This window comes from Nocardia brasiliensis NBRC 14402 (assembly GCF_000308475.2).
Taxonomy (GTDB): Bacteria; Actinomycetota; Actinomycetes; order Mycobacteriales; family Mycobacteriaceae; genus Nocardia; species Nocardia brasiliensis.
In genome coordinates, this window is record NZ_BAFT02000081.1 from 1 (window position 1) to 112,527 (window position 112,527).

Consider the following 112,527-nt stretch of genomic DNA (forward strand, 5'->3'; position numbering starts at 1 on the left):
CATTGCAGAAGACCCCCGACACTGTCGGGGGTCTTCTTGCGTTAACAGCCCTTTCCCCGCAGCTCCCATCCCGCACCCGGCACCAACCGAACCAACGGCCCGCCGATCGAGGACTAGAGTGCGTCCGGCCGGCGATGGCGGGCAGGCAAATTCGCAGGCCCCAAGTCGAAAATTGCGCCGGACGAGGGCCTCCCGCGCACCGCGATTCGTCGCGACGGGCGAATCGTCGCCGCGGTGGGGGCGGCTCAGGTCAGGGTACCGAGCCCGCGACTTGTACTGAGCAGCCTTGATTCACGCCCACCTGAACCTTCAGCGCACCGGTGCGCTGAAGCCCTCGCGGCACGGTGCGACCCTGCCCGCCCACGACATCTCGGCGGCGCGCTCGGCCCATCACCCAGCCCGCAAGCCCGTCGCAGAACCTGCTGCTCAGGTGACCGCTGCGACACCGGCAGGAAACTCTGCGGCGCATCATGGCGGCCGAAAGCGTAGCGGCCACAATGAGACGGACATGGCCTCCCAGCCGAGGACCGTGCCGCTCGCGGTCACACTCGCACCTCGGCCACAGGTGCGATGGCGACATGGCTGCCAGCCGAGGACCGTGCGACCCGCAGTTACACCAGTGCGTCTCAATGTGCTTCGGCCAGAGGTGAAGCGGGGGCATACCCCGCCAGCCGAGGACCGTGCGGCCCGCGGTCACACCAGTACGGCTGCATGCGCCTCGACCACAGGCGCAGTGAAGGCACGGCTGCCAACGTCCATCATCACAACGGCACCATCGCGCATGTGCTCGACCCGCAGCGGACGGCCGTACCGTCGGTGGTCGCGCCGGTATGGACGACGGGCGGGCCCACGCTGATCACGCTCAGAACAGACGGCCCGCACGCCCCGGGGTGGTGGCCCTACTGCGAATGTGGCGCGGCCACAGGCGCGATGGAGGCTTGGCCGTCAGCCCAGGGCCGTCAGCGCAGCCCGCGGTCGTGCCGGTGCGACCCACCATCGGGCCCACTGAATCACGCGCAGCACAACCGCGGCCAGCATGGCCTGGCGGCGACGAGGGCTGCCAGGCCCGTAAGGAGCCCCTAGGGCGGGTCGCACCGGCACGGCGAGTGCAGCTCGGCCCCAGGTGAAGCGGGAGCGGCGGCTACCTGCCGAGCACCGCGCAGCCTCCGGTCGCATGGTGCGGACCTCGGCTGTCCTGCGCTGAATCACGCTCCGATGGTACGCACCGACACAGTGAATGCGGCTCGGCTACAGGCGATGCGGGAGCGGCGGTCACCTCCCGAGAGCCGCACGGCGACCTCCCGAGAACCGTGCCGCCTGCGGTGGCCGGGCGCGTACCTCGGCCGGCCTGCGCTGTATCACGCTCCGATGGACGCACCGGCACAACGAATGTGGCTCGGCCACAGGTGAAGCGGGCGCACGGCTACCTCCCGAGCACCGCACGGCCTGCGGTCGCGTGGCGCGGACCTCGGCGGTTCCGCTGAATCACGTTCAGAACAGGCGGAATTCGGTGCTTTCGGTGCCGCGGAGGGTGTCGTAGTCGAGGACGAGGCAGCGGATGCCGCGGTCTTCGGCGAGGGTGCGGGCTTGCGGTTTGATCTGCTGGGCGGCGAAAACGCCTGCAACGGGGGCCAGTAGGGGGTCGCGGTTGAGCAGTTCGAGGTAGCGGGTGAGCTGTTCGACGCCGTCGATCTCGCCGCGACGCTTGATCTCGACGGCGACGGTGGCGCCTGCCGCGTCCCGGCACAGCAGGTCGACGGGGCCGATCGCGGTCATGTATTCGCGGCGGATCAGGGTGTAGCCGGCGCCGAGCGTGTGCACGTGTTCGGCGAGCAGTTCCTGAAGGTGGGCTTCCACACCGTCTTTCACCAGACCGGGGTCGACTCCGAGTTCGTGCGAGGAGTCGTGCTCGATGTCCTCGATGGTGATGCGGAGTTCCTCGCCGGCCTTGTTGGTGACGACCCAGAGTGCCTTGGCTCCGTCGGGTACGTCGGCGGCGCCGCGCTCCTCCAGCCAGCACGGTGGGCTCATCCAGTTCAGCGGTTTGTAGGAACCGCCGTCGGAATGCACGAGGACCGAGCCGTCCGCTTTCATCAGCAGCAGGCGGCGGGCCATGGCCAGATGGGCGGTGAGTCGCCCTACGTAGTCGACCTGACAGCGAGCAATCACTAGGCGCACCCAAGCACTGTAGGTGAACGGCCGCGCGACGTTGTCGTCAGCCCGCCGCGAGTGCGGTCGTGTCCGGTTCAGCCGAAGAGCACCGCGCCGGCGAGCACCGCGCTGGTGCCCAGCAGCGCCAATTCCACCTTGGTGAAGGAGCGGGTGACCGGGGCTTTGGTGCGGATCATGCCGTAGCCGACGGCGGAGCCGATGCAGAAGGCCAGCAGGTGGCCGACGTTGGTGAAGGTCTGGCCGAGCAGGACGCCGCCTACCGCGGCCGCGAACCACCCTGTGGCCCAAGGGATACGGGACCGGCGCGGGACCACGAAGACGAGCGCGCCGATCAGTGCCATCGCGCCGTAGCTGATGCCGACGTCCTCGCTCCACCGCACACTCGCGGGCATCCAGTCGAATTCGATCGCCACCCACAGTCCGGCGGCCACGAGCAGGGTCGCGCCGATATGCCCGGCGAGGAACACCCGCACCATGTGCAGCGCACCGAAACGCAGTTCCGCCAGCGCGAGCAGACAGGCCAGCATCGGCATGATCAGCCAGGCGACGCCGACGTCGCCGATGACGAGCGCGCTCGACAGCAGGGTGACGATGCGTCCCTGCAGCAGATTGTGCAGATTGGTGCTGGCGTGCAGCACCACGTTCGACTGGGCCGAGTCGCTGAGCACGGAGAAGATCGAGGTGACGAGGACCAGCGCGGCCAGATAGCCGACTGTCGCGGGCACGCGCGGTCGCCACCAACGAGAACCGACGACCGGCGTCCGGTCGTCCGTGGTCGTCGCGACGGCCATACCTACCTCCGTTGTCCGGCCCGATCAGGGTATTCCCGGTGTGCGTGCGGTGAAACTGCGCGCCGGCGTGCGTAGCGCAGGCGGTGCCCCACTGTGCCACACGAACCTGAGGACGGCAGGGCAAGCGGCGAACCGGCCGTTCAGAGCCTGCTCCGCGCGGGTAATAGGGTGGAGGTATGCCTCGTCGGAAACCGCGCCTGGACGGTCAAGCGGGCCGCTCGCGCACGGGCGGCGCGCCGCTCGGTGATGTCTTCGGTCGCACCGAGACGGGTCCAGGCGACGAAACCTATGTGGTGCGCACCATCCCCGGCACCCGCGCGACGAAGCCCTACCGCTGCCCCGGCTGTGACCATGAGATCGCGATCGGCGTCGCCCATATCGTCGCCTGGGCGGCCGACGGCGGCGAGGACGACCGCCGCCACTGGCACAGCGGCTGCTGGAACGGCCGCCGCACCCGCGGGATCACCCGCCGCTGGTCCTGAGCACAAGGATGAGAGGCTCGACGTAACAGCTGATTTCGCGCGGACATGGGTAACTCGTCGGGAACGGGCTGACTGGCTGGACAGCTGGCCGCCGGCCGCCGACGCGACTGTTGTCGACACCTAGGTCTGGCCTGAAGACGCGGAGAGGCGGTAAAGAAGGCCGCCCCGGTAAGGAGCGGCCTTCGGATGAATTCGGTTGGGGTACTGCGTTAGTCGCCGCGAGCCCGCCGTTCAGTTGCTGATGTCGGCGTTCTCGCGCTCCTCGTCGACGATCTCGTCGTCTTCGGCCGCGACCTCGGGGATCGCCTTGCGGTTGGAGCCGGCGACCTGCTTGGTGTTGCCACCGATGGACTTGCGGTTGTCCGGAACGCCGTCCAGCAGTTCGCTTTCGCGGTTGACGGCGGCGAGCATCGCGGGCACCGAGTCGAGCTGGCCGCGGATACCGAGCAGCTGGGCGAGCACCCGGCCGCGCAGCACGCGCATCTCCTCGGCCAGTTCCTTCGCGTGCGCGATCTTGCGCTCGGAGGTCTGGGTCGCGGAGGTGATGAGGCGGTTGGCCTCGTCGGTCGCGTCCTTGATCCGCTGTGCGGCCTCGGCGCGGCTGGTGGCCTCCAGCTCTTCCATGGCACGGGTGAGCTTGGTGCGCCGCTCGGCCATGGTGACTTCGAAGTCCTGCTGGTTCGCCTTGCGCTTGGCGTCGGCTTCCTTGCCGAGACGGTCGGCCTCGGCCTGGGCGGCCTCGATGATCTTGGCGGACTCGGTGCGCGCGTTGGCGAGGGTCTGCTCGAACTCGATCTCGAGCGCCTCGCGCTTTTCCTTGGTTTCGGCCAGCAACGACTCGTACTTGCCACGCATTTCGGTGGCCTGCTGCTCCGCGATCGACACCATCTCCGCGGCTTCGGCCTGCGCCAGGGCACGAACTTCGGAGGCCTCGTCGGAGGCCAGCCGCAGCATGCGGGAGATGCGGTCGGACATGCCTTCCGCGGTGGTGGGTGGCACCGAGAGACGGTCGACCTCCTTGCGGAGCTCGTCGATCTCGTCACGCGCATCCTCGAGCTGGCTCGCGAGGTTACGGGCTTGTGCCGCAGCAGCATCCCGGTCGGTAGCGGTGACCCTTAGTTCGGCGTCGAAGCGGTCGAAGTAGTTGCGTACCTCGTCTTGCGCATAACCCTTGCGCACAACGGTGAAGGGCAGTGCAACGAAGCGATTGCGATCGGACTCAGGTGACGACATGGCACACAAACTACAGCCTACCGAGTCCCGATGGTGACTCGACCGCGAATGTGATTCCGATGAGTTTTTCGCGCCCGATCTTGATACTAGTGCGTAACATTCGCGTTCGGCTCGACCAACTCGATCAGCACACCGCCAGCATCCTTCGGATGGATGAAGTTGATGCGCGAATCCGCTGTTCCAGACCTCGGCGCCTCGTACAGCAAACGCAGACCGCGGTTTCGGAGGTGCGCGCAGACCGCATCGATGTCGGTGACGCGATAGGCCAGTTGTTGCAGGCCCGGTCCGTTACGGTCGATGAACTTCGCGATGGTCGACTCGGCGTTCAGCGGCGCCAGCAACTGCAGGGCAGTCCCGCGATCGGGCGCGCCGGGCAGCGACAGCATCGCCTCGTGCACGCCCTGGCTCTCGTTGACCTCGCGATGGGTCTCGACCATGCCGAGATTCTCCGCATACCAGGCAACCGCGACATCCAGATCGGGCACGGCGACACCGACGTGGTCGACGGCGACGACGTAGTCCGCGGGGATGAAATCGGACGAATCCATATCGTTGCTCACTACTCGAAGGTAGCTCGTACCTGCGTACCGGCAACCGGGGCACAGGAGTTACCGTTGAGTACGGAATTCTGCGGAACAAGCGAAGCGAGGCTCGTCGTGACCACTGTGCCAACCCACCCCGTCGGCTCCGCCTCCGTCCGTCCCCGGAGCGTAATCGTCTCCGGTGCGCGCACCCCGGTCGGTCGGCTGCTCGGTGGGCTGAAGGACTTCAGCGGTTCCGATCTCGGCGGCTTCGCCATCAAGGCCGCGCTGGAGAAGGGCGGCGTCGCGCCCGAGCAGGTCGATTACGTGATCATGGGCCAGGTGCTCACCGCGGGTGCGGGCCAGATCCCGGCTCGGCAGGCGGCGGTGGCGGCCGGCATCCCGATGGATGTCCCCGCGCTGACCCTCAACAAGGTGTGTTTGTCCGGAATCAACGCAATCGCGTTGGCCGATCAGCTGATTCGGGCCGGTGAGTACGAGATCGTGGTCGCGGGCGGTCAGGAATCGATGAGCCAGGCGCCGCATCTGCTGGAGAAGAGCCGCGAGGGCTTCAAGTACGGCGATGTCACGCTGCGCGATCACATGGCCTACGACGGGCTGTACGACATCTTCACCGATCAGCCGATGGGCGCGCTGACCGAACAGCGCAACGACACCGAGCCGGTCAGCCGCGAGGAGCAGGACGCGTTCGCGGCGGCCTCGCATCAGCGCGCCGCCGAGGCGTGGAAGAACGGCCTGTTCGACGACGAGGTGGTGCCGGTCGCGGTGCCGCAGCGCAAGGGTGATCCGGTGCTGGTCGCCGCCGACGAGGGCATCCGCGCCGACACCACCGCGGAGTCGCTGGCCAAGCTGCGTCCGGCGTTCCGCAAGGACGGCACGGTCACCGCGGGCAGCGCCTCGCAGATCTCCGACGGTGCGGCCGCGGTCGTGGTGATGAGCAAGGCCAAGGCCGAGGAACTCGGGCTGAGCTGGCTCGCCGAGATCGGCGCCGCCGGCGTGGTCGCGGGCCCGGATTCGACCCTGCAGGACCAGCCGGCCAACGCCATCGCGAAGGCCTGTGCGCGCGAGGGCATTTCGCCCGCCGACCTGGACCTGGTGGAGATCAACGAGGCGTTCGCCGCGGTCGGCGTCGCCTCGACCCGCAAGCTGGGCATCGATCCGGCGAAGGTGAACGTCAACGGTGGTGCCATCGCGATCGGTCACCCGCTCGGCATGTCCGGCGCGCGCATCCTGCTGCACCTGGTGCTGGAACTGAAGCGCCGCGGCGGCGGCGTGGGTGCGGCCGGGCTGTGCGGTGGCGGCGGTCAGGGCGACGCCCTGATTGTCCGAGTCTGAGGTCTGCGCCACTCTTTTCGATCGCCCTTCACGAAAATCCTTCGTGAAGGGCGATTTTCGCGAACCGGACTTGACAATGTGATCCGTCGCACTACGACACGTCGTAGTGCATGCGGCACAATAAGGCCTATGGGCAATGTCTTCGACCTGAGCACTGCCGCGAAGCGGCTTCGTTTCATCGCGGTGCTCGAGGCGATCTCGTGGTTTTTCCTGATCATCGGCATGGTGCTCAAGCGGCTGCCGGAACCGATCCTGTGGCCGGTGAAGGTCTTCGGCATGACGCACGGCATCGTCTTCGTGCTGTTCGTGCTCTCGGTCATCGTGGCCTCGCGGGAACTGGGGTGGACCGGCAAGACCACGCTGCTCGCGCTGCTGTCGAGCATCCCGCCGTTCTTCACCGTGGTGTTCGAGATCTGGGCCGTGCGCTCCGGCAAGCTGGGTGAGCTGAGCAACCCGGTTTCTGCCGAGTCCGGAGCCCCGGCCTCGGCCACCTCGTGACAAACTGGAAACCGTGACTCGACCTGCTGCACGCCGTACTTCGCCCGCCGTTGCCGCCGCCATTTCCGGGGCCGTGGACCTGTCCAGCCTGAAGCAGCCGCCCGCCGGAGCATCCGGCGCGGCCGGCGGCGGCGACTACGCGGTCACCGAGGCGAACTTCGAGACGAAGGTGCTGCGCCGCTCGGTGCAGGTGCCCGTGGTCGTCGCGCTGTACTCGCAGCGCAGCCCGGGCAGCGTCGAGCTGGTCCGGACGCTGGAACGACTGGTCGGCGAGAGCGGCGGGGCCTGGGATCTGGCCACCGTCGAAGCCGAGTCGAACATGCGGATCGCGCAGGCGTTCGGCGTGCAGGGCATCCCGACCGTCATTGCGGTCGCGGGTGGTCAGCCGCTGGCCGATTTCCAGGGCGCCCAGCCCGAGGCGCAGGTTCGGCAGTGGCTGAGCGCGGTCGTCGACGCGGTGGCGGGCAAGCTGCCCGGCGGCGAGGCGCCCGAGGAGGCGCCGGAGGACCCGCGCTTCGTCGCGGCGGAAACGGCGCTGGAGCAGGGCGACATGGCCGGTGCCGAGGCCGCCTACGAGGCGATCATCGCCGCGGAGCCGGGCAACGAGGAGGCCAAGGGCGCGCTGCGGCAGCTGCGGTTCCTCGCTCGCGCGCAGGAGATCCCGGAGACCGCGATCGCCACCGCCGATGCCGACCCCGCGAACGTGGACGCGGCACTGGACGCCGCCGACCTCGAGCTGCTGAGCCAGCTGCCGGAGGCCGCGTTCGAGCGGCTCATCGCGGTCGTCAAGCGCACCGCGGACGACGACCGCACCAAGGCGCGCACCCGGCTGCTCGAACTCTTCGAATTGTTCGACCAGGCCGAGCCGTTCGTGGTGGCCGCCCGGCGCAAGCTCGCCGCCGCGCTGTACTGATCGGCGGTACCGACGGCGGGTGCCGCGGTACTGACCGGCGGGGCGCGGGGCCCCGGTGGGCGATCAGCTTTCCGGGGCCAGCCAGACCGCGCTGTTGGGGGCGAGCGCGAGGGTGGCCGAGGCCGGGCGACCGTGCCACGGTTCGTCCGTCGCCTCGACCGCGCCCATGTTGCCGATGCCGGAGCCGCCGTATTCGGCGGCGTCGGTGTTCAGGATCTCCGTCCACCGCCCCACGCTGGGCAGCCCGACGCGGTACTCGCCGTGCACCGAGCCGGAGAAGTTGTAGACGCAGGCCACCACGGAACCGTCCGACCCGTAGCGCAGGAACGACAGCACGTTGTTGGCCTGATCGTTCGCCTCGATCCAGGAGTAGCCGCCCGGTGTGGTGTCCTGGCTCCAGAGCGCGGGACGGTCGCGGTACACCGTGTTGAGCGCGCGCACCGTCGCGGTGATGCCGAGGTGCAGCGGGTTGTCCAGTTCCGGCCAGTCCAGTCCGCGATCGTGCGACCACTCCCGGAACTGGCCGAAGTCCTGGCCCATGAACAGCAGTTGCTTGCCGGGATGCCCCCACATGTAGGCAAGCAGCGCGCGCACCCCGCTGGCTTTGGCGAAATCGTCGCCGGGCATCCGGGTCCACAGCGTGCCCTTGCCGTGCACGACCTCGTCGTGGCTGATCGGCAGCACGAAGTTCTCGCTCCACGCGTACATCAGCGAGAAGGTGATCTCGTTGTGGTGCCAGGACCGGTGGATCGGGTCGCGGCCGAGGAAGTCGAGGGTGTCGTGCATCCAGCCCATGTTCCACTTCATGGTGAAGCCGAGGCCGCCGACATCGGTGCCGCGGGTGACGCCCGGCCAGCTGGTGGACTCCTCGGCGATGGTGACGACGCCGAGGTGGTGGCGGTGCACGGTGTTGTTGAGGTCCTGCAGGAAGTCCACGGCCTCCAGGTTTTCCCGGCCGCCGTGCACGTTCGGCTCCCAACCGCCTTCCGGGCGTGAGTAATCCAGGTACAGCATGGAGGCGACGGCGTCGACGCGCAGGCCGTCGATGTGGAACTCCTCGATCCAGAAGCGCGCGTTGGCCACCAGGAAGTTGCGCACCTCGTGCCGCCCGAAGTCGAAAACGTAGGTGCCCCAGTCGAGTTGCTCACCGCGCCGGGGATCGGCGTGTTCGTAGAGCGGGGTGCCGTCGAAGCGGGCCAGTGCCCATTCGTCGCGCGGGAAATGCGCGGGCACCCAGTCGAGCAGCACGCCGATGCCGGCCCGGTGCAGCCGGTCGACGAAGGCGCGGAAGTCGTCGGGGCTGCCGAAGCGCGCGGTCGGGGCGTAGTACGAGGTGACCTGATATCCCCAGGAGCCGCCGAACGGGTGCTCGGCGATGGGCAGCAGTTCGATGTGCGTGAATCCGGCCGCCCGCACGTAATCGGCCAGCTGGTCGGCCAATTCGCGATAGCCGAGGCCGGGCCGCCAGGAACCGAGGTGCACCTCGTAGACGCTCATCGGCGCCTGGGTGGGATCGGTCTGCGCGCGGGTGTCGAGCCACTGCTGGTCGCTCCAGACGTGGTGGCTCTCGGTCACCACCGAGGCCGTGGCGGGCGGCACCTCGGTGGCGAACGCCATCGGATCGGCGTGGTCGATCGTGCGGCCGTCGGCGCCGTGTACCCGGAACTTGTACATGGTGCCGGGCCCGACATCCGGGACGAACACCTCCCAGATGCCCGAGGTGCCGAGGGCGCGCATCGGCGCGCTCTGCCCGCCCCATCCGTCGAAATCGCCGAACACGGTGACGCCGCGCGCATTCGGTGCCCACACGGCGAACGAGGTGCCGTGCACGTCACCGTCCAGGGTCGTGTACCGGCGCGGGTGTGCGCCGAGCACGTCCCAGAGTCGTTCGTGGCGGCCCTCACCGATCAGGTGCAGGTCCAATTCGCCCACCGTGGGCAGGAATCGGTAGCCGTCGGCACTGAGCACCGTCTGACCGCCGGGATAGGTCGTCACCAGGCGGTAGTCCATGAGTTCGGGATAGGGCACCACCGCCGCGAACACCCCGTGCCCCAACGACTTCAGCGGATGATCCACGCCGCCGACCCTGGCCGCCACCGAATCCGCGTGCGGGCGTAGCGCTCTGATCTCCATGCCGTCCGGATGCGGGTGCGCGCCGAGCACGGTGTGCGGATCGGGATGGGTGCCCGCGGCGAGCAGCATCAGATCCCTACGGCGCATCACAGGGTGCTCCGATAGGACAGTTCGGTGCGCGCCTGCTGGGCGACCGGGGGCAGCGCGAGGATGTGCGCGACCGCGTGCGCCGGGTCCAGCCGCACGTAATTCGTTTGGGCCCAGTGGTATTCCTCGCCACTGACCTCGTCCTGCACCACCGGGTGGTCGTGCCACTCCCGGCCGATGGCGGGCAGATCGAGCGAGAGCATGCCCCATTCGGCGCCGAACGGATTCAGGTTCACCACCACCAGGACGGCATCGCCGCTGCTCGGATCGATCTTCGAATAGGCGATCAGCGCGTCGTTGTCCACGTGGTGGAAATGGATGCAGCGCAACTGTTGCAGCGCCGGATGCGCCCGGCGGATCTCGTTGAGCCGGGTGAGCCACGGCTCCAGCGATTCCCCGCGCGCCAGGGCCTCGGCGAACGGGCGCGGGCGCAACTCGTACTTCTCCGAATCCAGGTACTCCTCGCTGCCCGGTCGCACCGCCTGGTGTTCGAACAGCTCGAACCCGGAGTACACGCCCCAGGTCGGCGCGAGGGTGGCGGCCAGCACCGCGCGGACGGCGAACATGCCCGGCCCGCCGTGCTGCAGGCTCTCGTGCAGGATGTCCGGGGTGTTGACGAACAGATTGGGCCTGGCCTCGTCGGCCTTGGCGGCCAGTTCCCGGCCGAATTCGGCGAGCTCCCACTTCGCCACGCGCCAGGTGAAATACGTGTAGGACTGGGTGAAGCCGCGTCGGGCCAGCCCATACAGCCGGGCCGGGCGGGTGAAGGCCTCGGACAGGAAGAGCACGTCCGGGTCGTCGCGGCGCACCGTGGCGATCAGCCACTCCCAGAAGTCGGCGGGCTTGGTGTGCGGGTTGTCGACCCGGAAGATCTTCACGCCCAACGCGATCCAGTGCCGGACCACGCGCAGCACCTCGGCGTAGAGGCCGTCGGGATCGTTGTCGAAGTTGATCGGGTAGATGTCCTGGTACTTCTTCGGCGGGTTCTCCGCGAAGGCGATAGTGCCGTCCGGCAGGGTGGTGAACCACTCCGGATGCGCGGCCACCCACGGATGATCCGGCGCGCACTGCAACGCCAGGTCCAAGGCCACTTCCAGACCGAGTTGTGCTGCAGCATCGACGAATTCGGCGAAATCCGCCTCGGTACCGAGTGCGGGATGCACGGCGTCGTGGCCGCCGTCCGCCGAGCCGATCGCCCACGGCGAACCGACATCGCCCGCTTCGGCGACCAGCGTGTTGTTGCGGCCCTTGCGGTTGATCACACCGATCGGGTGGATCGGCGGCAAATAGACCACGTCGAAGCCCATCGCGGCGATCCGCGGCAATTCCTTTGCCGCCGTGGCGAAGGTGCCGTGGATCGGTGCGCCGGAGCTGTCCCGGCCGCCGGTGGAGCGAGGGAAGAATTCGTACCACGACCCGAACAGCGCGCGCTGCCGATCCACCTGCACGGTGTGCTGCGGGCCGCGAGTCACCATGTCGCGCAAGGGCGTCGCGCGCAGGATCTCGGCGATCTCCTCGGCGAACGCGGGTGCGACCCGGGCGGGCAGTTGCTCGTCGCTGCGCAAAGCCGCTGCGGCGGCGCGCAATCGCTCGAACTGCTGCTTCGGCACGGCCTGCGCGGCCCGCTCCAGCAGCCGGGCGCCGAGCTCGAGATCATTGTCCAGGTCGGCGGCGCTCTGCCCGACCGCGAGCTTGGCCTCCACCGCCGAGCGCCAAGAGGCGATCGGATCGCTCCAGCCCTCGATGCGATAGGTCCAGAGGCCGGGCAGATTCGGCGTGAAGGTGGCGTTGAAGACATCGGGCTCGAAGTCCGGGGCCATCCGGATCCGAACCGGTCGCGACGAACCGGGCGCCCGCACCGCCAGGGTCGCAGCGACGGCGTCGTGCCCCTCCCGCCAGACCACGGTGCGCACCGGGAAGACCTCCCCGACGACGGCCTTGGCAGGTCGACCGCCTGCGATGGACGGGGCAGTGTCATCGATTGCGATGCGGCCGGTCACGGGACCAACCTACCGGCACCGGTCCCGATACACCGGATCAGCGCGGTGATCGGGGACGGCCGTGGACGGCCTGGGCCGACTTCGTCGCAGCATCGGAGTCGGTCGGGATGCGGCTGTCCTGCCTGTGTCGGCGCGGTCAGCTTGGGGACGCATTCGTTGGCAGGGTATGCCGGACGGGTCGGCTCGTCTTCGCGGTCAGCCGGGGTTGTGCGCGTCCATTGGTAGGGCGCGCCGGACGGGGTCCGCTCATCTTCGCGGTCAGTTGGGGTTGTGCGTCTACTGGTAGGGCGCGCCGGACGGTCGGCTCGCCTTCGCGGTCAGTTGGGGTTGTGCGTTCACTGGTAGGGCGCGCCGGACGGGTCGGCTCACCTTCGCTGTAAGCCGGGGTTGTGCGCGTCCACTGGTGGGGCGCGTCGGACGGTCGGCTCGCCTTCCGGCGACATCGGCGAGGGTGGGTTGTCAGCGGGCGTCGGCGGCGAGTCCGAGTCCTAGTGCGACCAGGATCGCGCCGAGTATCCGCTCCACCCGCTGCCGGATGCCGGTGCGGCGCAGCCAGGTGCCGGCGCGGTCGGCGGCGAGCACGATGCCGACGCACCACACGGTGTCGATCACCACCTGGATCAGCACCAGCGCGATCACGCTGGGCAGTACCGGACCGCTGGACGGCAGGAACTGCGGCAGGATCGTCAGGCCGAAGACAGCCGCCTTCGGGTTCGCGGCGATCGAAAGCAGCGACGCGCGGAATGCCGAGGCCGGGGTGCGCCCGCTCGGCAGCAGCTTGGTCATCGCGCCGCCGAACTCGTCGTCGCGCCGCGCCCCGCGCCACGCCTGGATACCGAGCAAGATCAACACCAACGCGCCGACGATATGCAGCGCGGTGTTCATGAAGTGGTTGGCGACCAGCAGCACCGAGAGTCCGGCGCCGCCCGCGATGCTCCAGCCGAACACGCCGATCTCGTTCCCGGCGACCGCGGCCAATCCCGCCTTGCGTCCGTCGCGCACCGCGCGCTGGAGGAACAGTGCGGTCGCCGGTCCGGGAAGTGCGGCCAGGATCAAACAGGCCAGCAGGAATTGCGGAAGAACGGTGACCCAGTGCGGCATCTGGCGATGCTGCCATGCGGATCGGCGACGTCGCCAGCGGTTTTCAGGGCCGACTCCCGGATCCTGTGCGGTCCGCTCGCACCTGCGTCGGCGTGCGAGAACGGCTGCGAACGACGGCAGCGGGACACGGCTGCGGGAGACGGCTGCGGGACACGGCTGCGAACGACGGCTGCGGGACTCGGCTGCGGGAGACGGCTGCGGGACACGGCTGCCGGAGACGGCTGCGGGACACGGTTGCGGGAGACGGCTTGCGGGAGACGGCTGCGAACGACGGCAGCGGGACTCGGCTACGAACGACGGCTGCGGGACTCGGCTGCGGGAGACGGCTGCGGGACACGGCCGCGGGAGACGGCTGCGGGACTCGGCTGCGGGACACGGTTGCGGGACACGGCCGCGGGAGACGGCTGCGAGACACGGCCGCGGGACACGGCTGCGGGACACGGCCGCGGGAGACGGCTGCGGGACTCGGCTGCGGGACACGGCTGCGGGAGACGGCTCGGAGACGCCGGCGGGAGACGGCTCGGGAGACGCCGGCGAGAGACGGCTGCGGCGCGTGGCTAGGCGCGGCAGCCCTCCAGCAGGCGGCGCAGAGCGGCTTTCGTGTCGGTGAGGGCCCGGGGGTCGGTGGTGGTGGCCAACCACAGGGCCGCCTCGTTCATCGCGCCGGACAGCAGGTGGGTGAGCGGCGCGACCGGCTGCCGCGCGAGCACGCCCGCGTCGATCAGTGATTGCAGTGCTTCCTCGAGATGGCGGGCCGAGGCGGCCGCGTCCAGCTCGCGCCATTCGTTCCAGCCGAGCACCGCGGGTCCGTCGATCAGCATGATCCGCTGGATTTCCGGATCGGTGCAGGCGGTCAGGAAGGCTTCGCAACCTGCGACCAGTTGATCCCACGGGTCGGTGACGGTTTCGGCGGCCGCCGAAACCCGCGCGCCGACCTCCTGCTGCACCTGTTCCAGCACCGCGCCGAACAGCGCGGCCTTGCTGTCGAAGTGGTGATAGAGCGCGCCCTTGGTCACGCCCGTCGCCATGACGATCTCCGACAGGCCAACGGCGCCATAGCCTTTCGCCGCGAACAGGCGTCGGCTCGTGTGCAACAGCGCACGCCGGGTCTCCTCCCGCTGCTGGGTGCGGATCGTGCTCGGCATCGCCTACCTCTCCCTTGACATACCGTTGGTATGTGACCTAGCTTAGCTCACATACCAACGGTATGTGAGAGCGAGAGAGTCATGAACCTGAGCAGCTTCTATCCGGTCATCGGCACTGCCGACATCGCGGCGGCCCGCGACTTCTACACCACCTGGCTGGGTTTCGAGATCACCTTCGAGGCGGACTGGTACGTGAGCTTGCGTCGTGCAGGCGAGCGCACCTACGAGCTCGCGCTGCTCGACTACACCCACCCGACCGTGCCCGCGGCCTATCGCAAACCGGTGCAGGGTCTGCTGCTGAACTTCGAGGTGGACGACGTGGACGCCGAATGGGAGCGCCTCGTCGTGCAGGGCGGCCACAAGGCGGAACTGGAGATCCGGTCCGAGGACTTCGGTCAGCGCCACTTCATCATCGCCGACCCCAGTGGCGTGCTGATCGACGTGATCAAGGAGATCCCGCCCGCCGGCGACTACGTGGCGCAGTTCTCCGCGGAGTACGCGGCGGAGCAGTTCGGTGCGCAGTAGCAGCGGCGGAGCTGCGCGCACGGTTGTGCGCCGGGCTGCTCGGGCGGACTCGAGGCCTGCGGTTCGGTAGGGTTCGCGGAGTGAAGGCCCTCCGTCGTTTCACCGTCCGTGCCCATCTGCCCGAGCGGCTGGCCGCCCTCGGGGAGCTCGCCACGAACCTGCGGTGGTCGTGGCATCCGCCGACCCAGGACCTGTTCGCCGAGCTGGATCCGCAGCGGTGGCTGGAAATGGGTCACGACCCGGTGCGCATGCTCGGCGAGGTACCCGCCGCGCGGGTCGACGAGCTGGCCGCCGACCCCGACTACGTGCGCCGGGTGGATGCCGCGGCCGCGGATCTGCGCGACTACCTCGCGGCGCCGAGCTGGTTCGAGCGCCGGGCGGGGGAGGAGGGTGTGCGCGGGATCGCGTACTTCTCCATGGAGTTCGGCGTCACCGAGGTGTTGCCCAACTATTCCGGCGGGCTCGGCATCCTGGCGGGCGATCATCTGAAGGCGGCCTCGGATCTCGGCCTGCCGCTGATCGGCGTCGGATTGCTGTACCGCTCCGGCTATTTCCGTCAGACGCTGTCCGCCGACGGGTGGCAGACCGAGCACTACCCGGACCTGGACCCGCAGGGTCTGCCGTTGCGACTGTTGACCTCTGAGCAGTCGGATTCGGAGACCGCGCCGGTGCTCATCCACGTCGCGATGCCCGACCAGCGGGTGCTGCGCGCCCGGGTGTGGATCGCGCAGGTCGGGCGGGTGCCGTTGTTGCTGCTGGATTCCGATATCGCCGAGAACGATCCGGAACTGCGTGCGGTGACCGACCGCCTCTACGGCGGCGATCAGGAACACCGGATCCGCCAGGAAATTCTCGCCGGTATCGGTGGCGTGCGCGCGGTGCGCGCCTACACCGCCGCGAACGGCCTGCCCGATCCCGACGTGTTCCACATGAACGAAGGGCACGCGGGTTTCCTCGGCGTCGAGCGCATCCGTGAATTCGTCGCCGCCGGAAAGGATTACGACACAGCGCTGGCAGCGGTCCGGGCCGGGACGGTGTTCACCACGCACACGCCGGTGCCCGCGGGTATCGACCGGTTCCCGATGCCGATGGTGCGCCGCTATTTCGGCGGGGCGCACGGTGAATCCGAATCCGCCATGCTGCCGGGGCTTTCCGTCGATCGGATCGTCGCGCTCGGGCGCGAGGCCGATCCGTCCGTGTTCAACATGGCGCATATGGGATTGCGACTCGCCCAGCGCGCCAACGGCGTATCGAAACTGCACGGCGAGGTCAGCCGCGCCATGTTCGCCGGACTGTGGCCGGGTTTCGACGCGGCCGAGGTGCCGATCGGCTCGGTGACCAACGGCGTGCACGCGCCGACCTGGGCCGCCCGCGAATGGTTCGACAAGGCGCGCGAGCACATCGGCGCCGAACTCGTCGAGGAGGCGCGCGGCTGGGAGCGGCTGCGTGACGTCGATCTCGGCGAGCTGTGGTCGACCCGAAACGCGTTGCGCGCCATCCTGGTTGCCGAAGTGCGCCGCCGGGTGCGCGCGTCCTGGCTGGACCGTGGTGCGGCCGAAGCCGAATTGGGTTGGGTAGACAGCGTTTTCGATCCCGACGTGCTGACCGTCGGGTTCGCGCGCCGGGTGCCGACCTACAAGCGGCTCACGCTGATGCTGCGCGATCCGGAACGGTTGCGGGCCCAGCTGCTCGACCCGCAGCGGCCGATGCAGCTGGTGGTCGCGGGTAAGAGCCACCCCGCCGACGACGGCGGCAAGGCGCTCATCCAGCAGGTGGTCCGGTTCGCCGACGATCCCGCGGTGCGGCACCGCATCGTCTTCCTGCCCGACTACGACATGTCGATGGCTCGCTACCTGTACTGGGGATGCGATGTGTGGCTGAACAATCCGCTGCGCCCGCTGGAGGCGTGCGGCACCTCCGGCATGAAGTCCGCGCTCAACGGCGGACTGAACCTGTCCATCCGGGACGGCTGGTGGGACGAGATGTACGACGGCGAAAACGGCTGGGCCATCCCGACCGCCGACGGCGTCAGCGACGAGCATCGCCGCGACGATCTGGAAGCCGCCGCGCTCTACGACCTGTTCGAGCGCACGGTCGCGCCGCGCTTCTACGACCGCGATGCCGCGGGCATGCCGGTGCGCTGGGTCGAGATGGTGCGCCACACCTTGCAGACCCTCGGCCCGAAAGTGCTGGCCTCCCGCATGGTTCGGGACTACGCGGTCGAGTACTACGCGCCCGCCGCCAACGCCTACCAGCAGGCGACGGCCGACGATTTCGCCGTCGCCCGCGCCATCGCCGACTACCGTCGCCGGGTCGAGGCGGCGTGGCCGTCGGTGAAGGTGATCCAGGTGGACAGCGCGGGCCTGCCCGATACGCCGATCATCGGGGCGCGGTTGTCGCTGACCGCGCGCATCGATCTCGGTGGTCTCGCGGTCGACGACGTGGTGGTGCAGGCCGTGCTCGGCCGGGTGTCGCCCGCCGACGACCTGTCCGATGTGGTGACCATTCCGATGACCCATCAGGGCTCGGACTCCGGGGTCGCGCACTTCGTCGTCGACACCCCCGTGCCGCTGCCCGGCGCCGTCGGATACACGGTGCGCGTGCTGCCGCACAACGAACTGCTCGCCGGTGACGCGGAGCTGGGATTGGTGGCCGCGCCGAACGCCTAGCCGCGCGCGTGTGAGCTGGGACAACTGCCCGGTCACGACCGGTGCGTGAATTCCCCGATTCGGCGAACGGTCGGTTACCGTGCCTGGGCACGCCCGTACCGTTTTCCCGACTGGAGATCGCCCATGGCCACCGCCGCACCGACCGAGCCCCGAGGTCGCATCGACGCGTTCTTCGGTATCAGCGCGACCGGTTCGACCATGAAACGCGAGTTGATGGCGGGCACGGTCACGTTCCTGGCCATGTCCTACGTGCTCGCCGTGAACCCGTCGGTGCTCGGCGACGAAGGTGCGCTCGGCGCCAAGGGCATTCCCATGCAGGCCGTGTTCACCGCGACCGCCGTCGCCGCGGTGTTCGGCACGCTCGTCATGGGGCTGTGGGCCAAGTACCCGATCGCGCTCGCGCCCGGCATGGGCCTCAACGCCTTCTTCGCCTACTCGGTGGTGCTCGGCATGGGCATTCCGTGGGAGGTCGCGCTGTCGGGCACCTTCCTGTCCGGCGTCATCTTCTTCCTGCTCGCGATCACCAAGGTGCGCGAGCGCATCCTCAACGCGATCCCGATGCAGATGAAGCTCGCCGTCGGCGCGGGCATCGGGTTGTTCGTAGCGTTCCTCGGGTTGAAGAACGCGGGCATCGTGGTGAACAGCGACGCCACCCTGGTCACCCTCGGCGACTTCACCAAGGGCACCACCCTGCTCGCCCTGTTCGGGCTCGTCGTGACCGTGGTGTTCCTCGTCATCGGCTGGCACGGCGCGGTGCTCTACGGCATCGTGCTCACCGCGGCGGTGGGCATCGTCAGCGGGCTCGTAGACCTGCCCGACGGCGTGGTCGCGGCGCCGAAAGGCTTGGAACACACCTTCGGTCAGGCGATCATCAACCTGCCCGACGCCTTCACCGGTCAGATGGCCGTCGTCATCCTCACCATGCTGTTCGTCGACTTCTTCGACGCCTCCGGCACGCTGATCGGTGTCGCCAACCAGGCGGGCCTGCTCGACAAGGACGGCAAGCTGCCGCGCGCGGCCAGCGCACTGGCCGCCGACTCCGTCGGCACCATGGCGGGCGCCGTCATCGGCACCTCCACCACCACCGCGTACGTCGAATCCACCGCGGGCGTGTCCGCCGGCGGTCGCACCGGATTGACCGCCGTCACCACCGCGGGCTGGTTCCTCGTCGCCATGTTCTGTTATCCGATCTTCGCGGTCGTCGCGGGATCGGGCGAGGTCACCGCGCCCGCGCTCATCGTGGTCGGCATCCTGATGGCGCGTGCGCTCGGCGAGATCGACTGGAATCGTCTCGAATACTCCGTGCCCGCGTTCATCACCATCGTGATGATGCCGCTGACCTACTCGATCGCGAACGGTCTGGCGATGGGCATGCTGTTTTATCCGATTGTGATGGTGGCGAAGGGTCGGATCAAGGACGTGCATCCGGCGATGTGGGCCTTGCTCGTCGTGTTCCTCGGCTACTTCTTCTTCCTTGCGGAGTGAACCCACGTCAGGATGAAACCGTAGAACAGGAATAAGACCGGGTCTTGGGAAGTTGGGTCGCATCGTGTGATAATCGGACCGCAGTCCGCTTCATCGCCGAGGCCAATGGACCAGATGTTTGGAATCGACTTGCAGGGACGAGGACCAGCATGACCACGAAATCTGTACTGGAACGCACCGCCACCAATCCCCAGCTGGACGGTATTACCGTCGACATCGGACTGCTGATCATCCGCGTCGTGTTCGGCGCGCTGATGGCGGTACACGGTGCGCAAAAATTGTTCGGCTGGTTCAAAGGTCCCGGCTGGAGTGCCAATGCCGAAGGCTTCGAACTCTCCGGCTACAACCCGGGCAAACTGTTCGGCACCCTCGCCGGGCTCACGGAATTCGTCGGCGGCCTGATGCTCGTCGCCGGCCTGCTGACACCACTGGCCGGCGCGATCATCCTGGGCACGATGATCAACGCGATCAACTCCCTGTGGAGCTTGGGGCTGTTCGGTAAGGACACCTACGAGATGCCGTTGCTGTTCGCCGCGGTCGGTGCGGCCATCGCCTTCACCGGGGCGGGCAGGTTCTCGCTGGACCACGGTCGTCCGTGGCAGCGGCAAGGATTCGTCTGGGGAGCAGGCGCAGTTGTCCTCGCCGTCGCCGCCGCGATACTTACCCTGATCCTGAAATGGGTGCTGTAAGAAGAACATCACCGTTCGGGCCGAGACCCGGATGAGCACGCGGGCCTCGCCTCCGAACCGGAGGAGAGGCCCGCGCCGCTGTCACCACATCCACAAATCCCATCTGACCTGCGGAGTCAGCGCGCAGGAGTACTTGATCCGACTGGGATCGCGCCCCATCTCATCCGCGGCGGCCGCCCAGCACTTCTTCTCGGTCGGATATGAACCCACGAACTTGGCACCCGGATGCAGCACATTCGGCGGTTGATTCGCATGGGCTGTACCACCGAGGCCGAGAACGATCGCGGCGGCGATCTGCCTGGTGACGACTGCCATGTCACAGTGCGGGATGGTGCTTCGTCGTCCTCTTGTTCTGCTGATGAGTCGAGATACGAGGAGACGATGATGGCCATCGAGATCAGCAACCCCGCGGAACTGCACGACCCCACCGGGTTCGGTTACAGCCATGTGGCGCGGGTGAGGGGGGAGTTGGTGCTCATCGCGGGACAGTACGATTCCGATGCGCAGGGGCACACCACCAGCGGTGACTTCGCCGTCCAAGTCGACAATGCCTTCGCCAATCTCGGAATCGCTTTGCGCTCAGCCGGTTTGGACTACGCGGACGTGGCGCAACTGCGCACCTTCATCGTCGACCACAACCTGGACAAGCTCGCGGTGCTGGGCAAGAAGATCGCCGAGATCTGGGGTGACCGCCCGCCGGTGCAGACCCTCGCGGGCGTCGCCGCCCTCGCCCTGCCCGACATGCAATTCGAAGTCGACGCCGTCGCCGTCCGCGGCTGAGATCGAGGGGGAACTGGTGGCGGGGCGCTCTCGGGCGTTGCCGCCACCAGTTCCCCCTGATCGTCTGTCCAGGTCGTGGGGGTGGCCCTCGGCGCGCCGACCTGGCATTCTGCATCCTGAGTGGAACGGTCCAATTGGATAGATCTATTTTGGAACGGAACCAGGGGGAGATCTCATGCGTCTTATCCTGTGTCGGGAGTCCGGGGCCGTAGTCAGGAGAGATATGCGAACCGCCAGTGTGTCGAGGGTTGCCATCCGCACCGTGCTGGTCGGCGCAGCGGTAACTGCGCTGGTCACCGGCTGTTCGCCCACCAAGGACGGGACGCCGACGACGTCCGGGCCGAAGACTGTCAACGGGGAGAAGACGGTCGAGTGGAACCCTTGTACGCAGTTGTCGGACGAAGCTGTGCGGGTGGCCCGGATGGATCCGGCGACCAAAGATGTGACCACGGATGCTCCGACCGGCCCGGTTAGCGCTCGGGTCTGTCAGTGGGATGCGGTCGACGGACCATATTTCGTGTCTGTCTCGTCGACCATCTACTCCCAGGACGAAGCCCGGAAGAACGCAAATCTCACGGGCTTCCGTGATGTTCCGATCGGCCCTCGGTCAGGTCTGATCTACCAGGACAAATCGGACGAGCGGAAGCTGCGCTGCTACGTGAGCCTTCCTGCTGTACAGGGCATGCTCGAGGTGACCGTCGGCTGGCGGTACGGCGAGCCGATGACGCGTGACCGTTGCGAACTTGCTGTCGAGCATGCAAAGGAACTCGAGCCTTACCTACCCAAGTAAGCGCAGCGCTTTCCAAAGAGTGTTGTGGCGCGATACCAAGATGCTTGACCGTGCGGTGACGTACAGCTTGTGACGGAATGGAGGAGGGGCGTTGGCAGACGAACAGCCTGATATGCAGGGAATGATGACGCAGTGGCAGTCGCTGTATAAGCAGGCTGACGGCGGTGAACTTCGCTTGGATGAAGAGGTCGGCGAGAAGCTTGCTGCGCATGCCGAGCAGATGCAGTCCAAACTCCAAAGCATGTTGAACAAAGCTGGCGAGCTGGAGCACCTCTCTGGTTTCGGTACGTTGTCGTCTGCAGTCGCACTCAAGAATAAGTTCTCTCTCAAGGCCAATAAGGGCAACGATTCGGCTGTGAAAAGGCTCGAACAGAGCATTGATGTCGTTACTTTGATGAGGGATACCTACAGGCTGGCCTGCGGCAAGTTGGCGGAAGTTGATAAGTCGGCTGCCGACAGGCTCGCCGGACTAGATGTCGGGAATTCGTAATGGTGTCGTACAACGATTTTCAGGTTGCGATCAACTCCCTGGCGATGGGAGTCGGACTCGTCACTGATTCGTCGGCGGATGCCGACAAGAACAAGACGGATGATCAGCAGCGGGCCGCCGACGCGAAAACCACATGGGATCGAGACCGTGGCTTTGTCAACAACGAGTGGGCGGGACTGCTGTCGGAGTATGGAAGTGGCTCGTTCGATGGGCGGGCGATCACTGCGCAGGACCCGTTCGAAACTATGTCGCATCAGCAAATTTACGATGCGCTTGACGGTGTCAGGGAAAGCGAGATCAACACAACCGCCGATGGTTGGCGGGGCTTGTCTGATGCGGCGCGCACTGCCGTGGCGGACTTCAATACCGCTGTGAACAACGACATCACCCAGCACTGGGACGGCAAGTCGGGGAAAAGTGCGATCGACGCGACGCGGGAGTTCTCGACGTCGTTCTCTAAACTTGCTGCAGGGTTCCAAATGGTCGGACACGGTGTCGATCTGGTGCAGGGGCATTTGGGGCAAGCCAAGGCCAGCGTCGGCAAACCCGATAACTACACCGTCGGCGATCGGCTCATCGATGCGCTGCCGTTGCAGAACGTCATCAAGGGTCCTACCTATCGCGCCGAGGAGGCGGAGAAGCAGGCTCGGTTCGTGATGACGCAGTATTACCGGCCGGGTGTGAACGAGGTGGATGGGATCACGCCGATTCTGCCGGAGCCTACGACGACGATCGATAAGGGTAAGGCGGTGGATCCGGGGACCGGGCCGAGCAGCAATCCGTCGAGCAATCCGGGCAGTAATAATCCGTCGAACAACGGGTCGCCGGAGGAGAAGAAGACTACGGAGGAGCCGTCTTCGCAGGATCCGACGACTCCGCAGTCGACGCAGCCGGCGAGCACGAACCCGGGCGAGGATCCGGACAAGTCGAAGCAGCCGAGTACGACTCCGGCGTCGACGACGCCGGCGAACACGTCCCCGACGGATCCGAACGCGCCGAAGACGCAGTCGCCGACGTCGAACGTTCCGTCCACGCATACGGGTACGCCGTCGGGTGTCCCGGGCTCGCCGGGCAGCCCGCGGGCCACGCCGGATCCGGGGAAGAGTGTGCCGGGCAAGGCGAATACGGGGACGCCGGCGGCGGCGGCGAACGCCGCGACGCGCGCCGCGTCGACGGGTCGGGCGGGCACGTCGGGGATGGGTGGCATGGGTGCGCCGGGGGCGCGCGGTAAGGGTGACGAGGACGACGAGCACAAGACGCCGGACTACCTGATCTACGACCGTGGTTCGGAGTTGCTGGGTACGCAGCCGCCCGCGCTACCGCCGGGTGGAGTCATCGGCGGATGAGCGAATCTCGCTGGCGCATGGACGGTTTGATGTTCGAGGTGGCGCTGGAGGCGCTCGGGCGGGACCGGTTGCCGTATCCCTTGCGCTTCTCGGTCGAGGGGGTCGAGGCGTATGAGGACTATGTCCGGTTGCGGGCGCAGGCCAGAGAACGACTGTCGGGCATCGGGAGTCGTGAGCTGTACACCGCGTTGACGGTGTTGACGGAACCGCAGGTGCGGGTCGAGGTGCACGGCTTCTTCGGCCGGGACTTCAAGCAGGTGGTGCGCGTGCACGCGGGCATGACCGGTCGCGATGCGACGGTCGCGGTCCAGATGCCCGGCCCCACACAGGAATACGGCCGCGATATCGTGTTGACCCGGTGTCCGCCGCGGGCGCTGCCCGGGTTGATCACCGCGCAACTGCCGAACTGTGCGGCGGGGCGGTTTCCGCCGATCAGCGGGCGGCGCACGGATCTGAACCGGGTCGAGTACGCCCGGCATCCGACGCGGCTGTCGCATACCGAGCAGCTCAATCGCATTGTGCGCCGGCCGCGGTCCGGGCTCGGCGAGGTAGGGGTGTTCGCGGGCGGTGCGATCGACAGCAGGCCGACCACGGACGGCCGCGGCTTCCACTGGATGGACTATCTGCCCGCGGACGGCCGCTACCTGCTGCACAACCACGGGCACGACGAGTTCACCCTCACCCCGGGCACGGCCGAGGAGATCCAGCGTCAGCTGCATGCGCTGCTCGACACCACCTATCGCGCGGTGGCGCACAGCGGGTAGCTACGGGTGCAGTACCAGTACGGTGCGGGCACCGTGATGGAATTCGTAGTCGGTCGCGCGCAATTCGGTGCCGATACCTTTGTCGGCCAGTCCTTTTCGTAGCTGGGCGAGCAGGTCGTCCTGGTGGCTGCCGAGGTGATCGACCAGCGGGTACAGCCGGACTTCGCCCGCGCACACCCTGGCCAGTTCCAGCAGGGCGGTCAGGTGGAAATGCGCGTCCAATCGGTCGGCATAGGTGAAGAGCAGATGCGAGCTGAGGACCAGGTCGAAGCTGCGGTCGGGGAACGGGAGCGTGGGCAGCTCGGTGGCGATATAGCGGTCGGGGTGCGCGATCAGGTCGGCGCCGAATCGGCGGGCCGCGGCGTGCCGTAGCTCGCGATGCCGCTGCGGGCTGCCGTACCAGTCCCACCGATATCTTGCCGAATGTGCTGTAGCCCAATCGCTTCCGCGATCTGTTTCGGTGAGCGCGAAAGCGCGCAGGGCATCGGGTGCACGGGCGTAGATCGGATCTGCGGCGGTGACCTGGGCGCCGAGTGCACTCGCCTCGGCCGTGAAACTCGCTGCGCCGCCGGGGCAATCGAGAATTCGGCCGTGCAGATCGGCGTCGGTGAGGGTGAATATCGCCCGATATTCAGTCAATGATCTTGCGCTGACCAAGAATTCGCCGAGGACATCACTGTCGGAAGGGTGCTTCATCTGGAAACGGTCTCATGTATCGACCGGACACGACAGGGATTTGTGGTGTCCCCGCGCCGCGTGCAGGGCTTGGCGCGGGGACCGCCGATACATTCGGTGGGAATTGGGGTTCACCGAAGTACCACTGCCAATTTACTTCTGTTCGGAAGTACGTGCGCGGGAATGTGCGCGGTATCACACGGCGTTCGCGGTGAGCCGTTTCAACGCTTTGACTACGACCTCGGGGTCGGCAGTCTCCCAATACGGCGGCAGCGAGGCGCGCAGGTATCCGCCGTAGCGGGCGGTGGCCAGTCGCGAGTCCAGGATCGCGACCACGCCGCGGTCGTCGACACTGCGCAGCAATCGTCCGGTGCCCTGCGCGAGCAGCAGCGCCGCGTGATTGGCCGCGACCGTCATGAAGCCGTTGCCGCCGCGCGATTCCACCGCCCGCTGCCGGGCGGTGAGCAGGGGATCGTCGGGGCGGGGGAAGGGAATCCGGTCCAGGATCACCAGACTCAGCGACGGACCCGGCACATCGACGCCCTGCCACAGCGACAGCGTGCCGAACAGTGACGTCTCCGGATCGTCGGCGAACTTGCGCACCAGCGCGCCGGTCGAATCGTCGCCCTGGCAAAGGACCGGTGTGTCCAGCCGCTCGCGCAACGCCTCGGTGGCCGCCTTGGCCGCGCGCATGGAGGAGAACAGGCCGAGGGTGCGCCCGCCCGCGGCCGTGATGAGCTTCTCGATCTCGTCCAGGTAGGCGGGCGCGAGTCCGTCGCGACCGGGGGCCGGAAGATGTTTGGCGACATACAGAATGCCCGATTTGGCGTGATCGAACGGCGAGCCGACGTCGAGCGAACTCCAGCGCACCTTCTCGGAGTCGGCGGGCGCGACGGCGCCGTTCGCCATGCCGGGATCGGCGCGGCCGGGCGTCTGCGCGGGCAGGCCCCAGGTGCTGGCCAGTCCGTCGAACGAGCCGCCGATCTGCAGCGTCGCCGAGGTCAGCACCACGGTGGCGGTGCCGAACAGCCTGCTGCGCAACAGCCCGCCCACCGAGAGCGGCGCCATCCGCAGCGAGCGCCGGGTGACCCCGCGCATCTCGTCGGCGGACAGCCAGATGACGTCGCGTCGGTTCGCCGGGTCGGGCTCGTCGAACGCGGTGAGTGCGCGCACGGCACTGTCGTGCACCTCGTCGATGGCGGCCAGCGCCTGGGTGCGCGCGGCCGCGGACTCCGGGTCGCCCTGTTGGGTGGTGCCGCCCTGCGGCGCGAGCGCGGTGCGCGCGTTCCAGGCCGCGTCCCGGATGAGCGCGAGCACCGGGGCGACGCCGCTGGGCAGCTGTTCCCAGCGGGCCGCGGGCAGTTCTTCGAGCACCTCGTGCCAGGCTTCGGCGGCGCCTTCGAGGCGGTCGACCTCTTGTTCGTCGATGAGCTTGGCGCAGCGGCGCGCGGCCGCGCTGATCGCGGTGGAGGCCAGCTCCGCGGTGGCCACGCCGGTGACCCGGTCTACCAGCTCGTGCGCCTCGTCGATGACCACGACGTCGTGTTCGGGCAGCACCTGGATGCCGCTGATCGCGTCGATGGCGAGCAGGGCGTGGTTGGTCACCACCACATCGGCCTGCGCCGACTCGGCCCTGGCGCGTTCGGCGAAGCAGTCCTGCCCGAACGGGCAGCGCGATTTGCCGAGGCATTCGCGCGAGGAGACGCTCACCTGCCGCCAGGCGCGGTCGGTGACGCCGGGCACCAGTTCGTCGCGGTCGCCGGTCTCGGTATCGGAGGCCCACTCGTTGAGCCGCTGCACCTCGCGCCCGAGCCGGGAGATCGCGAACGCGTCGAACAGCTCGGCCTCGGCGGGCTCGTCCGGGATCACGCTGTTGATCTTGTTCAAGCACAGATAGTTGTTGCGGCCCTTGAGGATCGCGAACTTCGCCGTGCGCCCGAGCGGCTTGCTCAGCGCCTCGGACAGCCGCGGCAGGTCCCGGTCGACGAGCTGGCGCTGCAGCGCGATCGTCGCGGTCGACACCACCACCGTGCGCCCGGTGCGCACCGCGTGGCGCAGGCTCGGCACCAGATAGGCCAGCGACTTGCCGGTGCCCGTGCCCGCCTGCACCGCGAGGTGCTCCTTGGTGTCGATGGCGTGGTCCACGGCGGTGGCCATGGTCAGCTGTCCGACACGCTCTTTTCCGCCGAGCGCCTGTACAGCGGTGGCCAAAAGTTCGGGTACGGGCGGCAGTTCGGGCACGCGAGCAGCCTACTGCGCGCCACCGACAGGGGGGTGCGGGCCTTACGCTGATCGCGTTACCCGCAGACGCTTCCTTCGAGGTCGACGCCCGCGGTGCGCATCCGATCCAGTGCGACGTCGGTTGTGTCGCGCGCGACGCCCGCGGTCAGATCGAGCAGGACGCGGGTGTCGAAGCCCTCGATCCGGGCGTCCAGCGCGGTCGCACGCACGCAGTGGTCGGTGGCGATGCCGACCACGTCGACCGCCTCGATGCCGCGCCCGCGCAACCAGTCGGCCAGGCCGGTGCCGTCTTCGGCCGTGCCTTCGAAACCGGAGTAGGCGGCCGAATACGCGCCCTTGGAGAAGACCTCCTCGACCGATTTCGTGTCCAGGTTCGGATGGAAGTCGGCGCCGGGCGTTCCCGCGCGGCAGTGCGGCGGCCAGGAGTCGACGTAGTCGGGGTGCGCGGAGAAATGGTCACCGGGATCGATGTGGAAGTCGCGGGTGGCCACGACGGCGGCGTAGTCCGCGGACGTGAGGTGCTCGCTGATCCGGGACGCGATCGCCGCACCGCCGGTGACGGCGAGCGATCCGCCCTCGCAGAAATCGTTCTGCACATCGACGATGATCAAGGCTCGGGTCACGGTGACCTCCCGCGGTGTGAACAGTGTCCCTGTACTGCATTCTGCCGCTCGGTACGCCTCGGCGCTCTGCACGACGGGGATGATGCTGTTCCGCCGGTTCGCCAGAACACCCGTTCGGGTGCGATCGCTACGCGCACACCGAATCGAACGGTAGCCGGGTCAGCTCGGGAAGCTGGTCGGGATCGCGGGTTCGCCGGCGGAGAGCTTCAATCCCTCCCACGGCAGGCTGATCAGGCCGCGGGCCACCTGGTCCCGGCTGTCGGAGAGGGTCGGCAGGTCCGGCACCGGCTTGCCGTCGCGCACCAGCGGGACGAGCAACTCCCTGGCCTCGAAGCCGTTCGCCGACGGCGCCGGCCCGGCGGCCGGATAGACGATCTCCTCGACGATCGTCCCGGTCGGCCGGGACAGCCGGATCGCCCGCTTGGTGCCGCCGCGCGACTCCTTGTGGCTGCTGCGCTTGGCGACCGGCACGCCCTCCACCTCGACCAGCTTGTAGACCATGCCCGCGGTCGGCGCACCCGAGCCGGTGACCAGCGAGGTGCCGACACCGTAGACGTCGACCGGCTCGGCCCGCAGCGCGGCGATCGCGTACTCGTCCAGGTCCCCGGACACCACGATCCGGGTCTTGGTCGCGCCGAGACCGTCGAGCTGATCGCGCACCTGCCTGGCCAGCACGCCGAGATCGCCGGAATCGATCCGGACACCACCGAGTTCGGGCCCCGCCACCTCGATGGCGGTGGCCACGCCGCGGGTGATGTCGTAGGTGTCGACCAGCAGCGTGGTGCCGATGCCGAGGGCGGCGACCTGACTGCGGAACGCCGCCGCCTCGTGTTCGCCGCTGCCGCCGGCCAGGCCGGTGTGCAGCAGCGTGAACGCGTGCGCGCTGGTGCCCGCGCCGGGCACGCCGTAGCGCCGCACCGCCTCCAGATTGGAGGTGGCGTCGAAGCCTGCCAGATACGCGGCCCGGGAGCTGTCCGGCGCGGCGAGTTCGTGCGTGCGGCGCGAGCCCATTTCGATCATCCGCCGCCCGCCCGCCGCGCTGACCATCCGCGCGGCCGCGGCCGCGATCGCGCTGTCGTGGTTGAGGATCGACAGGATCAGCGTTTCCAGCACGACGCATTCGGCAAAGGTGCCGCGCACCGAGAGGATGGGGGAGCCGGGGAAATACAGCTCACCTTCGGCGTAACCGTCGATCTCGCCGGTGAAGCGGTACGCGCGCAGCCAGTCCACGGTTTCGGTGGGCAGGAACCGTGCGATGACGGACAGTTCGGCCTCGCCGAAACGGAAGTGCTCCAGCGCGTCGAGCACCCGCGCGGTGCCCGCGACCACGCCGTAGCGGCGACCGTGCGGGAGCCGGCGCGCGAACACCTCGAAGGTGCAGCGGCGATGCGCCGACCCGTCGGCCAGCGCGGCCGCGAGCATGGTCAGTTCGTACTGGTCGGTCAGCAGCGCGGTGCTGGTGCCGCCATCGCGGATGTCCACGCAGCCACTGTAGACAGCCCGGCCGCGCATCATAGGTCGGTGCCCGGCCGCTGACCTGGAAAATGCGCGAATCCGGGCAGATCGGGGTGTTGCTCATTCGGAGTCGAGTCGTACCCTTGACGTTATGGCCTTGTGCAACATAGTCCGAGGCGGCGTCGTGGTGGACGCCGTGGACGCGACACTGTCGGCGGCACAGGCGACCCCGGAGGCGGTCGAATACACCGAGATCTTGGAGGCGGAAGATCGCCCGTGGGTCACTGTGGTCTGGGACGACCCGGTCAACCTCATGCACTATGTCGCCTACATCTTTCAAAAGCTTTTCGGCTACAGCAAAGCGAAGGCGACCGAGCTGATGCTCCTGGTGCACAACGAGGGCAAAGCGGTGGTTTCCTCCGGTTCCCGGGACAAGATGGAACACGATGTCCAACGGCTGCACGCCGCCGGTCTCTGGGCGACCATGCAGCGGGACGACTGACCAGGACGACTACCCTGACGCCGTGCGGAAGTGGAGCAGGAAGAACTCGCTGAGCGGTCTCAAACTGCGATCCGAGATGGACGCACGCGAGGCCAACGTGCTGCGGTCGCTGGTCGGTGCGGTGTCCGGATTGCTGACCGAACGAGCCGATGCCGCGCCGGAGGACGACCTCGCCGCGTTGACCGGCCTGCGCACGGGTAACACCGTCGCACCGGAGGATCCCCGGTTGCGCCGGCTGCTGCCGGATTTCCATCGGCCCGAGCCTGGTTCGCCCGACGCCGACCGCGCCGACCTGAACAGCGCCCTGCGCGGCCTGCACGAGCCGGAGATCATCGACGCCAAGCTGGCCGCGGGTTCGGTGATCCTGGAAACGCTGCCCAGCGCGGGCGGCAAGATCGTGCTGACCCCCGAGCAGGCCGACGCGTGGCTGACCGCGCTGACCGATGTCCGGCTGGCCCTGGGCACGGTGCTCGGCATCGACGCGGACACCCCCGATCACCTGAGCCCCGACGATCCGCGCGCGCCGCACCTGGACGTCTACCACTGGCTCACCTGGATGCAGGACTCGTTGCTGCAGGCGCTCGCGCCCTGAGTCCGCCCCACCCCCGAGCAGGAGCCGACGTATGAATGCGCAAGCGGGCAAACGGAATTCGCTGACCGACGTGGCGGGCCTGCTCGTCGGGCAGCAGCACGTCATCGACGCGGACGCCACCCTCGGCACGGGCGCCGCGACCGGCACCACCGTCGTCTACGCGCCGAACGGCGCGGTCGCCGCCGTCGATGTGCGCGGTGCCGGGCCGGGTACCCGCGAGACCGATCTGCTCGATCCGGCCAACACGGTCCGCCAGGCCAATGCGATCCTGCTCAGCGGCGGCAGCGCCTACGGGCTCGCCGCCGCCGACGGTGTGATGCGCTGGCTGGAGGAGCAGGGCCAGGGCATTCCGATGGATCCGACCGACGCGAGCCGGGTGGTCCCGATCGTGCCGGGTGCGGTGATCTTCGATCTTCCGGTGGGCGCGTGGGGCATTCGGCCCACCGCCGACTTCGGCTACCGGGCCGCGGCGGCCGCGGCGCTCGAATTCGAGCGGGGCACGGTGGGCGCGGGCGTCGGTGCGCGGGCCGGTTCGATCAAGGGCGGCATCGGCACCGCGAGTGTGGTGATCGGCGGTGGCGCCGCGGCGGGGGCGACGGTGTCGGCGCTCGTCGTCGCCAATTGCGCGGGCTCGGTGATCGATCCGCGCACCGGGCTGCCGTGGGGCGTGGGTACCGACGGCCCGGAGTTCTTCGGCCTGCGGCCCGGCACGGCCGAGGAGGTCGCGCGGGCGAACGCACTGCCGGGCAAGCGGATGGCGCTCAACACGACCATCGGCGTGGTGGCCACCGACGCACCCCTGGGTCCCACCGCCTGCAAGCGCCTGGCCGTGGTCGCGCACGACGGACTGGCCCGTGCGGTCCGGCCCGCGCACTCGCCGTTCGACGGCGACACGCTCTTCGCGCTGGCCACCGGTACCTGGGTGCCGCCGGAGGGCATCGCGCTGCCGCCCGCGTTCCCGCCGGACGTACAGCTCATCGACCAGCTCGGCACCGCCGCCGCGCTGTGCGTGGAGCGGGCCATCGTCGACGCCATTCTGTGTGCGACCTCGGTCGCGGGCGTGCCCGCGTATCGCGATCTCTTCCCGCCCGCGCGCTGATTCCGCGCACCCCGGACACGCCGGGCCCGAGCGGGCGAACCGACCGGCCGACCGGTCGCGGGGAATAGCCGAATATTGTGACTGGTTGTCGACTGCGATGGGTCGGCACAGCGGAAAGGTTTGACTCGTGCTGGTGATCAGGGCCGACCTCGTAGCGGCGATGGTGGCGCACGCGCGCGCCGACCACCCCGACGAGGCCTGCGGCGTCATCGCCGGACCGGAGGGCTCGGACCGGCCGGAGCGGTTCGTCGCCATGATCAACGCCGAGCGTTCGCCGACCTTCTACCGTTTCGATTCCGGCGAGCAGCTGCGCGTCTGGCGCGCCATGGACGACGCCGACGAGACGCCGGTGGTGATCTACCACTCGCACACCGCCACCGAGGCCTATCCGAGCCGCACCGACGTGTCCTACGCGTCCGAGCCCTACGCCCACTATGTGCTGATCTCCACCCGTGATCCGGAACAGCACGAGCTGCGCAGCTACCGCATCGTCGACGGCGAGGTCACCGAGGAACCGGTGCGCATCGTCGACGCCTACGAATCCGTCTGAACCGATGCCTGTTCGTGAAACCGAGGAGTTCTCATGCCGGTAACCGTGTCCATCCCGACCATCATGCGTGGCCTCACCGGAGGCGAGAAGCGCGTGCAGGCGCAGGGCGCGACTCTGTCCGCGCTGATCGATGACCTCGAGGCGAACCATCCCGGGCTCGCCGAGCGGCTGCTCAAGGACGGCAAGCTGAACCGCTACGTCAACATCTACGTCGACGACGAGGACGTGCGTTTCGCGGGCGGCCTCGCGGCCGAGGTGCCCGCCGACGCGAGCGTGACGATCCTGCCTGCCGTCGCCGGAGGCTGACCGACACCGTGGCGCGCTACGAATCGCTGATCGCGACGCTCGGCAACACCCCGCTGGTCGGGCTGCGCACCCTGTCCCCGCAGTGGGACGGGGAGCACCACGTGCGGCTGTGGGCCAAGCTGGAAGACCGCAATCCCACCGGTTCCATCAAGGACCGGCCCGCCCTGCGGATGATCGAACAGGCCGAACGGGACGGACTGTTGCGGCCCGGCTGCACCATCCTGGAACCCACCAGCGGCAACACCGGCATCTCCCTGGCTATGGCCGCCAAGCTCAAGGGCTATCAGCTGGTCTGTGTGCTGCCGGAGAACACCTCGGTGGAGCGGCGGCAGCTGCTCACCATGTTCGGCGCGCAGATCATCGACTCCCCGGCCGCCGGCGGTTCGAATCAGGCGGTGGCGCGGGCCAAGCAGATCGCGGCCGAGCACCCCGACTGGGTGATGCTCTACCAGTACGGCAACCCGGCCAACGCGCTGGCGCACTACGAGACCACCGGTCCGGAGATCCTGGCCGACCTGCCCGAGATCACCCACTTCGTCGCGGGCCTCGGCACCACGGGCACGCTCATGGGCACCGGCCGATTCCTGCGCGAGAAGGTGCCGGGCATCGAGATCGTCGCCGCCGAGCCGCGCTACGGCGAACTGGTCTACGGGTTGCGCAACATCGATGAGGGCTTCATCCCCGAGCTGTACGACGAATCGGTGCTGACCACCCGCTTCTCGGTGGGGCCGTTCGACGCGGTGAAACGCACCCGCGAACTGGTCTCGGAGGAAGGCATTTTCGCGGGCATCTCGACCGGTGCGATCCTGCACGCCGCGCTCGGGGTCGCCCGGAAGGCGGCGAAGGCGGGCGCCCGCGCCGATATCGCGTTCGTGGTGGCCGACGGCGGCTGGAAGTACCTGTCGACCGGCGCGTACGACGGCACGCTGGAAGAGGCCGAGGAACGCCTCGACGGACAGCTCTGGGCCTGAGCCTTTCCCACGGTAGCGCGCGGCGCCGGTCGGTACCCTCGAAGGGGCGGGCCGTCGCCCGCGTCCCGAGGAGGTGCCGATGACCGGCGTCGGTTCGTCGTTCGATCCGGATCGGATAGCGCGGATCCGCGCGCAACCGGCCAAGCCGGGTGCCGCGGCTGGGGCGCCGGGCGCGCCTGCGAAATCCACCGATTTCGCGGTGCTGCGGCAGCTGTGGTTGCGCGCCGGGGTGCTGATCGCCGGATTCGTCGCGCTGCTGTACGGCATCGAGGGCGTCGACACCCTCGACAACAACCAGCTCGACAATGCCGGAATCCATCCTCGCGACGCCGACGGGCTGTGGGGGATCGTGTTCGCGCCGCTGCTGCACAATGGCTGGCCGCATCTGGTCGGCAACACCCTGCCGGTGCTCCTGCTCGGATTCCTGGCGTTGTGCGCGGGCATCGGGCGCGGCCTGGTCGCCACCGCGATCATCTGGATCGTGGCCGGCCTCGGCACCTGGCTGACCGGCGCCACCGGCTCCGTGCACCTGGGCGCGTCGGTTCTGGTGTTCGGCTGGTTGACATTCTTGATCTCGCGCGGCTGGTTCGCCCGCAACGTCGGGCAAATCGTGCTCGGGCTGGTCGTGCTGGCGTTCTACGGGTCGCTGCTGTGGGGGGTATTGCCCGGTCAGCCCGGAATCTCTTGGCAGGGCCATCTTTTCGGGGCGGTGGGTGGATTGCTCGCCGGCTGGGTACTCTCTGGTGATGCACGTCGAAGTCGTCGCGGGGATCAGCAGGGAATCATTGCGTCGCCACGGTGAGCGTGCGGCCCTTCGAGAAATGTGGGGGATAGTTTCTTGAGCGCAGAATCGTCGTGGCAGCATGGGGGAATGCGCCTAACCGTCCTCGGGTGCTCGGGCAGTGTGTCCGGCCCGGACTCCCCAGCGTCGGGGTATTTGCTGACCGGCCCGGATATGCGGCCGGTGGTGATCGATTTCGGACCCGGCGTGCTCGGCGCGTTGCAGCGCTACGCCGACCCCGGTGAGGTCGACATCTTTCTCACCCATCTGCATGCCGATCACTGCCTGGATCTGCCCGGGCTGCTGGTCTGGCGGCGCTACCACCCCACACCCCCGGTCGGCCGGGCCATCGTGCGCGGACCGTCGGACAGCGCGCTGCGGATCGGCAACGCCTCGGCCGAGGTCGGCGGCGAATGCGACGACTGGTCCGACGTGATCGACCACCGCCCGTGGAACGTCGAGGAGACAGTGGAATTCGGGCCGGGCCACACGGTGTCGGCGTTCCGGATGTTCCATCCGCCGGAGTCCTACGGTCTGCGGATCGTCACCGCCGCCGGGCGCACGTTCGTCTACACCGGCGACACCGCGATGTGCGAGTCGGTGCGTGAACTCGCACGCGGCGCCGACATCCTGATGGCCGAGGCGTCCTGGACCCACGATCCCGCGAATCGGCCACCCGGCATTCATCTTTCGGGCACCGAGGCCGGACAGATCGCGGCCGAGGCCGGCGTGAAAGAGTTGCTGCTCACCCATATCCCGCCGTGGACCTCGCGGGAAGACGTGATCGCGGAAGCCAAGGCGCAGTTCACCGGACCGGTGCACGCGGTCGCGCCGGGCGAGACCTTCGATATCTGAGCTCACCCGCCCCGCCGGCTCCACCCCCCACCCTTTAGGCTGTCCGCGTGTCTAGACGAGCCGATGGCAGGGCGGACGACGAACTCCGCGAGGTACGGATCACCCGGGGGTTCACCACCCATCCGGCGGGCTCGGTGCTGGTGGAGTTCGGGCAGACGCGGGTGATGTGCACGGCCAGCGTCACCGAGGGGGTGCCGCCGTGGCGGCGGGACTCCGGACTCGGTTGGCTCACCGCCGAATACGCGATGCTGCCCGCGGCGACGCACACCCGCAGCGGCCGTGAATCGGTGAAGGGCCGCGTCGGTGGCCGCACCCAGGAGATCAGCCGGTTGGTCGGCCGTTCGCTGCGGGCGTGCATCGACCTGGCCGCGATCGGCGAGAACACCATCGCGATCGACTGCGACGTGCTCCAAGCCGACGGCGGCACCAGGACCGCCGCGATCACCGGCGCGTACGTCGCGCTGTCCGACGCGGTCACCTACCTGGGGGCCGCGGGCGGTCTGGCCGACCCGCAGCCGATCTCCTGCGCGATCGCCGCCGTGAGCGTCGGCGTGGTGGACGGCCGGGTGCGACTCGACCTGCCCTACGAAGAGGATTCGCGCGCCGAGGTCGACATGAACGTGGTCGCCACCGACACCGGGACCCTGGTCGAGATCCAGGGCACCGGCGAGGGCGCCACCTTCCCGCGGTCCACCCTGGACAAGCTGCTCGACTCCGCGCTCGCCGGTTGCGAGCAACTGTTCGCCATTCAGAAAGAGGCGCTGGCCCTGCCGTATCCCGGTGTGCTGCCGGAGCCGTCCGAGTCGAAGAAGAAGTAATGACGCGTCGCGTGCTGGTCGCAAGCCGTAATGCCAAGAAGCTGAACGAACTGCGCCGCATCCTCGCCGAGGCGGGGATCGCGGGCATCGAGATCGTCGGGCTCGACGACGTCCCCGCCTACGACGAGGCGCCCGAGACCGGCGCGACGTTCGAGGAGAACGCGCTTGCCAAGGCGCGCGACGGGGCCGCGGCCACCGGATTGGCTTGTGTCGCAGACGATTCCGGGATCGAGGTGGACGCGCTCAACGGCATGCCCGGCGTGCTCTCGGCGCGCTGGGCGGGCAAGCACGGCGACGACGCGGCCAACAACGCGCTGCTGCTGGCGCAGCTCGGTGATGTGCCGGACGAGCGTCGCGGCGCCCGGTTCGTCTCCACCTGTGCGCTGGTCGTGCCGGACGGCGCGGAACTCGTGGTGCGTGGCGAATGGCCGGGCACGGTCGGCCGGAAACCGCTGGGCGAGGGCGGTTTCGGCTACGACCCGCTGTTCTTCCCGGACGGTGGCGACCTCTCCGCGGCGCAGTTGACGCCCGCGCAGAAGGACGCGGTGTCGCACCGCGGCCGCGCGCTGACCCAGTTGCTGCCCGCGCTCACCGAGCTCGCCGACTGAGCGTCAGACGCCGAAGTCCTGCTTGACCTTCTTCGCGTTGACGTGCTCGACGAAGAAGGACAGCAGCGGGATGGTGCCGGCGAGCAGGGTGCCGACGGTGCGCAGCACCGGCCAGCGCACCTTGACCGCGAGGTCGGCGGTGACCAGCAGGTAGACGAAGTACACCCAGCCGTGCACCACGGCGATCCAGCTCGGGGTGTGCACGTCGAAGCCGTACTTGGCGATCATCTCGCCGGTGAGCAGCAGCAGCCAGAGACCGGTGACCCAGGCCAGGGTGCGGTAGCGCAGCAGTGCGGCCCTGATCTTCTCGGTTTTGTCCGAGCCGGTGGCGGGCGCGGCTTCCTGCTCCTGCGGCGCTTTGCCGCCGCGCAGTGCGGTGGCCAGCGTGCCATCGGTCGTCGAGGCCACCGCGCGGTCGGCCGAGGCGGCGGTGCGGTCTGCGGCCGCGTTCGCGGTCGAGTCGCCGGCGGTCGCCTCGACGCTGTCCGGTGTCTGCGACAGGTGGGTCTCCTCAGCCGAGCCCGAACCGCCCTCGGTGAAATTCTCGCTGGTGGTCAACCGGCTTTCCTTTCGGTATCGCGGGCGCCCAGGCCCGCCTCGCGGACCTGATCATCGATGTCTCGAGCGTGCAATTCGGCCAGGTACCGGTTGTATTCGGCGAGCACCGGGTCCTCGTCGCGCACCGCCTGCGGCCGCTCCGGCAGGATGCCAGCCGGAATCTCGCGCGGCGCAACGGGTTTCGGGGTGGTCCTGGGGGCGTCGCCGGATTCGCCGTGTTCCTCGGCCTCCTGTTCCAGCCGGACGAACCGGAAGTAGGCGAACACCGCGAACGCCGCGAACAGCGGCCACTGCAACGCGTAGCCGAGATTCTGGCCGGTACCGCTGCTCGATTCGAACCGCTGCCACTGCCACCAGGCCAGCGCGAGGCAGCCCAGTGCGGCGACGATCACCAGCACGATGAGGGCCGGGCGATTGTGTGCCGAGCGGCGGGGTGAAGCGGACACGGCTACTACGGTACCCCGTCTACTACACGGTACGTAGGACAGGTTCGGCCAGGTGCCGTGCGCGGACTCGCCCACCGGCCGGTGGGCGAGCCGGTCGAGCTCAGAACTTGTAGGTGACGCCGGTCAGTCGCTCGGATTCGGTCCAGAGTTTCTGCCAGAGTTCCTTGTTCTTGGACAGCCGGGTGGACGGCGAGGATTCCACCGGGCCCTGCGTCTGGAAGAACCGGCGCGGGCCCCAGTAGACCTCGGGGTCGGCGTCGGGCATGGTGGCCGCGAACAGCGTCGAGTGCGCGGCCTTCTTCGGCGGGTGACCGATCAGCGCGACGAACGGTTTGATGATCCGGTCGATCGGCGTTTCGGTCCTGGCGAACAGCTCGGTGGCGGAAACCCCGGGATGCACCCCGTAGGAGCGTTTGCTCGAGCCGGATTCGGCGAGGCGGCGTTGCAGTTCCCGTGCGAACATCAGGTTCGACAGCTTGGCCTGCGCGTAGGCGAGGTTGCGCTGGTAGCGACGGTGCTCGTAGTTGAGGTCGTCGACCCACAGCTTCGGCGTCTGCTTGTGCGCGATGCTGGCCAGCGTGACGACCCGGTCGCCGATCCGGTCCAGCAGCAGGCCGGTCAGTGCGAAATGCCCGAGATGGTTGACGCCCCACTGGGTTTCGAAGCCGTCCTTGGTGCGCGAGAACGGCACGTTCATCAGTCCGGCGTTGTTGATCAGCACGTCGAACTCGCCCTGCTGCTCGGCGAACGCGCGCACCGAGGACAGGTCGGACAGGTCGAGTTCGGCGACGCGCACGTCGCCGGCGATGCCGTCGGCGACCTCCTTGGCCTTGGCCGCGTTGCGGCAGGCCATGACGACGGTCGCGCCTTTGCTCGCGAGGACTGCGGTGGTCACGGCGCCCAACCCGCCGTTCGCCCCGGTGATCACGAAGGTGCGCCCGGTCTGATCCGGGATTTCAGTAGGTTTCCACGCCATGAGCCAACCTTACTCTCGAGTAAGTTCCGAGGGAAGTGAATCGCCCGGATCGTACATCGAGTGTCTCAGACAGGAAGTGATCCCGGTCACTTTCCGGTCCAGGTTCAGTGTCCGCTAACAGGCATTGCAGTGGCAGCTAACGGGATTCAGCGACCGCTGCCGATCGGTTGCTGGAACGCGGCCGCCAGTACGGTACCGACCGTGTCGCCCCACACCTGCCAGGTGGCTTGGTCGAGCATCATCGAGCCGACGTCCGTGGTGTGCACGCCGGTAGGCACCGGCTTGCCCGCGAATCGGTCGGCCAGCCACAGCAGGGCGCGGGGCGCGGCGATCGGGTCGAGCGTCAGGTGCTCGCTGAAGTGGTCGCGGACGTATTCGACGCGCGCGTTCGGGTCCGCGGCGTAGTAGCCGACGAGTTCGTTGACCGGTCCCACCGGGATCAACCAGTCCGGGTTCGCCTGGTACATGAACATCGGCATGTCCGGGACGGCCTTGCCCATCTTGGTCTTGTCCAGCACCGCGGTCACCTTCGGATCGGTGAACGGATTCTTGGCGAGCATGCCGATGTTGTTCGCGAACGGGAAGAAGATCGACTGGTAGCTCGCGCAGAGCTGTTCCTTGGCGGCCATCGTCAGCTTGCCGAGGCCGTTCATGTTCTCGTCCAGGAAATCGCGCAGTTCCGGGTATTCGCGGGAGACACCGAGCGCGCCCGCGAAGATCAGTCCGGCCGACAGGTTGCCGTTGGCCATCTGCAATGCGGCCGACAGGTCGGCGGGAATGCCGCCTTCGGCCACGCCGACGACGTTGAGTTCGGGTGCGTAGCTCTGCTTCAGTTCGGCGGCGTGACCGGTGGCGATGGCGCCGCCGGAGTAGCCCATCAAGCCGACCCGGGTCGCGGTACCGGACAACTGCATCGGGTCGAAGTTCTCCGCCGCGCGGATGCCGTCGAGGGTGATGCGACCCGCCAAAGGTCCTGCGGCATAGGCGGAATCGGGCCCCTGATGGTCCGGCACGATCACGGCCCAGCCCTGCGCCAGGGCCGCCTGCACCTCCAGGAACTGGGCGGCGACCAGGACCGATCCGGTGATCGTGGCCGGGATGGAACCCATCTGCAACTGGTAGGACGGCATGCAGTAGTTGCCGGTGGAGTCCTCCGCGATCTGGTACGAGAACAGCGGCCGATCGGCCACGTAGCCGCGCGGCTTCAGCACGGTGGCCACCGCGGCGATGGGTTCGCCGCGGGTGTTGGTCGAGCGGTACGACAGCTGCCAGGCGTCCACGTTGACCGGGATCAGCGACAGATTCGCCACATGCACCTGCCGGGCTGCGATGAGCTGACCGGGCGCGAGATCGGCGAACCTGTCCGGGGCCGGGCGATAGAACGCGGGATCGAAGCCGGGCGGCATCGGCGGGATCGGGAACGGCAGGGCGGGCGCGACCGGGGGAGTGCCCGGTTCGGCGGCGACCTGCCCGGCAAGGGCGATCGGCAGCCCGGCCGCCAGCACGGCGAGGGCCGCGACCACCTTCATCGTGCGCGTGCGCGGAGTAACCACAGACCAACCTCTTTGTTGCTCGGAGCCATATGTGATCCCGATTGGTTTCAGAATGATGTCGAGTATGCACAGTCATGACCCGGATCACAACCACCGCGCGATGAGACCTTCCCCGCGCTGGTCACCGCTGGTCCGGTGCGGGCTCGGATACGGTGGCAGGGTGACCATCGTGGGTAGGCAGTACGGCGGACGCGCCGTCACGGAGCGCAAGGCGGAACGGCGTCAGCGCTTCCTCGACGCGGCGACGCGGATCTTCGCCGAACGCGGCTATGCGAACTGCTCGCTGGCCGACGTCTGCACCGCGGCGGCACTGTCCAAGCGGCAGTTCTACGAGGAGTTCCAGACCCGGGAAGACGTGCTGGTCGCCGCCTACGACCGGATTCAGGACGAGGCCGCCGTGGCGTTGCTCCCGGCGCTGGCCGAACTCGATCCGGGCGCCGATATGGCCGCCGCGATGAACGCGGTGGTCTCGGCCTACCTGGGTTCGATCGGTTCCGACCCGTACCGCGCCAAGGTCGCCTTCATCGAGGTGGTCGGCGTCAGCGACCGGATGGAGCGGCACCGCCGGGAGCGGCGGCACGCGTGGGCCGAGTTGCTCGCGGCCGCTGTCGTGCCGCGGGTGGCCCCCGGTGCCCGCATTCGCGGCGGGACCGCTTGGGGCGCAAGCGCGCTCATCGGCGCGATCAACGGTTTGGCGCACGAGTGGGTGCTCGCCGACCCGCGCCCCCCGGTGGGCGAACTGGTGGACGTGCTGGTGCCGATGGCGCTGGCCATGCTGGAAGCGCCGGATCAGCGCACCGCGTAGTCCGCGAGTGACGGCGTGAGCGTGTCGAACGCGATGCCGATGTATTCGATGAGTGCCGCGGCGATGTCGTCGTTGGACTCCCCGGCGAGGGTGCGCCGCATGGTCTCGTCGAACAGCACCCGGTGCACCCCGCCCAGCTGGGCCGCCGCCACCCGGGGCGTGATATCCGTTGCGGCCGCACCGGTTTCGGCCGCCAGGGTGTCGGCGAGCGCCTGCTGTCGGTCGTCGTGGAATTCGCGGAGCCGGGCGAGCAGCGCCGGGCTGTCGGCGATCATGCCGGCGAACTCGGGGCCGGAGAAGCCTGCCACCGGGTCCTGTTCGATCGCCGCCGTCAGATAGGCGGCGCGCAAGGCCGCCAGTGCGGATTGGCCCGGCTCGCGCTCGCGGACGACGCGGGCGAGTTGGTCGACGAACACGTCGCGCAGATCGAGGGCGAGGTCCTCCTTGCGCGGGAAGTAGTTGGTGACCGTCATCTTGGCGACCTGTGCGGCGGCCGCGACGTCGGCGATCGTGACCTTGTCGAAGCCGTGCTCGAGGAACAGCCTGGTCGCCTGATCGGAGATGTTCTCCCTGGTCTGCAGCTTTTTCCGGTCTCGGAGGCCCATCTGCTCTGTGGTCATGCAGACACCATAACTGATATCGACCAAAATTTATGCTTGACATATTTTTAGGTCTATTCTAAGTTTGTCCTCGTCAACGAGAACGAAGGAGCACCACCGCTTTGAACCACGGACTTGTCGTAGTGACCCCGGCCCGTACCAGCACCACCATCGACCGAAAGGGAACAGCCACCATGGCCGACAAGACCACCGCGCAGACCACCATCGACGCCGTCCTCCGTCGCTTCGCGCCGACCGAAGCGGTTCCGGCCAAGGCGCGAAAGAGGAAGCACGCCAACGGGTTCCCCGGCGCGGCGCGCCTCGACCGCACGGGCGGACAGCCACGGCACCAGAGCGCCTTCCGGGCGGCCCCGCAGCGTCCGCAGCGTATTCCCGGTCGCGGCTGAGCGTCCGCAGCACCGCCGGCCAGACCCGTCCGGCCGGGTGAACGCCGGGATCGAGTCCTCCTCCCGGGAAGTCTCGACTCGATCCCGGCGTTCGCATTGAGGCGGAACGCTCCGCCGACCAGGCACCGCTCCCTCGGAAGGACCCACCGTGACCATGTACTGCACCGCTCGCCCCGCTCCGTTCGGCGGCACCGTCTCCGAGGATCCGATCAAGGACTACCTGCGGCTCATCGGCCGCACCCCGCTGCTCACCGCGACGCAGGAGGTCGAGCTGGCCACCCGTATCGAGGCGGGCGTGCAGGCCGCGCAGCGCCTGGCCGAGCAGGGCGAACTCGACGTCGCGGAACGCCGCATGTTGCAGCGCCGGGTGGCCGAGGGGCAGCGGGCCAAAGACCACATGGTCGAGGCGAATCTGCGCCTGGTTGTGTCCATCGCCAAGCGCTACCCGCTGCCCACCGGGATGTCCCTGCTCGATCTGGTGCAGGAGGGCACCCTCGGCATGATGCGCGCGGTGGAGAAGTTCGATCACCATCGCGGGCTCAAGTTCTCCACCTACGCGACCTGGTGGATCAAGCAGGGCATCGGCCGGGCGCTGGCCGACCAGGGCCGCACGATCCGGATTCCGGTGCACGTCGTCGAGGTGCTCAACCGGGTGACGCGGGCCCAGCGCGCGCTGACCCAGCAGCTCGGGCGCGCCGCCACCGCAGCCGAAATCGCGGCCGAGCTGGACCTGACCGAGGACAAGGTGCGCGAGGTGCTCGACCATGCGCGCGAGCCGATTTCGCTGCACACCCCGCTGGGCGACGACGCGGGCGAGTTCGGCGAGCTCATCGCGGACACCGCGCCGGACCCGGCCGATGTGGCGTTGGCCACGTCGGTCCGCGGACACCTCGACAAAGTGCTCGCCGGGCTGGCCGGGCGTGAAGCCGAGGTGCTCGCCCTGCGTTTCGGCCTGGACGGCGGCGATCCGAAGTCGCTCGACGAGATCGGCAAGGTCTACGGGGTCTCCCGCGAGCGGGCCCGGCAGATCGAGGCGAAGGGCCTGGCCAAGCTGCGGCAGGCGACCCGGGCGCGGGCGCTGGAGGGATTGCTCGGCTGAGCCCCGGCCCGCCCGGCGGCGCGAGTTCGCCGGGCGTCGCTGCCGTGTCGCTGGACGGACAGTGGCGGCGTCTCGCCCCATACTGAGGCAATGACCGGTGCAGTCGCTGTCGCCGAGAAAACCCCCGAGCCGATGAGCCGGGCGAAGATCAACCTCGTGTTCGCCACGATTGTGCTCGGCATGCTGCTGGCGGCACTGGATCAGACGATCGTCTCGACGGCGCTGCCGACGATCGTCGCCGACCTCGGCGAAGCCGGGCACATGGCCTGGGTGGTGACGGCCTATCTGCTCGCCGAGGCGGTGGCGACGGCGCTGGCAGGCAAGCTCGGCGACCTCTTCGGACGCAAGCTGATCTTCCAGCTCAGTGCGCTGATCTTCATCGCAGGCTCGATGATCGCGGGCCTGGCCAACGGGATGACCATGCTGATCGTGGCCCGCGGAATCCAGGGCTTCGGCGGCGGCGGGCTGATGGTCACCGCGATGGCGCTGATCGCCGACACCATCCCGCTGCGCCAGCGCGGCAAATATCAGGGCGCGCTGGGCGCGGTGTTCGGCGTCACCACGGTGATCGGCCCGACCCTCGGCGGGTTGTTCACCGACCACGCGAGCTGGCGCTGGTGCTTCTACGTCAACGTGCCGGTCGCGATCATCATGATCGCGATGTCGGCGCGCACCATTCCGCGGGTGCGCGCCGCCGTCAAGCCGATCATCGACTACGCGGGCATCGGCCTGGTCGCCGTGGCGGTTTCCACGTTGATCCTCGGCTTGGAGTGGGGCGGGCAGGAGTACCCGTGGGGCTCGCCGACCATCCTCGGCCTGTTCGTCGCCTCGGCGGTGCTGTTCGCGGCGTTCGTGGCCGTGGAGCTGCGCGCGAAGGAACCGATGCTGCCCATGGGGTTGTTCCGCAGCCGGGTCTTCACCGTGTGCTCGATCCTGAGTTTCATCTGCGGCTTCGCCATGCTCGGCTCGATCACCTATCTGCCCGCGTATCTGCAATACGTGGACGGGGTTTCGGCCACCATGTCCGGCGTGCGCTCGTTGCCGCTGGTGGCCGGCCTGCTGGTGACCTCGATCCTGTCCGGGCAGGTGGTCGGCAAGACCGGGCACTATCGGTACTTCCCGATCGTCGGCACGCTGGTGATGGCGCTCGGGCTGTATCTGATGTCGACCATGGGCCGCGACACCGGCATCTGGGAAGAGTCGCTGTACATGATGGTGCTGGGCCTGGGCATCGGCCTGACCATGCAGGTGCTCACCATCGTCGTGCAGAACACCGTCCCGTACGCCCAGCTCGGCACCGCCACCTCCGGCGTCACCTTCTTCCGCACCCTCGGAAGTACCTTCGGCACAGCCATTTTCGGCACCCTGTACAGCAACGAGATCGGCCCGAATCTGCGCGCGGCGCTGCTCGAGGCCAAGGTGGTCCCGCCCGAGGTGGCCGCGAATCCGCAGTCGCTGCAAGCGGTTCCGGAAGACGTGGCGGCGCCGATCATCGATGCCTACGCCGACACCATCGATCACGTCTTCGTCTGGGTGGTGCCGGTCGCGCTGGTCGGTTTCGTCGTCGCCTGGTTCCTCAAAGAGGTGCCGCTGCGCGACAGCGCCCGGGTGAGCGCGGGCGATGTGGGCGAAGGTTTTTCGGTGCCGGATTCGGCCGATCGCGTGGTGCAGCTGGAACGCGCGATCGCGGGCACCATGCGCAAGGACGACGACCGGCCGATCGGGCCGCGGATTCTCGCGGACGCGGGCAGCACGCTGAGTCGCGGCGAGGCGTGGGCGCTCGGCCAGGTCTACCTGCGCGATCGTGCCGGGGGCGCGGCCACGCTGGACGCGATCGCGCGGGCGCACAAACTACCCGACGACGTGCTCGAGCCGATCTATCGAAAGGTGGCCGAGCGCGGCTATCTGGTGGACGACGGTCGCGAACTGCGGTTGACCGAGAACGGACAGGCCGAGCTGAACCGCCTCAAAGCGGCTTGGCGTCGCTGGCTCGACACCCGGCTGGTCGACTGGAACAACGACGACCCCGCCGATCGCGCGCTGTTCGACCAGGCGTTGGACAACCTCGCGGGCAAGCTGCTCGAGCAGGAGGCGGCCGAGCACGAGCACACGCGCGCCTGAACACCGTCGAATTCGAGGGTGACAGCCCCTTGCCGGGCTAATGCTCGTACACGTATATTCGTAGACGAGTAAGGAGGTGCGATGGCCACGAAGCGCAAGGTGAACAACCTGCTCGCGCTCGCGGTGCTCTCGGTGATGATGGAGCGGCCGATGCACCGCTACGAGATCGCGCAGACCCTGCGGGAGCACGGCAAAGACCAGGACATGGCGATCAAGTGGGGCTCGCTCTACACGGTCGTGCAGAGCCTGGAAAAGGCCGGCTTCCTGGAGATCGTCGGCAGCGAGCGCGACGGCGCGCGACCGGAACGGGTGATCTACCGCATCACCGAGCCGGGCCGCACCGAACTCACGGACTGGACCAGGGAATTGGTCGCCGAGCCGGAGCCCGAGCAGCACCGGTTCGTCGCCGGCCTCTCCGTGCTCTCGGTGCTGCCCCCCGACGAGGTCGTCGAGTTGCTCGGGAAACGCATCGAAGCGCTCGATCACGCCATCGCTGCCGTGCGCGGCGAACTCGACAAGCTCGCGACGAGCAAGCTGCCCCGGCTGTTCACCATCGAGACCGAATACGGCGTCGCGATGCTGGAAGCCGAAGTCGCGTGGGCGCGTTCGTTCCGCGACGAGATCCGGAGCGGCACCTTCGACGGCGTGGACTGGTGGCGGCAGATCCACGCGGGCGGCTTCTCCGCCGCCGACACCATCGCCGCAGTGAAGGAGAAGCTGGACTGGCAGATCTGATTCCGAGACCGAGCTCGGCGGGGTGCGGCAACACCGCCGCCGAGCCCGATTGAACAGTCTCGAACCGCGCTCGCATGCGCGCACCCGGCTACAAGGCTGGCAACCACAGGATAACCGGGTGCGTGGTGCACGGGTCGGTTCGGGGATTCGACAATCCGCGACACAATCCTGGAGACACCCATGTCCGAAACACGAACCGCACTGGTCATCGGCGGCGGCATCGCCGGACCGGTCACCGCGACCGCGCTGCGCAAGGCCGGCATCGACGCCCGCGTCTACGAGGCCTATCCCGGCCCGTCCTACAACATCGGCAGCGGCCTCGCGCTCGCACCGAACGGCATTGCCGCACTGGACATCATCGGTGCGGGCGAGGCCGTCCGCGCCATCGCCTACCCCGTGACCGGGCAGAGCCTCTCGGTCGGCGGCAAGCTCTACACCGTGCCGGGGATTCCCGGTATGGCGTTGCACGTGGTTGACCGCAGCGAGTTGCACCGCGTGCTGCACGATCACGCGGTCGAAGCGGGCGTTCCGTTCGAATACAACAAACGTCTGGTCGACGTGGTCGAGAACGAGTCCGGCATCACGGCCCGCTTCACCGACGGCAGCACCGCCACCGCCGATGTGCTGATCGGCGCGGACGGCATCCGCTCGACGGTGCGCGGGTTGATCGATCCGAACGCGCCCGGGCCGGACTACACCGGCATGCTCGGGTTCGGCGCGATCACCGAGTGCAGCGCCGACATCGCACCCGACACGATGACCTTCGCGTTCGGCAAGCGGGCCTACTACCTGTACGGAAAGACACCGGACGGTCGTGTGATGTGGGGCGTCAATCTGCCGAGCAAGCAGTACATGTCGCTCACCGAGGCACGTGCGCTGCCTGCGGCGCACTGGCTGGGCATCCTGCGCGACGTCTACGGCGACGACACGCCCGGCGGTGAACTCGCGCGCAACACGACCGAGGAACAGTTGGAGATCACCGGGGCGCTGCACATCATGCCGCCGGTGCCGCACTGGTCGCGGGGTCGCATGGTGCTGGTCGGCGATTCGGTGCACGCGCCGTCCAACAGCTCGGGGCAGGGCGCGTCGCTGGCCATCGAGAGCGCGGTGCAGCTGGCTCGTTGCCTGCGTGACTTGCCAACGCCCAGAGCCGCTTTCGTCGCGTACGAGGAATTGCGCCGGGAGCGCGTCGAGCGGATCACGGCCGCCGCGGCGAAGATCAACCACAGCAAGACGCCGGGGCCGGTGGGGCGCAAGATCATGAACCTGCTCATGCCGATCATGGTCAAGACCGTGATGAACCCGGAGAAGACCCAGGGCCTGAACTTCCGGTACCGGATCGACTGGGACGCGCCGGTGCCGCGGGAACTCGCCCCCGCGGCCTGATCGGTTCGAACCGCGCGGGCTGATGGTCCGTACCCTGGGAAGCCACCGAAACGACCCTGGGGGACCTGTGCAACCTGACCATCAGCCCGCATTACACCTGGCCGGCCTGTGTAAACGCTTCGGCGGTCCCTGGGTGGTCGACAACGTGAGTCTCGTGGTGCCGCCCGGTTCGTTCTTCGGCCTGGTCGGCCCCAACGGGGCGGGCAAGACGACGACGCTGTCGATGGCCTGCGGGCTGTTGCGGCCCGACGGCGGGCGGGCCGAGATCTTCGGGGCCGACGTCTGGGGCGACCCGGTGCGGGCGAAAACCCTGGCCGGTGTGCTGCCGGACGGGCTCGCGCTGCCCGAACGGCTCACCGGGCGCGAATTGCTCACCTACACCGGCCTTTTGCGCGGCATGCCGGAGCGCATTGTCGCCGAGCGCGCCGACGAACTGCTCTCGGTGTTCGAATTGACCGGCGCCGAAGGCACTCTCGTCGTCGACTACTCCGCGGGCATGCGCAAGAAGATCGGGCTGGCCACCGCGCTGCTGCACGGACCGAAACTCCTGGTGCTCGACGAGCCGTTCGAAGCGGTGGATCCGGTGTCGGCGAGCACGATTCGCACGATCCTGCAACGCTTCGTCGGGGCGGGCGGCTCGGTGGTGCTGTCGAGTCATGTGATGGCGCTGGTGGAGAACATGTGTGACCGCGTCGCGGTGATCACCGGGGGACGGGTGGTCGCCGCGGGCACGCTGGACGAGGTGCGCGGCCAGAATACGCTGGAAGAGACCTTTGTTCGGCTGGTCGGCGGCCGGGTCGGGGGAGGGGACGGGCTGTCGTGGCTGGCGTCCTGATCCGGCTGCGGCTGCTGCTCACCAAGCGTTCGCTGAGCAACGGCTGGCAGGGTGTCACCTTCGTCATCGGCATCGTGATCGGGCTCTGCTTCGCGATCATCACCGCGGCCCTGATCGGATTCGCGGTCCGCGATGGCGAGATCGAACGCGGGATAACCATCGCGGCAACGCTTTTCGGAATATGGACGCTCGGGTGGCTGTGCGGGCCGGTGCTGTTCGGCAGCAGCGACGAGACGGTGCAACCGGAGCACCTGCGCCTGCTGCCACTCAGTCATCGGCAGCTGGCCACCGGCTTGCTCGCCGCCGCGTTCGCCGGGCCCGCGCCGGTGCTGAACCTCGTCGCGTTCGGCGGCCTCGTGCTGCTCGCGGCCCGTTCGGGAGCTGCGGCGACGGTGGTCGCGGTGTTCGGGGTAGTGCTGCAGCTCGTGTTCGTCGTGCTGCTGTCCCGGGTGGTGCTCGCCTGGGTCGGGGCCGCGATGCGGTCCCGGCGCGGTAAAGACCTCGGCGTGCTCGTCGCGGGGCTGCTCGGGCTGGCCTACTACCCGATGAGCTGGCTGCTGTCCCATGTCGGTGCGCTGCGCGACGTGCCGCCCGCGGTGGCCGACACGGTGCGCCTGCTTCCGTCGGGCTGGGCCGCCGTCGCGGTCGAGGGTGCGGCCCAAGGGAATTGGGTGCTCGCCGTGCTGCCGTTGCTCGGCCTCGTACTGGTCTCGCTCGGCCTGTGGCAGGCGTGGTCGGTGCTGCTCGCGCGGCGGCTCGCCGCGCCGATGAACTCGGTCGCCGGGTCGGCGGGCGGCGGGCTGCTCGGCCGGGTTCGTCAGGGCGGACCCGTCGGCGCGGTGCTCGTGAAGGAACTGCGCGCCTGGTCCCGCGACAGTCGGCGGCGCGCCACGCTGCTGCCGGTGCTGGTGGTCGGCGTCCTGATGCCGGTGTTTCCCGCGGTGCAGGGCAGCGGTGCCGGCGGCGTACCGTTCGCCGGCGTCACCTCGGCCGCGTTCGCCGCGCTGGCCGGCGCCAACCTCTACGGCTACGACGGCACCGCGCTGTGGCAGACCCTGATCACGCCCGGCGCGGTGCGGGCCGACGTGCGCGGCAGGTTGCTCGCGCTGCTCGTCGTGATCGGCGTGCCCACGTTGCTGCTGGCCCTCGTCCTGCCGGGCGCCCTCGGACGTTGGGGCGTCTATCCGTGGGTGCTGTCGCTGTACGCGGCCGCGCTCGGTGTCGGCGTCTGCTCGGCCCTCGTCCTGTCCGTGCTCGCGCCGTATCCGCTGCCGCCCCGGACGGGTAACCCGTTCTCCGGCTCGGGCAATCCCGGTTGCGCCAAGATGCTCGTCCAAATGGCCATGATCTTCGGCCAGTTCGTCGCACTGCTGCCGGTGCTGGCCGTCCTGGTCATCGGGTATCTGACCGAGTGGAAACCGGTGGAATGGCTGGCGGTCCCCGTCGGCATCGCGACCGGCCTGGCCGCGATCTTCTTCGGCGCCCGTATCGCCGAGCAGCGCCTGACCACCCGCGGTCCTGAGCTGCTCACCACGCTCCGCCCCCGCTGACGCGCCACTTCTGTGTCCCCGCACGCTCGGGCGGGACAATGCGGCGCACATCGGCCCGGCAATAGACTGGCCGGGTGAGCGATAGGGATCCCGATGGCAACCTGGATCTGAATCAGCTCCGCACGTTCCTCGCGGTGCATCGGGCGGGTTCGATCACCGCGGGCGCGCGGCTGGTGGGGTTGTCGCAGCCGACCGTGACAGCGCAGTTGCAGGCGCTGGAGAAGCGGCTGGGTCAGCAGCTGTTCGAGCGTTTACCGCGGGGTGTCGCGCCGACCGCGGCGGCCGCCGAACTGGCCGCGCGCATCGCCGAGCCGATGGACGCGCTGACGGCCGCCGCCGGGCCCGCCGATCCCGCGGCATCCGTGCCGCAGCCCCCGGTCCGGCTGGCCGGACCGGCGGAAATGCTTGCGGTGCAGGCTCTTCCGACGTTGGCGCCGCTGGTCCAGCGCGGTGTCCGGCTGACCGTGACCGCCGGACTCTCCGAGGAGCTGCTGACGGGACTACGGGCCGGGCACCACGACCTGGTGGTCTCGACGGTCCGCCCGCGGGGGCGCACCGTCCTCGCCGAACCGTTGATCGACGAGGAATTCCTCCTGGTCGCCGCCCCGGCGCTGGCCGCGCGCATCGATCTCGACCGGCTGCGCACGGACGGCCCGGCCGCGCTGTCCGGTCTGCCGTTGGTCAGCTATGCCGCCGATCTGCCGATCCTGCGCCGCTATTGGCGGCACGTCTTCGGCCTCCGCCTGACCACCGCGGCGGCGGTCGTCGTCGCCGATCTGCGTGCCGTCGCCGCCGCGGTCGCGGCGGGTGCGGGCATCAGCGTGCTGCCCCGTTATCTCTGTGCGCCACAACTGCGTTCAGGAGCCCTGGTCCCGCTCCTGGAGCCGTCGGACCCGCCGATCAACACCGGCTTCCTCGTCCGGCGGCCCGGCACCACCCTGCCCCACGTCGAGCTGGTGCACACCCACCTCCGTCGCGCGGCCCGCACGTGGTGACCGCGCGGCGCTCAGCGCGGTCCGTACTCCTGGGCCGCGCGCTTGCGCAGGATCTGCGCCGTCTGTTCGTCGGCGGGGAGGAAGGCCTCCAGGTGTAGTTCGGCCAGGGTGATGTCCGTGGCCGTGGCGAACGAGGTCAGCGTGGTGATGAGCCGTAGCTCGCCGTCGGGGCTGCGCAGCCGCAGCGGGACCGCGAAGCCGAGGTGGTCGGGGCCCGGTTCGGCCTGCGGGAGATAGCCTTCCAGCTCTTGGATGAGTTCTTCGAGAGCCGGGTCGGGGCTGCGGGCGAGACGGCCGTTCAGCGCCTCGGTCACGTGTTTGCCCCACTCGGGCAGGTTCACCACGCGTCGCGCGAGCCCGTCGGGATGCAGCGCGAGCCGGAGCACGTTGACCGGCGGTTCGAGCAGTTCGGCCGCCGCGCCCTCGGTGAGCACGGCGAACGCGTCGTTGGCCGCGAGCAGGATGCCGTGCGGGCGCACCACCAGTGCGGGATAGGGTCGATGGCCGTCCAGGATCGTTGTCAGTGCCTCGCGAACCGGACCCAATTCCGGTGTGTCGAGCGCGGATTCGGGAAAGGCGGGTGCGTACCCGGCGGCGAGGAGCAGCGCGTTGCGTTCCCGCAGCGACAATTCCAGCGATTCGGCCAGCCGCACCACCATGGTGCGTCCCGGTCGCGACCGCCCCTGTTCCAGGAAGCTCAGGTGCCGCTGCGTGGTGTCCGCCCGGATCGCCAGGTCCAGCTGGCTGACCCGGCGCAGGGTCCGCCAATGCTTCAGCTGCCGGGCGAATCCCGGCGTCTCGATCGCCGTTGTCATGTGTTCAGTCTGGTCTGCGCCCTGCGGGACCGCGATTCCGCGGAGGGTATGACGCGAGCACCTGAGCGAGGATTCGGCTATTCCCTGCCGGGAATCGCGCGGTATCGCCGTGACGGCAAAACTCGGTGCCATGAGCAAGCAGATGACCGAAAAAGAACTGGCTGACTTCTCCGAGCAGTTCGCCGCACTGTGGAACGAGTCGGACCCCGAGGCCCGGGAGCGGCGCATCCGGGAATTCTTCGCGCCCACCGGAGTCCAGGTGCTGGTCGATCCGCCGGTGGAGCTGCGCGAGCAGGTGGAGCGGTTGCAGTTCGCGCTGCCCGCGCTGGAGGTGCGCGGCTATGCGGCGCTGTCGCGCCGGGTGACTCGGGCCTACGAGCTGTTCATCGCGTCCGGTGACTACGAGTTCGCGGTGCCGGCACCGGCGATCCCGTTGCCCGCCGGGCTGATCGGCGTCAGCTGGGTGATGATGGCGAAGGCGGACGGCGCGATCGCGGGCGGCGGCTTCGATGTGATCGGTCTGGACACCGACGGCCGGATCCTGACCGACCACCAGTTCATCGAGGGCGTGCGATGAGCGGCACCGCCTATCGTCTGGAACCGCTGCGCGGTCTCGCCGGTGTGACCCGTGCGGCGCAGGAGATTCCGGAACCGGGGCCGGATCAGGTCGTGATCCGGGTGCGCGCGGCCTCGATCAACCCGCTGGGTGATCGGATCACCGCGAGCTACTTCGTGCACTGGGTCGACGGCCCGCAGCGGCCGGCACTGGCCGCGGAACAGTACGGGGCGAACTTCCCCGGCCTGCTCGCCACTTATGCGGTGGTCGAGCAGGATTCGGTGGTGCACGTGCCCGCACATCTGACCGATGCAGAGGCGGCGTCGTTGACCTGCGCGGGCGTCGTCGCCTGGGCGGCGTTGACCAAGCCGGTGCCGGTCGCGCCCGACGAAACGGTGCTGACCGTAGGTAGCGGAAGCGTTGCCCTGTTCGCCGTGCAGCACGCGAAAATGCTGGGCGCACGCGTCATTTCGATCACGTCCAGCCAGGGCAAGGCCGAACGGTTGCGCAACCTCGGGGCGGACGAGGTGATCGATCGGACCGCGACGCCGGACTGGGATCAGACGGTGCGGGAGCTGACCGAGGGTGACGGCGTCGCCCACGTCGTCGATGCGGTCGGCTTGCCGACCTTGGCGAAATCCGTTCTGTCCGGCGGATACAACGCGCAGGTCACGATGATCGGTGCGATGCCGGCCGAACAGGCGCCGTCGATCGATGCGGTGTTCGGGCCGCAATACCTGTCGATCCGGCGGATCGCGGTGGGCAGTCGCACCGACTTCGAGGCGATGAACCGGGCCATCGCCGCGCATCGCCTGCGACCGGTCATCGATCGGGTGTTCCCGTTCGACGAAGCGGTGCAGGCCTATCGCTACTTTCGCGACGGCAACCCGTTCGGCAAGGTCGTCGTCAGCATGGCCTGATCATGGGCAGGTGCCGAGTTCGCGTGTCATGGCGTCCTTCTCGGCCTGGGTCACCCAGAGCTGGTACGCCGCTTTGACCTGGATCTGCCTGGTCAGGTAGGCGCAGCGGTAGCTCTTGCTCGGCGGCAGCCAGCTGGCGGCGTCGGAGTCGCTCTTGGACTGGTTGGTCGGGCCGTCGACCGCCTGCAGGTTCAGCGGGTCGTTGGCCAGGTCGCGGCGGCGCTCGGCGGAAAGCTGTTGCGCGCCTTTCTGCCAGGCGTCCGAGAGGGCGATGATGTGGTCGATCTGCACGTCGTCGGAGGTCTTGGGGCCACGCACGAATTTGATCGTCTTACCGGTGTAGAGATCGTTGAGGGTGCCGGTGGCCACGACGCAGCGCTTGGTGTCTTTGAAGGTGACGTCGATGAGATCACGCTGCAGGATGTCGTCGCGGGTGCCGCAGCCGTTGTGCCCGCCGGGCACTGACACGTCGTCGGACCAGGCGGGACCGAATTGTTCACGGGTGTAACCGGTTTTGGGGGCACGCCCGGCGACGCGGACGGTATCGAGCAGGGCGAGCGCGTCACGGCTCGGCATACTCGCCGGTGCGTCGGCGCAGACCTGGGCGGATCCGGTCTCGCACTGCGCGTTCGCCTTCGGCGGTTCCACCCGGTTCACGTAGTAGTAGGAGACTCCGATGAATGTCACGATCGCCAGGACGATCAGAGCGAGTCGCTGTGCTGTGAACTTCATCGAGCTTCCTAACGCCAACCACCTGAACTATAACGGCCGCCAACGTATCCGGCGGCCGAGGTGGTGTAAGTGATTGCCCTATATGACTTTCCGCACAGCGGGGCGGTTAAACAGAAAAAACCACCCCCGAGTCGCCGTGCCGGCGCCGACTCGGGGGTGGCGGATCACGAGTCACTGCGACCGCGAAGCGCGGCGGTGCGGAAGGATGTCCAGTCCCGATTCCGCACACACCGACACCACGGGGCTGATGAGGGAGGTCCCGAGGTGTCGAACCGCGCTGGGCGAGCTAGCTCGTGATGTTCAGGGGGTGTTCTACGTATTAGGACAGTAGGTAATGCGGATTGATCTTGGCAAGTCGCGGGCGCTGATTCGGGACTATTCTCAGGATCATTTCAGCCTGACTGTTATATCTACTGGATGTATACGGATGTACCGCGCGGTGCGCGGTTAGAGCGTCGGCGCGAACCCGACTCGGGTGCGCTCGATCCGGGTGACGAGCGTCACTCGAATGCCGGTCACAGCGGGCGGTGTTCGGGTGTCCAACCGGGTGAAGGCAACTCAGCCGGACCCGAAAGGACAGCTCATGGCCACCGTCGACGTTCTCGATTCGTTCATCTCCTACCGCGAGGCCGGCACCGGTTCGGTGCCGGTCGTCTTCCTGCACGGCAATCCCACCTCGTCGTACCTGTGGCGGAACGTGATTCCGCACGTCGGCGACCAGACCCGGACGCTGGCACCCGATCTCATCGGCATGGGTGCCTCCGGTAAGCCGGACATCGGTTACCGGTTCGTCGAGCACGCGCGCTACCTCGAGGCCTGGTTCGACGCGCTGGGCCTGGACCAGGTGGTGCTCGTCGGCCACGACTGGGGCGGTGCGCTCGGTTTGGACTGGGCCGCACGTCATCCCGGCCGGGTGCGCGGCGTCGCCGTGCTCGAGACCTTCCTGCGGCCGCTGCGCTGGTCCGATCTGCCCCCGCGGGGTGCGGAGATCTTCCGCGCCTACCGTGGGCCGGAGGGGGAGCGAATGGTGCTGGCGGAGAACATGTTCATCGAGTTCAACCTGCCGAATCAGGCGCCGAGCCTGACCCCTGAGGACCACGACGTGTACCGCGCGCCGTACCCGACGCCCGAATCGCGCAGGCCGCTGCTGGCCTGGCCGCGGGAGCTGCCGCTGGACGGCGAACCCGCCGACGTGGTGGCGATCATCGAAAGTTACGGCCGCTGGGCGGCCGCGTCGCCCGAGGTGCCCAAGCTGATCATGGGCCTGGCGAACGGATCGGGCCTCGGCTCGCCCGAGGTGGTCGACTGGGCCGCGACCACCTTCGCGAATGCGGAGACCGCGGTGATTCCCCCGGCCGGGCATCACGCGCCGGAGGATCGCCCGGACGAGATCGGGGCCGCGATCGCCGCCTGGCTGCGCCGCCACGCGCTGGTCGGCACGGCCGAGATCGCCTGAATCGCCGGGCAGGTGGGTCTGCTCGGTCCCGCGGCCGGACGGGCAACGCTTGCGCAACCGCGCCGGTCATCGAAGGATGGCCGGATGGGTGTGCAGGAGCAGTCACAAGACGGTACGCGGGCCGCGGAGCAGGAACTGGTCGAGCGGGCCGTGGCCGGGGATCGGGACGCGATCACCGAAGTGGTGCGGTTGCTGCAGGATCCGCTGTATCGGCTCGCGCTGCGCATGGTGGGGCGGCCCGCCGAGGCCGAGGATGCGACGCAGGAGATCCTGCTGCGCGTCCTCGGCAACCTCGCGACCTGGCGGGCCGAGGCGGGGCTGCGCACCTGGGCCTACCGGGTCGGGGTGAACTATCTGCTGAACCTGCGGCGCCGGACGCCGCAGGAGGCAGCGCAGTTGAGCCTGGACACTTTTCGGGAGGGACTGGCCGACGGGCTGGCCGAGCAGGACTACCGCGGCCCGGAGGCGACGCTGCTGGTCACCGAGCTGCGGCTCAACTGCTCACAGGCCATGCTGCAATGCCTGGCCAGGGACGAGCGGGTCGCCTTCGTCCTCGGTGACGTCTTCGAACTCGGCTCCGCGGAAGCCGCGTGGGTGCTCGACATCACCCCCGCCGCCTACCGAAAGCGCTTGGCGCGCGCCAAGAAACGCCTCGGCGCGTTTCTGTCCGCCAGCTGCGGCTGGGCCGATCCGGCGGCGTTCTGCCGATGCACGCGCCGGGTGGAACAGGCGGTGGCCCTGGGCCGGATCGACCCGAGCCGCCCGAACTTCGCCCGGCACCCGGTCACGCCCGGCGGCCGCACCGCAGACCAGGCCGAACAACAGATGATCCAGCTGCACGACGCCGCGGCCGTGCTCCGAGCCCACCCGGACTACGCTGCGCCGCAGGCGAAGATGGACGTCATCGGCGAGCTGCTCCGGTCCGGGCGCTATTCGCTGCTGCAGTGAGTACCGCCGGACGCAGCAGCGATCCGTCCAGCACGCCGCGGGCGGTGCGGGCCGCGACCACCGCCCACGCGGCGACCAGCACCAGGTACAGCAGCACCGCGACGACCGCGAAAAGGTCCGCGCCGGTGTGGCCGTAGAGCACGGTGCTGCCGGTGACGCAGGTGCCGAGCGGGAAGGTGAAGCCCCACCAGGTCAGGTTGAAGGTCAATGCGCCTGCGCGACAGGTCTTTACCGTCATCGCGAGCGCCAGGGTCAGCCAGAGCATCGCGAAACCCCAGACGGCGAGGCCGAAGATGACCGAGAACGCCAGCAGCCCTTTGGCGTAGAGGTCGGGCAGCGCAAGCGGGGCGGCGTCGGCGAGCAACCCTGCGGCGGTGACGGATTGGCCGAGCGGACCCAGCACGATCCACAGGGTGGGCACCATGCCCGCCGCGGGGATGCCGTGGTGTACCAGCCTGGACCAGATCATGGTGATGGTGACCAGGGCGGCGATCAGGCTCAGCCCGAACAGCGTCATGCAGACCAGGATCATGGTCAGCCGCGGCTGACCCGCGGGAGTGTGCGGGACGAGCAAGGCGCCCATCGCCGCCGACACCATGGGCGGTACCACGGGCATCAGCCACCCGCCGAACGCGGCGTCGGCCTCGACCCGGTGCCGAGTGAACATTCGATAGGGAATGGCCACGGCGGACAGCAGCCCGAGTGCGGTGCCCGCGATCCACAGCACCCAGTCGATCGCCAGCGCCGCGGGCAGCCCGATCACGTCGCTGCCGAGCAGCAGGGTGCCGCCGCCGACGGTCAGCAGCGCCATCGGCGGCGCGCCGAAGAACTGCGACATCACCGGATGGTCGCGATGGTCGCGGGCGTTGTCGGGAAACCGCACCCGGTGGGCCAGCCATGCCACGCTCAACAGCACGAGTAGCGCGGCGGACAGCGCCCACACCACCGTCGCGGCACCCCGCAGGCCGGGAAAACGCAGCGGCGCCGTGGCCGCGGCGTTGGCGACGATGCCGGTCCCCATGACGGCGGCGAACCAGTTGGGTCCGAGTTGCCGTAGCGGGGACGGCTTCCGGACGGACCGGCGCTGGTCGAGCTCGTCGACCACGTGCCGCGCGGCGGCGGGACGGACGGTCAGGGTGGCGGTCATGCCTCCAGACTGGTCGCCGGTTGTCATGTCAGGTAGCTGCTGTGTTCCTATGCATGCATAGACTCGTTCTATGCCCCTGTCCCCGCGCGTGCCCGACCTGGCCGCCCTCGACCTGCTGCTGTCGGTGATCGAGCTGGGCAGTCTCGGCCGCGCCGCGCAGCAGCACGGCATCAGCCAGCCGTCCGCGTCCTCGCGCATCCGGTATCTGGAGCAACTGGTCGGGGTGCCCGTGCTGGAGCGCAGCACGCTCGGTTCCCGGCCCACCCCGGCCGGCTCGCTCATCGCGGAATGGGCCAGGGCCGTCGTGCGCGCGGCCGAGCAACTCGATGCCGGGATCGGCACGCTCCGCGCGGAACATGCGTCGCACCTGCGCGTGGCGGCGAGCCAGACCATCGCCGAATATCTGTTCCCCGGCTGGCTCATGCAACTGCGAGCCTGCGCGCCCGATACCGCCATCGCGCTCGAATCCGGCAACTCGGTCGAGGTCGCGCAGCAGGTGCTCGACAGCAGGGCGGCCATCGGATTCGTGGAGAGCCCACAGAGTTTCCGCGGTCTCGAGTCGCACGCGGTCGCGACCGACCGGCTCGTCGTGGTGGTCGCCCCCGCCCATCGCTGGGCCCGGCGCGGCGCGGTCGGTCTCACCGAACTCGCCGAAACCCCGCTGATCCAGCGGGAAGCGGGCTCGGGCACCCGAAACTGGTTCGAGCACGCGGTAACTCGGCGCCTACCGGGATGGACACCGGGTGTCGCCTTGGAACTGTCGTCGACGACGGCCATCAAGACGGCCGTCGCCTCGGGTGCGGGCCCGGCGGTGCTCAGCTCACTGGCCGTCGCCGCCGAACTCGGCGCGGGCACCCTGGTCTCACCGACCGTCACCGACCTCGACCTGACCCGTACGCTGCGCGCGGTCTGGCCCACGGGCCATCGGCTCACCGGACCCGCACGCGAGCTCTACACGATCGCCCGCCGCAGCGGCTGAGCGCCGGTGCGCGGTAGCTCAGGCCGAGTCGGCGGGTTGGGCGGTCGGCGGCACGCCGGTGTCGAGAAAACGGATCAGCCGATCGATCCGGGCGGTGTGATCGACGCAGCGCTCGAGTTGGTTGGCGAGTAGCGCGAGGGTGATCGCCGAGGTGGTCGGCTGCGCCGACACCGGATCGGCCAGGGCCGTATGCAATTGCTGATGCAGTACTTCCATGGCCTGGCTGCCCGATTCCGGTTCGGTATCCGATTCCTGACGGCCGGTCGCAACGGCCGCACCGCTCGCCGCGGTGCGGGCGGCCGCGAGCCTGCCCATCGCGGCGAGAATGTCCAGCACCGCTTGCGGCGCAACGTGTCCCGGATGGCTCTGATACACCTGATCGGCGACCTTGCTCACCAGGGTGCCGATGCCGGACAGTTCGGTCGCGATCTGAATGGCGGTGACCACGTGGCGCAGGTCGCGGGCGACCGGCGCCTGCAACGCGAGCAGCACGACGGTTCTCGCCTCACACGCGCCGTACATCCCCTGTAGTTGTTCGTCGAGTGCGAACACCTCGTAGGTCGCGGTGAGGTCCGCCCCGACGAGCGCGTCGGTCATCCGCTCGGTAGCGTCGTGCGTGAGGCGGCACATGAGCGTCAGATCATTGGTCAAAGCGACGAGCTCGCGAGTGAACTGGGTTCGCACGCGCAAATTCTCGCCCATATCCGCGCCTCTGGGCACACGAATCCCCTGTCGGCCATGAATTGACCGCCTATATGATGCCGACTCGGTACCCGCGGGCCGCGAATACGCCCGAGTATTCGACGGCAGCTGGCAGGATTGAGCTGTGCAGCGCGATGTGTCGGCTCATCTGGAGGTGGCGATCACCGCGCCGACGACCCTGGAATTCCAGATCGCCGCGGCCCGGCACCCGAATCTGGAGTTGAACGAATCGCTGGTGTTCGAGCTCGACGGCCGGTCGGTCACGCCGTGGGAGATTTTCGGGCCGCACGGCACCCGGATCCACAAATTCTCGGTCGGCCCGGGCACCCTGCGCGCCCATTACACCGCGACCGTGCTCGGAACCGCGCTGCCGGACAGTCCTTCCGATTACGATCTCGCGCTGTATCTGCGCCCCAGCCGCTTCGCCGAATCGGACAAGCTGCTCGGCTTCGCCAATACCGAATTCGGTTCGGCCGCACCGAGCGCGCAACTGGCCGCCGAAGTGTCGGCGTGGGTCGGCCGGCGGATCCGCTACGTCGCGGGCAGCAGCGACCCCATCGACGGTGCGGTGGAGACGCTGCTGTCCGGTGCCGGTGTGTGCCGAGATTTCGCGCATCTGGTCGTCGCGCTGTTGCGCGCGGTCAAGGTGCCTGCCCGGGTGGTGTCGGTCTACGCGCCGGGCTGTATGCCGATGGATTTCCACGCGGTCGCCGAGGCCTACGTCGACGGGACCTGGCGCGCCTTCGACGCCACCGGCCTGGCTCCGCGTTCCACGCTGGTGCGCATCGCCACCGGCCGCGACGCCTCCGACGTGGCCTTTCTCGACAATCACGGCGGCGAGATCGGGGTGAACAGCCTTCAGGTCAACGCGACCGTCGACGGCTTCCTCCCGTTCGACGACAACCTCACCCCGACCTCGGTCTGGTGACCTCGCTCAGCTGACGTTCTTCAGGAACGACACGGCGTTCGCGCTGCCTGCCACCACGATGTCCAGCTTGCCGTCGCCGTCGTAGTCGGCGACCGCGGGTGTCTGCGGCTGTGACGTGACGTCGAATTCCCCGGTCTTGCTGATCGATCCGCCGGTGCCGGCGAAGATCACCATCTTCGAGTTGAGCACCGCCGACATCGCGGCGTCGAGCTTGCCGTCCTTGTCGAAGTCGGCGACCGCGATACTGGTCGGGCCGAGTCCCGAGAGCGCGACCCGGTCGGTCTTCTTGAATCCGCCCTGACCGTTCGACAGCAGCAGCGTGGTGCTGAACGAGAACGAGTCGGCCGAGATGACGTCGTCGATACCGTCGCCGTCGAAGTCGCCGGCCCGGACGTCCTCGGTGATGAGGCCGGACGTGCTCGCGTCGCGGCGGGCGAAGCTGCCGTCGCCGTTGCCGGTGAAGATCTGCACCTGCTGCAACACGGTGTTGTTGATCGCGATGTCTATCTTGTTGTCCGAGTTGAACTTTCCGACGGTGAAGGCCGACGGGGTGCCCAGGACCGAGCTGGTCGATCCGCCGTCGAGGGTGCCGTCGCCCTTGCCGATCCAGGTCTTCACGCCGGTGGGCACCAGGCTGAGCACGTCGGCCTTGCCGTCGCCGTTGGCGTCGGCGACGATCACTTCCTGTTGTGCGCCTTCGAGTGTCGTGTACTTCTCGGCGGCGGCGAAGGTGCCGTTGCCGTTGTTCAGGAAGGTCGCGATGGTCGTCCAGGCCTGCGCGACGACATCGGGTTTTCCGTCCCCGTTCAGGTCGCCCGCCGCCACCGCGCCGAATCCGAGGCCGACATCGCCCACCCTGGTGCCGCTGTTGAATTTGCCGTCCCCCTTGCCGGTCATCAGGATCGGGCCTGTTCCTTGGAAATCGGCCGCGACGATATCGGCTTTGCCGTCGCCGTTGAAGTCGGCCGTGACCGTGCCGATCGGCGAGGGACCCGGCCCCCATGACGGAAACTGGCCGCCGGAAGGGGAATCCACCTTAGGTGCGAAGTTGATCGCTCCTGCGGCCTGGGCGGAAGCGGGAAAGGCTAGGCAGAGTGCTGCTGTGGCCGCGGCGATGACGACGCCGCGCGGACGGAGGGATGCAGTGGGCATGAGATGTCCTGGGGTGCTGAGAGTAATGCGGGGGACCAGGACTCTATGGCGCGTATCACATTAGGAATGCAGCATTTTCGGCAATTCGTGGGATTGCCGGATCCGGGGGTCATCTTTTCCGGCACTGTGCCCAAAGCGCTCTTTGCGCAGTGCACGACCCGCGGTCGCCGGATCGGACACCATGCCCAATCGCCATAGTGCGTTCGCACCCCGCCGGTGCTGCCGTCGTATGCCGACCGAGGACGATATGCAGCTAGCGCGGCGCTAGTCTTTGGCGCACTTCGACCAGAACTTGAACGGGCCCTGGATGTTCCAGGCGCTCTGCGCGCGGGCGACCGCTTTGTCCTGGGCTTCGTCGATGGTGACGCCCCAGTCCGAACCCCAGCCGTTGTTCTGGCCGAACGCGAACGCGACGCAGCCGTCCTTCGACCAGACCGGCTCCTGGCAAGTCGGGCCGCAGGCGAGTTGCGCCTTCGCGGACGCGGCTTCCTGGCTGAGTGTGCTTGTGGCCCAGTGCACCTCGCTGGACGCCTCGTTGTAGGTCGCGGCGATCCACGTGGTCGTGGCCTTGGGAGTGGTGGTCGGCGGTGTGGTGGTCGCCGGCGGCACCTTGGCGCTGGGCCGGGTGCTCGGCGTCCCGGACGAGTCGATGGAACCCGCGGCGGACTGGCTGGTGGTGGCGCTCGCGCTCCGCTCGTAGCGGTCTTGCTTCTCGTTGTTCTTCCACACCTTCAGTCCGATGATGCCGGCGATCACGAGCACGGTGAACAGCACCGAACCGATTGCGGCAAGGATCTTTCCGCCGCCGCCGCCCGACCCGGAACCGCCGGGCCCGTACTGCGGGGGGTATTGGCCGGGCGGGGGACCAGGTGGGAACCCGCCCTGCTGCGGCGCGAACTGTTGCGGCGCTTGCTGATACTGCGGTTGTTGGTATTGCGGGGCTTGCTGCTGGTACTGCGGCACCGACGGATACTGCTGTCCCGGCGGCCCGTAGGGCTGGCCGTACTGCGGCTGGCTCATCGGGTTGAGCAGGGTGGGATCCGCGGGCGGCACCTGCTGATAGGCGGGATCGGCCTGGCTGACGGGGTTCAGCAGGGTCGGATCCGACGGCGGCACCGGGCGGTAGCCGGGATCGGGCTGGCTCATCGGGTTGAGCAGCGTGGGATCGGCGGGTGGGACCTGCTGGTATCCCGGACCGGAGTGATGCGCCGGATTCAGCATCGTCGGATCCGAACGCTGCTGGTCGGGAGCCTGCTGTCCGCCCTCGGCCGGTTTCGGCTGAGCGTTCGGGTCGTAAGGCTGCCCGGGGTACTGGCCGGGTGGGTATGACATGAGCTCCCGCTGCTGGTCGTCTCGATCAAGGCGGAGCCAGGGTATCGGCTCGCCGCCAGGGAATCTGCCCCCATCAATGGGGGCACGAATCATCAGGCCGAGCTGAAAGTACCTGCTGCCGACCCGCGATGCGTAGACCTGGGATGAATGCGGGGATGGCGCGGAAGAAATCGGTGTCTGCCGATGTCATACCCTCCGGTGACCTGAGCAGGTCCCGCAGACCGCACACGACTGGAGGGTGTATGACGACGTACGAGATCCCGGAGAAGGCCCGCGACCTGCTGGAGCGCCCGATCTACGCGAGCCTGGGCACGACCCGGCCGGACGGCGCGCCGCAGGTGAACCCGATGTGGTTCGTGTGGGACGGCGAGTACATCTGGTTCACCCACACCAACTTTCGGCAGAAGTTCAAGAACCTGGCCCAGGAGCCGCGCGTCTCGATCTCGATCTTCGACCCCGACAATCCCTACCGCTACATCGAGGTGCGCGGCGTGGTCGACCATGTCGACGACGATCCCGAGGGCGCCCTCTACAGCCGCTTGGCCGAACGCTACGGCCGCGGCCCGGTGGTACCGCCGGACGCGAAGGACCGGGTGGCCATCGCGGTCCGGCCGACCGGCGCGAGCGGGTACGCCCTGCAGGACCACTGACCCGTACCCTCTCGGCCTCCGACGGGCCGGGAGGGCGTCCCGAAAACCGGCAAAACGCCCACCGATACCGCTCTGACCTGTGTGCGGATGGTTTGCTGGAACGATGGATCTCATGATCCGTGTGTTGACCGACCGCTGGACCTTTGTCATCCCCCTGCTCGCCGCCGTTGCCTTGGCACTGACCTGGGGGCGAAGTCTGTCCGGTGTGGCGGTGATCGTGGTGGCCGCCGCCCTCATCGGTGCGGTGCTCGCGGCGGTCTATCACGCAGAGGTGGTCGCGCACCGGGTCGGTGAACCGTTCGGATCGCTGGTACTCGCGGTCGCGGTGACGGTCATCGAGGTCGCGCTCATCGTCACGCTGATGATCTCCGGCGGCGACAAGGCCGCCTCGCTGGCCAGGGACACCGTGTTCGCGGCGGTGATGATCACCTGCAACGGCATCGTCGGTCTCGCGCTGCTGGTCGGCGCCTTGCGCAGACGGGTCGCGGTGTTCAATGCCGAAGGCACCGGCGCCGCGCTGGCCACCGTGGCGACGCTGGCCACGCTCAGCCTCGTGCTGCCGACCTTCACCACCAGCACGCCGGGACCGGAGTTCTCCGCCGCGCAGCTGGCCTTCGCCGCGGTCGCCTCGCTCGCGCTGTACGGGTTGTTCGTCATGGTGCAGACGGTCCGGCACCCCGACGACTTCCTCCCGGTCGAGGGCGACGGCGTGGTGACCGACGACGACGCGCACGAGACGCGACCGACCGTCAGAGCCGCGCTGCTCAGCCTCTTACTGCTGTTCGTCGCGCTGGTGTGCGTGGTCGGGCTGGCCAAGGTCGTCTCGCCGGCCATCGAATCGGCCGTGGCCTCGGCCGGACTGCCGCCCTCGGCGGTCGGCGTGGTGATCGCGCTGCTGGTGCTGCTGCCGGAGACGCTCGCCGCATTCAATGCGGCCCGCCGGGACCGGGTGCAGATCAGCCTCAATCTCGCCCTCGGTTCGGCCATGGCCAGTATCGGCCTGACCATTCCGGTGATCGCCGTGGCGACGATCTGGCTGGACGGTCCGCTGGTGCTCGGACTGGGCGCCACCCAGATGGTGCTGCTCGGCTTGACCGTGGTCGTCGGCACGCTCACCGTGGTGCCCGGCCGGGCCACGCTGCTGCAGGGCGGGGTGCATCTGGCCCTGTTCTCGGCCTTCGTTTTCCTGGCCGCCAGCCCGTAGCGATGTGACTCGACTCACCCACGGCCGGGGTTCCGCTGCCTCGGTTCGCCCCGTTCCGGGTTTCGGTCTTTCACTCCGGGTGTGCTGCCTGTTGTCCGGCTCGGGCCATTCGGCCGAAAAACCAGACGTCCGGCTTGTCTTTTTCGCTGAACTTCCGGTTCTCGTGACCGTGTCGTGATCTTGCTTAGTGTTAGCTGAGCTAAGTGGCGTGGATCACCGCGATAGCTGATCAGTGCTGATAACTCGTTTCAGAATGCGGATTTACTTCCAAGTTGAGCCTTTGACCTGCGGCTGGTGCTAGCTGACAGCAAGCGTTTTAGAGGCGATGCTCACACCGTGACCGGCTTTACTGTTACCTATCGTCACCGATAGCTTCATGGTGGCAGTGACGCCCATCATGGAGAGTGCGATTTTGAAACTCGAGACACACCTGTTCGGCCGGGGCCCCGCGTGGCACCGGTGACCCGGGCTCGCTCGAGCGCCTCTGCCGTCCGTGTCGTCCGCAAGAACTTCTCCGACACGGTCGTCTCGTCACTGCGCACCTTCGGTCGCGCGGTGGACATCGCCCGCGAATCGGCGACCGGCGCGGTCACCGGCATCGTGCGCGGTCAGTTCCAATGGCGGGAGGCGATCACGCAGGCGTGGCGCCTGGTGACCGTCACCGCGATTCCGGCGATCCTGATCGCGATCCCGTTCGGCGTCATCGTCTCGATCCAGGTCGGCAACCTCATCCACACCCTCGGCGCGGATTCGCTGCTCGGCGCGACCGGCGGGCTCGGCGTGATCAAACAGGGCGCGCCGCTGGCCACCGGCTTCCTGCTGGGCGGCGCGGGCGCCGCCGCGATCGCCGCGGACCTGGGCGCGCGCACGATCCGCGAGGAGATCGACGCGCTCAACACCATGGGCATCAGCCCGGTGCCGCGCCTGGTGATTCCGCGGCTGGTCGCGATGATCTTCGTCGCGCCGCTGCTGAACATCCTCATCATCTTCGTCGGCATCGTCGCGGGTTACGCCGTCGCGGTCGGCGGCCAGAATGTCACCCCGGGTAGCTACTGGGCGACCTTCGGCTCGTTCACCACCGTCGCCGACGTGTGGGTGTCGCTGCTCAAGGCGGCGCTGTTCGGCTTCCTGGTGGTGGTCATCGCCTGCCAGCGCGGGCTGGAGGCCAAGGGCGGACCGCGCGGCGTCGCCGACGCGGTGAACGCCGCGGTCGTGCTGTCGGTCGTCTCGATCGCGATCGTCAATCTGGGCGTCACCCAGGTCGTCGAGATGTTCCTGCCCACCAGGCTGGTCTGAGCCATGTCCGCATCGACCTATGTGCCCAAGGGGCTGGGCAAACTCTCCCGGTTCTATCGCCGCCGCGGCTTGATCCTGCGCCGGTTCGAGGCGCTCGGCTTCGTGCTGGCCTTCGTCTGGCAGGTACTCTCCTCGATCCCCGCGACGCTGCGGCACTATCGCGACGAGACGCTGCGCATCATCTCCGATATGACCTGGGGCCGCGGCTCGGTCATCGTCGGCGGCGGCACGGTCCCGATGATGATCGTGCTCGGCCTGGTCATGGGTGCTTCCGTGGCGGTCGAATCGTTCACCATGCTGAACATGCTGGGCATGGGCCCGGTCACGGGCATCGTCTCCGCCTACGCGACCACCCGCGAGCTCGCGCCGATCGCCGCGGCCATCGGCTTCGCCGCGCAGGCCGGCTGCCGGATCACCGCCGAGATCGGCTCCATGCGCATCTCCGAGGAGATCGACGCGCTGGAGGCGATGGGCCTGCGTTCGGTGCCCTTCGTGGTGACCACCCGGGTGATCGCGGGCGCGATCTCGATCGTGCCGACCTTCCTGATCGGGCTGATCCTGGCCTACCTGTCCTGCCGCGGGTTGATCACGCTGGTGCACGGCCAATCCGCGGGCGTGTACGACCACTACTTCTTCCAGTTCGTCTCCGGGTTCGACGTGGTCGCCGCGGTGATCAAGGTGGCCATCTTCGCCACCGTCGTGATCCTCATCCACAGCTACTACGGCTTCTTCGCCACCGGCGGCCCCGAGGGTGTCGGCATCGCGTCCGGGCGTGCGGTGCGCGCCTCGTCGGTGGCGATCGTGGCCATCGACATGGTCCTCACCATCATGCTGTGGGGCTTCAACGCGACGATCAGTTTCACGGGGTAGCGGCCGATGCCTAAGTACGGAATGCCCGGAGTGGCGGTCGACCAGCGCAGGACCCGGTTCCTCGGCGTGGTCGCCTTCGTGGTGCTCGCCGCCGTGCTCGCGACCGTCGTGCTGTATCGAGAGCTGCGCTCCGACAACGGCTTACAGATCACGTTGCATACCGAGCAGATCGGTGACGGGGTGCTCGCGGGCACCCCGGTGCGGCTGGACGGCGTGCAGGTCGGCACGGTCGAGGCGATCGCGCCGGACGTGCGCGGCACGCAGCGGATCACGCTGCGGTTGAACAGCTCTCAGCTGCACGGCCTGGACGACAGCCTGCTGGTCGACTACGCGCCGGCCAACCTGTTCGGCATCAGCGAGATCGGGCTGCGGCGCGGGCCGGGCGGCTCGGCCCTGCGCGACGACAGCGTGATCGATCTGACCGGTGCACGGACCGACGCGGTATTCGACGCGACCATGGGCAGCATGCTGCGCAGCCTGTCGCAGACCGGCGACTCGGTGCTCACCCCGCAGGTGGCCACGGTGATCGACCAGGTCTCGCGGGACATGAAGGCGTTCACCCCGCTCGCGCAGGCGATCATCCAGGTGGCCCAGATCGTCACCGACACCCAGCGGATGCCGCCCTCGCAGCTGGCGGGCGCGCTCGGTCCGGCGTTCTACGGCGCGGGCGATTTCGCGGGCGCCAACGAACTGATGGTGTACGTGCTGCGCAACAACCCACGGCTGCAAAGCAATCGGGAAGCCTTCGACGCGGGCGTGCGGATGCACACCGATCGGCTGCTGCCGGATATCGCGGGGCTCGGCGCGGCGGCGGGCGACGGCCTGTCCGGCGTCACCGACATGCTCGGTCCGGTGCTGTCGCTGCTCACGCAGATGGTGCCGCAGCCGACGCGCTCCGGCGCCGAACTCACCGAACTGCTGCGGCGGCTGCGTGCGGCGATGCCCGACACCCCGAATGGCCCGGTACTGAACGCCGAGATCGATGTGAGCGGCATGCCGGTGCTGGCGCCGCTGCTGGGAGGTGCCCGATGAAGGCGGGTGCCGCTGCGTGGCGGCTCGGCGTGTTCGCCGTGGTGATGATCGCGGTGCTCATCGTCGTCTGCACGGCGATCAAGCGCCCGGTCTCGGGCCCCACCGAACCGCACGCCGCGCTGTTCACCGACGCCAACGGCCTCAAGGTCGGCGACGACGTGCGCATGTACGGCGTGCAGGTCGGCAAGGTCGAGGGCATCTCGCTCACCGGCACGCAGGCCAGGGTCCAGTTGTCGCTGAAAACCGATGCGCCCCTTTACGACAACTCGAAGCTGGCCATCCGCTACCAGAATCTCACCGGCCAGCGCTATATCGATCTGCAGCAGCAACCGCAACCGGGCAAGCGCCTGGCGGGCGGTGCCACTGTCGGCATCGATCACACGGTGCCCTCGTTCGACGTGACCAGCATGTTCAACGGTCTGAAACCGGTACTGGCGACCATCTCGCCGGAGGAGATCAACCAGTTCAGCGCGAGCATGGTCGCGCTGATCGAGGGGGACGGCAACGGGATCGGGCCCGCGCTCGAGGCGATCGACAAGCTCGCGGCGCACGTCAAGGATCGCCAGCAGGTGATCGACGTGGTGCTGCAGAATCTGTCCGACCTGCACGATGTCGCAGGCGGAAAGATGCACTACATGGTGCCGATCCTGGCCCGCCTCGCCGACATCATCTCCGGTCTGCAAACCAACATGAACGGGCTGGCCGACTTCGCGGCGTCCGCACCGTCGGTGCTGGGTCCGCTGAACAACCTGTTCGACGCGCTCGGTCTGCGGAGCCCCGACGACGTGAACGCGTTGATACAGAAGATCTTTCCCGATCCGCAGCAGGCGCTCGAGGTGTTCGACAAACTCCCCGGCCTGCTAGCCGGTTTCGACGCGGCCATTCCGAAATCGGGTGCGGCGGGCTGGAAACCGCAGTGCTCCAAAGGGCAGGCCGACGTGCCGCAGGTGCTCGGCGTCTTGATCGCAGGACAGCAGGTGGCGGTATGCGCTGGGTGAGCAGACTTTTCCCGGCCCGCCGGGTGGTCGGCGCGGCGGAGACGACACGGCGTGAGATCCGGCTCGGCCTGATCGGGGTGGTGCTGGTCGCGATCCTCGCCGTCACGGTGGGCGTGCTGTACGTCGTCCCGTTCGGCAAGAAGACCTACACGGCTGATCTCGCCGAGGCGCAGTCGGTGCAGGTCGGTGACGACGTCCGGGTCGCCGGGATCAGCGTAGGCACGGTGAAATCACTGGAGCTGCAGCCGGATCGGGTGACCATGCGGTTCACCGTCGACTCCGAGGTGTTCGTCGGCGACCAGTCCACGCTGGACGTGCGGATGCTGACCATCGTCGGCGGCAACTACGTGGCGCTGTTCCCGTCCGGCTCGAAACCGTTGGGCAGCAAGCATATTCCGACCGACCGGGTCCGGCTGCCGTACAGCCTGGTGCAGACCTTCCAGGACGCGGCCGAGCCGCTGCGCAAGATCGACGGCGATACCCTGCGACGCAACCTGGCCGCGCTGGGCACCTCGGTCGCGCAGGCGCCCGACACCCTGCGTACCACGCTGGACAGCCTCAACAGCTTCGTCGACGACCTGAACCGCCAGCACGTGATGATCTCCAAGGCGATCGCGAACGCCGACGAGTACACGACCATGTACGACGGCGCCAAGAGCTCACTGGGCCGGCTGGTGCAGGCCACCAACCTCCTGGAGGACCTGGTGCTGTCCAAGCGCGCCGAGCTGAGCGAAGCCATCCGGCTGTTGAACCAGGTGCTGGGCAAGGCCGCGGCGATCGCGCCTGCCTACGCGGCGGCGAAGCCGAAGTTGCAGGAGCTCTTCGACGTGCTGCCCCGGATGGAGGAGCTGTTGAACCGGCTGGATCCGGTCGTCGGCTCCGTGCAGGACATGCAGCAGAAGGTGTCCGCGCTGGCCATCCCGGAAGACGGCCTGCGGGTCGATCAGTCCGGTCAGACGATCACCGCGCCCGCGGACGCGCTCGCGCGGGTGTGCGTGCCGGTGCCGGGGAAGGACTGCTGATGCTGCACAAGATCCTCGGCTCCCGCGCGTTCATGTCGGTCTCGGGTGCGGCCGTCGCGGTGCTCCTCGTGGTGGTCGCCTATTTCGTCGCCTTCGATCCGCTGAAGAAGACCGAGAGCTACTGCGCGATCATGCCGGACACCGTCGGCCTGTACACCGGTAACCAGGTGACCATGCGCGGCATCCCGGTCGGCACGGTGACATCGATTGTCCCGCAGGGCAAAGCGATGAGGGTGGAGTTCGCGGTCGAGGCCGACAAGCCGGTCTACGCCGACGCGGGCGCCACCACACTGGCCGACAGCATCGTCGCCGCGCGGCAGCTGGCCGTGGTGTCCAGCGGAAAGGACACCGCGCGCTGGAATCCCGGGCAGTGCATCACCAAAACGATGACGCCGAAGAGTGTCACCGAGACGCTGAACGCCGTCGCGAAGCTGTCCGCCGAGATCTCGGGCCCCGATGCCAAGACGCCGGACGCGCTGGCCAACGGTCTGGCGCAACTGAACGCGGCCACCGCGGGCACCGGCCCGCAGGTCAACGAGATCATCAAGCAGCTCAGCGGCGCCATGGCCTCGCCCGATGCCGATATCGCGCACCTGGTCGGTGTCTTCGACGCCTTCTCCTCGGTCGGTAAGAAGGTCGAAGAGCATTGGGGCGATATCGAATCCATGTTCACCCGGTTGGCGCCGGTGCTCGTCGTCGCGCGCACGACCCTGCTGGAGCCGGGCGCCGAAGTGGTGGACGGTCTGGCGGCGCTGCTCCCGGTGCTGAACGACCTCACCATGGCCTTCGGCGGTCCGCTGACGAAGGCGCTCGATTTCACGGTGCCGCTGGTGAAGTTCCTGCGGGCCCGGGTCGGCTCGCTGGCCCAGGTCGTGTCGATGATGCCGGTGCTGACCGACGCGTTCCGCGCGGTGGGCACCTCCGGAATCGCTTACGCCCCACCGAAGATCGCCATTCCGCAGGAGCACGCGGATCAGGTCTGCGCCGCCGTGAACGCGCTGGCGCCGGGGCAGTGCACGGCCGACGGCGGTCTGGCGAAGCTCGACCTGGCGGCCCTGGTATTCGGATCGGCGGGTGTGCGATGAAGCTTCGGCGCGACGAAACAGGCCGGTGGGCTCTTTCTTTCCAGCGTGGTGACCACCAACGCCGCAGGCGTGGAGCACATTTCGCGACCGGTGTCGCCGCGGTGCTCGCGGTGGCGCTGCCTGCCTCGGGCTGTGCTTTCGACCCCTCGTCGGTGCCCGTGCCGGGGGCCGAGGTGTCCGGTCCGACCTACCAGATCCGGATCCAGTTCGAGAACGTGCTGAATCTGCCTGCCCGGGCCAAGATCATGGCCAACGGCGCGCAGGTCGGCACGGTTTCCGGAGTGTCGGTGGTGGATTCGGCCAAGGCGGGCGGCCGCGGCGGCTATGTGGTGGTCGACGCCCGGATCTCGAAGTCGGTGCGGCTGCCCGAGGCCACGCGTGCCGAGCTGCGGCAGAACACGGTGCTCGGCGACATCCACCTCGCGCTGCTCACCCCGACGAACGGTTTCGACAAGCTGCTGCCCGAGGGCGGCACCATCGGGCTGGCGCAGACCAAACCGCCGGTGCAACTGGAGGACACGATGGCCGCGCTGGCCACGTTCACCCAGGGCGGGGCGGTGCAACAGGTGCAGGACACCATCAAGCAGCTCAACAATGTGCTGCCCAAGGACACCGCCCGCACCGCTCAGATCGGCAAGACCATGGCCGACGACGCCGTCGACCTGGGTAATCATCTGGATGAACTCGATTCGCTGCTCGACGGCATCGACAACAATTCGACTGTCCTGCACCAGATCCGGCCCGAACTCGCCGAATTGCTGTCCCAGGAATCGGTGGATCAGCTCACCGGCATCGCGCCGTCCATCGTCGGCGTGACCAAGATCTTCAAAGAGCTCGGTCCGATCGGCACCTCGCTCACCTGGTTGGCTCCGCTGCTGAACAATGCCGACGGCACCGTGCAGGCGTTCCTGCCCTTGCTGGCCTCGGCCCGGCCACTGGACCTGAGTCAGCCGTCGAATCTGCAAGCGCTGGTTTCGCTGCTGCGCGACAAGGTCATCCCGTTCGTCGAGCGCGGTCCGAAGGTGAACATCGTCGGGGTGAAAACCGAAGGTGCGACTGTGGTTTCGGCCCAGGACCAGACGGACCGGATCATCCAGACGCTACGCATGATCGGAGTCGTCCGATGAAACTCGGGCCACTTGCCTCCCTGGGCGGCATCGCCGCCATCGTCGTGCTCGGCGCGGGCTACCTGACCTTCGTTGTGGTGCAGGTCGATCCGCTGGCCGACTACACGAAGGCGACGATGGTGCTGCAGAATTCCGGTGGCCTCGCCGTCGGATCGCCCGTGCTGCTCACCGGCATGGAGGTGGGCCGCGTCGAGTCGGTGACCAACAGCATCGGCGGCGTCGAGGTGGGGCTGAAGCTCGTCGCCGAGCGCCGGGTGCCCACCGACAGCACGGTCACCATCGAACATCTCTCCGCGCTCGGTGAGCCCTACGTCGAGTTCCGTCCGAATTCCGAAGGCGGACCGTACATCCGGGACGGCCAGCAGCTGCAGACCACCAATGTGCAGACGCCGCTGTCGATTCCGGAGGTCGCCCGCCTGGCCACCCGGACCCTGAACCAGCTCGATCCCAAGGTGGTCAGCTCGCTGGTGAGCACGGCGGAGCAGTCGCTGGTCGGCACCGACAGCGCGATTCCCAATCTGGCCCGATCCGGCGATCTGCTCGCCGCGGCCGTCATGAGCCGCAACCCGCAGATCGTCTCGCTGCTCAACAGCTTGCAGAGCACGGCGACCAACATGGACTGGGTCGGCCCGTCTTTCAGCGCCGCCGCGCCCGAGTGGCTGAAATTCGCCGAGGCGGTGAGCAACCTGGTCGACCACGTGGGCACCATGGTCGACAGCCAGCCGATCGACCAGTACACCACCGGCAACGGGGTCGCTCCGTTCACGGAGAAGACCATCGCCACGTTGCGCGAGCTGCAGCCGGAGTTGAGTTCGCTGGCTCCGGTGCTGCGTCCCCTGGTCGACGCGATCGTCGCGGCCGCGCCGCGGATCGATATCTCAGCCCTGATCTCCCAGGCCCTCGCCGATGTCGACGCCGACGGCGCCGTCAAGGTGCGGGTCGCGATCAAGTAGGAAAGGAGGCCGCGATGTCGAACGACGTTGTGACCGAACCGAAGCCGGCAACCGAGGACAAGGTCAGCGCGGCCGCGCCCGCGCCGGCCCGGGACGCGCGGACCGTCTCGATCCGCCTGTCCACCATCGCGACCGGTGCTGCGCTGGTGGGGCTCGGCGCCGCGACCGTGGTGTTCGCCTCGCTGTGGTTCTCCGCGCGCGGTGATCTCAGTGATCGCGACGCCGCGGTCGCGGCGAACCAGCACGCCGAACAGGTCGCCACCGACTACGCGGTCGGCGCCTCCAACATCAACTTCCAGGACGTGAACTCCTGGGTCGCCAAGCTCAAGACCAACACCACCCCGCAGCTGGCCAACAAATTCGACGCGACCGCGCCGAAGCTGCAAGACATCCTGGTTCCGCTGAAGTGGACCTCGACCTCGACCCCGATCACCGCCAAGGTGATGAACACCGACAACGGGATCTACAAGGTCAACGTCTTCCTGAACGTCACCTCGACCAGCGCCCAGACCCCCGACGGCGCGCAGACCACCGTCACCTACACGGTGAACGTCGACCCGAACAACGGCTGGAAGGTCGCCGACGTCGGCGGAGTGGCGGGCGCGCTGCCCAAGCAGTAATGCTGATTCATTCAGCAAATCTCGGGTAACCTCCCGTTCGGATCAGCTGTGCATTCGTACCGGTATTTCCTGTCCCAGCAGTGAAGGCGGTTTCGATGGCGACACCTGAAGGCGGGCGCGGCGACAACTCCCGCATGCTGGCCATCGCGGCCGTGATCGCCGCGGTGCTCGCGCTGGTGGTCGCGGTCGGTCTGCTGTTGCGGTCGAACGGGGACGCCGAAGACCACAAGCCGGGTTCGACGACGGCCCGGACGTCCACCAAGACGAGCCCGTCGCCGACCATCACGGTGAGCCGGTTGCCCGCTACCTTGCAGTCACCGAGCCCGCCGCCGGTGGTGCCGCAACCGGCGCGCCGGATCGGCGACGACTGCTCCGCCGGCGGCATCGTCGCGCAGTGGGATCTGCGCGAGGGGCAATGGATGTGCGTCCCGCAGGGACAGGGTCGTGACCCGCACCGGGTGGGCGACGACTGTTCCCACGACGGGATCGTCGCGCAGTGGGGACTGGGTCCCGACGGGCGCTGGATCTGCATCCCGCAGGAGCAAGGCGGCGATCCGGCGCCGCCACCGGTTCCCGCTCCGCCGGTTGTGCCCGCCCCGCCGGTCGTGCCTGCGCCACCTCCCGCGCCGGAGCCGCCGCCGGCGCCCGAACCGCCGCCGGCGCCCGAACCGCCGCCTGCGCCCGAACCGCCCGCACCGGCTCCGCTTTTCCCGCCACTGCCGGGATTTCCGCCCCCGCCGCCCCCGGTACCCGCCGTGCGCTGACGGGCGAAAATCGATCGACACGGCTGAGATGCTCGACGGGTGATCGTCGTCCCCGAATTCTTCGCCACTCGCCTCGCCGGGCAGGAGGGCGCGCCCGCCCGCGCCTGGCTCGATGCCCTGCCCGATCTCGCCGCGCGCTACGCCGACCGCTGGCAGCTCACCGTCGACGGACCGTCGATGCACGGTTACGGCGCGCTCGTCCTGCCGGTCCGGCGTGCCGACGGTACCGCGGCCGTGCTCAAACTCGCCTACCTGACGCCGGAGACCAGGGACGAGCCGGTCGCGCTCGCCGCCTGGGGCGGCGACGGGGCGGTCCTGCTGCTCGACAGCGCGGCTGACGACGGCGTGCTCCTGCTCGAACGATTGACCGCGGACCGGTCCCTCGAGACCGAGCCCATCGACGACGCGGTGCGGATCACCGCCGAACTCATGCGCAGGCTCGCTGTCCCAGCGCCCCAAGGTATTTCGCGTGATCTGCGGGTGGAAGCGGCGGGGTGGGCCGAGGAACTACCCCGCGAGTGGGAGCGTCTCGGTGCGCCGTATTCGCGCAAGCTGCTGGACGCCGCCGTCGAGGTGTGCCGCCGGCTGGGCCCCACCGCGGACCGGCTGCTCGTGAACGAGGACCTGCACTTCGAGAATGTCCTTGCCGCACAACGGGAACCGTGGCTCGTCATCGATCCGCAGCCGCTGGTGGGCGATCTGGAGTTCAGCACGCTCTCGCTGTTGTGGAGCCGCCGCACCGAATCCACCCTTGACGACCGTTTCGCCGCCCTGGTCGACCTCGCGGGCCTCGACCCCGAACGCGCCCGCGCCTGGACCCTCGTGCAGTGCGCCCGGAACTGGCTCTGGTTCGCCGAGGAAGAAGACTGCACCGACCCCGGCTACCCCTCGGTCCAAGCCATCGCCCCCTGGGCCCTGCGCTGAATTATCGGCACCGAAACCCTCCACCGCCGACCCGCCAACCGTCGCCCGCTCCCCGCGAAAATGGATGGACAGTCCTGAGACGCTGAAAAGGTGATTGTCGTTCCGAGCCAGTTTGCTGAGCAGCTCGTCGCCTACGAGGGACCCCGCCCCACAACCTGGTTGCGCAGCACCCCCGCCCTCGCCGAAGAGTTTGCCCAACGATGGCAACTGACCCCCGACGGTCCGCTCATGCACGGTGTCGTCGGCTTGGCCCTACCCGTGACCACGGCCGACGGCGGCCCCGCGGTGCTGAAACTGACACTGGTGACCGCGGAGACGCGCGACGAGCCGACCGCACTGGCCGCATGGAACGGTGCGGGGGCGGTGCGGCTGCTGGACAGTGATCCGGAGCGCGGCGTGCTGTTGCTGGAGCGCCTCGATGCCGCGCGCCCCCTCGAGGGCGAACCGATCGCGGACGCGGTGCGGATCGCGTCCGGTCTGCTGCGCCGCCTCACGATTCCGGCTCCGCATGGGCTCACCCGTGACCTGCGCACCGAGGCCGAACGCTGGATCGAAGAGTTGCCGCGTGACTGGCAGCGCCTCGGCCGGCCTTTCTCGCGTGTACTGCTCGACGGGGCCGTGGCCGCGTGCACTCAGCTGGGCCCACGGGCTGCTCGACTGCTCGTCAACGAGGACCTGCACTATGGCAACGTGCTCGCGGGTACCAGGGAACCGTGGTTGGTCATTGATCCGAAGCCGCTGGTCGGCGATCCCGAGTTCAGCACGCTGGCGCTGCTCTGGAACCGCCGCACGGAGTCGACGCTGGACGAAAGATTCGCCGCCGTCATCGATGGCGCAGGCCTCGACGCCGATCGGGCGCGGGCTTGGACGCTCGTGCGCGCCGTCCGGAATTGGCTGGACTTCCTCGCGATGGGCGACCTCACGGACGACGGATATCTGGCGGTGCGGGGGATCGCGCCGTGGGCGCTGGGGTGAGGTGGCGGCTATGGGGCGAAGAGGGGCACGACGAAGCGTTCGACCAGCGCACGTTCCGTGGCGGCAGGGTGGGCGGGCCAGAACAACAGTGACAGCACCACCCGCACGATCCACTGGCCGGCGGCGGGGTCGGCGGCCGCCGCGCCGGTGACCGTCGTCGCGGCCGTGGCCAGGCGCGGGTTGCTTGCCAGGAAGCGGTCGACCTCGCGTGGGTCGGCGGTGCGCAGGAAGGCCGCGGCCACGGGGTCGGCGCGTACCGCGGTCAAGGCGGTGAGGATTGCTTCGGTGACGCGCTCGGCGCCGGTCAGTGCCGCCACCGACTGCTCGATGGTGTGCGCGATGCGCGCGGTGGCCGCGGCGAGCACGGCCTCGCGCAGCGCGGATTTGCCGCCCACATACCGATAGACCGTCGCGCGTGAACAGCCCGCCTGGGCGGCGACGTGGTCGATGGTCAACCGTTGCATGCCGTCGCGGGCGATCAGGGTCGTCGCGGCGGCATGAATGCGGGCCACGGCGAGTTCGCGACGCTCGCCGCCGGCGAGCCAGTCCGGTTGTCCGGTCATCAAAACCCTGTTCGGTCGAGATACGGTCGAACAATTTTGTCTCACCATGCGACGAATCCACCTGTTTTGCTCGATAAACCGCTGCTCATCGCGGCCGTCGAGACACCGGACGCACCTGGATGGACCTGGGTCGTCTCACTTTTCGGGAACTGTTGACTTCGCCGGTGGCAGCGCGAAACCTGTTGTGCGGAAACAATTGTCGGCGACAGGAAGGGGCGGCGAGGATGCCGGACACCACGGATCGGCTGGACTTCTTCGATCCAGCGCTGCTGGACGACCCGTACCCGCTCTACGCCGCCCTGCGCGCGGGGCCGCCCGTGCACTGGCTCGCCGACATCGGGTTCGCGCTGGTGAGCCGGTCCGATCTGGTGGTCGAGGCCGCCGCCCGGACCGCGGAGTTCTCCTCGCACCTGACCGCCGCCCTGGTGCGTGGGCCGGACGGTAACCCGGCGGTCTTCGATCTCGACGGCGGCGGTAACGCCGTGCACGTGCTCGCCACCGGTGACGAGCCGGCGCATCGAAAGCACCGCAAACTGGTGCTGCCGACGTTGGTGGCGAAACGGATCCGTGCCCTGGAGCCCGCCGTCGCGGCCACCATGGCACGGTTGTGGGAGCGCGGGTTTCGCGACGGGCGGATCGAATGGGCCGGCGCGGTGGCCGATCGCCTGCCGATGACTCTGGTCGCGGCGCTGATCGGATTGCCGGACAACGACATCGCGCAACTGGTCCGCTGGGGCTATGCCAGTACCGAACTGCTCGGCGGCCTGATGGCACCGGATCAGCTCGGCGCGACCGTGACCGCCTCCGTCGAACTCGCGGGCTACCTGCACGAGCAGTTCGTCCGCGCGCGGTCCGAGCCGGGCGACGACCTCCTCGGCGATCTGGTCCGCGCTTGCGCCGCAGGCGAATTGACCTCGTCGGTGGCGGTACTGATCCTGGTGCAACTGGTCGGTGCGGGCGGTGAATCCAGCGCCGGTCTGATCGGCAACGCGGCGCGGCTGCTGGCTACGAATCGTGCTCTCCAGCAGCAGGTTCGGGATGAGCCGCAGCTGCTGGAGCCGTTCCTGGAGGAGGCGCTGCGGCTGGAGTCCCCGTTCCGGGCGCATCACCGGCACGTGGTCGCCGACACCACGCTGGGCGGGGCCGAGTTGCCCGCGGGCAGTCATGTGCTGCTGCTGTGGGGCGCCGCCAATCGTGATCCGGCGGTGTTCGACGCGCCGGACGAGGTCCGGCTGCACCGTGCCGCCCCGCGCAGTCACCTCGCGTTCGGCAAGGGCATGCACTTCTGTGTCGGCGCGGCGCTGGCCCGATTGGAGGCGCGGATCGCCCTCGGGACTTTGCTGGAGCGCACCGGCTCGTTCGAGCTGAGTCCGAACCACGATGCGGCGCAATGGTTTCCGAGCATCTTCGTGCGCCGGCAGCAGCGTCTCGAGCTGAGCTGCGCAGAGCTGTGAATGCTCAGTGCGGATGCTGGGCGGCGTAGCGCGCGCGTTCCTCGGCGCGGCGGCGGGCCCGTTCCGGGTTCTCCAGATCGGCCGGTAATCCGTGCTTGGCCAACCGGTGTGCGCGGTTCATCGGCATGAAGGCCACCGTGTAGAACAGGGCCAGCAGCAGCGCGAGCAACACCATCGATCCGCGCAGCCACAGTTCCCCGGGGAAGAGCAGGAAAACCGCGAACAGCGGGGTGAACGGGATCAGCCCACGCACCAGATGCCGGGCGACCGCGTGCTTTCCGGTGAGGTCACGGCGCACCCAGTCGATCATCGAATCGGGCAGGCGGCGCCCTAAGGCATAGCCGAGCCATTGAATCGGGTTGGGCCGTCGCTGTTCTCGGGACATGCGCGATCTCCTCGCAGGCGGTCGGGGCGAACTAGGCGGGCACGGCGCGACGGGCCGCGGCGTTGACGCGGTGGAGTACGTCACGGAGTTCCTCGAGGTCGGTCAGGGTCACGCCGAGTCGCTCGACGACGGCGGGCGGAATCCGCAGGGCCTGCTCGCGCAGGGCGACCCCGGCCGGGGTGAGGTTCACGACCAGGTTGCGTTCGTCGCGGCTGTCCCGTTCCCGGCTGATCAGCCCGGCGCTCTCCAGCCGTTTGAGCAGGGGCGACAGGGTCGGTGAATCCAACTGGATCGCCTCGGCGATCGCTTTGACCGACATCGGCGCCTCGCCCCACAGCGCGAGCATCACCAGATATTGCGGATGGGTGAGCCCGAGCGGTTCGAGCAGCGGCCGGTAGACGGCGAGCACCGCGCGATTGGCCACGGCCAGCGCGAAGCAGACCTGCCGATCGAGCTGCAGCGGATCTTCGATCTCCATCGGTCCTCCTCATGGGCTCGCTTCTAAGGTTAACGCACAAACAGTTAGTGCATGAAGTATGTGGGCGACATCTCGTCCGCAGATGCACGGTTCTCGCGGGCGCGGTGGTTAATTTGAGATGCATGCACAACGACCCCGGCCGATTACGTATCCACGAACTCGATGCCGTGCGCGGATTCGCCCTGTGCGGGATCCTGGTCGTCAACATCTGGCAGCTCACCGACATGACCGCGGTGAAGGCGCCCGGCGAGATGGTGCCGTTGCGGCACGTCCTCTCGATCCTGTTCGAAGGACGGTTCTTTCCGATCTTCTCGTTCCTGTTCGGACTGAGCTTCGCGCTGTTCCTGGAGAGCGCCGCGGCGCGCACCGATCGTCCTCGGCTGGTGCTGATCCGCCGCTTGCTCGCCCTCGGCGTGCTCGGGTTCGTCCACCACCAATTCCAACCCGGCGAGGCCCTGCTGCCTTACGCGATCGTCGGGCTGGTGATCCTGCTGCCCGCCGCGAGCCTGCCGGATTGGCTGGTGCTGCTGCTCGGACTGGTGGCGGTGGGTGTCGCGGTGGCGCTCGGCGGCGGGTTCGGCCTGGTGCCCGGCTTGTTCCTGCTCGGCCTCGCCACCGCTCGCTACGGCATCGCCGACACGCTCGACGAGCGCGGCGGGCAGCTCGCGGTGGCGTTCGCGCTTGCCTTGCCGGCTGCCGTGGCCACGGCAGTGTGGGAGTTCCGCATCCCGTATCTGGATCTGCTGGCCAGCAACATCCCGTCCGTCGCGGGCTTGTTCGGCGCGCTCGCGTATCTGACCGGGTTGCTGCTGGTGCTGCGCACCGAGATCGGCGAAGTTGTTTCGGAGGTGCTCGAACCCCTCGGCCGGATGGCGCTCACCAACTACGTGTCCGCGACGGCGCTGGTGCTGCTGATTGCGCCGCGCATCGGACTGGCCGGGTCGAACCGGTACGCCCTGCTGCTGGGTCTGGCGGTCGCGATCATCGCGGTCCAAGCGGTGTTCAGCTGGGGCTGGCTGAAACTGTTCCGCTACGGGCCGCTGGAATGGTTGTGGCGCTGCGTGACCTGGTGGGAGCTGGTGCCGGCACGGCGGGTGCCCGAGCCGAGCCGGCGGTGGTGATCAGCAGTCGACGGACGAGTCGGTGCGCCGGCTGCGGGATCGCGGCGGTACGGCGCGCCGGAACGTCAACCCGTTGGGCGCGCCGCAGACTGGACGGTCATGGACCAGCTGGTGTTGATATTGGTCATCCTGTTCGCCGCGATTCTCGCCGAGCCGCTGGCCAACCGGATCGGCGTCGCCTCGGCCGTGCTGATGACGGTGTTCGGCTGTGTGGTGGCGCTGTTGCCGTTCGCACCGCGGGTCAACGTTCCACCCGATCTGATCCTGCCGCTGGTGTTGCCGCCGCTGCTGTACGCGGCGGCGCGACGGACCTCGTGGCGGCAGTTCGCGGAGAACTGGGGACCGATCGCGTTGCGTGCGGTCGGCCTGGTGATCGCGACCGCGGCGGCGGTGGCCGCGGTCTTCCACGCGTGGTATCCGGGCCTGCCGATCGCGGCCGCCTTCGCATTGGGAGCGCTTGTCGCACCACCCGATCCGGTCGCCGCGACCGCGCTCGCGGGTAGCCTCGGCCTGCCCCGGCGTCTGGTGGTGGTGCTCGGCGGCGAAGGACTCTTCAACGACGTCACCGCGATCGTGCTCTACGGTGTCGCGATCCAGGCGGTGGTCAGCGGGCACTTCTCCGCACCGCGGGCGGCGGCGGAATTCGTTGTCTCGGCGGTGGTCGCCGTTCTCGTCGGCCTGGTGCTCGGCGTCGCGGGCAGCAAGCTGACCGACTATCTCGGCGAGGCGACGTGGCGGGTGGCGCTGAGCCTGCTGTTGCCGTTCGCGGCCTACGGCCTCGCCGAACAGCTGCACGGTTCCGGCGTGCTCGCCGTGCTGGTCTGCGCCCTGTATCTGACCGACGCGGTCACCGAGTTCGGCGACCCGGACTATCGCATGGTCGGCGACTCGTTCTGGGACATCGCCGAAATGCTGTTGAGCGGCTTCGCCTTCGGGCTCATCGGCCTGGAACTCGGCGCGGTGCTGGAGGCTACCGGTGACGACTGGCCGCGGTTGCTCGGCGGCGCGGCCGCCGTGGTCGCGGTCGTCGTCGGACTGCGACTGGTCTGGCTCTTGACCACGTGGGCCATCGGTCGCACCTGGTGGCGCAAGACCGACGCCGACGAGCCCTACACCTGGCGCGAGACGATCGTGACCTGGTGGGCCGGTATGCGCGGGGTGGCGACCGTGGCACTGGCGCTGGCGATTCCGATCGTCACCGACGACGGCGCCGACTTCCCCGGCCGGACCGAGATACTGTTCACCGCGTTCATGGTCGTCCTGTTCACCCTGCTGCTCCAGGGACCGACCCTGCCGTTGGTGGTCCGCCTGACCGGGGTGCACGCCGACACCAAGCGGGAACGCGAACTCGAACGCCAGCTCTGGGAGCGAGTCGTCAAAGCTCAACTGTCCCGCTTGAAAGAGATTGCCGCAGAACAGCATCTACCCGACGAGTATTACGAGCGATTCCGCGACAGCCTGCGTCAGCGGATGGCGCGCGCCGACCCGCAGGCCGCGGATGCCGATGCCAAAGCCGAAGCTGAGCGAAACATTAAGGTGGCCAAGAAGTTACGAGCTATCCGCGACGATGTCGTGGAGGCGGGCCGCCGCGAGGCGCTCGCCGCGCGCCGGGAGCCCGGAATGCCGCCGGATCTGGTCGACCGGGTGACCAGGCGTCTCGATCTCGGTGGGCGTTGAACGAAGAATCTCACTTGCGCCCGCACCGACAGGCGGGCGCCGAGATCGAATCAGCTTGCCGCGACGCCGGTCTGGCGGATCGCGTCGAGTACTTCACCGTAGGTGAGGGAGGAGTTCACCAGGGCGGTCTCCGACGGAACATCGATATCGACGGAGTCGACACCGTTGACGCCGCGCAGCTGGGATTCGATGGCCGAAGCGGACTCGCGTGTAACGTTGTGCAGGGTGATCGTGTAGGTCATGTCCTCCGAATAGACCGAATCGAGGCGTGCAAACGCCGTCGAGCAGTCGAGTTCGATTTCCTACGTTTGGTTGTCGCAACCCAGGGAATAGCCGGGTTGTCAAACAACTCGACGCAACAGGATTGTCATGATCATCATCATAGGGCTCGTCGTCCTGATTGCCGCGGTGGCTGTCGGCGTCGCCGGTGTGGTGGCGAACAGCGGCGAAGGTCATTTACTGCCAGATGATTTCGCGGTTTTCGACTTCCACTTCCACGGCTCCAGCGGTTTGCTGTTCGGCTACGGCATCGTTCTCGGCGCTATCGGGACGATCGGACTAGCCCTGGTACTGACGGGTGCTTGGCGGGTTTCCCGCCGGAGCATGGTGGCGCGGCGCGAGCTGAAGCAGTCTCGTCGTGAAATTGCGGCGGTGCGGCGCGATCTCGGCAACACCACACCTCCGGCTCGTAAGGAGCCCCTCGTGCGTCCGTCCACCGAACCCGCGATGCAATCGCCTCGCGAGTCGGTCTGGGGCCGGTTCACTCGTCGACCTGCCACAGCTCCGTCCGGTGACGCAGTACATGCCGGCAGCGCGCCCCGCGCGCAGGCGCCGACGTCGAAATAATCATAGAGAAAAGGAAATACGACAATGATTATTCTCGGACTCATCCTCCTCATCGCCGGGTGGCTGCTCGGAATCGGATTGCTCACGACCGCAGGAATCATCATCCTCATCGTCGGCCTGGTGCTGATGGTCGCGGGTTCGGTCGGCCGCCCCGTCGGTGGTCGTCGCTGGTATTACTAGGGACCGACCATGAAGTTCGAAGACAGGATTGCGCACCAGGTGCAGGCCGCCCGGGGCAACGTCAAGAAGATCGTCGGCCGGGCCACGGGAAACCGGCGCCTGGAAGGCGAAGGTCGTCGAGAACAGGCCCGTGGCAACCTGAAACGGGCCGCGGACAAATTCCGGAGCGCGTTCAAGCGCTGACCTGATCACCGGCGAAGGCCGAGGGGTGCACCGTACCCCTCGGCCTTCGCCGTCTTTCGCTATCAAGACTTCTTGTCGGTGGCGCTCGCTCCGGTGAACGCGGTGATCAGTGTGTGCACCAGCTTGTCGAGGTAGTCGTCACCGGTTGGGTTGCCGCCCACCAGCTTTCGCCAGAAGAGCGGAGCGATGCACAGGTCCAGGGCGAGTTCCAGATCCAGATCCGCCGGTAGTTCGCCGCGATCGATGGCGCGGTGCAGCAACTCGGCGACCTTCGCCCGGCGACTGTGGCCGACCGACTGCAAACTTTCGGCGATGGTGGGCGTGCGAACGCCCTCGGCGAGCAGGTCGGGAATGATCCGTGCCGCCAGCGGATGACTGAATCCGCTTGCCGTAGTGGCGAGGAACGCGCGTAGATCGCCGCGCAGCGATCCGGTGTCGGGGACATCGGCCGCGGCCACCGCGACCCGTTCGACGAGCGCGAGCACCATTTGCTCTTTGGTCGGCCACCGCCGGTACAGCGTCGGTTTGCTGACGCCCGCGCGCCGCGCGACGCCCTCCATCGTCAGCTTCCCGTACCCGAGCTCGGCCAGCTCGGTGAACGCCGCCTGGGTGATCGCGGCGGTGACCTGTGGCTGCATCACCGCGGCGCCGGCCGGGGCGCGCTTGCGGTCGGTCGTCGGCTCCGTCATCGGCTCAGCATAGCAACGACGACACGGTTGCGTTTCGTCGTAGATCGCCGTACCGTGGCAATCGCACGACGAAACGCAACCGTATCGACGCAAATGCCGAGGTAGAGCCATGAAATTCCTGTTCGACGACGAATCGTTCGACTTCGAGACACTGCGCTCGGCGGGTTTCGCCCGCCACGACGGCGCCGAGCTCGGCGAGGTGCTGGCGACCGCGCGCCGGATCGACGACGGCGACGAGGCGGCCTGGCTGCGCGAGTGGCGGGCCACCGCCGAGCGGGTGCACGCGATCGGCTCGGACTGCCTGGCCAAGGGGCATCGGGTGAGCGCGCGCGAGGCCCTGCTGCGGGCCTCGAACTACTACCGCACCGCCGAGTTCTACCTGCGGGACAACCCGGCCGGTGACGCGGTGGCGCAGGAACTTTCCCGTCGCTCGCGCGAAACCTTCGCGCAGGCAGCCGAATTGTTCGAGACGCCGGTGCGGCGGGTCGTGATTCCGTTCCAGGACACCGAACTTCCCGGTTACCTCTATCTGGCCGATGATTCCGCCGAGCCGCGGCCGACGGTGATCTTCAACAGCGGCTTCGACTCCACGCTGGAGGAATCCTGGTTCGTGCTCGCCGCCGCGGCGGTGGCGCGCGGCTACCACGTGCTCGCCTTCGACGGCCCCGGGCAGGGGCAGGTGATTCGCGAACAGGGCCTGCCGTTCCGGCACGACTGGGAGGCGGTGATCACGCCGGTGGTGGACTTCGCGCGGACGGTCCCGGCAATCGACCCGGATCGAATCGCGTTGTACGGCTACAGCTTGGGCGGATACCTGGTCGCGCGCGCCGCGGCGTTCGAACATCGTCTCGCGGCGCTCGTGCTCAATGACGGACTCTTCGACTACCACGGGTCGAACGTGCGCATGATGCCACCGTTCCTGACCGAGTGGATCGAATCGAATCAGGACGCCGAGGCGCTCGCGGTCGCCGGGCTGATGATGGCCTACGACACCACCGTGCGCTGGGCGCTGCGCAACGGCATCTGGACCTTCGGCGCGGAGTCGGCGGCCGAGTACATCCGCAAGACCAAGCCGTACACGCTGGCCGGGATCGCGCACCGCATCGAATGTCCCACACTGGTGCTCGACGCCGAGAACGATCTGTTCTTCCGTGGCGAGCCGCAGCGTGTCTACAAGGCGCTCGCCTGCCCGAAGGAACTGATCGTCGGCACCGAGGCCGAGGGTGCGGGCGCGCACTGCCACATGGGCGCGATGACGCTCACCAATCAGCGCATCTTCGACTGGCTCGACACCACGCTCGCCGCGTACTGACGGCTCGCGTCCCTGCCGCCTCGCGCCGAAACAGCCGGCGCGACAGCGGGAATCAGATGCCCGCGACGTCCGCCAGCTGGCCGATGCCGTAGGTGACGGCCATCGCCAGCGCACCGCCGAGCACCACGCGCAGCACCGCGCGACCGGGTGCGCTGCCGCCCAGGCGTGCGCTGACCGAGCCGGTGAGCGCCAACGCGACGATCACCGCGGCGAAGGTCACCGGGATGCGCACCGAGACCGGCGGCAGCAGGATCGCGAGCAGCGGCAGCAGCGCGCCCACGGTGAACGACACCGCCGAGGAGAGGGCCGCGTGCCAGGGGTTCGTCAGTTCGGTGGGGTCCAGGCCGAGTTCGACTTCGGCGTGCGCGGTGAACGCGTCGTGCGCGGTGAGTTCCGCGGCGACCTGGCGGGCCGTCTCGGGGGAGAGGCCTTTAGCCTCGTAGATCCCGGCCAGCTCCGCCAGTTCGTACTCGGGTTCCTCGCGCAGTTCCCGCTGCTCCTTGGCGAGCAGGGCACGTTCGGAATCGCGTTGCGTGCTGACCGACACGTATTCGCCGACCGCCATCGAGATCGCGCCCGCCGACAGGCCCGCGATGCCCGCGGTGAAAATCGCACCGGTGCCGGTGGTCGCGGCCGCGACGCCGACCACCAGGCCCGCGGTGGAGACGATCCCGTCGTTCGCGCCGAGCACCCCGGCACGTAACCAGTTCAGCTTGGACGCCAGCCCTTCGGCGTGGGGTTCGTGCGGGTGCGGTCCCGCGGCGGCGGTTTCGGCCATGCGTCGAAGACTAGCCGCGCGCGGGGCACGATCCGGTTCAGCAACCCGGTGTCAGGAACGCCCGCAGGTACCCCGCCGACTGCCGCAGGTACATCCAGGCCCAGAAGCGCAGCCCCGAAGCGCTCGGACTGGCCACCATGGTCACCTCGCCGTCGAAGCATTTCTGCACGATGTAGCGGGCCCGGGAGACATGCGGCGTGTAGGTCACCACGATGATGTGCCGCCACCCGAATTGCCGTGCGCGCCGCCGGATCTCCTGCGCCTCGCCCTCGGTCGTCCACGGATCCGGAATGAAACAGCTGACGGTGAACTCGAAACGGCCCGCGCAGTACTTGTCCATCTCGTGGTCGTCCGGGCCGGTGGAGCGCGAGATCAACAGCGTGGGCGCGTAACCGCGCTCGGCCAGCTCCAGCCCGAGGTCGAAACGTTCGTAAGCGGTGCCGCCGAGCACCACGATGGCATCGGCGCGCCGCAGCGGGTCGAGCTGCGGATGGACGTACACCGGCCACCCCGCGGCCCCGATCACGACCACCAGGGCGAGCAGGGCACCGAAGAAGATCCCCGCTCGTCGCAGGCCGGCCACATCCGCAGACGATACCCAACCCCAGGCCCCTGCCGATCGCACGCAGGTGGGGCGTACACGCGTTCCGGTGTGATCTGCACGATCAACCGCTCGGCAGCCGGCTCCGGCGGCAGTGTCGCCCCCGGTCACGACCGCATCGAAGGCGGGTGCCCACCGTGCGCTGCCGGCCGGATTCGCCCCCGCGAGTGCCGACACTTACGCCGAACCTGTCCTGGCGGTGTCCTGGATCGGCTGGGTGCAGCCGCTGCCCGATGCGCTCGGCGCCGACGATCTGCGGATCCGGCGAGCGTGGCCGTCCGCCGGGACAGTGTGCGGTTAGCGCTTATCCGTTGTCTGCAATCGGACCCGCCACGGTGGCGTATCGGCGCGAAAGCCCGGGGTGCTACCGGACTTTCGACGTTGCCGACTTGACGACCACGCCCGTCATCCGTCGGACCGTCGCCTTCGAGGACCCTACGCTGGTCCGTGCCTTCGGCTCTCCCGCGGAATTCAGCGGCACAGTTGATCGAGGTGTTCGCGGAGCAACTCCCGAACACGTTCCGGTGAAACCTTTTCCGGGCGGATCAGCGCTTGCACGGTGAGGCCGTCGATAAAGACGTAGAGCCGTTGTGCTTCCCGTTCGAGATCGAGGCCGGCGCGCAGGACTCCGCTCGCGGCCAGTTCGTCGAGCACCCAGGCGACGAGTTCCGCTGTGGCGTCGTACAGTTCGTCACTGCTCTGCCGCAAGGCGGGCTCGGTCAGCACGCGGCCCAGGAAGGCCAGCCAGACCTTGGTCACCGTGTGTTGCCGCGGGCCGGTCGGCAGCAGGCCGGTCAGCAGGATCTGCGCCGCCCGGTCGACCGGGTCGGCGGCCAGGTCCAGCTGCCGAATCCGGTCCATCATGCCCTCGCCGACCATGCCGAGCGAGAACGCGAGCAACTCGGACTGCGTCGAGAAGTAGTGCCGCAGGCTGCCCATCGACACCCCGGCCTCGGTGGCGACCTTGCGTACCGAGGCGTGCTCGAGTCCGTCGCGCTGGATCACCCGCCAGGCCGCTTCGGCGATCGCATGCCGTCGCTGCTGGTGCGCCTGCGGGTCCACGGTTCGAGCCATCTCGTATTTGTAGCACAACTGTGCTAGGTTTCATTACCAATACAGTCGTGCTGAGAAAGCGGAGAACAGTGATGCGGTGGTTCGGGGCGATACTCGCGGTCGTGGCGCTCGCCGCCGGTGCCTGTTCGGCGGTGCCGTCCCGGCCGGCCGAGCCCGCGTGGTCACCGTGTCAGGGCGGCGCAGACGACGGGCGGCAGTGGGAATGCGCGACGATCACCGCCGCGCGGGACTATCGCGATCCCGGCGCGGGCACGATCGAGCTCGCGTTGATCCGCACCCGCAGCGCCGATCCCGCGAAGCGACTCGGCTCGTTGGTCTACAACCCTGGCGGACCCGGCGGTTCCGGCCTGGAAACCGTTGGGGGCGTGGCCACCCGGTTCTCCGCCCTGCTCGACCGATACGACCTGGTGTCCTGGGATCCGCGCGGGGTCGGTCGGAGCACCCCGGTGGTTTGCACGGAAACCACACTGCCCGAACGTGTTCCGCGTACAGACGCGGAGTGGGCCGCGATCGACGCGAGCAGCAGGCAATTCGCCGACTCGTGCGTTGCTGGTTCGGGGGACCTGCTGCCTCACGTCGGATTGTTCGACTCCGCGCGCGATCTCGATCTCGTCCGCGCCGCGGTGGGCGACGACCGGCTCAACTATCTCGGCGTCTCCTACGGCGGGCAGCTCGGTGCCGCGTACGCCACACTCTTCCCGGAGCGGGTCGGACGCATGCTGCTCGACGCGCCCGGCACCCCGTTGCGCACCTTCCGGCAGAGCCTGCTCGATCAGTCCGCAGGCAGTGAGGCGGCACTGCGCGACTTCCTCGCTTTCTGTGTCACCCAAGGAAATTGCCCCCTCGGCGCGACCGCTGAGGAGGCGCTGGACCGGGTCGACGACTTCCTCGCCCGCACGGAGATGTCGCCGCTGCCCACCGGGCGCGGTACACCGCTCACCCGATCGGTCGCGACCGCCGGACTGGGTCTCGGTGCCGCGGCCCCAGAGGTGTGGCCGCACCTGATCACCGCCCTCGCCCAGGCCATCTCCGGCAACGGCGACGAACTCGTCGGCTACGCCGACCTTTTCGCCGGCCTACGCCCCGACGGCACCCGCTCGAACTTCGCCGCCATCAACACCGCCGCGAACTGCGCCGACTATCCGGACGTCTACTCCGTCGCCCAGGTCCGTGCGCTGCTGCCCGAATTCGCCGCCACCGCACCACGATTCGGCGAACTGACCGCCCTCCGCCTAGCCGAATGCGCCCACTGGCCGGTCCACGGCGTCGGCCGCGCCCCGTTGGGCGCCGCAGGCGCACCCCCGATCCTGCTGATCGGCAACACCGGCGACCCAGAAGCCCCCCTCACCTGGGTAACCGAACTAGCCCAAGCCCTCCCCTCCGGCATCCTCCTCACCTACCACGGCGTCGGCCACGGCGCCTACGGCGGAGTAGACGCCTGCGTCGACCGAACAGCGAACGCCTACCTGCGCGACGGAGTCGTGCCGGACCGCGGAACAACCTGCCGCTAGCCGCTAGCCGCTAGCCCCTAGCCCCTCGCCCTCGCCGGAACCTGGCCGGCTCGGTCCGAGTGCGGATACCCGCGATGGTGGCCCGTCCCCGGTCTACACGCCGGACGTCGTGTGTTGAGTCTGTTTAGGCGGTAGGAGTTTTGGATGTGGCGGCTACCCGTGGTGGTGTGCCCGTCCCAGGTTTGCACGCCGGAATTGGTGTGTTGAGTTTGATTGGGCGGTGAGGGTTTTGGGCGTGGTGGCTACCCGTGGTGGTGTGCCCGTCCTGGGTTTTGCGCGCCGGACTCTGTGTGTTGAGTTCAGTTGGGCGGTAGCTGTTTTGAGCGTGGAGGCTACCCGCAATGGTGTAGCGCGTCCCAGGTTTGCACTCGGATCATGCTGAGCGCGTCGTCTGCCGTACCCGGCTGTAGGTGCAGGTCAGGTGCGTGATGTCTTGTTCCGGCGTGGTCATCTGGCTGTGGTTGCGTCTCGAGCGGCTTGGGAGGGGAGGGGGTCGGGTTGTCTGGACCAAGCGACAGATAGGTGGCGGGGTCACAGAGCGTTTGCACGGTTCACAGGGGTTGTAGCTGCTGTGAAGCGTAGAGACGGTCTGTGAAGCCGTGGGCCGCACTGTCACGCGCAGCCGATCACGCCAGAAACCCCTGGTCGCCGTGTACCAAGCGACAGCTTGGTGCGTGTCGACACGCGGAAACCCCACAGCTGCACCACTTCTCGGGATTCACACCCTTTCTGGCCGGCCAAAACCGGTGCAAGTCCCGAGAACTGGTGCAGATCCCAAAGCATCCCCAGAGCATTCGCCCGCCCCCGAAAGGAAACGCTCGAGAACGGCACCACAGCCAGACGACCACGCTGGGACGCGACACCGCGCACCCGGCGCGCGCCTACAGCCGGGAACGGCACCCGACGCGCTCAGCACTATCCGTGTAACTACCGCGGCAGGAACACCAAACTGGGCTCGGCGAACTTCGGAAGCCAGCCAACCACCCCAAACGCAACCCTCTCCCCAGAACTCAACCACCCCAACGCAACGTTCTCGCCAGAACTCAACCACCCCCAACGCAACATTCTCTCCGGAACCCAACCACCCTCGCCTGGCGACGCCAGGAACAAACGACACCCCTCCCATGTTCCATTCCATGGAAACAATATCTACGGCGTCAACGGGGGATAAGCCCGCCGGATCCACTGAAGAGCGGCGAACCCATCGGGCAAACGGGCTGAGCAACGTGACATGGAATGGAGTGACGAATGTCGGATGCGCGTCTGGTCGATCTGTTCGACCAGCTGGTGCGGGTCGAGATCCTGCTGTGGAATGCCGTGGAGCGTCGGTTGCGGGCCGAGCACGAGCTTCCGGTGCCGTGGTTCGAGATGATGCGCGTCGCGGATCGGCTCGGTGGGGCGCGGGTGCGTGACGTCGCCGAGGCGTTGACGATCACCGAGGGTGGTGCCAGCAAGATCGTGGATCGGGTGCAGGCGGCCGGTTATGCCGAACGTACCCGTGATCCGGCGGACGGCCGATCGTCACGGATCACGTTGACGCCCAGAGGTATTCGGATGCTCCGTGCCGCCACCGCGACCGCAGAGGCGGAACTCGCCGAACGGGTCGGTGCCGTCCTCGGCCCCGATTCGCTGGACCGGCTCGACGCCACGTTGCGTCTGCTCCGTGCCGCCAACACCGCCGCTGCGGCGGAGAACTACCAGGAGTGATTCGAATGTCCGCTGTTCCCGATACCATGCGAGCCGTCGTGCTCGATGGCCCCGGACCGGTCGAGGCCCTGCAAGTGCGGCAGCTGCCGGTTCCTGCGCCCCGGTCGGGTGAAGTGCTGATCAAGGTAAAAGCGTTCGGGCTCAACCGGTCCGAGCTACACACCAGACTCGGTCTGGCGGAAGGAGTGACCTTCCCGCGGGTGCCGGGCATCGAGGCGACGGGCGTCGTCGCCGCTTGTCCCGGCGGAGAATTCGCTGTCGGCAGTCAGGTGATGGCGATGATGGGCGGTATGGGCCGCACCTTCGACGGTGGATATGCGGAATACACCTGTGTCCCCGCCGCCCAGGTGCTTTCGTTCACCAGCTCGCTGGCCTGGCCCACCCTCGGCGCTGTCCCGGAGATGCTGCAAACCGCCTACGGTTCTTTGACCATCGGCCTCGATGGTCATTCAGGTCAATCGATCCTGATCCGTGGCGGCAGTTCCTCGGTCGGCGCGGCCACCGCCGTGCTGGCCGCCCAGCGCGGCATGACCGTCTTGGCCACCACCCGCAATCCGGCGAAAGCCGAAGCGCTGCACCGGCTCGGCGTCGACCATGTGCTGATCGATGACGGCGCTGTCGCCGATCAGGTGCGCGAGCTGTTCCCAGACGGCGTCGATACCGCGCTCGAACTGGTGGGCACTCCGACGCTGCCGGATACCTTGCGTGCCACCAAGGTCCACGGCGTCGTCTGCTTCACCGGGATGCTTTCCAACGAATGGATAGTCGAGAACTTCTATCCCATCGGCTATCTGCCGCAGGGCGTGCGACTCACCGCCTACGGGGGCGACGCGAGCGATCTCCCGGCAGCCGTGCTGCAAAGTTTCCTCGATGCCGTGGCGGCCGGTCGCAGCACCGTTCCGGTGGATCGCGTCTTCTCGCTCGAGCAGATCCGAGAAGCTCACGCCTATATGGAATCCGGCGCAGCCACCGGCAAATTGGTTGTTGCGCTGTGAGTTCTGTCTGGAACAGGGAGAAGGGTGGTGGACAGGGTTCGAGTAACGGGCACGCGCTGCGCCTCGCGCACCCCTCGAACGCGAGTGGACGCGGTCCCGGCCCCGCCCTCCCGGTCTCGGTTTCCGGGCGGTCCCAGTTCCGCACGGATCATCCCTGTCCACCACTGGCGATGGTGTGGTCACATCGATAAAGCAGCATGCCAGCTGTTGTTCAGCAACCGATAAATATCGAATAAACGTTCGTTATTCCGTGTCCGCCGACTCGGCCTTTTGTCCGCCGGTGCCGAACAGCCGGTCGATGGTCGGCGCCGAGAGTCCGGCTCGGCGGAAGATCTCGGCCGCCTCGCGGAACTCCTGCTCGGCGCGCGCCCGCCTGCCCTGCGCCGCGAGCGCGGCCGCGTGCAAGGCCATCGCGCGAGCGCGATCGATCGGGTCGGCCGCTTTGGTCAGCAGGTGCAGCGCGTCCGCCGCGTTCGCCTGCGCCTCGGCAACGTTGCCCGCCCGCAGCTGGATCTGGGCCAGCCTGGTGCGGGCCCAGCCCTCCCACAGGCGTACCCCGTTGCGCTGCGCCGCGTGCACCGCATCGGTACCGAGCTCGATCGCGCGACGGTGCTCGCCGCGCATCGACAGCGTCGCGGCGAGCTCATGGGTGGCCCAGCCGAGCGCCACCGGGTTCGACGATTCCCGCGCCAACTCGATCGCCCGGCCCGCCATCCGCACCGCTTCCTCGTATTGCCCTGCCTCGCAGTAGGTCCGGGTGACCAGTGCCAAGCACCATGCCTCCATCGACCGATCGCCGAGCGCACGCGTGAGTTCGGTCGCGTGCTCGAAATGCCGATGCGACCCGTCGGCATCGCCGAGCCGCCGGGCGGCGACGCCGAGCAACACCGAGGCGAGCACCGAAAGCCTGCGATCGACATCGCTAGTCGTCGGGCCCGAGACCGCACGCAGATGCGGCAGGCTCGCCTCGACCTCCCCGAGTCCTACCTGGAGCAGCGCGCCGAGTGCCGTCCTGATCCGTCGTTCGGCGCCGTGGTTGTCCTCGGCAATGGCGGTGTCCAGCAACGATTCCAGCGCACGGGACAGTTCCCGGGCGCGGGTGCCCGCGTCCATCAGTTCGGCCATCACCCAGGCGAGGTCGGCTGCCACCTCCAGCGCACGTCCGCCGATGCGGGCCGCCTGCTGATGCAGCGCGATCACGACGGGGCGTTCGATGTCGTTCCACGCCTGGCCATCCGAGCCGCCGCAGAACGCGCGGCCGGCCGCGGTGGTCGGGACGAGCAGGCGGGCCGTGTTGCTGTAGTCGATCGCGCTGAGCAGATTTCGCGCACTCGCGAGGTGGTAGTCGAGCACGCGGACGAGCACCGCTGATTCGTCCTCGTCGGCCAGTCCGCACGCGAAAAGCCGCAGCAGGTCGTGGAATCGGTAGCGGCCGGGCGTCGTGGTCTCCAAAAGGCTGAGATCGACCAGGGATTCGCACACCTGCTCGGCCTCGGGCTCGGTGAGGCCGAGGATCGCCGCGATACCGTCCACCGAAAGATCGGGCACCTGCGCGAGCGCCAGCGTGCGAAATGCCTTGGCCTGGCGTTCGGTGAGCTGCCCGTAGCCGAGGTGGAACGCGGCCTCCACCGCCAGTTCACCCGTCTTCAACACGTCCAGCCGGTTCTTCTCGTCGGCCAGCCGCGCCGCGAACGAGGCGATCGTCCACTGCGGCCGGACCGCGAGCCGCGCCCCGACGATGCGCACCGCCAGCGGCAGGAACCCGCACTGGGCCACCACCTCCCGCGCCGACTCCGCCTCGGCGGCGACCCGATCCGCGCCGAGAATGTGCACGAGCAGCGTCGTCGCCTCCGCCTCGTCGAGCACGTCGAGCCGGGTGCGGGTCACCGCGGGTAGTTCGGTGAGCGCGGACCGGCTGGTGATCAGCACCGCGGACCCGGCGAGCAGCGGCGCCACCTGGCTGTAGTCCCTGGCATTGTCGAGCACCATAAGGATGCGCTTGCCGGACAGCCTGGTTCGCAGTTCGGCGGCACGCTCGTCGACGGTCGAGGGGATATCGCCCTCGGCGACGCCGAGCGCCCGCAGGAAGCCGCCGAGCGCGGCACCCGGGGGAGTGGGCACCGGGTCGACGCCGTGCAGGTTGGCGTACAGCTGCCCGTCCGGGAACCGATCCCGCACCCGATGTGCCACGTGCAGTGCGAGTGTCGTCTTGCCGACCCCGCCCATACCGCCGACCGCCGAGATCGCCACGGCGCTGCCCGCTCCGGTCAACTGATCGGCCAGTTCGGCGACGAGTTGCTCGCGTCCGGTGAAATCGGCGATATCGGGCGGTAATTGCGCGGGCACGGGATCGAGCCCGCGTTCGATGCCCGCGCCCGATCTGGTCGTCGGTTCGAACGCGCCGGTCCCGCTCGACGAGTCGGGCGTCGCATCGGCGCCGCCGCTCGCGGCGATCGGCGGCATCGCCCCGCGCAGGATCCGCTCGTGCACCACCGACAACTCCGGCCCCGGCTCTACCCCGACCCCGTCGACCAGGGCCCGTCGGGCCTGGGCGTACGCGTGCAGTGCGTCGGACTGCCGCCCGCAGTGATACAGCGCGGTCATCAGCAGCGCCCGGAAACGTTCGCGCAGTGGGTATTCCTCGATCAGCGGGCCGAGTTCGGCGACGGCGGCCGAGCTGTGACCGGTCTCGATATCGAGGGCGAGCCGATCCTCCAGGATGGCCAGCCGCCACTGCTCGAGCCGGATCCGTTGCCGTTCCGCGAACGGTCCCGGCAGTCCACTCAGCGCATTGCCCTGCCATTTGCCCAGGGCGGCAACCAGTTTCGCGCGGGCCGCGGCCGGATCGCGGTCGCGGACCTGGCCTGCCGCCGCGACGAGCCGCTCCACCTCCGCCACATCGGTGGCCTGGGGCGCGATGCGCAGCGCGTAGCCGTCGCCGACCGAGACCAGCACGGTCGAGGGAGCCCGGGCCGCGCGGCCGGGTTCCAGTGCGCGGCGCAACTGTGCGACGTGGGTCCGCAGCGCTGCGATCGCGCGCGGCACCGGCCGCTCGCCCCAGATCCCCTCGACCAACTCGGCCGCGGTCACCGCGTTTCCGGCACGCAGCAGCAGGGCCGCGAGCACGGCCCTGCGCTGCGGAGGTCCCAGGTGCAGCGGCGCCTCCCCGCGCCACCCCTTGACCTCGCCCAACACCTCGAAATGCACCAACCGACCTCCCGAACGCTGGGAGTTTACGTGGCACCGTGGCGCGTTGTCCGGCTCATGCGATCAGTCGCCGCGTGTCCCGTCCGCGCGGGAGGCGGCCGACGGCCGTCGCTGTGTTCTCCTCGGCGCGGTATCCGGCGAGGTCAGGCGGCGGATCGGGTGCTGCGGAAGGTCAGTGCCACGAGGAAGGTCAGGGCGGCTATACCGCACGCCGCGGCGAACGCCGTGGTGATCCCGCTGACCAGAACCTCGTGCGCCGAGCCCGACGCATCACGGACCGCGGTGCCGAAGACGGTCACCAGGATCGCCAGGCCGAGCGCCGATCCGGTCTGCTGCAGGGTCTGCATCGCACCGCCCGCCGCGCCCGCGTCCTCACCGGGCACGTTGGCCATGATGATCACGCCCAGCGGCGAGAAGGCCAAGCCGATACCGAGTCCCATCAAAACCATCGCCGCGAACAGGAGCGGGAAGTACCCGGATTCGGCGGTCAGCTGGGTGAGCAGGACCAGTCCGGACAGCATCAGCGCCGAACCGATCATGGTCACCGGCTTCGGGCCGAACCGCGGCAGCAGCCGGGGGATCAGCCTGATCATCGTGAACATCAGCACGGCGGTCGGCAAGAACGCGAAACCTGTTGCCAGCGCGCTCAACCCGCGCACCTCCTGGAGGTACTGGGTGAGGAAGAAGAACATCGACATGCCCGCCATCGGGCCGAAGAAGATATTGGCGTAACCGGCCGCCCGATCGCGGTCCAGGAACAGCCGCAGCGGCAGCAGGGGTTGCGCGGTGCGCAGTTCGATGACCAGGAACGCGGCGAGCAGCAGCAAGCCCGCAGCCAGGGCGATATCGGTGGTCTCGCTGCCCCAGCCGTTGGCCGCGGCGCTGATGAACCCGTAGACCAGCACCGCGACACCGGCGGTCGCCGTCACCGCGCCCGGTAGGTCGAGGCGTGCGGGCCTGCGCGGCGCGTCGAGCAGGTACCGCAGCGCGAGAACCACGACGGCCAGTCCGAACGGCACGTTGATGAACAATGCCGAGCGCCAGCTCAGCCATTCGGTGAGCAGCCCGCCGACGATCAGACCGATCGCGAAGCCCGCGCTCGACATACCCGAGAACAGCGCGAGCACGCGCATCCTGGCCTTCGGCTCGCTGAAGGTGGTGGTGAGCAGCGCAAGCGTGTTCGGCCCCGCCATCGCGGCGCCGATGCCTTGGACGACGCGCGCACCGATCAGCCACGCCGCCGAGGGCGCCAGCCCACCGACGAGGGAGGCCACCGTGAACAGGGCCGTCCCGATGATGAACAGCCTGCGTCTGCCGAACAGGTCGCCGGCGCGGCCGCCGAGCAGCAGCAGTCCGCCGAAGGTGAGGGCGTAGGCGTTGATGACCCAGGACAACCCGGTCGCGCTGAACTCCAGATCGGTGCGAATGCGCGGCAGCGCGACGTTCATGACGGTGATGTCGAGGACGATCATCAGCTGGCAGGTCAGCAGGGTGACCAGCACCAATCCCGATTGGAACGGCTTGGTTCCGGCGAGGGACGCGGGTGTTCCCGCGGTAAGGGTGTTCGTGGACAAAGAATGCTCCGTCGAATCGTGAGCTAAACGGAGATAGTCTCCGCTTCCGGCAGAGCTATCATATGGAGAGTTTCTCCGTTTACGCAAGACTAAACGGAGAGTCCATCCGTTTCTACTGGAGGGTTCATGGACGCACCGACGGCGGCACGGCCGATGCGGGCCGATGCGCGGCGCAACTATGAACGGATCATCGAGTGCGCCCGCGAGGCGTTCGCGGCGCACGGTCCGCAGGCGCCACTGGACGACATCGCGCGCCAAGCGCAGGTCGGTCCGGGGACGCTGTACCGGCACTTCCCGAATCGGGATGCGCTGATCGAAGCCGTCTACCGCTCCAGCCTCGAGCAATTGAGTCGACGTGCCTACGAGCTGCTCGAAAAACACTCTCCCGCCGACGCTTTGGCGCAATGGATGCAAGCCTTGGTGGCGTACGTGATGGACCGGCACAACCTCGTCACGACCTTGAAGGCGGTGATGGACCACGATTCGGAGGTCTTCACCCTGTGTCGCGCAACGATCACCGACGCGGCCGCCGCCCTGCTGCAGCCCGCTCAAGCCGCGGGCGCGATCCGCGCCGACGTCGAACCGCGCGATCTACTGCGCTTCGGGCACGGCATCGGCGCCGCGTGCGAGAAAACGCCCGAAGCCGCTCCGCGCATGCTCGCGGTCACCTTGGACGGGCTGCGCACGGCCCGATAGTTGTTGCCGGACAGTGCCGTTCACGCGCGGGCTACCGAGTTGTCGCGCCGGATCGCGGTCGGTGTCGTGCCCCACCAGCGCCGGCAGCAACGGGTGAAGGTCGCCTGCTCCGAGAGGCCGATCAGCGAGGCGACCTGGCTCATCGGCATGTCGGTGGTGGTGAGGTAGCGCCGGGCCTCGGCGCGGCGCACGTCGTCCAGGATCGCGGCGAACGAGGTGTGCTCGGCCGCCAGCCTGCGCTGCAGAGTTCGCGGATGCATATTGAGAAGTTTTGCGACGGAGCCGATTTCGGGCGGCAGCGTGCCGAGCAGCTGCTGTACCGCGGCATGGACCTGCGGCACCGCGGAGGCGCCGACCCCGCCTGCCTGTTCGGCCAGGAACGCCATCGCCAGCCGGTGCAGTTTCTCGTCCCCGCCGCTCAGTGGCCGGGTCGGCAGGTCGCGGGGGACGCGCAGCGCCGCGTAGGGCCGTTTGACCCGCACCGGCGCACCGAAGAACTCCTCGTAGCGGGCGAGCGGTGCCGCGGGCTGATACGGCAATTCGACCGAGCGCAGGCCGTAGCTGCCGTCCACCAGGCGCTGAATCGTGCGGTGCACGAACGCGAGTCCCAGATCTGTGGCCTGGGTGGGAATCGCCAGGCCCGGCTGGACCCCGTAGCGCAGCGCGATCACGCCGCGGTCGCCGTACGGGTCCGACTCGCCGGTCAGGGTGAGTGCGCGCGCATGCAGGAACAGATAGCGTGCCGAGCATTCCAGCACGCCGGTCAGTGAAGGGGAATTCCGGATGGCCAACGCGAGCGGGCCGAGCATGTCGAGGTCTTGGCGCAGCGAGATGCGCAGACCGAGGTCGGGGCAGTCCAGCCGGCGCGCCGCCAGTTCCAGCACGGAGGCGAGCGCGTGATCGGGGATGAGCAGGTCGTCGGCGTCGAGCGCGGCGACCGGCAACCCGCAGGCGGCGGCCAGTTGTTCGGCATCGCCGCCCAGCTCCGCGACGGTCGCGCGGAATCCGCGCAGTCCGGCGGAGCGGATGACCGACATGTCGTACAGAATCAAATAGTTGTCGCGCAAAGTCAAGAATGCGGTGTCGTGCCGCAGCACACTGGAACCATGAGTGAGCGCGGCAAGGCCCCGGAACACCTCGATGTCGTGATCGTCGGGGCCGGACTGTCCGGCATCGGCGCGGCGTACCGGTTGCAGACCGAGTGCCCCGGCAAGACCTACGCCATCCTGGAGGCCCGGGCGGCGCTGGGCGGTACCTGGGACCTGTTCCGCTACCCCGGCATCCGCTCGGACTCCGACATGTTCACCCTCGGCTATCCGTTCAAGCCCTGGCGCGACGCGAAATCGATCGCCGACGGGCCGTCGATCCTGCGCTACATCGAAGAGACCGCGGCCGAGAACGGCATCGACCGGCACATCCGCTACGGGACCAAGGTGATCGCCGCCGACTGGTCGAGCGAAACCGCCCGCTGGACACTGACTCTCGAACAGCGCGACGGCGCCGGTGAGACCGTGCGGCGCGAGCTGACCTGCGGCTTCCTCTACGCCTGTGCGGGTTACTACAACTACGACCACGGCTACACGCCTGAATTCCCCGGCCTCTCTTCGTTTTCCGGCCAGGTGGTGCATCCGCAGTGCTGGCCCGAGGAACTCGACTACCGCGGCAAGCGCGTCGTGGTGATCGGCAGCGGCGCCACCGCGGTCACCCTCGTGCCCTCGATGGCCGACGCCGCCGAGCAGGTGACGATGTTGCAGCGCAGCCCGACCTGGATCAGCGCGGTGCCGCGCCGGGACAAGCGCGCGGACAAGATCCGCGAACTGCTGCCGCCGAAGCTGGCGCATCGGGTGATCCGGACCAAGAACATCCTGTTCAGCATCGGTTTCTACCAGTACTGCCGCCGACGTCCCGAGTCGGCTCGAAACCTGCTGACCCGCTTGAACTTACGCATTCTCGGGGACAAGCAGATGGTGGCCGAGCACTTCACCCCCAGCTACAACCCGTGGGACCAGCGGTTGTGCGCCGCCCCGAGCGCGGACTTCTTCCGGGCGCTCAAGAAGGGCAAGGCCGAGGTCGTCACCGACCACATCGACACCTTCGTGCCGGAGGGCGTCCGGCTGCGGTCCGGTCGCGTGCTTCCCGCCGATATCGTGGTGACCGCGACCGGCTTGCAACTGCTGGCCTTCGGTGGCATCGCGCCCCGCGTCGATGGGGAAAACGTCACGCTGGCAGAGCAATTCGTCTGGCAGGGCACCATGGTGAGCGGTGTGCCCAACTTCGCCGTGTGCATCGGCTACACCAACGCGTCGTGGACGCTGCGGGCCGACCTCAGCTCCCGGCTGGTGTGCAAGATCATCAACCACATGGATCGCCGCGGCCAGGCCGCCGTCGTCCCGAAGCCGGACGGTGACCTGGTCGAGCAGCCGCTGCTGGAACTGACCTCCGGCTACATCCAGCGCGCGATCGGGGCGTTCCCCCGGCAAGGTGACCGTCGCCCGTGGAAGGTCCGGCAGAACTATCTGCTCGACTCCGTTTTCACGTTGCGCACCGATCTGGACAAGACCCTCGCGGCCACCCCGAAATCGGCGGTGCGGTCTGCCGATCTGGTCACCGCGCCCTGAGCGACGAAACACTCAGCGCGGCAAGCGACACGCTGCCCGGTGCCGCCGAATCGCGCTCTAGGCTGAACGGGTGGCGGTGATATTGGTGACGGGGATGTCGGGCACCGGAAAGTCGACGGTGCTGCGCGAGTTGGCGGGGCGCGGCTACCAGGTGGTCGACACCGATTACGGCCCGTGGATCGAGGACCTGCCGCTGCCCGACGGCACCGGCACCGAACGGCAATGGCGCGAAGACCTGATCGATGCCCTGATCACCGACCACGAGCGCACCGGTACCCCGCTGTTCCTCGCGGGCACCGTCTACAACCAGGACACCTTCTACCCGCGCTGCGCCGAGGTGGTCCTGCTGACCGCCGCGCTCCCGGTGCTCCTCGACCGCATCGCCACCCGCGCCACCAACCCCTTCGGCAAGACCCCGGAAGAACGTGCCCGCATCGAAGCCGACGCCGCCGAGATCGAGCCTCTCCTACGCCCGTCCGCGACCCTTGTGATCGACACGGACAAGCCCCTCGGCGAGGTGGTCGATCAACTCGCCGCCCTGGCCGGTCCCGTCAGCTGACCCCGGCCGACGGGTTGCCGCCGTACGGCGCCTGAGGTGGTCGGTCAGGCGCCGATCGAGGAGAGCAGCATCGGCAGGGCGTGCTGCATCTGCACCTTCCAGGCGTCCCAATTGTGGCCCTGGGACGCCACATAGCGCTCGTCCACCTGGGCGCCGACACGCTGGAGTTCGTCGACAAAACGGTAATTCTGTTCGTAGGCGCGCGCTTCGACGGGATCGGCTTTGCCGTACGAGACGAACAGGGGGATGCCGGTGAGCTTCGCGGCTTGGCTGTACGGGTTGTTGGCGACCCAGATCTTGCGCTCCTCGGCGTCGCGGTAGTCGCCCCAGACCCGCTCCCACTCGGCGGCGCATCCTTGACCTGGCTTGTCCGGCTCACCTGGTGCGCCGGAGGCGTGCAACGGGTCGACGTTGCCGCTGAACGAGGCGGCGGACTTGAACCAACCCTGGTGGGCCGCGGCGAATTTCATCGAACCGAGCCCGCCCATCGAGTTGCCCGCGACGGCGCGCGTGGTATTGGCGTGGTAGGTCTGCTCCAGAATGGTGCGCACGTCCTCGAGCAGGTACTTCTCCCACGCCGGCGGCCCGCCGCGCCCGTCGTTGTACCAATCGGAATAGGCACTGCACCAGCTGGTTTCGGGTAGGACGAAGATCGCGTTCCGGCCGGCCGTCAGGGCTTCCAGGTTGCCCTTGTCGGTCCACGACTTGTGGTCGTCGAAGCCGCCGTGCAGTACCCAGATCGTCGGCCACTTCTTGGTGGTCTCCTTGGTCCAGCCCGGCGGCAGCAGCAGGCGAACAACTTTGACCGACCAGTCCGGGCCTTCGAGATTCGGCGACGAGATGCCGAGATCGAGAATGCGGTCGCTGACCCGGGTTTCCCAGCGGATCGTGCCCGCCGCGGCCTGGGCCGGCGCGCCGGCCACGAAAGGCACTGTGAGGCTTGCGATGACGGTGGCGACTGCCACGAGGAGCCTGCTGAGTCGAGGCATCGGATGTTCCTTCCCGCGGGGTCGTCGAACGGTGCGATCCCGAGCCTGAATCTAGAGCAGCCGCGCAACTTCACGAATAGCGTTGTTCGTAAATGCCAGTTTCTTGCTATCCGCCGGGTGTGCCGAATCGCCCTGTTCGCCTGGGCTTCTCGCAGGCACCGGCCCACGGTCGATCGGTGCGGGCACTGCGGCAGAGTTGCCTCCATGCGTATTGCGGTGTACCTGGCTCATCCCCGGGCCGACGGTTTCAACGGGGCGCTCTTCGACGCGGTGGTCGACGAGCTACGGCAGCGTGGAGTAACGGTCCTCGCGCACGATCTGTACGCCGAGGGCTTCGATCCGCTGCTGACCGCGGCGGAGACCGGAACGCTCGTGGGTGCGGTCCCGGGCGACGAGCTGGTGCGCCGGCATCAGGAAGAGCTGGCCGAACTCGATGCGCTGGTCTTCGTGCACCCGAATTGGTGGGGGATGCCGCCCGCCATCCTGACCGGGTGGGTGCAGCGCGTGCTCACGCCCGCCGTGGCGTACAAGCTCGACACCGCGGCGGGTGCGCCGGTCGGCCTGCTCCGGGCGCGCCGGGCGCTGGTCCTCAACACCTCCGACACCACGGTGGAGCGCGAGCGGGACGTGTTCGGCGATCCGTTGCAGCAGATCTGGGCGGCCTGCGTGCTGCCCTACATCGGCGTCGACGATATTCGCCGCAAGGTCTTCCGAACGGTCACCGACTCGACCGCAGACCTCCGCTCCGGCTGGCTGGGCGAAGCGCGCGAGCTGGCCGCGGCCTTGGTGACCGACAGCTAGGCGGGCCGGGGTGAGCGGATGCTCTCGTGTCCTGATTGTTATCTCAAACAACAAAATGGTCGCTCGACTGGGTTGTGCGCTGGGTCACAGTCGAATATGTTGCAGCGAACAACATTCGCTCGACCTCGACCGCCCAGGCCTTTCCGGGGCGGTGGTTCCACGAAAGGCCCCCTCATGCGTAAGGGCATTCTCGGCGTCGCGGCCGTCTCGGTCGCCTTGCTCACTTCGCTGACTGCTTGCGGCGACGACTCGAAGGATTCAGGGGGTGGGGCCAAGATCGGGGTGATCCTGCCGGACAGCAAGACTTCCGCGCGCTGGGAGACTGCGGACCGCAAGTACCTGCAGCAGGCGTTCGACTCGGCCGGGGTCAAGGCCGACATCCAGAACGCGCAGGGCGACAAGAACGCCTTCCAGACGATCGCCGATCAGATGATGACCAACGGCGCGTCGGTGCTGCTGATGACGAACCTGGACAGCGGCACCGGCAAAGCGGTGATCCAGAAGGCGAAGGCGCAGGGCGTCACGGTGATCGACTACGACCGGCTGACGCTGGGCGGCGGGGCCCAGTTCTACGTGTCCTTCGACAACGTGAAGGTCGGCAGCCTGCTCGGCTCGGGCGTGGAGAAGTGCCTGTCCGACAAGAAGGCGGTCAATCCCGTGGTCGCGTACCTGAACGGCGGCCCGACCGACAACAACGCCACGCTGCTGAAGCAGGGTTACGACTCGGTGCTCAAGCCGAAGTTCGACGCGGGCCAGTTCGTGAAGGGTCCGGATCAGGCTGTGCCGGAATGGGACAACACCCAGGCGGGCACCATCTTCGAGCAGATGCTCACCGGCACACCGAATATCGGCGGGGTGGTCGCGGCCAACGACGGACTGGCCAACGCCGCGATCGCAGTGCTGAAGAAGCAGAAGCTGAACGGGCAGGTCCCGGTCAGCGGCCAGGACGCCACGGTGCAGGGCCTGCAGAACGTGCTCAAGGGCGACCAGTGCCTGACCGTCTACAAGGCGATCAAGAAGGAAGCCGAGGCTGCGGCCGAGCTGGCCATCGCGCTGACCAAGGGCCAGCAGGGACAGGCGAACGGCTCGGTGAAGGATCCGGAGTCCAAGTCCGACGTGCCCTCGGTGCTGTTGGAGCCCAAGCCGATCTACGCGGCCAACGTCAAGGATGTCGTCGCCGACGGCTACGTCACCAAGGACGAGCTGTGCACCGGTGAGTTCGCGAAACTCTGCGCGGACAACGGCATCTGATCCCGCCACGCCCCTTCCGCCGTTTCGATGAGGGGACGGCGGACGGGGCACCCCTAGGAGCAGTAAATGAGTGAAGCATCGCGCGGCGATTCGATCCGGGTGGTGGTCCGGTGACCGGCGGGCACGGTACGCCGGTCGTCGAATTACGCGGCCTGCAAAAGAGTTTCGGACCGGTGCATGTCCTGCACGACGTTGCCTTTTCCGCCTACGCGGGTGAAGTGACGGCGCTCGTCGGCGACAACGGAGCCGGCAAGTCCACACTCGTCAAATGCATCGGCGGCACGCACCCGATCGATGCGGGGGAGTTCCTGTTCGAGGGCAATCCCGTTCAGGTGCACAGCCCGCGCGACGCCGCCGCGCTCGGCATCGAGATCGTGTACCAGGACCTGGCGCTCTGCGACAACCTCGACATCGTGCAGAACATGTTCCTCGGCCGGGAGAAGAAGACCGGCATCGTGCTCGACGAGTACGCGATGGAGGAACTGGCCGGAAAGACCTTGGCCAGCTTGTCCGTTCGCACGGTCAAGAGCGTGCGGCAGCAGGTGTCGAGCCTGTCCGGTGGGCAGCGGCAGACGGTGGCGATCGCCAAGGCCGTGCTGTGGAACAGCAAGGTGGTGATCCTGGACGAGCCGACCGCCGCGCTGGGCGTCGCGCAGACCCAGCAGGTGCTCGAACTGGTGCGCCGGCTGGCCGACCGCGGGCTCGCGGTGGTGCTCATCTCACACAACATGAACGACGTTTTCGCGGTATCGGATCGGATCGCGGCGCTGTACCTGGGCCGGATGGCGGCGCAGGTGCGGACCTCCGACGTGACGCACGGCCAAGTCGTGGAACTCATTACGGCAGGGCGCAGCGGCGATCTCGGCCTGGACGCGAACGGAGCCAATCGATGAGCCTGTTGGAGAAGGAAAAGCCCGCCACCGCACCGGTTTCCGAGCTGGTGAACGAGTACGTCGGACGGGTGCGCAGCGGCGATATGGGCGCGCTGCCGTCGGTGCTGGCGCTGGTCATCCTGTCCTGTGTCTTCTGGGTCGCGCGCCCGGTCTTCATGTCCGAGGCCAACTTCGCGAACCTGTTCACCCAGGGCGCGGCGATCGCGGTGATCGCGATGGGCCTGATCTTCGTGCTGCTGCTCGGCGAGATCGACCTCTCGGCCGGATTCACCAGCGGTGTCTGCGCCGCGGTGCTCGCGGTGCTGCTCACCGATCGCGGCTGGCCCTGGTATGTGGCGGTGCTGGTCTCGCTGCTCACCGGTATGGTGATCGGCCTGACGATCGGCACCATCGTGGTCAAGATCGGCATCCCGTCGTTCGTGGTGACGCTCGCGGCTTTCCTTGCGCTGCAAGGTGTCGCGCTGAAGATCATGGACAACGGCCGCAATATCTCCATCCGCGACGACACCATCCTGGCCATCGCGAACAAGAACGTCCCGCCGCTGCTCGGCTGGCTGATGTACGTGCTCCTGGTCGCCGGGTTCGCGGTGCTCCAGTATCGAAAACTGCGGGCCCGCAACAAACTCGGGCTGACCGGCGAGACCATGCCGGTGATCGTGGCGCGGATCGTCGCGGTGGCGGTCGTGCTCGGCATCGCGGTGCTGGTGCTCAACGGGGAACGCAGCCGCAACCCGGAACTGCACTCGCTCAAGGGGATGCCGATCGTCGTTCCGCTGATCGCGGTCCTGCTGCTGCTGTGGACCTTCGTGCTCAACCGCACGTCGTTCGGCAGGCATATCTACGCGGTCGGCGGGAACGCCGAAGCGGCGCGGCGCGCCGGGATCACGGTGGATCGGGTGAAAATCACCGCGTTCGTGCTGTGTTCGACGATGGCCGCGGTCGGCGGTCTGGTCGCGGCGTCGCGCGCCAATTCGGTCGACCCCAACACCGGCGGCAGCAGCGTGCTGCTGCTCGCGGTCGGCGCGGCGGTCATCGGCGGTACCAGCCTGTTCGGTGGCCGGGGCCGGATGCTGGACGCGGTACTCGGTGCCGCGGTGGTAGCCGTGATCGACAACGGCATGGGGTTGATGGGCTACAGCGCGGGCACGAAATTCGTTGTGACAGGATTTGTGCTGCTTTTGGCGGCCGGCGTGGACGCGTTGTCGCGCAAACGCACCCGCCTCGGCGGTTAGCTGCCCGGGTACCGAGGACACGAGACGCGGAGAGGCGGTGACCATGCGACCGGCTTCTTCGCCGGAGGAGATCCGCAGACGGAATCTGGCCGTGCTGCTGCGGCACGTGCACCGGGACGGCCAGGTCTCGCGCGCCACGCTCGCCGAGCGAATGGGGTTGAACCGCAGCACCATCCTGGCCCTGACGGCCGATCTCGCCGCCGCCGGTCTGATCAGGGAGGAACTTCCCGGTCAGACCGGCAAGGCGGGACGCCCGTCGCTGGTGGTGCGCCCGGAGTCGGACCGGGTCTACGTCGTCGCGCTCGATGTCGGGGCCGATCGACTGGCCGCGGCTCGGGTGGGGTTGGGCGGCTCTGTGCTCGATCAGGTCGAAACCGTGCGCCCGACAGGGACTTTCGATCCCGGTGACGTGATCGACACGCTGGCGTCGATGGCGCGCGGTTTGATCGGCGGGGCCGCGGGCGAGGCTCGATGCGTCGGTGTCGGGGTGGCGTTCTGCGGCATGGTGCGCGAAGAGGACGGCGTCGTCCGTTACGGCCCGAACATCGGCTGGGTCGATGTGCCCTTCGGCGAGCACCTGACTCGGCAACTCGATCTCGGCCTGCGGGTGGTGGTCGGCAACAACGCCAATCTCGGCGCGCTCGCCGAATGCGAGCGCGGCGTCGGGGCCGGCCTGTCCGATCTGATCTATCTGCACGGCGACGTCGGTATCGGCGGCGGCATCATCATGGGGGGCCAGCTGCTCGGGGGAGAAGGCGGCTACGCGGGCGAGGTCGGCCACATGGTGGTGAACCGGGACGGACGGCCCTGCGCCTGCGGATCGCGCGGCTGCCTGGAGGCCGAGGCGGGCGAGCTGGGCCTGATCGCGGCCGCGGGTCGTACCGATCCGCCGGGCCGCGCCGCGGTGGAGGCGATCGTGGAGGCCGCGGCCCGCGGCGACTCGACGGCCCGGGACGCGCTGCATCAGGTAGGGGACTGGCTCGGGTACGGCGTCGCGAACCTGGTGAACATCTTCAACCCGTCGATGGTCGTCTTCGGCGGGGTGCTGCGGGAGATCTATCTCGCCTCGGCGGCGCAGGTGCGCAGCCGGGTGGCGGTAGAGAGCCTGCTCGCGGTCCGCGAGCGGGTGCGACTGCGCACCTCGTCCCTGGGCGGCGATGCGACCCTGATCGGCGCGGCCGAGCTGGCCTTCGCCGACGTGCTCACCGACCCGGTGCAGACGCTGGCCCGGATCTCCGCCGCGGGCGCATGAAATCGGGTGTGCGCCAACCCCCGTCGCTTCCGATCTACCCGCAGGCCACCGAACCCGACTATCATTCGCACAGCACTGTCCGGGTGATCAGGCACACGACGCCCGGGTGGGTAGGCCGGTCTGGTGCGGCGAGTTCGATCGTGAGCAAATAAAGGGGTTTCGATGGATAGGCCGGCGTGGGCACCCGAGGGCGTGGATATGCAGCAGGCGAGCCCGGCGCGTATGTATGACGCGTTGCTCGGGGGTTCGCACAATTTCGAGATCGACCGCAAAGCCGCGGAGATGGGCAAGACGCTGGTGCCCGATTTGCCCAGGTTGGCGCTGAGCAACCGCGCCTTCCTGCGGCGTGCGGTGCGTTTCCTGGCCGATTCCGGAATTCGCCAATTCCTCGATATCGGGTCGGGGATTCCGACAGCCGGAAATGTGCACGAGGTGGTGCAGAGTATTGACCCCGATATCCGCGTCCTCTATGCGGATATCGATCCGGTGGCCGTGGCGCATTCGCGGGCGATCCTGCGCGGAAACGACCGGGCGGGCGCGATCGAGGCGGATCTGCGCAAGCCGGACGAACTGCTCGCCAAGGCGGGCGACACCGGCTTGATCGATTTCGACCAACCGGTCGGTCTATTGCTGGTCGCGGTGCTGCACCTGCTCGCCGACAGTGACGAGCCGATCGCCAAGGTGGCGCAGCTGCGCGCCGCGGTCCAGCCAGGTAGCTACGTGGCGATCTCGCATCTGACCTCCGAGCTGCGGCCCGAGGACGCGAGCAAACTCGGCGACAACGCGACGAACAAGGAACGAATCGGTATCCATTTTCGCGATCGTCACGGGATCGTCGCTATGTTCGAAGGATGGGAGCTGGTCGAGCCCGGCGTGGTGGAGTTGCCGGTCTGGCGCCCGGAGTCGGACCGCGATCTGCACGAGACGCCGGGCCGTTCGCTCGGTCTGGCCGGCGTCGGCCGAAAGGCCTGAAGCCCGACCACGAGCCGGCAGGGGGTCCCTGAGTGGGGTCGCAGGAGCTAGCGGTGCGGTGGGCCGACGCGCTCGACGGCGCGGTGGCTCCCACGCTCACGCGATCCCAGATCGAAGCCATGCTGGCCGGACTGGCCGATGCCCTGGCGGCGGTGGTGCTCGGCACCGCCGAGCTCGCCGTGGCCAGGGAGGCGGCCGCGGTGCTGATCGCGGCGAACTATCGCGACGCGGTGGCGGTCAGCCGCTCGGTGGTGGTGATCTGCCGGGATCTGGTGGACGACCTGTGCCCGGCGCACAGTGGACCGGAGTACGAGCGGATCCGGGACCGGGCCGTGCTCGCCGCCGCGGAGTTCGCGGCGGGCTGCACCGCGGCCCTGCGCTCGGCGGCGCTGGCCGAACAGGAGGCGACCCTGGTCGCGACCTTGGCCGCGGCCCAGGAGGCCGAGGCGAAGCGGCAGCTCTCGGAGGCCAGGTTCGCCGCGGTCTTCGCGGGCGCGTCGGTCGGCATCGGCACCATCGATGTGATGGGCAACGTGCTCGACTCGAACGCGGCGATGGCCGACATGCTCGGTCTCCCGGTGGAGGTGATGCCGGGGCGTTCGGTCGCCGAACTGCTCGGGCCCGCGAACATCGGCTACGCCTTCGATGAACTGCAGCGGCTGCTCAGCGGCGCGGCGGACCGATTCCGGCTGGAGACCGACCATCTGCGGCCCGACGGCACCGTCACCACCATCGACCTGTCGATGTCGGCTGTGCGCGACAACACCGGCCAGGTGCGGTTCCTGATCGGCGTCGCGGTCGACGTCACCGAACGCAAGCAACTGGCCGACCGGCTGTGGCACGACGCCAATCACGACAGCCTCACCGGACTGCCGAACCGCACGCTGTTCTTCGACCGGCTGGCGAACGCCGATCCGCCGATCGGCGTGTGCTACCTGGATCTGGACGGCTTCAAGGAGATCAACGACGTCTGGGGACACACCGTGGGCGACAAGGTGTTACGCGTCGTCGGGGAGCGACTACAGGGCGCCGTGGTGCCGTTCGGCGGATTGGTCGCGCGGCTCGGCGGCGACGAATTCATCGTATTGGTCGAAAAGTGTTCTTGTGCAGAGCAATTGGCCAAGGTGTCGGCCGCGCTGGCGCAGTCGCTGGTGCAGCCGATAGCCGTGCAGAATCATCTGGTGACCGTCGGCGCCAGCATCGGCACCGTCTTCCTCGACGAAGTACCCGCCGCCCCCGACGAACTCATGCACGCGGCCGATACGGCCATGTACCGCAACAAGGCCGCCCAGGGTGCCCGTCCGCTGCGGTTCCGGGAACGCTGAGCGAATTCACCCGGTCGTCGCCGGATCGTCAAGGTCGGCCAAGCTTTTCGGCACGAAGAACGGCGGGGTGCTGCGGCCCGAGACCCGGTAGCGATCCCAGAAATCGAGGTCGCCGAACACGGCCGCCGCAGTGCCGAACGCGGTCTCGACCGTCCCCTCCGCACGGTCGCCCACCGCGTCGGCGAGCTCCGCATTCGGCAGGATCCGCCCGTACCAGCGATAGATTCCGTCGATGCCCTGGAAGTGCCCGCGCAGCACCAGCTCTACCGCGATATCCCGGCCGCCGATGGTGACGGTCGCGGGGCCCGCGTAGTCGTAGTCGTCCATCGGTGCGCTATTGGTCGAAGGCGATGTCGACGTGCTCGGTCAGCGGGACCGACTGGCAGGCCAGCGTGAGACCGAGCGCGAGATCGGCATCGACCAGTGTGTCGTTGCGGAGCATGCGGACCTCGCCCGAACGCACCGTGCAGGCGCAGGCGCTGCACGCGCCCTCCCGGCAGGAGTACGGCGCATCGTGACCGGCGGCCAGCAGCACATCGAGCAAGGGGGTGTGCCGAGGCCAGGCCAGCTCGAGCCGCCTGCCGTCGAGGTGCACCGTCGCCGTGGCCGGTGTTCCGGCGTCGTCCGCGGCGAGCACGATATCGGCGAAGGGATCGCCGGTCAGCGATTGATAGATCTCGGTGTGCACGTGCCGTTCGCTCATGCCCGCCGCGAGCATCGCCGCCCGTGCCGTCCGCATGAAAGCCGCAGGCCCGCAGAGGAAAGCGTCGAATCCGGTATACGGCCAGAGTCGTTCGGTGAGCGCCGCGGCGGTGGGCAGGCCCATGCTCGACGCCAGCCAGTGGTCGACGATCAGGCGGTCCGGATACTCCGTCATCATCCCGGTCAGTTCCGTGCCGAAGATGACCGAGCCCGCGTCGCGGTTGGCATAGAACAGGTAGGTCGTTCCGGTGCCCGCGAGCAACGCAGACTTGATGATCGACATGACCGGGGTGATCCCGCTCCCCGCGGCGATCATCAGCAGGTCGGCGTCCAGTGATTTCGGTGTGAAGACACCGGACGGGGACAGCATCGTCACGCGCAGGCCGGGAACAGCGTTGTCACACAGCCAGTTCGAGGCGTAGCCGCCCTCGGTCCGTTTGACGGTGATGATCAGATCGTCGTCGAGGTGCGGCGAACTCGACAACGAGTAGCAGCGTGCCACCGAGCCGGTCCGGGCACTCGGGATCCGCAACGTCAGGAATTGGCCTGGGCGGTAACGGAATCGGGGGACGAGCAGATCAGGCACCTCGAAGACGAGCGAGACGGTGTCCGGCGTCTCGCGGATCACCTCCACGATCGTCAATTCGTGCACATGGGTATTCGCCGTAGCGGCGGGCGCCTGGCCGGTCCGCGGCGGCGCGACCTCCGGTTCGGTCATCGTCACGCCGTCCGTGACAGCTCGGCGAGCACGTCGTCGGGCAGGGCTCGGGCCAGGCGCAGGATGCGGGTGGTGACCGCGCCGCGCACCATGCCGACCTCGTATCCGTAGCGCAGCAACATCTCTCCGGCGAACTTCGCGTTCTCCTGATAGTGCGGATTGAGCAGTGCCACGACCAGCCCGTGCAGCGGATGGATGCCCACCGAGCGATAGACCCGCGGCGTCACGATGGCGGGCTGGATGCCGAACACCATGATCGCGAAGGCGAGTCGGTGCGCCGCGTTCACCAGCTTGCCGCGCGCGGCGATCTGGCGGACCAGTTCTTCCCGGGCGTAGGTGATGTGCCTGGCCTCCTCTAATACATGAATCTTGTTGAGCTGGCGCATATGTGGCTGGATCTGTGGATCGTCCATGTTCTCCCGCTGCAGCCGATCGAGGGTCTCCTCGACCAGCAGCAGTCCGGCCAGGGTTGCCGGGCCCATCGGGACCAGGCCGACCAGCCGCACCGCCTTGAGCAACGGCTTGGGAATGAACGGCTGATACGCGCGCAGGCCCGATTTGTTGATCATCCGGCTGAACATGGTGGAATGCCGGGTCTCCTCGCCGACTTCGGCCAGCGCGTAGCGGCTGTGCTCGTCGCCGGGATTCTGGTATTCGATCACCTGCCGCAGCAGAAACGTGGACAGCGCGGTTTCGGCGAGGATGCCGAAGCTCAGTGCGCTGACCGCCTCGTGCATGCCGAGGGTGCTGCGCTGTTCGTCGGTGAGCCGGTCCCACAGGTAGGTGCCGTACAGGGTCTGCCGGTGGTCGAGCATCCATCGCTTGCCCGGCTCCAGTGGCGCGTCCCAATTGATGTCCACCTCACCGTCATAGGCGCGATCGGCGGCCGAACGCAGCAGTCGCTGCGCGGTCTTTTGCCGATCGCCGACGTTCTTGGCGCGAGTGGTCGACATGCCCGCCGTGCTGACGGCATGTTTGGTCGGGGTGCTCATCGGTGCCTCCTCGGAGTGGAACCGGGCCACACGCGACCCAGCCGGAGAATGGTGGTGGCTACCGGCCCGTCGAACAGTCCGGCCTGAACGCCTTGTTGCACAAAGGATTCAGTCAGCATCCGGGCGGATTCCGCGTAGTGCCTGCTCAGATAGGCGGCGGGGAGCGCGTGCCTGCGCCGTACCCCGGCCGCGCGATAGGGGCGTGGTGCGATGAGCGCCGGGTAGAGCGCGGCTGTCGCGGCGGCGGCCCACAGGGCGGCGACCGCGTTGGAAACCGCGCCGTGCTCCTCGATTTCGGCGAGCAGTTGGTCCCTGGCATAGGCCAGGTTGCGGCGGGCGGCAGCCTGATGGATCTTCATCAGCTGACGCAGGTGTGGCTGGATTTCCGGGTCGTTCGCGATCGTGTCCGCCACGTCGTGCATGGCCTGCTGGATCAGCAGCGTCACCGCCGCGGACGCGGTGTTCTTCGGCGTGAGCAGAATGAGCCGCGAGACTGTCTGGGCGAGTACGGGTCGCCGGTAAGGTGCGAGCCCGCTCTTGTGCACCATGCGGCCGAACATGGCCATCGTGCGGCTGTCGGCGTGGATGGCGGCGAGCGCGGCGCGGGTGCGGTCGTCCGCCGGCCCGGACGCCTCGATGATGTCGCGGAACAGCAGCATGGACCGGGCCGCGTCGGCGTAGATGGCGAGCGTGAGCAGGTTGGCCAGCTCGTACCTGGCCAGCGTCGCACGCTGCTCGGTGCTCATCCGGCGCCACACCCAGGTGTCGTGAATGGTGCCGAGACGCTCGGGCAGCCAATGCTTTCCGGGATCGATCGGCGCCGCCCAGTCGATGTCGAGATCGCCGTCGTAGGTCTCCTCGGCCGCGTCGAGCAGCAACCGGCGCGCGCTGAGGTCGCGGTCGGCGACGGTGCGGCGGCGCCGCACCGGGCCGCCCGAGCTGGTGTCCGGCCGAGGGAATTCGCTCGGTTCGGGAATCGGGGTTGCCATCGGGATCGGCTCCCTTCGGGTCGCGCACGGGTGTCCTCGGCGTCGACCCGCAACGGCGCACGATCGTGACATGTTTATCCGGTACCGCTGGTACCGATCTCCCTTGAGTCTGGAACTCGCGGTGCGTATTGTCAAGATTGTCTGAGACACGGTTTCGTCAGTTTTCAGGAGGTCGCCATGGCCGAACACGGTGCAGCCGACGGCAGTCCGCACGACCGCGCCGACTATTTCGGTGCGGCGACCCTTGTGGTGCGCGGCGTGGAAGTGCCGGTGCGCGTGGAATTGCGGGGATATCCCGAGCCCACCGACGGCGTGTACCGGTGGGTCGGCCGGGTCGACGCCAACGACGCGCTCACCGAGGTGCTCGGCGACGAACAGCGCACGCCGTGCGTGGTGCGGACCGACGCCGCGGCGCGGCCCGCGGTGGTCGGCGACCGGGATCTGTGGAATCGGTACCGGATCATGGGCAAGAGCACCCCGCCCTATCCGTTGGCGTGAAACTGTCGGCGCTCGATGGCACAGTTGTCCGATGACCGAAACTGTTTGGCCCGTGGTCGAACTCAGGCAGTACACGCTGCATCCCGGCACCCGGGACACCATGATCGAGCTGTTCGATCGGGAACTCGTCGAAACGCAGGAAGCCGTGGGCATGCGCATTGTCGGCCAGTTCCGTGACGAAGACGATCCGGATCGGTTCGTCTGGATTCGCGCCTTCCCTGATATGGCGTCTCGGGATGCCGCGCTCAACGCCTTCTATGTCGAGGGTGCGGTCTGGCGGACGCACGCCCCCGCCGCGCGCGCGACCATGGTCGACACTTCCAATGCACTGCTGCTGCAGCCCGTTTCAGCGCAGCACGCACTGCGACTCAAGGGGGTGCGTCCCGGTGTGGCGGTCACGGATCCGC

The 112,527-nt window shown here is 68.2% G+C and carries 114 protein-coding genes (1 of these 114 only partly in view); 74 read left to right on the forward strand and 40 right to left on the reverse strand.

Annotated features, from left to right (window positions below):
- Positions 1–1,491: 1,491 nt before the first annotated feature.
- Positions 1,492–2,178: an endonuclease NucS gene (gene nucS / locus TY25_RS29285; protein ID WP_042261397.1), complete on the reverse strand. Its 687-nt coding sequence runs from the start codon at positions 2,176–2,178 to the stop codon at positions 1,492–1,494.
- A 68-nt stretch (positions 2,179–2,246) separates the two neighbouring features.
- A complete protein-coding gene (locus TY25_RS29290) occupies positions 2,247–2,963 on the reverse strand; it encodes a rhomboid-like protein (protein ID WP_042261399.1) in 717 nt (238 codons plus the stop codon).
- Positions 2,964–3,139: 176 nt separating this feature from the next.
- Between TY25_RS29290 and TY25_RS29295 the strand changes: the two genes are divergently transcribed.
- A complete protein-coding gene (locus tag TY25_RS29295; protein WP_042261402.1) occupies positions 3,140–3,445 on the forward strand; it encodes an Rv1322 family protein in 306 nt (101 codons plus the stop codon).
- Between the two features lie 231 nt (positions 3,446–3,676).
- Here the strand turns inward: TY25_RS29295 and TY25_RS29300 are convergent, their stop codons facing one another.
- Together TY25_RS29300 and mce are read right to left on the reverse strand one after the other, a co-directional pair.
- Positions 3,677–4,678 carry a coiled-coil domain-containing protein gene (locus TY25_RS29300; protein ID WP_014982085.1) on the reverse strand — a complete coding sequence of 334 codons (1,002 nt, stop codon included), beginning with the start codon at positions 4,676–4,678 and terminating at the stop codon, positions 3,677–3,679.
- A gap of 86 nt (positions 4,679–4,764) precedes the next feature.
- Entirely contained in the window at positions 4,765–5,226 is a 462-nt protein-coding gene (mce, locus tag TY25_RS29305) for a methylmalonyl-CoA epimerase (protein ID WP_042261405.1), read from the reverse strand.
- Between the two features lie 117 nt (positions 5,227–5,343).
- Between mce and TY25_RS29310 the strand changes: the two genes are divergently transcribed.
- The 3 genes from TY25_RS29310 (at position 5,344) to TY25_RS29320 (ending at position 7,966) form a co-directional block, all read left to right on the forward strand.
- Complete coding sequence (locus tag TY25_RS29310) at positions 5,344–6,555, forward strand: acetyl-CoA C-acetyltransferase (RefSeq protein ID WP_042261565.1); 1,212 nt, start codon at positions 5,344–5,346, stop codon at positions 6,553–6,555.
- A 129-nt stretch (positions 6,556–6,684) separates the two neighbouring features.
- Positions 6,685–7,053: a DUF3817 domain-containing protein gene (locus tag TY25_RS29315; RefSeq protein WP_014982088.1), complete on the forward strand. Its 369-nt coding sequence runs from the start codon at positions 6,685–6,687 to the stop codon at positions 7,051–7,053.
- A 61-nt stretch (positions 7,054–7,114) separates the two neighbouring features.
- Positions 7,115–7,966 (forward strand): tetratricopeptide repeat protein, encoded by an 852-nt coding sequence (locus tag TY25_RS29320; protein ID WP_042261567.1) that lies wholly within the window; start codon positions 7,115–7,117, stop codon positions 7,964–7,966.
- Positions 7,967–8,029: 63 nt separating this feature from the next.
- On the opposite strand, the gene glgB is transcribed toward TY25_RS29320, so the two are convergent.
- The 4 genes from glgB to TY25_RS29340 all read right to left on the reverse strand — a co-directional run bounded on the left by glgB (position 8,030) and on the right by TY25_RS29340 (position 14,432).
- Positions 8,030–10,186 carry a 1,4-alpha-glucan branching protein GlgB gene (glgB, locus tag TY25_RS29325; RefSeq protein WP_042261408.1) on the reverse strand — a complete coding sequence of 719 codons (2,157 nt, stop codon included), beginning with the start codon at positions 10,184–10,186 and terminating at the stop codon, positions 8,030–8,032.
- Complete coding sequence (locus tag TY25_RS29330; RefSeq protein ID WP_042261410.1) at positions 10,186–12,186, reverse strand: alpha-1,4-glucan--maltose-1-phosphate maltosyltransferase; 2,001 nt, start codon at positions 12,184–12,186, stop codon at positions 10,186–10,188. Before TY25_RS29330 ends, glgB begins: the two co-directional genes overlap by 1 nt.
- Before the next feature lie 459 nt (positions 12,187–12,645).
- Positions 12,646–13,287, reverse strand: coding sequence for a LysE family translocator (locus TY25_RS29335; RefSeq protein ID WP_042261412.1), 642 nt, complete (start codon positions 13,285–13,287; stop codon positions 12,646–12,648).
- Positions 13,288–13,844: 557 nt separating this feature from the next.
- Positions 13,845–14,432: a TetR/AcrR family transcriptional regulator gene (locus TY25_RS29340; protein WP_042261414.1), complete on the reverse strand. Its 588-nt coding sequence runs from the start codon at positions 14,430–14,432 to the stop codon at positions 13,845–13,847.
- 81 nt (positions 14,433–14,513) lie between these two features.
- Between TY25_RS29340 and TY25_RS29345 the strand changes: the two genes are divergently transcribed.
- The 4 genes from TY25_RS29345 (at position 14,514) to TY25_RS29360 (ending at position 19,800) form a co-directional block, all read left to right on the forward strand.
- Positions 14,514–14,957 carry a VOC family protein gene (locus TY25_RS29345; RefSeq protein WP_042261416.1) on the forward strand — a complete coding sequence of 148 codons (444 nt, stop codon included), beginning with the start codon at positions 14,514–14,516 and terminating at the stop codon, positions 14,955–14,957.
- Between the two features lie 80 nt (positions 14,958–15,037).
- Positions 15,038–17,626 carry an alpha-glucan family phosphorylase gene (gene glgP, locus TY25_RS29350; RefSeq protein ID WP_042261419.1) on the forward strand — a complete coding sequence of 863 codons (2,589 nt, stop codon included), beginning with the start codon at positions 15,038–15,040 and terminating at the stop codon, positions 17,624–17,626.
- Positions 17,627–17,749: 123 nt separating this feature from the next.
- Positions 17,750–19,111: an NCS2 family permease gene (locus TY25_RS29355; protein WP_042261421.1), complete on the forward strand. Its 1,362-nt coding sequence runs from the start codon at positions 17,750–17,752 to the stop codon at positions 19,109–19,111.
- 149 nt (positions 19,112–19,260) lie between these two features.
- Positions 19,261–19,800, forward strand: coding sequence for a DoxX family protein (locus TY25_RS29360; protein WP_081869175.1), 540 nt, complete (start codon positions 19,261–19,263; stop codon positions 19,798–19,800).
- A gap of 81 nt (positions 19,801–19,881) precedes the next feature.
- On the opposite strand, the gene TY25_RS29365 is transcribed toward TY25_RS29360, so the two are convergent.
- Positions 19,882–20,115 (reverse strand): hypothetical protein, encoded by a 234-nt coding sequence (locus TY25_RS29365; protein WP_042261423.1) that lies wholly within the window; start codon positions 20,113–20,115, stop codon positions 19,882–19,884.
- A 69-nt stretch (positions 20,116–20,184) separates the two neighbouring features.
- On the opposite strand from TY25_RS29365, the gene TY25_RS29370 reads away from it, so the two are divergent.
- The 5 genes from TY25_RS29370 (at position 20,185) to TY25_RS29390 (ending at position 23,970) form a co-directional block, all read left to right on the forward strand.
- A complete protein-coding gene (locus TY25_RS29370) occupies positions 20,185–20,580 on the forward strand; it encodes a RidA family protein (RefSeq protein ID WP_042261570.1) in 396 nt (131 codons plus the stop codon).
- 223 nt (positions 20,581–20,803) lie between these two features.
- Positions 20,804–21,370, forward strand: coding sequence for a DUF3558 domain-containing protein (locus TY25_RS29375; RefSeq protein ID WP_042261573.1), 567 nt, complete (start codon positions 20,804–20,806; stop codon positions 21,368–21,370).
- 91 nt (positions 21,371–21,461) lie between these two features.
- On the forward strand, positions 21,462–21,860 hold the full coding sequence (locus TY25_RS29380) for a hypothetical protein (protein ID WP_146154075.1): 399 nt from the start codon (positions 21,462–21,464) through the stop codon (positions 21,858–21,860).
- On the forward strand, positions 21,860–23,206 hold the full coding sequence (locus tag TY25_RS29385; RefSeq protein WP_042261427.1) for a hypothetical protein: 1,347 nt from the start codon (positions 21,860–21,862) through the stop codon (positions 23,204–23,206). The genes TY25_RS29380 and TY25_RS29385 overlap by 1 nt, the downstream gene beginning before the upstream one ends.
- Positions 23,203–23,970, forward strand: coding sequence for an ESX secretion-associated protein EspG (locus TY25_RS29390; RefSeq protein WP_041562448.1), 768 nt, complete (start codon positions 23,203–23,205; stop codon positions 23,968–23,970). The genes TY25_RS29385 and TY25_RS29390 overlap by 4 nt, the downstream gene beginning before the upstream one ends.
- Here TY25_RS29390 and TY25_RS29395 read toward each other — a convergent pair whose 3' ends face one another.
- The 4 genes from TY25_RS29395 to TY25_RS29410 form a co-directional block, all read right to left on the reverse strand.
- Positions 23,971–24,666 (reverse strand): methyltransferase domain-containing protein, encoded by a 696-nt coding sequence (locus TY25_RS29395; RefSeq protein ID WP_042261429.1) that lies wholly within the window; start codon positions 24,664–24,666, stop codon positions 23,971–23,973.
- A 174-nt stretch (positions 24,667–24,840) separates the two neighbouring features.
- Complete coding sequence (locus TY25_RS29400; RefSeq protein ID WP_042261431.1) at positions 24,841–26,886, reverse strand: ATP-dependent DNA helicase; 2,046 nt, start codon at positions 26,884–26,886, stop codon at positions 24,841–24,843.
- A 56-nt stretch (positions 26,887–26,942) separates the two neighbouring features.
- Positions 26,943–27,509, reverse strand: a complete 567-nt coding sequence (pncA, locus tag TY25_RS29405; protein WP_042261574.1) for a pyrazinamidase PncA — start codon at positions 27,507–27,509, stop codon at positions 26,943–26,945.
- 159 nt (positions 27,510–27,668) lie between these two features.
- Entirely contained in the window at positions 27,669–29,021 is a 1,353-nt protein-coding gene (locus TY25_RS29410) for a nicotinate phosphoribosyltransferase (protein WP_042261575.1), read from the reverse strand.
- A gap of 94 nt (positions 29,022–29,115) precedes the next feature.
- On the opposite strand from TY25_RS29410, the gene clpS reads away from it, so the two are divergent.
- The 10 genes from clpS to rdgB all read left to right on the forward strand — a co-directional run bounded on the left by clpS (position 29,116) and on the right by rdgB (position 36,046).
- Positions 29,116–29,466, forward strand: a complete 351-nt coding sequence (gene clpS / locus TY25_RS29415) for an ATP-dependent Clp protease adapter ClpS (protein ID WP_014982109.1) — start codon at positions 29,116–29,118, stop codon at positions 29,464–29,466.
- A gap of 22 nt (positions 29,467–29,488) precedes the next feature.
- The gene (aosR, locus tag TY25_RS29420) at positions 29,489–30,058 is read left to right on the forward strand and encodes an oxidative stress transcriptional regulator AosR (RefSeq protein WP_014982110.1); all 570 of its coding nucleotides are present in this window, start codon (positions 29,489–29,491) and stop codon (positions 30,056–30,058) included.
- Between the two features lie 31 nt (positions 30,059–30,089).
- The gene (locus tag TY25_RS29425; RefSeq protein ID WP_042261433.1) at positions 30,090–31,157 is read left to right on the forward strand and encodes a P1 family peptidase; all 1,068 of its coding nucleotides are present in this window, start codon (positions 30,090–30,092) and stop codon (positions 31,155–31,157) included.
- Positions 31,158–31,284: 127 nt separating this feature from the next.
- Positions 31,285–31,707 carry a M67 family metallopeptidase gene (locus tag TY25_RS29430; RefSeq protein ID WP_029892194.1) on the forward strand — a complete coding sequence of 141 codons (423 nt, stop codon included), beginning with the start codon at positions 31,285–31,287 and terminating at the stop codon, positions 31,705–31,707.
- 33 nt (positions 31,708–31,740) lie between these two features.
- Positions 31,741–32,013 carry a MoaD/ThiS family protein gene (locus TY25_RS29435; protein WP_029892195.1) on the forward strand — a complete coding sequence of 91 codons (273 nt, stop codon included), beginning with the start codon at positions 31,741–31,743 and terminating at the stop codon, positions 32,011–32,013.
- Between the two features lie 8 nt (positions 32,014–32,021).
- On the forward strand, positions 32,022–32,984 hold the full coding sequence (locus TY25_RS29440) for a PLP-dependent cysteine synthase family protein (protein ID WP_042261435.1): 963 nt from the start codon (positions 32,022–32,024) through the stop codon (positions 32,982–32,984).
- Between the two features lie 79 nt (positions 32,985–33,063).
- Complete coding sequence (locus TY25_RS29445; protein WP_172595844.1) at positions 33,064–33,786, forward strand: rhomboid family intramembrane serine protease; 723 nt, start codon at positions 33,064–33,066, stop codon at positions 33,784–33,786.
- Between the two features lie 69 nt (positions 33,787–33,855).
- A complete protein-coding gene (locus TY25_RS29450; protein ID WP_081593905.1) occupies positions 33,856–34,620 on the forward strand; it encodes a cyclic nucleotide-degrading phosphodiesterase in 765 nt (254 codons plus the stop codon).
- A gap of 47 nt (positions 34,621–34,667) precedes the next feature.
- The gene (rph, locus tag TY25_RS29455) at positions 34,668–35,438 is read left to right on the forward strand and encodes a ribonuclease PH (RefSeq protein ID WP_042261437.1); all 771 of its coding nucleotides are present in this window, start codon (positions 34,668–34,670) and stop codon (positions 35,436–35,438) included.
- Positions 35,438–36,046: an RdgB/HAM1 family non-canonical purine NTP pyrophosphatase gene (gene rdgB / locus TY25_RS29460; protein ID WP_042261438.1), complete on the forward strand. Its 609-nt coding sequence runs from the start codon at positions 35,438–35,440 to the stop codon at positions 36,044–36,046. The genes rph and rdgB overlap by 1 nt, the downstream gene beginning before the upstream one ends.
- Positions 36,047–36,049: 3 nt before the next feature.
- On the opposite strand, the gene TY25_RS29465 is transcribed toward rdgB, so the two are convergent.
- The 4 genes from TY25_RS29465 to TY25_RS29480 all read right to left on the reverse strand — a co-directional run bounded on the left by TY25_RS29465 (position 36,050) and on the right by TY25_RS29480 (position 39,555).
- Positions 36,050–36,418 (reverse strand): DUF3817 domain-containing protein, encoded by a 369-nt coding sequence (locus TY25_RS29465; RefSeq protein ID WP_042261582.1) that lies wholly within the window; start codon positions 36,416–36,418, stop codon positions 36,050–36,052.
- Between the two features lie 182 nt (positions 36,419–36,600).
- A complete protein-coding gene (locus tag TY25_RS29470; protein WP_029892202.1) occupies positions 36,601–37,050 on the reverse strand; it encodes a glucitol operon activator in 450 nt (149 codons plus the stop codon).
- Positions 37,051–37,150: 100 nt separating this feature from the next.
- Entirely contained in the window at positions 37,151–38,026 is an 876-nt protein-coding gene (locus TY25_RS29475; RefSeq protein ID WP_042261441.1) for an oxidoreductase, read from the reverse strand.
- A 146-nt stretch (positions 38,027–38,172) separates the two neighbouring features.
- Complete coding sequence (locus tag TY25_RS29480) at positions 38,173–39,555, reverse strand: lipase family protein (RefSeq protein WP_042261443.1); 1,383 nt, start codon at positions 39,553–39,555, stop codon at positions 38,173–38,175.
- A 184-nt stretch (positions 39,556–39,739) separates the two neighbouring features.
- On the opposite strand from TY25_RS29480, the gene TY25_RS29485 reads away from it, so the two are divergent.
- Complete coding sequence (locus TY25_RS29485) at positions 39,740–40,384, forward strand: TetR/AcrR family transcriptional regulator (RefSeq protein WP_042261452.1); 645 nt, start codon at positions 39,740–39,742, stop codon at positions 40,382–40,384.
- Here TY25_RS29485 and TY25_RS29490 read toward each other — a convergent pair.
- Positions 40,369–41,004, reverse strand: coding sequence for a TetR/AcrR family transcriptional regulator (locus TY25_RS29490; protein ID WP_042261454.1), 636 nt, complete (start codon positions 41,002–41,004; stop codon positions 40,369–40,371). The two genes, TY25_RS29485 and TY25_RS29490, sit on opposite strands and share 16 nt — an antisense overlap.
- 173 nt (positions 41,005–41,177) lie before the next feature.
- Between TY25_RS29490 and TY25_RS29495 the strand changes: the two genes are divergently transcribed.
- The 8 genes from TY25_RS29495 to TY25_RS29530 all read left to right on the forward strand — a co-directional run bounded on the left by TY25_RS29495 (position 41,178) and on the right by TY25_RS29530 (position 50,111).
- Positions 41,178–41,390, forward strand: coding sequence for a hypothetical protein (locus tag TY25_RS29495; protein WP_088607015.1), 213 nt, complete (start codon positions 41,178–41,180; stop codon positions 41,388–41,390).
- A 154-nt stretch (positions 41,391–41,544) separates the two neighbouring features.
- On the forward strand, positions 41,545–42,489 hold the full coding sequence (locus TY25_RS29500) for a sigma-70 family RNA polymerase sigma factor (protein WP_042261458.1): 945 nt from the start codon (positions 41,545–41,547) through the stop codon (positions 42,487–42,489).
- Positions 42,490–42,579: 90 nt separating this feature from the next.
- On the forward strand, positions 42,580–44,610 hold the full coding sequence (locus tag TY25_RS29505; RefSeq protein WP_042261461.1) for an MDR family MFS transporter: 2,031 nt from the start codon (positions 42,580–42,582) through the stop codon (positions 44,608–44,610).
- 81 nt (positions 44,611–44,691) lie between these two features.
- On the forward strand, positions 44,692–45,345 hold the full coding sequence (locus TY25_RS29510; RefSeq protein WP_042261463.1) for a PadR family transcriptional regulator: 654 nt from the start codon (positions 44,692–44,694) through the stop codon (positions 45,343–45,345).
- 180 nt (positions 45,346–45,525) lie between these two features.
- The gene (locus TY25_RS29515) at positions 45,526–46,731 is read left to right on the forward strand and encodes an FAD-dependent monooxygenase (protein WP_042261465.1); all 1,206 of its coding nucleotides are present in this window, start codon (positions 45,526–45,528) and stop codon (positions 46,729–46,731) included.
- A gap of 67 nt (positions 46,732–46,798) precedes the next feature.
- Positions 46,799–47,566: an ABC transporter ATP-binding protein gene (locus tag TY25_RS29520; RefSeq protein WP_042261468.1), complete on the forward strand. Its 768-nt coding sequence runs from the start codon at positions 46,799–46,801 to the stop codon at positions 47,564–47,566.
- The gene (locus TY25_RS29525) at positions 47,551–49,116 is read left to right on the forward strand and encodes a hypothetical protein (RefSeq protein WP_042261470.1); all 1,566 of its coding nucleotides are present in this window, start codon (positions 47,551–47,553) and stop codon (positions 49,114–49,116) included. The genes TY25_RS29520 and TY25_RS29525 overlap by 16 nt, the downstream gene beginning before the upstream one ends.
- Before the next feature lie 74 nt (positions 49,117–49,190).
- Positions 49,191–50,111 (forward strand): LysR family transcriptional regulator, encoded by a 921-nt coding sequence (locus TY25_RS29530; protein ID WP_042261472.1) that lies wholly within the window; start codon positions 49,191–49,193, stop codon positions 50,109–50,111.
- 11 nt (positions 50,112–50,122) lie between these two features.
- Here TY25_RS29530 and TY25_RS29535 read toward each other — a convergent pair whose 3' ends face one another.
- Positions 50,123–50,926, reverse strand: coding sequence for a helix-turn-helix domain-containing protein (locus TY25_RS29535; RefSeq protein ID WP_042261474.1), 804 nt, complete (start codon positions 50,924–50,926; stop codon positions 50,123–50,125).
- 130 nt (positions 50,927–51,056) lie between these two features.
- Here TY25_RS29535 and TY25_RS29540 point away from each other — a divergent pair, with 130 nt between their 5' ends.
- The gene (locus tag TY25_RS29540; RefSeq protein ID WP_042261476.1) at positions 51,057–51,503 is read left to right on the forward strand and encodes a hypothetical protein; all 447 of its coding nucleotides are present in this window, start codon (positions 51,057–51,059) and stop codon (positions 51,501–51,503) included.
- Positions 51,500–52,402, forward strand: coding sequence for a zinc-dependent alcohol dehydrogenase family protein (locus TY25_RS29545; RefSeq protein WP_042261479.1), 903 nt, complete (start codon positions 51,500–51,502; stop codon positions 52,400–52,402). Before TY25_RS29540 ends, TY25_RS29545 begins: the two co-directional genes overlap by 4 nt.
- Here TY25_RS29545 and TY25_RS29550 read toward each other — a convergent pair whose 3' ends face one another.
- Complete coding sequence (locus tag TY25_RS29550) at positions 52,403–53,134, reverse strand: HNH endonuclease family protein (protein ID WP_088607014.1); 732 nt, start codon at positions 53,132–53,134, stop codon at positions 52,403–52,405. It abuts the gene before it with no gap.
- Between the two features lie 583 nt (positions 53,135–53,717).
- Between TY25_RS29550 and TY25_RS29555 the strand changes: the two genes are divergently transcribed.
- A complete protein-coding gene (locus TY25_RS29555) occupies positions 53,718–54,590 on the forward strand; it encodes a haloalkane dehalogenase (RefSeq protein ID WP_042261587.1) in 873 nt (290 codons plus the stop codon).
- An 84-nt stretch (positions 54,591–54,674) separates the two neighbouring features.
- Positions 54,675–55,538: an RNA polymerase sigma factor gene (locus tag TY25_RS29560; RefSeq protein WP_042261480.1), complete on the forward strand. Its 864-nt coding sequence runs from the start codon at positions 54,675–54,677 to the stop codon at positions 55,536–55,538.
- Here TY25_RS29560 and TY25_RS29565 read toward each other — a convergent pair.
- Entirely contained in the window at positions 55,492–56,685 is a 1,194-nt protein-coding gene (locus TY25_RS29565) for a TDT family transporter (protein ID WP_042261483.1), read from the reverse strand. The two genes, TY25_RS29560 and TY25_RS29565, sit on opposite strands and share 47 nt — an antisense overlap.
- 70 nt (positions 56,686–56,755) lie before the next feature.
- Between TY25_RS29565 and TY25_RS29570 the strand changes: the two genes are divergently transcribed.
- The gene (locus TY25_RS29570) at positions 56,756–57,664 is read left to right on the forward strand and encodes a LysR family transcriptional regulator (RefSeq protein ID WP_042261485.1); all 909 of its coding nucleotides are present in this window, start codon (positions 56,756–56,758) and stop codon (positions 57,662–57,664) included.
- 18 nt (positions 57,665–57,682) lie between these two features.
- On the opposite strand, the gene TY25_RS29575 is transcribed toward TY25_RS29570, so the two are convergent.
- Positions 57,683–58,348 (reverse strand): phosphate signaling complex PhoU family protein, encoded by a 666-nt coding sequence (locus TY25_RS29575; RefSeq protein ID WP_226887054.1) that lies wholly within the window; start codon positions 58,346–58,348, stop codon positions 57,683–57,685.
- A 142-nt stretch (positions 58,349–58,490) separates the two neighbouring features.
- Between TY25_RS29575 and TY25_RS29580 the strand changes: the two genes are divergently transcribed.
- Positions 58,491–59,294, forward strand: coding sequence for a transglutaminase-like domain-containing protein (locus tag TY25_RS29580; protein WP_042261490.1), 804 nt, complete (start codon positions 58,491–58,493; stop codon positions 59,292–59,294).
- Positions 59,295–59,300: 6 nt separating this feature from the next.
- On the opposite strand, the gene TY25_RS29585 is transcribed toward TY25_RS29580, so the two are convergent.
- Both TY25_RS29585 and TY25_RS29590 read right to left on the reverse strand, forming a co-directional pair.
- Positions 59,301–60,446: an FG-GAP repeat domain-containing protein gene (locus TY25_RS29585; protein ID WP_081869177.1), complete on the reverse strand. Its 1,146-nt coding sequence runs from the start codon at positions 60,444–60,446 to the stop codon at positions 59,301–59,303.
- A 264-nt stretch (positions 60,447–60,710) separates the two neighbouring features.
- Positions 60,711–61,778 carry a DUF4189 domain-containing protein gene (locus TY25_RS29590; RefSeq protein WP_162184237.1) on the reverse strand — a complete coding sequence of 356 codons (1,068 nt, stop codon included), beginning with the start codon at positions 61,776–61,778 and terminating at the stop codon, positions 60,711–60,713.
- A gap of 242 nt (positions 61,779–62,020) precedes the next feature.
- On the opposite strand from TY25_RS29590, the gene TY25_RS29595 reads away from it, so the two are divergent.
- The 14 genes from TY25_RS29595 to TY25_RS29660 all read left to right on the forward strand — a co-directional run bounded on the left by TY25_RS29595 (position 62,021) and on the right by TY25_RS29660 (position 75,298).
- The gene (locus TY25_RS29595; protein ID WP_014982143.1) at positions 62,021–62,428 is read left to right on the forward strand and encodes a PPOX class F420-dependent oxidoreductase; all 408 of its coding nucleotides are present in this window, start codon (positions 62,021–62,023) and stop codon (positions 62,426–62,428) included.
- 112 nt (positions 62,429–62,540) lie between these two features.
- Positions 62,541–63,632 carry a calcium:cation antiporter gene (locus TY25_RS29600; RefSeq protein WP_042261588.1) on the forward strand — a complete coding sequence of 364 codons (1,092 nt, stop codon included), beginning with the start codon at positions 62,541–62,543 and terminating at the stop codon, positions 63,630–63,632.
- A 450-nt stretch (positions 63,633–64,082) separates the two neighbouring features.
- Positions 64,083–64,928, forward strand: a complete 846-nt coding sequence (locus tag TY25_RS29605; RefSeq protein WP_014982145.1) for an ABC transporter permease — start codon at positions 64,083–64,085, stop codon at positions 64,926–64,928.
- Positions 64,929–64,931: 3 nt separating this feature from the next.
- On the forward strand, positions 64,932–65,798 hold the full coding sequence (locus tag TY25_RS29610; RefSeq protein WP_029892226.1) for an ABC transporter permease: 867 nt from the start codon (positions 64,932–64,934) through the stop codon (positions 65,796–65,798).
- A 6-nt stretch (positions 65,799–65,804) separates the two neighbouring features.
- The gene (locus tag TY25_RS29615) at positions 65,805–66,830 is read left to right on the forward strand and encodes an MlaD family protein (protein ID WP_042261495.1); all 1,026 of its coding nucleotides are present in this window, start codon (positions 65,805–65,807) and stop codon (positions 66,828–66,830) included.
- Entirely contained in the window at positions 66,827–67,828 is a 1,002-nt protein-coding gene (locus TY25_RS29620; protein WP_042261497.1) for an MlaD family protein, read from the forward strand. The genes TY25_RS29615 and TY25_RS29620 overlap by 4 nt, the downstream gene beginning before the upstream one ends.
- Complete coding sequence (locus TY25_RS29625) at positions 67,816–68,850, forward strand: MlaD family protein (protein ID WP_042261499.1); 1,035 nt, start codon at positions 67,816–67,818, stop codon at positions 68,848–68,850. The genes TY25_RS29620 and TY25_RS29625 overlap by 13 nt, the downstream gene beginning before the upstream one ends.
- Positions 68,850–69,935, forward strand: coding sequence for an MlaD family protein (locus TY25_RS29630; protein WP_042261590.1), 1,086 nt, complete (start codon positions 68,850–68,852; stop codon positions 69,933–69,935). The genes TY25_RS29625 and TY25_RS29630 overlap by 1 nt, the downstream gene beginning before the upstream one ends.
- On the forward strand, positions 69,932–71,062 hold the full coding sequence (locus tag TY25_RS29635) for an MlaD family protein (protein WP_052383265.1): 1,131 nt from the start codon (positions 69,932–69,934) through the stop codon (positions 71,060–71,062). Before TY25_RS29630 ends, TY25_RS29635 begins: the two co-directional genes overlap by 4 nt.
- Positions 71,059–72,015, forward strand: coding sequence for an MlaD family protein (locus tag TY25_RS29640; RefSeq protein WP_042261503.1), 957 nt, complete (start codon positions 71,059–71,061; stop codon positions 72,013–72,015). The genes TY25_RS29635 and TY25_RS29640 overlap by 4 nt, the downstream gene beginning before the upstream one ends.
- 14 nt (positions 72,016–72,029) lie before the next feature.
- Positions 72,030–72,635, forward strand: a complete 606-nt coding sequence (locus TY25_RS29645) for a hypothetical protein (RefSeq protein ID WP_042261505.1) — start codon at positions 72,030–72,032, stop codon at positions 72,633–72,635.
- A gap of 95 nt (positions 72,636–72,730) precedes the next feature.
- Entirely contained in the window at positions 72,731–73,399 is a 669-nt protein-coding gene (locus TY25_RS43450) for a hypothetical protein (protein WP_169744362.1), read from the forward strand.
- A gap of 39 nt (positions 73,400–73,438) precedes the next feature.
- A complete protein-coding gene (locus TY25_RS29655; RefSeq protein WP_042261508.1) occupies positions 73,439–74,323 on the forward strand; it encodes an aminoglycoside phosphotransferase family protein in 885 nt (294 codons plus the stop codon).
- A 90-nt stretch (positions 74,324–74,413) separates the two neighbouring features.
- Complete coding sequence (locus tag TY25_RS29660; protein ID WP_042261511.1) at positions 74,414–75,298, forward strand: aminoglycoside phosphotransferase family protein; 885 nt, start codon at positions 74,414–74,416, stop codon at positions 75,296–75,298.
- 8 nt (positions 75,299–75,306) lie between these two features.
- Here the strand turns inward: TY25_RS29660 and TY25_RS29665 are convergent, their stop codons facing one another.
- Positions 75,307–75,861, reverse strand: coding sequence for a TetR/AcrR family transcriptional regulator (locus TY25_RS29665; RefSeq protein WP_042261512.1), 555 nt, complete (start codon positions 75,859–75,861; stop codon positions 75,307–75,309).
- Between the two features lie 224 nt (positions 75,862–76,085).
- Between TY25_RS29665 and TY25_RS29670 the strand changes: the two genes are divergently transcribed.
- Positions 76,086–77,315, forward strand: coding sequence for a cytochrome P450 (locus TY25_RS29670; RefSeq protein WP_042261514.1), 1,230 nt, complete (start codon positions 76,086–76,088; stop codon positions 77,313–77,315).
- Between the two features lie 4 nt (positions 77,316–77,319).
- On the opposite strand, the gene TY25_RS29675 is transcribed toward TY25_RS29670, so the two are convergent.
- Both TY25_RS29675 and TY25_RS29680 read right to left on the reverse strand, forming a co-directional pair.
- Entirely contained in the window at positions 77,320–77,700 is a 381-nt protein-coding gene (locus tag TY25_RS29675) for a DUF5313 family protein (protein WP_042261516.1), read from the reverse strand.
- Positions 77,701–77,731: 31 nt separating this feature from the next.
- Complete coding sequence (locus tag TY25_RS29680; RefSeq protein ID WP_042261518.1) at positions 77,732–78,178, reverse strand: MarR family winged helix-turn-helix transcriptional regulator; 447 nt, start codon at positions 78,176–78,178, stop codon at positions 77,732–77,734.
- Between the two features lie 122 nt (positions 78,179–78,300).
- Here TY25_RS29680 and TY25_RS29685 point away from each other — a divergent pair, with 122 nt between their 5' ends.
- Positions 78,301–79,299: a DUF418 domain-containing protein gene (locus TY25_RS29685; protein WP_042261519.1), complete on the forward strand. Its 999-nt coding sequence runs from the start codon at positions 78,301–78,303 to the stop codon at positions 79,297–79,299.
- Positions 79,300–79,398: 99 nt separating this feature from the next.
- Complete coding sequence (locus TY25_RS29690) at positions 79,399–80,976, forward strand: Na+/H+ antiporter (protein ID WP_042261521.1); 1,578 nt, start codon at positions 79,399–79,401, stop codon at positions 80,974–80,976.
- 50 nt (positions 80,977–81,026) lie between these two features.
- On the opposite strand, the gene TY25_RS29695 is transcribed toward TY25_RS29690, so the two are convergent.
- Positions 81,027–81,218 (reverse strand): cation transporter, encoded by a 192-nt coding sequence (locus tag TY25_RS29695; RefSeq protein ID WP_029892241.1) that lies wholly within the window; start codon positions 81,216–81,218, stop codon positions 81,027–81,029.
- Between the two features lie 127 nt (positions 81,219–81,345).
- On the opposite strand from TY25_RS29695, the gene TY25_RS40860 reads away from it, so the two are divergent.
- From TY25_RS40860 to TY25_RS42015, 3 genes are read left to right on the forward strand one after another with little or no spacing between them, the layout of a single operon-like run.
- Positions 81,346–81,822: a hypothetical protein gene (locus TY25_RS40860; RefSeq protein ID WP_052383266.1), complete on the forward strand. Its 477-nt coding sequence runs from the start codon at positions 81,346–81,348 to the stop codon at positions 81,820–81,822.
- Between the two features lie 24 nt (positions 81,823–81,846).
- The gene (locus TY25_RS43455) at positions 81,847–82,002 is read left to right on the forward strand and encodes a DUF6131 family protein (RefSeq protein WP_014982167.1); all 156 of its coding nucleotides are present in this window, start codon (positions 81,847–81,849) and stop codon (positions 82,000–82,002) included.
- Between the two features lie 9 nt (positions 82,003–82,011).
- Positions 82,012–82,185 carry a CsbD family protein gene (locus tag TY25_RS42015; protein WP_081869180.1) on the forward strand — a complete coding sequence of 58 codons (174 nt, stop codon included), beginning with the start codon at positions 82,012–82,014 and terminating at the stop codon, positions 82,183–82,185.
- Positions 82,186–82,247: 62 nt separating this feature from the next.
- Here the strand turns inward: TY25_RS42015 and TY25_RS29705 are convergent, their stop codons facing one another.
- Positions 82,248–82,874, reverse strand: coding sequence for a TetR/AcrR family transcriptional regulator (locus TY25_RS29705; RefSeq protein WP_042261524.1), 627 nt, complete (start codon positions 82,872–82,874; stop codon positions 82,248–82,250).
- A gap of 109 nt (positions 82,875–82,983) precedes the next feature.
- Between TY25_RS29705 and TY25_RS29710 the strand changes: the two genes are divergently transcribed.
- Positions 82,984–84,186 (forward strand): alpha/beta hydrolase family protein, encoded by a 1,203-nt coding sequence (locus tag TY25_RS29710; RefSeq protein ID WP_042261525.1) that lies wholly within the window; start codon positions 82,984–82,986, stop codon positions 84,184–84,186.
- 52 nt (positions 84,187–84,238) lie between these two features.
- Here TY25_RS29710 and TY25_RS29715 read toward each other — a convergent pair whose 3' ends face one another.
- The 3 genes from TY25_RS29715 to TY25_RS29730 form a co-directional block, all read right to left on the reverse strand.
- Positions 84,239–84,964 (reverse strand): VIT1/CCC1 transporter family protein, encoded by a 726-nt coding sequence (locus TY25_RS29715; RefSeq protein ID WP_042261526.1) that lies wholly within the window; start codon positions 84,962–84,964, stop codon positions 84,239–84,241.
- 37 nt (positions 84,965–85,001) lie between these two features.
- Positions 85,002–85,538, reverse strand: coding sequence for a YdcF family protein (locus tag TY25_RS29720; protein ID WP_370466286.1), 537 nt, complete (start codon positions 85,536–85,538; stop codon positions 85,002–85,004).
- Between the two features lie 498 nt (positions 85,539–86,036).
- Positions 86,037–86,639, reverse strand: coding sequence for a TetR/AcrR family transcriptional regulator (locus tag TY25_RS29730; protein ID WP_042261594.1), 603 nt, complete (start codon positions 86,637–86,639; stop codon positions 86,037–86,039).
- Between the two features lie 71 nt (positions 86,640–86,710).
- Between TY25_RS29730 and TY25_RS29735 the strand changes: the two genes are divergently transcribed.
- The 3 genes from TY25_RS29735 to TY25_RS29745 all read left to right on the forward strand — a co-directional run bounded on the left by TY25_RS29735 (position 86,711) and on the right by TY25_RS29745 (position 90,852).
- Positions 86,711–88,150 carry an alpha/beta hydrolase gene (locus TY25_RS29735; protein WP_052383267.1) on the forward strand — a complete coding sequence of 480 codons (1,440 nt, stop codon included), beginning with the start codon at positions 86,711–86,713 and terminating at the stop codon, positions 88,148–88,150.
- Between the two features lie 1,248 nt (positions 88,151–89,398).
- Complete coding sequence (locus TY25_RS29740; protein ID WP_042261528.1) at positions 89,399–89,857, forward strand: MarR family winged helix-turn-helix transcriptional regulator; 459 nt, start codon at positions 89,399–89,401, stop codon at positions 89,855–89,857.
- Positions 89,858–89,862: 5 nt separating this feature from the next.
- Positions 89,863–90,852: a zinc-binding alcohol dehydrogenase family protein gene (locus tag TY25_RS29745; RefSeq protein WP_042261529.1), complete on the forward strand. Its 990-nt coding sequence runs from the start codon at positions 89,863–89,865 to the stop codon at positions 90,850–90,852.
- A gap of 243 nt (positions 90,853–91,095) precedes the next feature.
- On the opposite strand, the gene TY25_RS29750 is transcribed toward TY25_RS29745, so the two are convergent.
- Positions 91,096–94,059, reverse strand: coding sequence for an AfsR/SARP family transcriptional regulator (locus tag TY25_RS29750; RefSeq protein ID WP_052383268.1), 2,964 nt, complete (start codon positions 94,057–94,059; stop codon positions 91,096–91,098).
- A gap of 143 nt (positions 94,060–94,202) precedes the next feature.
- Entirely contained in the window at positions 94,203–95,633 is a 1,431-nt protein-coding gene (locus TY25_RS29755; protein ID WP_042261533.1) for an MFS transporter, read from the reverse strand.
- A 126-nt stretch (positions 95,634–95,759) separates the two neighbouring features.
- Here TY25_RS29755 and TY25_RS29760 point away from each other — a divergent pair, with 126 nt between their 5' ends.
- The gene (locus TY25_RS29760) at positions 95,760–96,329 is read left to right on the forward strand and encodes a TetR/AcrR family transcriptional regulator (protein ID WP_042261535.1); all 570 of its coding nucleotides are present in this window, start codon (positions 95,760–95,762) and stop codon (positions 96,327–96,329) included.
- A gap of 20 nt (positions 96,330–96,349) precedes the next feature.
- On the opposite strand, the gene TY25_RS29765 is transcribed toward TY25_RS29760, so the two are convergent.
- Positions 96,350–97,426: an AraC family transcriptional regulator gene (locus TY25_RS29765; protein WP_226887051.1), complete on the reverse strand. Its 1,077-nt coding sequence runs from the start codon at positions 97,424–97,426 to the stop codon at positions 96,350–96,352.
- Between the two features lie 9 nt (positions 97,427–97,435).
- Here TY25_RS29765 and TY25_RS29770 point away from each other — a divergent pair, with 9 nt between their 5' ends.
- Together TY25_RS29770 and TY25_RS29775 are read left to right on the forward strand one after the other, a co-directional pair.
- Positions 97,436–98,947 (forward strand): flavin-containing monooxygenase, encoded by a 1,512-nt coding sequence (locus TY25_RS29770; RefSeq protein ID WP_042261538.1) that lies wholly within the window; start codon positions 97,436–97,438, stop codon positions 98,945–98,947.
- 70 nt (positions 98,948–99,017) lie between these two features.
- The gene (locus TY25_RS29775) at positions 99,018–99,506 is read left to right on the forward strand and encodes a shikimate kinase (RefSeq protein WP_226887050.1); all 489 of its coding nucleotides are present in this window, start codon (positions 99,018–99,020) and stop codon (positions 99,504–99,506) included.
- Between the two features lie 44 nt (positions 99,507–99,550).
- On the opposite strand, the gene TY25_RS29780 is transcribed toward TY25_RS29775, so the two are convergent.
- The gene (locus TY25_RS29780; protein ID WP_226887049.1) at positions 99,551–100,429 is read right to left on the reverse strand and encodes an alpha/beta hydrolase; all 879 of its coding nucleotides are present in this window, start codon (positions 100,427–100,429) and stop codon (positions 99,551–99,553) included.
- A 270-nt stretch (positions 100,430–100,699) separates the two neighbouring features.
- On the opposite strand from TY25_RS29780, the gene TY25_RS29785 reads away from it, so the two are divergent.
- The 7 genes from TY25_RS29785 (at position 100,700) to TY25_RS29815 (ending at position 108,221) form a co-directional block, all read left to right on the forward strand.
- Positions 100,700–101,296, forward strand: coding sequence for an NAD(P)H-dependent oxidoreductase (locus tag TY25_RS29785; protein WP_042261544.1), 597 nt, complete (start codon positions 100,700–100,702; stop codon positions 101,294–101,296).
- A gap of 174 nt (positions 101,297–101,470) precedes the next feature.
- Entirely contained in the window at positions 101,471–102,547 is a 1,077-nt protein-coding gene (locus TY25_RS29790; RefSeq protein WP_042261546.1) for a sugar ABC transporter substrate-binding protein, read from the forward strand.
- Positions 102,548–102,657: 110 nt separating this feature from the next.
- Positions 102,658–103,440 (forward strand): ATP-binding cassette domain-containing protein, encoded by a 783-nt coding sequence (locus TY25_RS29795; RefSeq protein ID WP_042261548.1) that lies wholly within the window; start codon positions 102,658–102,660, stop codon positions 103,438–103,440.
- Complete coding sequence (locus TY25_RS29800; protein WP_042261550.1) at positions 103,437–104,672, forward strand: sugar ABC transporter permease; 1,236 nt, start codon at positions 103,437–103,439, stop codon at positions 104,670–104,672. Before TY25_RS29795 ends, TY25_RS29800 begins: the two co-directional genes overlap by 4 nt.
- A 43-nt stretch (positions 104,673–104,715) precedes the next feature.
- Positions 104,716–105,924 (forward strand): ROK family protein, encoded by a 1,209-nt coding sequence (locus TY25_RS29805; RefSeq protein ID WP_042261603.1) that lies wholly within the window; start codon positions 104,716–104,718, stop codon positions 105,922–105,924.
- 162 nt (positions 105,925–106,086) lie between these two features.
- Positions 106,087–106,896, forward strand: a complete 810-nt coding sequence (locus TY25_RS29810) for an SAM-dependent methyltransferase (RefSeq protein ID WP_042261552.1) — start codon at positions 106,087–106,089, stop codon at positions 106,894–106,896.
- Positions 106,897–106,949: 53 nt separating this feature from the next.
- Positions 106,950–108,221 (forward strand): sensor domain-containing diguanylate cyclase, encoded by a 1,272-nt coding sequence (locus TY25_RS29815; RefSeq protein WP_081869185.1) that lies wholly within the window; start codon positions 106,950–106,952, stop codon positions 108,219–108,221.
- A 6-nt stretch (positions 108,222–108,227) separates the two neighbouring features.
- Here TY25_RS29815 and TY25_RS29820 read toward each other — a convergent pair whose 3' ends face one another.
- The 4 genes from TY25_RS29820 to TY25_RS29835 are packed head-to-tail and all read right to left on the reverse strand — an operon-like array spanning position 108,228 to position 111,622.
- Positions 108,228–108,548 carry a DUF4873 domain-containing protein gene (locus tag TY25_RS29820; protein WP_042261557.1) on the reverse strand — a complete coding sequence of 107 codons (321 nt, stop codon included), beginning with the start codon at positions 108,546–108,548 and terminating at the stop codon, positions 108,228–108,230.
- A 7-nt stretch (positions 108,549–108,555) separates the two neighbouring features.
- Positions 108,556–109,641 carry a ferredoxin--NADP reductase gene (locus tag TY25_RS29825; RefSeq protein WP_042261559.1) on the reverse strand — a complete coding sequence of 362 codons (1,086 nt, stop codon included), beginning with the start codon at positions 109,639–109,641 and terminating at the stop codon, positions 108,556–108,558.
- 2 nt (positions 109,642–109,643) lie between these two features.
- Positions 109,644–110,633 carry an AurF N-oxygenase family protein gene (locus TY25_RS29830; RefSeq protein WP_042261606.1) on the reverse strand — a complete coding sequence of 330 codons (990 nt, stop codon included), beginning with the start codon at positions 110,631–110,633 and terminating at the stop codon, positions 109,644–109,646.
- Positions 110,630–111,622 carry a diiron oxygenase gene (locus TY25_RS29835; RefSeq protein ID WP_042261560.1) on the reverse strand — a complete coding sequence of 331 codons (993 nt, stop codon included), beginning with the start codon at positions 111,620–111,622 and terminating at the stop codon, positions 110,630–110,632. Before TY25_RS29835 ends, TY25_RS29830 begins: the two co-directional genes overlap by 4 nt.
- 177 nt (positions 111,623–111,799) lie before the next feature.
- Between TY25_RS29835 and TY25_RS29840 the strand changes: the two genes are divergently transcribed.
- Both TY25_RS29840 and TY25_RS29845 read left to right on the forward strand, forming a co-directional pair.
- Positions 111,800–112,120, forward strand: a complete 321-nt coding sequence (locus TY25_RS29840) for a DUF4873 domain-containing protein (RefSeq protein WP_042261562.1) — start codon at positions 111,800–111,802, stop codon at positions 112,118–112,120.
- 31 nt (positions 112,121–112,151) lie between these two features.
- Positions 112,152–112,527, forward strand: the 5' portion of a protein-coding gene (locus tag TY25_RS29845) for an NIPSNAP family protein (protein ID WP_042261564.1). Its footprint extends 350 nt past the window's final position; 376 of the gene's 726 nt are visible here — the first part of the coding sequence; the start codon lies at positions 112,152–112,154; the stop codon falls past the right edge of the window.

Bases quoted from the DNA above. Each gene is read 5' to 3' on its own strand.
- TY25_RS29290 (WP_042261399.1), bottom strand. From the start codon at position 2,963: ATGGCCGTCGCGACGACCACGGACGACCGGACGCCGGTCGTCGGTTCT.
- TY25_RS29295 (WP_042261402.1), top strand. From the start codon at position 3,140: ATGCCTCGTCGGAAACCGCGCCTGGACGGTCAAGCGGGCCGCTCGCGC.
- TY25_RS29300 (WP_014982085.1), bottom strand. From the start codon at position 4,678: ATGTCGTCACCTGAGTCCGATCGCAATCGCTTCGTTGCACTGCCCTTC.
- mce (WP_042261405.1), bottom strand. From the start codon at position 5,226: ATGGATTCGTCCGATTTCATCCCCGCGGACTACGTCGTCGCCGTCGAC.
- TY25_RS29315 (WP_014982088.1), top strand. From the start codon at position 6,685: ATGGGCAATGTCTTCGACCTGAGCACTGCCGCGAAGCGGCTTCGTTTC.
- glgB (WP_042261408.1), bottom strand. From the start codon at position 10,186: ATGCGCCGTAGGGATCTGATGCTGCTCGCCGCGGGCACCCATCCCGAT.
- TY25_RS29335 (WP_042261412.1), bottom strand. From the start codon at position 13,287: ATGCCGCACTGGGTCACCGTTCTTCCGCAATTCCTGCTGGCCTGTTTG.
- TY25_RS29340 (WP_042261414.1), bottom strand. From the start codon at position 14,432: ATGCCGAGCACGATCCGCACCCAGCAGCGGGAGGAGACCCGGCGTGCG.
- TY25_RS29345 (WP_042261416.1), top strand. From the start codon at position 14,514: ATGAACCTGAGCAGCTTCTATCCGGTCATCGGCACTGCCGACATCGCG.
- TY25_RS29355 (WP_042261421.1), top strand. From the start codon at position 17,750: ATGGCCACCGCCGCACCGACCGAGCCCCGAGGTCGCATCGACGCGTTC.
- TY25_RS29360 (WP_081869175.1), top strand. From the start codon at position 19,261: ATGACCACGAAATCTGTACTGGAACGCACCGCCACCAATCCCCAGCTG.
- TY25_RS29365 (WP_042261423.1), bottom strand. From the start codon at position 20,115: ATGGCAGTCGTCACCAGGCAGATCGCCGCCGCGATCGTTCTCGGCCTC.
- TY25_RS29370 (WP_042261570.1), top strand. From the start codon at position 20,185: ATGGCCATCGAGATCAGCAACCCCGCGGAACTGCACGACCCCACCGGG.
- TY25_RS29375 (WP_042261573.1), top strand. From the start codon at position 20,804: ATGCGAACCGCCAGTGTGTCGAGGGTTGCCATCCGCACCGTGCTGGTC.
- TY25_RS29385 (WP_042261427.1), top strand. From the start codon at position 21,860: ATGGTGTCGTACAACGATTTTCAGGTTGCGATCAACTCCCTGGCGATG.
- TY25_RS29390 (WP_041562448.1), top strand. From the start codon at position 23,203: ATGAGCGAATCTCGCTGGCGCATGGACGGTTTGATGTTCGAGGTGGCG.
- TY25_RS29395 (WP_042261429.1), bottom strand. From the start codon at position 24,666: ATGAAGCACCCTTCCGACAGTGATGTCCTCGGCGAATTCTTGGTCAGC.
- TY25_RS29410 (WP_042261575.1), bottom strand. From the start codon at position 29,021: ATGCGCGGCCGGGCTGTCTACAGTGGCTGCGTGGACATCCGCGATGGC.
- clpS (WP_014982109.1), top strand. From the start codon at position 29,116: ATGGCCTTGTGCAACATAGTCCGAGGCGGCGTCGTGGTGGACGCCGTG.
- TY25_RS29425 (WP_042261433.1), top strand. From the start codon at position 30,090: ATGAATGCGCAAGCGGGCAAACGGAATTCGCTGACCGACGTGGCGGGC.
- TY25_RS29435 (WP_029892195.1), top strand. From the start codon at position 31,741: ATGCCGGTAACCGTGTCCATCCCGACCATCATGCGTGGCCTCACCGGA.
- TY25_RS29445 (WP_172595844.1), top strand. From the start codon at position 33,064: ATGACCGGCGTCGGTTCGTCGTTCGATCCGGATCGGATAGCGCGGATC.
- TY25_RS29450 (WP_081593905.1), top strand. From the start codon at position 33,856: ATGCGCCTAACCGTCCTCGGGTGCTCGGGCAGTGTGTCCGGCCCGGAC.
- rdgB (WP_042261438.1), top strand. From the start codon at position 35,438: ATGACGCGTCGCGTGCTGGTCGCAAGCCGTAATGCCAAGAAGCTGAAC.
- TY25_RS29475 (WP_042261441.1), bottom strand. From the start codon at position 38,026: ATGGCGTGGAAACCTACTGAAATCCCGGATCAGACCGGGCGCACCTTC.
- TY25_RS29480 (WP_042261443.1), bottom strand. From the start codon at position 39,555: ATGAAGGTGGTCGCGGCCCTCGCCGTGCTGGCGGCCGGGCTGCCGATC.
- TY25_RS29490 (WP_042261454.1), bottom strand. From the start codon at position 41,004: ATGACCACAGAGCAGATGGGCCTCCGAGACCGGAAAAAGCTGCAGACC.
- TY25_RS29495 (WP_088607015.1), top strand. From the start codon at position 41,178: ATGGCCGACAAGACCACCGCGCAGACCACCATCGACGCCGTCCTCCGT.
- TY25_RS29500 (WP_042261458.1), top strand. From the start codon at position 41,545: ATGTACTGCACCGCTCGCCCCGCTCCGTTCGGCGGCACCGTCTCCGAG.
- TY25_RS29505 (WP_042261461.1), top strand. From the start codon at position 42,580: ATGACCGGTGCAGTCGCTGTCGCCGAGAAAACCCCCGAGCCGATGAGC.
- TY25_RS29510 (WP_042261463.1), top strand. From the start codon at position 44,692: ATGGCCACGAAGCGCAAGGTGAACAACCTGCTCGCGCTCGCGGTGCTC.
- TY25_RS29515 (WP_042261465.1), top strand. From the start codon at position 45,526: ATGTCCGAAACACGAACCGCACTGGTCATCGGCGGCGGCATCGCCGGA.
- TY25_RS29535 (WP_042261474.1), bottom strand. From the start codon at position 50,926: ATGACAACGGCGATCGAGACGCCGGGATTCGCCCGGCAGCTGAAGCAT.
- TY25_RS29540 (WP_042261476.1), top strand. From the start codon at position 51,057: ATGAGCAAGCAGATGACCGAAAAAGAACTGGCTGACTTCTCCGAGCAG.
- TY25_RS29545 (WP_042261479.1), top strand. From the start codon at position 51,500: ATGAGCGGCACCGCCTATCGTCTGGAACCGCTGCGCGGTCTCGCCGGT.
- TY25_RS29550 (WP_088607014.1), bottom strand. From the start codon at position 53,134: ATGAAGTTCACAGCACAGCGACTCGCTCTGATCGTCCTGGCGATCGTG.
- TY25_RS29555 (WP_042261587.1), top strand. From the start codon at position 53,718: ATGGCCACCGTCGACGTTCTCGATTCGTTCATCTCCTACCGCGAGGCC.
- TY25_RS29560 (WP_042261480.1), top strand. From the start codon at position 54,675: ATGGGTGTGCAGGAGCAGTCACAAGACGGTACGCGGGCCGCGGAGCAG.
- TY25_RS29565 (WP_042261483.1), bottom strand. From the start codon at position 56,685: ATGACCGCCACCCTGACCGTCCGTCCCGCCGCCGCGCGGCACGTGGTC.
- TY25_RS29570 (WP_042261485.1), top strand. From the start codon at position 56,756: ATGCCCCTGTCCCCGCGCGTGCCCGACCTGGCCGCCCTCGACCTGCTG.
- TY25_RS29585 (WP_081869177.1), bottom strand. From the start codon at position 60,446: ATGCCCACTGCATCCCTCCGTCCGCGCGGCGTCGTCATCGCCGCGGCC.
- TY25_RS29590 (WP_162184237.1), bottom strand. From the start codon at position 61,778: ATGTCATACCCACCCGGCCAGTACCCCGGGCAGCCTTACGACCCGAAC.
- TY25_RS29595 (WP_014982143.1), top strand. From the start codon at position 62,021: ATGACGACGTACGAGATCCCGGAGAAGGCCCGCGACCTGCTGGAGCGC.
- TY25_RS29600 (WP_042261588.1), top strand. From the start codon at position 62,541: ATGATCCGTGTGTTGACCGACCGCTGGACCTTTGTCATCCCCCTGCTC.
- TY25_RS29610 (WP_029892226.1), top strand. From the start codon at position 64,932: ATGTCCGCATCGACCTATGTGCCCAAGGGGCTGGGCAAACTCTCCCGG.
- TY25_RS29615 (WP_042261495.1), top strand. From the start codon at position 65,805: ATGCCTAAGTACGGAATGCCCGGAGTGGCGGTCGACCAGCGCAGGACC.
- TY25_RS29620 (WP_042261497.1), top strand. From the start codon at position 66,827: ATGAAGGCGGGTGCCGCTGCGTGGCGGCTCGGCGTGTTCGCCGTGGTG.
- TY25_RS29625 (WP_042261499.1), top strand. From the start codon at position 67,816: ATGCGCTGGGTGAGCAGACTTTTCCCGGCCCGCCGGGTGGTCGGCGCG.
- TY25_RS29630 (WP_042261590.1), top strand. From the start codon at position 68,850: ATGCTGCACAAGATCCTCGGCTCCCGCGCGTTCATGTCGGTCTCGGGT.
- TY25_RS29635 (WP_052383265.1), top strand. From the start codon at position 69,932: ATGAAGCTTCGGCGCGACGAAACAGGCCGGTGGGCTCTTTCTTTCCAG.
- TY25_RS29640 (WP_042261503.1), top strand. From the start codon at position 71,059: ATGAAACTCGGGCCACTTGCCTCCCTGGGCGGCATCGCCGCCATCGTC.
- TY25_RS29645 (WP_042261505.1), top strand. From the start codon at position 72,030: ATGTCGAACGACGTTGTGACCGAACCGAAGCCGGCAACCGAGGACAAG.
- TY25_RS43450 (WP_169744362.1), top strand. From the start codon at position 72,731: ATGGCGACACCTGAAGGCGGGCGCGGCGACAACTCCCGCATGCTGGCC.
- TY25_RS29665 (WP_042261512.1), bottom strand. From the start codon at position 75,861: ATGACCGGACAACCGGACTGGCTCGCCGGCGGCGAGCGTCGCGAACTC.
- TY25_RS29670 (WP_042261514.1), top strand. From the start codon at position 76,086: ATGCCGGACACCACGGATCGGCTGGACTTCTTCGATCCAGCGCTGCTG.
- TY25_RS29675 (WP_042261516.1), bottom strand. From the start codon at position 77,700: ATGTCCCGAGAACAGCGACGGCCCAACCCGATTCAATGGCTCGGCTAT.
- TY25_RS29680 (WP_042261518.1), bottom strand. From the start codon at position 78,178: ATGGAGATCGAAGATCCGCTGCAGCTCGATCGGCAGGTCTGCTTCGCG.
- TY25_RS29685 (WP_042261519.1), top strand. From the start codon at position 78,301: ATGCACAACGACCCCGGCCGATTACGTATCCACGAACTCGATGCCGTG.
- TY25_RS29690 (WP_042261521.1), top strand. From the start codon at position 79,399: ATGGACCAGCTGGTGTTGATATTGGTCATCCTGTTCGCCGCGATTCTC.
- TY25_RS29695 (WP_029892241.1), bottom strand. From the start codon at position 81,218: ATGACCTACACGATCACCCTGCACAACGTTACACGCGAGTCCGCTTCG.
- TY25_RS40860 (WP_052383266.1), top strand. From the start codon at position 81,346: ATGATCATCATCATAGGGCTCGTCGTCCTGATTGCCGCGGTGGCTGTC.
- TY25_RS43455 (WP_014982167.1), top strand. From the start codon at position 81,847: ATGATTATTCTCGGACTCATCCTCCTCATCGCCGGGTGGCTGCTCGGA.
- TY25_RS42015 (WP_081869180.1), top strand. From the start codon at position 82,012: ATGAAGTTCGAAGACAGGATTGCGCACCAGGTGCAGGCCGCCCGGGGC.
- TY25_RS29705 (WP_042261524.1), bottom strand. From the start codon at position 82,874: ATGACGGAGCCGACGACCGACCGCAAGCGCGCCCCGGCCGGCGCCGCG.
- TY25_RS29710 (WP_042261525.1), top strand. From the start codon at position 82,984: ATGAAATTCCTGTTCGACGACGAATCGTTCGACTTCGAGACACTGCGC.
- TY25_RS29715 (WP_042261526.1), bottom strand. From the start codon at position 84,964: ATGGCCGAAACCGCCGCCGCGGGACCGCACCCGCACGAACCCCACGCC.
- TY25_RS29730 (WP_042261594.1), bottom strand. From the start codon at position 86,639: ATGGCTCGAACCGTGGACCCGCAGGCGCACCAGCAGCGACGGCATGCG.
- TY25_RS29735 (WP_052383267.1), top strand. From the start codon at position 86,711: ATGCGGTGGTTCGGGGCGATACTCGCGGTCGTGGCGCTCGCCGCCGGT.
- TY25_RS29740 (WP_042261528.1), top strand. From the start codon at position 89,399: ATGTCGGATGCGCGTCTGGTCGATCTGTTCGACCAGCTGGTGCGGGTC.
- TY25_RS29745 (WP_042261529.1), top strand. From the start codon at position 89,863: ATGTCCGCTGTTCCCGATACCATGCGAGCCGTCGTGCTCGATGGCCCC.
- TY25_RS29760 (WP_042261535.1), top strand. From the start codon at position 95,760: ATGGACGCACCGACGGCGGCACGGCCGATGCGGGCCGATGCGCGGCGC.
- TY25_RS29770 (WP_042261538.1), top strand. From the start codon at position 97,436: ATGAGTGAGCGCGGCAAGGCCCCGGAACACCTCGATGTCGTGATCGTC.
- TY25_RS29785 (WP_042261544.1), top strand. From the start codon at position 100,700: ATGCGTATTGCGGTGTACCTGGCTCATCCCCGGGCCGACGGTTTCAAC.
- TY25_RS29790 (WP_042261546.1), top strand. From the start codon at position 101,471: ATGCGTAAGGGCATTCTCGGCGTCGCGGCCGTCTCGGTCGCCTTGCTC.
- TY25_RS29800 (WP_042261550.1), top strand. From the start codon at position 103,437: ATGAGCCTGTTGGAGAAGGAAAAGCCCGCCACCGCACCGGTTTCCGAG.
- TY25_RS29805 (WP_042261603.1), top strand. From the start codon at position 104,716: ATGCGACCGGCTTCTTCGCCGGAGGAGATCCGCAGACGGAATCTGGCC.
- TY25_RS29810 (WP_042261552.1), top strand. From the start codon at position 106,087: ATGGATAGGCCGGCGTGGGCACCCGAGGGCGTGGATATGCAGCAGGCG.
- TY25_RS29820 (WP_042261557.1), bottom strand. From the start codon at position 108,548: ATGGACGACTACGACTACGCGGGCCCCGCGACCGTCACCATCGGCGGC.
- TY25_RS29825 (WP_042261559.1), bottom strand. From the start codon at position 109,641: ATGACCGAACCGGAGGTCGCGCCGCCGCGGACCGGCCAGGCGCCCGCC.
- TY25_RS29830 (WP_042261606.1), bottom strand. From the start codon at position 110,633: ATGAGCACCCCGACCAAACATGCCGTCAGCACGGCGGGCATGTCGACC.
- TY25_RS29835 (WP_042261560.1), bottom strand. From the start codon at position 111,622: ATGGCAACCCCGATTCCCGAACCGAGCGAATTCCCTCGGCCGGACACC.
- TY25_RS29840 (WP_042261562.1), top strand. From the start codon at position 111,800: ATGGCCGAACACGGTGCAGCCGACGGCAGTCCGCACGACCGCGCCGAC.